Source organism: Streptomyces sp. NPDC085927 (assembly GCF_044540975.1).
Classification (GTDB): domain Bacteria; phylum Actinomycetota; class Actinomycetes; order Streptomycetales; family Streptomycetaceae; genus Streptomyces; species Streptomyces hirsutus.
On record NZ_JBITSN010000006.1, the window covers coordinates 122,238 to 234,389 of the forward strand.

The following is a 112,152-nucleotide window of genomic DNA, read 5'->3' on the forward strand; positions in this document are numbered from 1 at the left end:
CATCGACGACGAGGCCAACGAGGTGCCGAACGGCGGCGGGGGCTATCTGGTCCTCACCGAGCCGTGGCCGTCGATGCTGCGCACCATCTGGGGCGACGACCAGCGGTTCCTCGACACGTACTGGTCCCGCTTCGAGGGCAAGTACTTCGCCGGTGACGGCGCGAAGAAGGACAGCGACGGCGACATCTGGCTGCTCGGCCGGGTCGACGACGTGATGCTGGTCTCCGGGCACAACATCTCCACCACCGAGGTGGAGTCGGCGCTCGTCTCCCACCCGTCGGTCGCCGAGGCGGCCGTGGTCGGCGCGGCGGACGAGACGACCGGGCAGGCCATCGTCGCCTTCGTGATCCTGCGCGGTACGGCCGCGGAGACCGAGGAGCTGGTCGCCGAGCTGCGCAACCACGTGGGTTCCACGCTGGGCCCGATCGCCAAGCCCAAGCGGATCCTGCCGGTGAACGAGCTGCCGAAGACCCGTTCCGGCAAGATCATGCGCCGCCTGCTGCGGGACGTCGCGGAGAACCGTGAGCTGGGGGACGTCACGACGCTGACCGACGCCACCGTGATGAATCTGATCCAGGAGAAGCTTCCCCAGTCGTCCAGCGAGGACTGACCCGAAGCGAGGACCGACCCGAAGACCGACCACCCGGGGAGCGACCCGGGGGCCGGCCCGAAGGGGGTCCCTGGTTTCCCCCTCGGGTCCACCGGTCACGGGCCCGTCCGCGGGCCGCGGAGGCACCCGGCGTCGTACGCGCGCCGGGTGCCTCTGTGACGTCCGTCATCGAAAGCCTTTCGTGCGATGCCGGAGCACGTTGGTTACAGTGACCACGAAGGACGGCCACAGCAAACCGTCCCCCACAGTTGTCTCATGGAGCGCCGGGAAGTCTGGTCGGCACACGATTCGTGCTGCCCGACGACCAGAGGACCCCCGTGACCACCCCCCGCACCCCCGGCCCGCGCAAGGCCTTCGGCCGTCTCTCCCTGCCCGAGCGGACCTACGTCACGGATGCGCTGCGCACCGAGACCGTCGGCGGCATGCTGCTGCTCGTCGCCGCGATCACCGCGCTGATCTGGGCGAACGTACCCGCCCTGCACGACAGCTACGAGAGCGTCAGCGACTTCCACTTCGGGCCCGAGACGCTCGGCCTGAACCTGTCCGTCGCGCACTGGGCCGCCGACGGACTGCTCGCGGTCTTCTTCTTCGTCGCCGGTATCGAGCTCAAACGCGAACTCGTCGCCGGTGATCTGCGCGACCCCCGGGCCGCCGCGCTCCCTGTCGTCGCCGCCCTGTGCGGCATGGCCGTACCGGCCCTCGTCTACACGCTCACCAGCGGCATCGGTGGCGGTTCACTGGCCGGCTGGGCCGTGCCCACCGCCACCGACATCGCCTTCGCGCTCGCCGTGCTCGCCGTCATCGGCACCTCGCTGCCGAGCGCGCTGCGCGCCTTCCTGCTGACTCTCGCCGTCGTCGACGACCTCTTCGCGATCCTGATCATCGCGGTCTTCTTCACCGACGGCCTCGACTTCCTCGCGCTCGGCGGCGCCGTGGTGGGCCTGGCCGTTTTCTGGCTGCTGCTGCGCAAGGGCGTACGCGGCTGGTACGTGTACGTGCCGCTCGCCCTGGTCGTCTGGGGCCTGATGTACAACAGCGGGATCCACGCCACCATCGCCGGTGTCGCCATGGGCCTGATGCTGCGCTGCCACCGTCGCGAGGGGGAGGAGCAGTCCCCCGGCGAGCGCATCGAGCACCTCGTCCGGCCTTTCTCGTCGGGCCTCGCCGTACCGCTGTTCGCCCTGTTCAGCGCGGGTGTGGCGGTCTCCGGCGGCGCGCTCGCGGAGGTGTTCACCCAGCCCGAGACGCTCGGCGTGGTCCTCGGCCTGGTCGTCGGCAAGACGGTCGGTATCTTCGGCGGTACATGGCTGACCACACGCTTCACCAGGGCGTCGCTCAGCGACGACCTCGCCTGGGCGGACGTCCTGGCGGTGGCGGTGCTCGCCGGGATCGGGTTCACCGTCTCCCTGCTCATCGGCGAACTCGCCTTCGAGGGCGACGCGTCGACGGCGGACAGCGTCAAGGCGGCCGTACTGACCGGATCCCTGATCGCCACCGCCCTCGCGACCGTGCTGCTGAGGATCCGGAACGCCAAGTACCGCAAGCTGGCCGAGGAAGAGGACCGCGACGACGACCTCAGCGGCGTCCCGGACGTCTACGAGGAGGACGACCCGGCGTACCACCTGCGCATGGCGGAGATCCACGAGCGCAAGGCCGCCGAGCACCGGCAGCTCGCCCGGGAGAAGAGCGAGGGACGTCGCGGGCTTGCCTGAGTACCGGGCGGGGCAGGCGAGGACCACGGCGATCCGGCATGATCTGACGGAACGGTACAAAGGTCAGGACAGTCGGAGCCGGTCCGAGCCAGTCGGACGCACACAACCGGACACACGCGGCCGACGCAGGTGATGGGGCGGGCAGGGGCCGTCAGGCGGCAGACTGATCCTTACTCAGAGGTACGCAGAGGCACGCAGGACGAAAGCAGAAGAGGGAGACCGCGATGAGCGCACCCGACGGCAGCCCGGTCGGCGCCGAACGCAGCATCGGCCAGTTGTTCGCCTCGGCGACGGAGAACATGTCCGCGCTGGTGCACGACGAGATCGCCCTGGCGAAAGCACAGCTCAAGCGGGATGTGCAGCGAGGTGCGACGAGCGGCGGACTGTTCACCCTGGCCGGTCTCGTCCTGCTGTTCTCCCTGCCGATGCTGAGCTTCGCCCTGGCCTACGGCATCCACACCTGGAGCGACTGGAACCTGGCCCTCTGCTTCCTGCTGTCGTTCGCGGCGAACGTGCTGGTCGCGCTCGTCCTCGCCCTGATCGGGACGGTCTTCGCGAAGAAGGCCAAGAAGGGCCGCGGCCCGCAGAAGGTCGCCGCCTCGATGAAGGAGACGGCGGTCGTACTGCAGAAGGCCAAGCCGCACCCGCGTCCGGAACTCCCCAGGGACCAGATCCCCGAGGCGATCGAAGCTGTGGCACGCTCGTCCTCATGACGGACCCCGCCACTCCTTCGGCGCAACCACTCTCGGCCGTACGCCTCGACATCCCGGGCGGTGCCGAGGTGACCCACCGGGACGTCGCCGCCAACGGCGCACGGTTCCACATCGCCGAGCTCGGCGACGGGCCGCTGGTGCTGCTGCTGCACGGCTTCCCGCAGTTCTGGTGGACCTGGCGGCACCAGCTGACGGCGCTCGCCGACGCCGGGTTCCGCGCGGTCGCCATGGACCTGCGGGGCGTCGGCGGCAGCGACCGCACACCGCGCGGCTACGACCCGGCCAACCTCGCGCTGGACATCACCGGTGTGATCCGTTCCCTCGGCGAGCCGGACGCCGCGCTGGTCGGGCACGACCTGGGCGGATACCTGGCCTGGACGGCGGCGGCGATGCGCCCCAAGCTCGTACGACGGCTCGCGGTGTCGTCCATGCCGCATCCGCGGCGCTGGCGGGCGGCCATGATCGCCGACGTCAGGCAGTCGTCCGCCATGTCGCACATCTGGGGGTTCCAGCGGCCCTGGGTCCCGGAGCGGCAGCTCACCGCGGACGACGGGGCGCTGGTGGCCAAGCTGATCCAGGACTGGTCCGGGCCCCACCCGCCGGAGGAGAAGGCGCTGGAGAACTACCGGCGCGCGATGTGCATCCCGTCCACGGCGCACTGCTCGATCGAGCCGTACCGGTGGATGGTGCGGTCGCTGGCCCGGCCGGACGGCATCCAGTTCAACCGCCGGATGAAGCGGCCGGTGCGGGTTCCGACCCTGCATCTGCACGGCTCGCTCGACCCCGTGGCGGGCGTCCGCAGCGCCGCCGGGTCCGGGGAGTACGTCGAAGCGCCGTACCGCTGGCGGCTGTTCGACGGGCTGGGCCACTTCCCGCACGAGGAGGACCCGGCCGCTTTCTCCTCCGAGCTGATCAACTGGCTGAAGGACCCGGAACCCGACCGCTGACAGCCCACCGAGCGGCTTCCGCACCCCTTCCGCCCCCCTTCCGTGCCCCTTCCGTGCTCCTTCCGCTTCGCCTCCCGTACGCCTTCCGTACGCAGGACCGATCATCGGATCTGAACACCTGTCCTACGAACGGCCATTTGCCTGGCGCATAGGCCAATTGGCCCTGCGCGAGGCGGTTATCGACCATGGGTCGGGGGCAGTGGTCGGAGTATGGGCTGGACGCACGACTACAGTGACGCACGCCGCGACCGCCGCTCGGCGGCCGGTATGGGATCCCACCAGCAAGGCGGTGCACCGGAGATGGCAGGTACGGATCTCAGGGTCGGGATTCCGCATATCCTCCGCCGCCGGGCCCGCTGGGTCTCGGTGCGACTCCGCCACCATCACCCACGCGGCTGACGAGGGACGTACGCCCGGCCGTGCTCCCGGTGGGCCTCCTGGGCGTACACCCGTCCCCGCCCCGCTCCGTACCACTCCTCTCATACGCCCCTCCGGGCGACCCGGTCGCGGGCTCCGGCCATACGACCGGCCATACGGGTGCCCGTACGGCCGTAGCAGGCCTCGCGCCGCTCAGAGTGCGCAGCTGTCGCTGTCCACCTGCTGGGTCGCGGAGCGGCCCTTGACGATGTCCTCCTGGATCTCGTCCACGGTGAGGGCGTATCCCGTCTCGGCGTCGTCCAGGGACTTGGCGAACACCACGCCGTAGACCTGGCCGTCGGGGGTCAGCAGCGGGCCGCCGGAGTTGCCCTGCCGGACCGTCGCGTACAGGGAGTAGACGTCTCGGCGGACCGTGCCCCGGTGGTAGATGTCCGGGCCGTTGGCCGTGATGCGTCCGCGGACCCGTGCCGACCGGACGTCGTACGCGCCGTTCTCCGGGAAGCCGGCGACGATCGCGCCGTCGTCCCTGCCCGCGTCCTCGGTGGTGAACCGCAGCGCGGGCGCCTTCAGGTCCGGGACGTCGAGGACCGCGATGTCGCGCTTCCAGTCGTAGAGGACGACCGTCGCGTCGTACTTCCTGCCCTCGCCGCCTATCTGTACGGTCGGCTCGTCGACGCCGCCCACGACGTGCGCGTTGGTCATCACGCGGCGCTCGGAGAACACGAAGCCGGTGCCCTCGAGGACCTTGCCGCACTGCGGGGCGGTGCCCATGACCTTGACGATGGACCGCTGCGCGCGGCCGGCCACCGGGCTGCCGGCCAGAGCGGGATCGGGGGGCTGGACGTCGGTGATCGGCTCGTTCGCGAAGGGGCTGAAGACCTGGGGGAAACCGTTCTGCGCGAGGACGGAGGAGAAGTCGGCGAACCAGGTGTCCGCCTGGTCGGGCAGCGCCCGGGAGACTCCGGTCAGCACCTTGGACTGGCGGACCTCCTTGCCGAGCGTCGGCAGGGTCGTCCCCGCGAGGGCCGAGCCGATCAGCCAGGCGACCAGGAGCATCGCGACGACGTTGACCAGGGCACCACCGGTGGCGTCGAGCGCCCGGGCCGGGGACCAGGTGATGTAACGGCGCAGCTTGTTGCCGAGGTGGGTGGTCAGGGCCTGGCCGACGGAGGCGCAGACTATGACGACGACGACCGCGACGACGGCGGCGGCCGTGCCGACCTCCGCGTTGTCCGTCAGGACGTCCCAGATGACGGGGAGAAGGTAGACGGCGACGAGACCGCCGCCCAGGAACCCGATCACCGACAGAATGCCGACGACGAAGCCCTGGCGGTAGCCGACGACCGCGAACCACACGGCGGCGACCAGCAACAGGATGTCCAGCACGTTCACCGCTTTTTGCCTCGCCTCGTCATTCCGGTCGTTCTCACTCGGCCGGAGTCCGGAGGCATGCGGCACGAACCGCCGTCGTCACGAGCCCCCGTACCGCACGGCACCGCGCCCACCCTGTCATGACCGCCAGTCCAGCGGGACCTGCTTGTCCCGGTCCCAGGGGCGCTCCCACCCCGCGTAATGGAGCAGCCGGTCGATGACCCCGGCCGTGAAGCCCCACACCAGGGCCGATTCGACCAGGAATGCCGGGCCCCGGTGGCCGCTGGGGTGGGAGGTGGTCGTGCGGTTGTCCGGATCGGTGAGATCCGCCACGGGGACGGTGAAGACCCGGGCGGTCTCGTTCGGATCGACGGCGCCGACCGGGCTGGGGGTCCGCCACCAGCCCAGGACCGGCGTGACGACGAAGCCGCTGACGGGGATGTAGAGCTTCGGCAGGACGCCGAAGAGCTGGACTCCGTCGGGATCGAGCCCCGTCTCCTCCTCGGCCTCGCGCAGCGCGGCCGCCAGCGGCCCGTCGGCCAGCGGGTCGCCGTCCTCGGGGTCGAGGGTGCCGCCGGGGAAGGCCGGCTGTCCGGCGTGCGAGCGCAGCGCCGCCGACCGCTCCATGAGCAGCAGCTCCGGGCCGCGCTTCCCGTCGCCGAACAGGATGAGGACGGCGGCCTGGCGTCCCGCGCCGTCCGCCGGGGGGAGGAAGCGGCTCAGGTCGCCCGGTGCGATCGTCTGCGCGACCCGGACCACCGGGTCCAGCCAGGAGGGCAGGCCCTCCGTGCTGAGCCTCACCCGGCCGTCCCGGGGATCGGTCACCCGCGTCATCGCCACCCCTGTCGTCCTGGCACCCGCCGCTCCCATGCCCCGTCCAACGCCCGGTGGCGCCTAGATCGTTCCACCGGCGGCCGCCGTGTATGCCCTCGTGCATGCCGCTGCGCATGCTTCCGTGCATGCCCCCGTCATGCGGCGCCCAGCGGTGGGGCCGGCCGGCCGCCCGCGTCGAGGTAGGCCTGCGGAGGGTTCAGCCGCTGCCCCGGGTAGCCGCCCTTCTCGTACTTCAGCAGCTTCCGCGCCTTGTCCGGGTCGGTCTCGCCCTCGCCGTACGCCGGGCAGAGCGGGGCGATGGGGCAGGCGCCGCAGGCGGGCTTGCGGGCGTGGCAGATGCGGCGGCCGTGCCAGATCACATGGTGCGAGAGATCGGTCCACTCGTTCTTCGGGAAGAGCGCGCCGACGACCGCCTCGATCTTGTCGGGGTCGGTCTCCTCCGTCCACTTCCAACGGCGCACCAGACGCTGGAAGTGCGTGTCCACGGTGATGCCGGGGCGGCCGAAGGCATTGCCGAGCACGACGAAGGCCGTCTTGCGGCCCACACCGGGCAGCTTGACGAGATCCTCGAGACGGCCCGGCACCTCGCCGCCGAAATCCTCCGCCAGCATCTTCGAAAGGCCTATCACCGACTTGGTCTTGGCCCGGAAGAACCCGGTGGGGCGCAGGATCTCCTCCACCTCCTCCGGGTTGGCGGCGGCCAGGTCCTCGGGGGTGGGGTACTTGGCGAAGAGGGTGGGGGTCGTCTGGTTGACGCGCAGGTCGGTGGTCTGGGCCGACAGGACCGTGGCGACCACGAGTTGGAAGGGGTTCTCGAAGTCCAGCTCGGGGTGGGCGTACGGATACACCTCGGCGAGCTCCCGGTTGATGCGCCGGGCGCGGCGGACGAGGGCGATGCGCGACTCGGCCTCGGGCGGTTCGGCGGCGGCCACGGACTTCGCCCCGGCCGCACTGCGCGTCCTCGCACTCTCACTCGTGGTCGCACTCGCACTCGCACTCGCGGTCGTTTTCTTCTTCACCGGCGCCTTCTCTGTCGGTTTCTCCGTTTCCCTGCCGCCATCGGAGCCCTGTTCGCCCACGGCGGAATCCCGGTGCGCCGCCACCCGAACAGCCCCTGGGGCCTGCACTCTCACCGGCGTTTTGGCCACCCCGCCAGCCTACGACTCGGCACCGACATCCGTCCCGACCCCTGAAGACCGGCCCCCAATTGGACCCCTGCCGCTTACCCGGGCAGGCCCGTGCGGCATCCTTGTGACAGATCACACTGTTTGGACTGTCCGGCAAAATGGGCACCCCGGTCCCCTGGTACGTGGGGATCAGGATCCCCTGAGCAGGTCGACAAGGAGAGAACACGTGGACGACGTTCTGCGGCGGAACCCGCTCTTCGCGGCGCTCGATGACGAGCAGGCCGCGGAGCTTCGCGCCTCGCTGACCGAGGTGACCCTCGCACGGGGCGACTCCCTGTTCCACGAGGGCGACCCCGGAGACCGGCTCTACGTGGTCACCGAGGGCAAGGTCAAGCTCCACCGCACTTCCCCCGACGGCCGCGAGAACATGCTGGCCGTCGTCGGGCCCAGCGAGCTCATCGGCGAGCTGTCGCTCTTCGACCCGGGCCCGCGCACCGCGACCGCCACGGCGCTGACCGAGGTCAAGCTGCTCGCCCTCGGCCACGGCGACCTCCAGCCCTGGCTGAACGCCCGCCCCGAGGTGGCCACCGCGCTGCTGCGGGCCGTCGCGCGCCGGCTGCGCAAGACCAACGACGCCATGTCGGACCTGGTCTTCTCCGACGTTCCGGGCCGGGTCGCCCGTGCCCTGCTGGACCTCTCCCGCCGCTTCGGTGTGCAGTCCGAGGAGGGCATCCACGTCGTCCACGACCTCACGCAGGAGGAACTGGCCCAGTTGGTCGGCGCGTCCCGCGAAACGGTCAACAAGGCCCTGGCGGACTTCGCCCAGCGCGGCTGGCTCCGGCTGGAGGCCCGCGCGGTGATCCTCCTGGACGTGGAACGCCTCGCGAAGCGGTCCCGCTGACCTGACCCGGGCCCTCCCGCCCCTGCACCTGTCCCTGCCCCGCACCGTCCCTCAGCCGGACGTCCGGGGCAGGGCACCTGCTCATCGGCCCCGGGATTCCGCCGGACGGACGTGGAGCGGACTGCAGACCCCGGGGTCTCGGGGCTTCAGGGCCTTGACGCTTTGGGGTCTTGAGGCCTTGGAGCTTCGAGGCTTTGGGGCCCGCCCTAAATGAGCCCGTGCTCCCGCAGGTACTCCAGCTGCGCGCGGACCGACAGTTCCGCGGCCGGCCAGAGGGAGCGGTCCACATCGGCGTAGACCTGGGCGACGACGTCGGACGCGCTGTGGTGGCCGTTCTCGACGGCCGTCTCCACCTGGGCGAGGCGGTGCGCACGGTGGGCCAGGTAGTACTCGACGGCGCCCTGGGCGTCCTCCAGTACGGGGCCGTGGCCCGGCAGGACCGTGTGGACGCCGTCGTCGACCGTGAGCGAGCGCAGACGGCGCAGTGTGTCCAGATAGTCGCCGAGGCGGCCGTCGGGGTGGGCCACGACGGTCGTACCGCGTCCCAGGACCGTGTCGCCGGTGAGGACGGCCCCGTCGGCCGGCAGGTGGAAGGCCAGCGAGTCGGCGGTGTGGCCGGGGGCGGGGACGACCCGCAGTTCCAGGCCGTCCACGGTGATCACGTCCCCGCCGGCCAGTCCCTCGTCCCCCAGGCGCAGTTCCGGGTCCAGCGCCCGTACCTTCGTGCCGGTCAGCCCGGCGAAGCGGGCGGCGCCCTCGGAGTGGTCCGGGTGACCGTGCGTCAGCAGGGTGAGGGCGACGCGCTTGCCGGCCCGCTCGGCGGTGTCGACGACGTTGCGCAGATGCCCCTCGTCCAGCGGGCCCGGATCGATCACGACCGCACGCGCGGAGCCGGGTTCCGACAGGATCCAGGTGTTGGTGCCGTCCAGGGTCATCGCCGAGGCGTTCGGGGCCAGGACGTTGACCGCCCGCGCGGTGGCGGGTCCGGAGAGGACCCCTCCGCGCGGTTGGCCGGGAAGGGCTGCCGCGTCCGTCATGTCGTGGCTCCACCGCTCGGGAGGTGCAGGGTGAACTCGTCGTACCCCGGCCAGGACAGCACGATTCCGTCCTCGTCGAGTCGCGCGGTGGCCAGCACCGGCGCGAGGTCACGCGCGGGTGCCGCGTCGAGCGCCTGCGCCGCCGTCGTGTACGCCGTCAGCTGGCGCAGGGTCGCGATCGTCGGCGGCATCATCAGCAGCTCGCCCCGGTCGTACGCGGCGGCCGCCTCGTGCGGGGCGATCCACACCGTACGGTCGGCCTCCGTGGAGGCGTTCCGGGTGCGCTGCCCCTCGGGGAGGGCGGCGACGAAGAACCAGGTGTCATAGCGGCGGGACTCGAACTCCGGGGTGATCCACCGGGTCCACACACCGAGCAGGTCCGAGCGCAGGACCAGCCCCCGGCGGTCGAGGAACTCCGCGAAGGACATGTCCCGCGCGACGAGCGCCACGCGGTCCGCCTCCCAGTCCGGGCCCGTGGTGTCGCCGATCACGGAGTCGGGCGTCGGGCCCGCGAGCAGCACGCCGGCTTCCTCGTACGTCTCGCGCACGGCGGCGCAGACGATCGCCTGGGCCGCCCTTTCGTCGACGCCGAGTCTGTCCGCCCACCACGCGCGCGTGGGGCCCGCCCAGCGGACGTGCAGGTCGTCGTCGCGCGGGTCGACGCCACCGCCCGGGTAGGCGTACGCGCCCCCGGCGAAGGCCATGGAGGCGCGTCGGCGCAGCATGTGGACGGCATAGCCGTCACCGGTGTCCTTCAGGAGCATGACGGTGGCCGCGCGCTTCGGCGTGACCGGCACGAGGGTGCCGTCCGCGAGCGCACGGATGCGCTCCGGCCATTCCGGCGGACACCACTGCCCACCGGCCCGGCCACCCGTTCGGCCCTCGGCCTGACCACCCGTTCGGCCCCCGGCCCGCCCATCAGCCTGCGCATTCGCCATGGCCGGAGGCTATCCCGTGACGGGCTGATGTTCGAGTGGCCCACGGGGAGAGGGAATCGGGCCGCCCTCGTCCCCGTGGGCCGCCGGATCACCGGCCGTCCACAGCCGTCAGCCCGTCCCGGGCAAGGCCCGTCCCGGCCGGTCCGCTTCGGTCGGTCCTCCTCGGTCGGTCCTCCTGGGACGGTCCGCCCCGGTCAGTCCGCCTCGGTCAGTCCGCCTCGGTCAGTTCCACCTGGATCTCGATCTCCACCGGAGCGTCCAGCGGCAGTACCGCGACGCCCACCGCGCTGCGGGCGTGGACGCCCTTGTCGCCGAGGACGTCGACCAGCAGCTCGCTCGCGCCGTTGAGGACGCCCGGCTGGCCCGTGAAGTCCGCGGCCGAGGCCACGAACCCGGTGACCTTGACCACGCGCGCGACGCGGTCCAGGTCGCCGGCGACGGACTTCACGGCGGCGAGGGCGTTCAGCGCGCAGGTGCGCGCCAGCTCCTTGGCCTCCTCCGCCGTGACCTCGGCGCCGACCTTGCCGGTCAGCGCGAGCTGGCCGTCCACCATGGGGAGCTGGCCGGCGGTATAAACGTACCGCCCGGACAGCACGGCCGGGCGGTACGCGGCCAGCGGCGGAACGACCTCGGGCAGCCTCAGGCCGAGCTCGGCCAGCTTCGCCTCGACCGCACTCACGCCTGCTTCTCCCGCTTCAGGTAGGCGACCAGCTGCTCGGGGTTGTTCGGGCCGGGAACGACCTGCACGAGCTCCCAGCCGTCCTCGCCCCAGGTGTCCAGAATCTGCTTCGTGGCGTGGACCAGCAGCGGAACCGTGGAGTACTCCCATTTCGTCATGCCGCGACTCTAGCCGCTGGTTTCCGGGGAACTCTCCCCCGGAGCCGACGGGGCGCGCGGGGAGGAATTAGGCTCAAAGGCGTGAGCAGGCTTCAGGTCGTCAGTGGCAAGGGCGGAACCGGCAAGACCACGGTGGCCGCGGCCCTCGCGCTGGCTCTGGCCACGGAGGGGAAGCGGACGCTTCTCGTCGAGGTCGAGGGCCGCCAGGGCATCGCACAGGTCTTCGAGACGGAGGCGTTGCCGTACGAGGAACGGAAAATCGCGGTCGCTCCCGGGGGCGGGGAGGTGCACGCCCTCGCCATAGACGCCGAGCGTGCCCTTCTGGACTACCTCCAGATGTTCTACAAGCTGGGCAGTGCCGGGCGGGCCCTGAAGAAGCTCGGCGCGATCGACTTCGCGACCACCATCGCCCCCGGTGTGCGGGACGTCCTGCTGACCGGCAAGGCGTGCGAGGCGGTACGGCGCAAGGACAAGAGCGGGCGGTTCGTCTACGACTACGTCGTGATGGACGCCCCGCCGACCGGGCGCATCACCCGTTTCCTCAACGTCAACGACGAGGTCGCCGGACTCGCCAAGATCGGTCCGATACACAATCAGGCGCAGGCCGTGATGCGGGTGCTGAAATCACCGGAGACGGCGGTGCACCTGGTCACGCTGCTGGAGGAGATGCCGGTCCAGGAGACCGTGGACGGCATCGCCGAGCTGCGGGCGGCCCGGCTGCCGGTGGGGCGGATCATCGTGAACATGGTGCGCCCCGGGCTGCTGGACGCGACCGATCTGGAACTCGTGGGGACGGTCACGCGTTCCTCTGTCGCGCAGTCGTTGTCCTCCGCCGGTCTCGGCGGCGCGCGGCGCGGGGGGCACGCCGAGCGGCTGGTGGACCCCCTGCTCGAACAGGCGGAGGAGTACGCCGAGCGGTACGCGCTGGAGGCCGAGCAGCGTGCCGCGCTGTCCGAGGTGGACCTGCCCCGGCACGAGCTGCCGCTGCTCGCGGAGGGCATGGACCTGGCGGGCCTGTACGCGCTGGCCAAGGAACTCCGCGCCCAGGGCGTGTCATGACCGGCAAGAACCCTCCCGGCGGCGCCGCGCCGGCCACGGGCGTGCTCGATGCGGATGCCGTCACGGGCGTACTCGACCCGGGCGTCGTCGTAGGTGTACTCGCTCCGGGCCTCGTCGCGGGTGTGCTCGTCGTGCCGTCCGGTGCGCTCGTCGCGCCGTCCTCCGTCACGAGCCGGAAGCCGAACCGGGAAACCCGTCGAGAACCGAGTCGGAAGTATCGGAAGCAGGGGATGTCATGAGTCGTCGTCCGGAACCGGCGCACGCGCACGACCCGGCCCACTCGGGCGGCTCGGCCCACTCGGCCCGCCACCGCCTCTCCCCCGTCCCCATGCTCGACGTCGATCCGCTGATCGAGGACCGTGGCACCCGGATCGTGGTGTGCTGCGGTTCGGGCGGGGTCGGCAAGACGACCACCGCCGCGGCGCTGGGCCTGCGCGCGGCCGAACGGGGTCGCAAGGTGGTCGTTCTGACCATCGACCCGGCCCGCAGACTCGCCCAGTCCATGGGCATCGACTCGCTCGACAACATCCCCCGCCGGGTGAAGGGCATAGACGACTCCGCGGGCGGCGAACTGCACGCGATGATGCTCGACATGAAGCGCACCTTCGACGAGATCGTCGAGGCGCACGCGGATCCCGAGCGGGCCTCCGCGATTCTGGGCAACCCCTTCTACCAGTCGCTCTCGGCGGGCTTCGCGGGCACGCAGGAGTACATGGCGATGGAGAAGCTGGGGCAGCTGCGGGCCCGTGACGAGTGGGACCTCATCGTCGTCGACACCCCGCCGTCCCGGTCCGCGCTGGACTTCCTGGACGCGCCGAAGCGGCTCGGCTCCTTCCTCGACGGCAAGCTCATCCGCCTCCTGCTGGCCCCGGCGAAGGTCGGCGGCCGGGCGGGGATGAAATTCCTGAACGTCGGGATGTCCATGATGACCGGCGTTCTGGGGAAGGTGCTCGGGGGGCAACTGCTGAGCGACATGCAGACGTTCGTGGCGGCGATGGACTCCATGTTCGGCGGGTTCCGTACGCGCGCGGACGCCACCTTCAAGCTGCTCCAGGCGCCCGGGACCGCGTTCCTGGTGGTCGCGGCCCCGGAGCGGGACGCGCTGCGCGAGGCCGCGTACTTCGTGGAACGGCTGGCCGCCGAGAACATGCCGCTGGCCGGCCTGGTCCTCAACCGGGTCCACGGCAGTGGCGCCGACCGGTTGTCGGCCGAGCGGGCACTCGCCGCCGCGGAAAATCTTGAGGACTCCCGCATTGTGGATCAGGAGGACGGGAAAGCTGGACTTCGTAACTCCCCCGACACATACGAAAGTTCGGATGCCCCCGCTGCGGAGACTCCCGCTCCGGAAGCACCCGGGACACCGGCACAGGACGACGTCCCCGACGGAGGCTCCCCCGCCACCGTGGACGACACCGGCGCCGACGGGGCGGACGAGAGGGACGCGGAGCGGTCCGTGGACCAGCTCACCGCGGGCCTGTTGCGGCTGCACGCCGAGCGGATGCAGCTGCTCTCACGCGAGCAGCGCACGCGTGACCGCTTCACCGCGCTCCACCCCGAGGTGGCGGTGACGGAAGTGGCCGCGCTGCCCGGCGACGTGCACGACCTCACGGGACTGCGGGACATCGGCGACCGGCTCGCGGCCAACCGGCCGGAGCTGCCCGAGGCGAGCGCCTGACACGCGTCGGCACGCCCTGGCGTCAACACGCCCTGAGGCGCATCGACATACCCCCACGGACGCGCCCTGCCGCTCGGCCGAGCACCATCCGCCCCAAGGAACTGCCGGAAGGCTGAACGGAGTAGGGCCTGAAGCCCGTGCGGAGGCCCGCCCGGCCGCGGATGCCGGTGCAAGGCCCCGCCCGAAATTCCACCCACGCGGAGCGGAGCAAGGGCCGGGCAGAGCAATGACAGAGCGGGGGCCGAGCGGAGCAGCGGCGGAGCGGGGCCCGAGAACCCTCAGCCCACCGCCGCGAAGCTCGCGTACACCTCGTCGTCGAGGGGCATGACACCCGTTCCCCGCTCGTACTCCGTGCGCGCGGTCTCCAGCAGCCGGCGCCAGGACGTCACTGTGGGCCGCCGGCGCAGCAGTGCGCGGCGCTCACGTTCCGTCATGCCTCCCCACACGCCGAACTCGACGCGGTTGTCGAGCGCGTCGGCCAGGCACTCCGTGCGTACCGGGCACCCGGTGCACACCGCCTTGGCCCTGTTCTGCGCTGCTCCTTGAACGAACAGTTCATCCGGATCAGTAGTGCGGCAGGCAGCCTGCGCACTCCAGTCGGTAACCCAGCCCATACCGGCGCCGTCCTCTCCCGAATCGAGGCTCCCCCACGGCGGCAGCGGCATATTCACCGCCGCCAGTTGAGGACGTTACGGAAGGTGGGCACAGCGCAACACCCCCAGCGGGCCCAATCTTGATGGCCCGAACGGACTATGGGTAAGCGGCAGATCACCCGGGGGAGTGAGCTGGCGACATGCGCGGCAATCCCGACGTTTCGGGGCGTTTCACTTGCGCCACAACGGACACCATGTGACACGGAAGGTGGATCCGGACACGCATCCCCCACCCCCCGACGAAAAAAGTCGGAGAGATCCGGAACGATTCGGGGTCGCCCGACGTATTGATACGTGACCTCACTGCTGTGACAGTTGTGGGCAGCTTAGGCCAAGGCCTGTACGCGTGTCCGGCAAATGAGAACGTAGGCTGCTCCCATGCCAAAGAAGCGCTCGGGCGGCGGCCTGTCGGCAACGCAGCAGGCCGCGAAGTTCCTCGGTGTCAGTGTCCTGTCGGGGGCCGTGCTGGCCGGTATCGCGCTGCCCGCCGTGGGGGCGCTGGGCCTCGCCGCCAAGGGGTCGGTGGAGAGCTTCGACGAACTCCCCACCAACCTCAAGACACCCCCGCTGAGTCAGCGCACCACCATCCTCGACGCGGGGGGCGGCAAGATCGCCACCGTCTACTCGCGCGACCGCACGGTGGTCGACTTCAAGGACATCTCGCCGCACCTCCAGAAGGCGATCGTCGCGATCGAGGACTCGCGCTTCTACGAGCACGGCGCGGTCGACCTGAAGGGCGTACTGCGTGCGATGAACCGCAACGCGCAGAGCGGCGGTGTCTCCGAGGGTGCCTCCACCCTGACGCAGCAGTACGTGAAGAACGTCTTCGTGGAGGAGGCCGGCGACGACCCGACCAAGGTCGCGCAGGCCACCCAGCAGACGATCGGCCGCAAGATCCGCGAGCTGAAGTTCGCGATCCAGGTCGAGGAGGAGCTGGGCAAGAAGAAGATCCTCGAGAACTACCTGAACATCACGTACTTCGGCCAGCAGGCCTACGGCGTGGAGGCCGCCGCCCAGCGCTACTTCTCCAAGCCCGCCAAGGACCTGAACCTCCAGGAGTCCGCGCTCATCGCCGGCCTCGTCCAGTCGCCGAGCCGGTACGACCCGGTCAACGACGAGACGGAGGCCACCAAGCGGCGCAACATCGTCCTGGCGCGGATGGCCCAGGTCGGCGACATCTCCCAGGAGCAGGCCGCCGAGGCCTCGGACACACCGCTCGGGCTGAAGGTCAGCAAGCCGAAGAACGGCTGCATCACGGCGGTCGACGGCGCGGGCTTCTTCTGCGACTACGTGCGCCAGGTGTTCCTGAACGACCCGGCCTTCGGCAAGACCTCGGAGGAGCGGGCCAAGGTCTGGAACCGCGGCGGCCTGACGATCCGTACGACGCTCGACTCGCAGGCGCAGAAGGCCCTGCAGGAGTCGGTCAAGAACCACGTCAACAAGAGCGACGAGGTGGCCACCGCCGCCAGCGTCGTCCAGCCCGGCACCGGCAAGATCCTCGCCATGGGCCAGTCGCGTCCGTACGGTTTCGGCAAGAACGAGACGCAGATCAACCTCTCCGTGGACCAGGGCATGGGCGGCGGCGCCGGCTATCAGCCCGGTTCGACGTTCAAGCCGATCGTGGCCGCGGCCGCCCTCGAGGGCGGGATGCCGGCGACGAAGACGTACGCCTCGCCGTACCAGATGGACTACCCGGCTCCGGTCCAGGCCTGCGAGGGCAAGACGTGGAACGAGTCGGGCGTCCCGGTCGAGAACGAGAACGAGTCCGAGGTCGGCCCGTACGACATGAAGGAAGCGACCGCGAAGTCGGTCAACACCTACTACATCGAAATGATCAGCGAGATCGGCATCTGCCCGGTGACGGAGCTGGCGAAGAAGATGGGCGTCGAGCGGGCCGACGGCAACAAGATGCTGCAGGCGCCGTCGATCGCCCTCGGCACTCAGGAGATGTCCCCGCTGACCATGGCGAACGGCTACGCCGCGTTCGCCTCGCGCGGCATGTACTGCACGCCGGTCGCCATCGAGTCCATCAGCCAGCGCGTCGGCGAGAAGTCGAAGTCGCTTCCGGTCCCGAAGTCGACGTGCTCACGCGCGATGTCGGAGAAGACCGCCGACACCATAAACACCCTCCTGCGGGGCGTGGTCGAGGACGGTACGGGTACGGAGGCCGGTCTCGGCAGCCGCCCGAGCGCGGGCAAGACCGGTACGACGGACTTCCGTTACGCCGCCTGGTTCGTGGGCTACACGCCGAACCTGGCCGGTGCGGTGTGGGTCGGCGACCCCGAGCACAAGCGGCAGATGGTCGACATCTCGATCGGCGGGACCTGGCACTCGAAGGTGTTCGGTGGCCAGGTGCCCGGCCCGATCTGGCGCGACATGATGAGCGGCGCGCTGAACGGCAAGGACGCCCCCGAGTTCAACCTCGTCAACATCCCGGACCGCAAGAAGCCCGACGAGGACAAAGGCCGGGACCGCGGGGACGACGACCGTGACGACAACCGTGACAGCGGCCGCAACAACGACGCCGGCGGGTTCATCGGCGGCCTGGTCGGCGGCGGAAACGGCGGGACCGAGACCAACGGCGGCACCGGCACCAACGGCGGGGCCGAGCCCAACCCGACCATCTCCATCCCGGAAGGCTTCTTCCAGGGCCCGGGCAACGGGCCGGGCGGACGGCGCTGACAGCACACCGGCGGTACGCCGGCGGCATCGCGAAGGGCCCCTCTTTCCCGCACCGGGAGGGAGGGGCCCTTCGCTGTGTCGCCGGCTCGTCCGACGGGACGCTTCCGTCTACCGGACGCCCACCGGCTCAGCCGGCGAGGAGCCTCTTCACCGCGGCGGCCACCCGGCCGCCCTCGGCCTGCCCGGCCACCTTCGGGTTGACGATCTTCATGACCGCCCCCATGGCCCGCGGGCCCTCCGCGCCGGCCGCCTTCGCCTCCTCGACGGCCTGGGAGACGATCGCGTTCAGCTCGTCGTCGGACAGCTGCTGGGGCAGGTACCGCGCGAGCAGCTCGCCCTCCGCCTTCTCCCGCTCGGCCTGCTCGGGACGCCCGCCCTGCGCGAAGGCGTCCGCCGCCTCACGGCGCTTCTTCGCCTCACGGGTGATCACCTTGAGGACCTCGTCGTCGGAGAGTTCGCGCTTCTCCTTCCCCGCCACCTCCTCCTTGGTGATCGCGGTGAGCGTCAGCCGGAGCGTGGAGGAGCTGAGCTCGTCACGCTCTCTGATCGCAACGTTGAGGTCGTCATGCAGCTTCGACTTGAGCGTGGTCATGCCTCGATTGTCGCAGGAAGGGGAGGAAGGACGCCCGCGCATTTCCCCCCGGCCCCAAGGTCCGGCGTCCCGGGGCGCGTTCGGGCGGACGGGGACCGGCTCCGGCCGGCCGCCGGGAAGGTACCGCGGCCGTTCCCTCCCCCCGGATCTGACACGATGGACGTATGCGCGCGCGATACGGAATCCCCCTGGGAATCACGGCGGCCGGTGCCGCCGGACTGGTGTACGCGGCGGGCTTCGAGGCCCGCTCCTTCCGGCTGCGCCGGGTGACGATCCCCGTCCTGCCCGCCGGAATGCGCCCCCTGCGCGTCCTGCAGGTCTCCGACATCCACCTGGTGAGCGGCCAGCGCAAGAAGCAGCGTTGGCTGCGCTCGCTGGCGGGCCTGCGCCCGGACTTCGTGATCAACACGGGCGACAACCTGTCCGACCCGGAGGGCGTCCCGGAGGTGCTGGACGCGCTGGGCCCGCTGATGGAGTTCCCGGGCGCGTACGTCTTCGGCTCCAACGACTACTACGGCCCGAAGCTGCGCAACCCGGCCCGCTACCTGATCGAGAAGGCCCAGGGCCGGCACGGCCTGAACGGCAACGACCCGGCCGCCAACGTGATCCACAACCCGTGGGAGGACCTGCGGGACGGCTTCGACGGCGCCGGCTGGCGGAACCTGACGAACACCAGGGACACCCTGAAGATCGAGGGCGTCACGATCGAGCTGACCGGCCTGGACGACCCGCACATCAAACGGGACCGCTACGCGGAGGTGGCGGGCGGCCCGTCGGCCACGGCGGACTTCTCGATGGGCGTCGTCCACGCCCCCTACCTGCGCGCCCTGGACTCCTTCACCGCCGACGGCTACCCCCTGGTCCTGGCCGGCCACACCCACGGCGGCCAGCTCTGCATCCCCTTCTACGGCGCGCTGGTCACCAACTGCGACCTGGACACCGACCGGGTGAAGGGCCTGTCCACGCACACGTCCGAGGGCCACACGTCCTACCTCCACGTCTCCGCGGGCTGCGGCACCAACCGCTACACCCCCGTCCGCTTCGCCTGCCCGCCGGAGGCGACGCTGATGACGCTGGTGGGGCGGGAGTAGCCGGCCCGAGGAACCGGACGGGAGCTGGGGGCCGGGCAGGGGCTGACGTGGCCGAGCCGGCCCCCATGTCACTCGTCCGGCCCACCCGCATCGCCCCGACCTGGTCATCCACCCACTCTGGGGTCCATGACCACCCCGATACCCAGGGACATCCCCGACCTCCCCGTCATCCCCGGGAGACGGACGAACCTCATGCCCCCGTCCGCCCCCGCGGGAGCCGTGGTGCCGCTGGTGCGCCGGCCCCTGGTAGCCGCATACCGCCTGCTCGTGGCGCTGGCCGCGCTCGCGGCGGTGACCGTCGAGATCCTGCTCGGCAGCCCGGCACGCGTCCTGAGCCACTTCGCGATCCAGAGCACGCTCCTGCTGGCCGTGGTCATGCTCGCCTCGGCCGGCCGAGCCTGGGGCGCCCGCCGCCCTCCGCCGGACGCCCTGACCGGAGCGGCGCTGCTGTACGTGGTCGCGGCGGCCCTGCTCCACCACGTCCTCCTGGCGGACGCGACACCGGCGTACACGGTGACGGGGACCACGGAGCCGGCGGACCTGACCGGCCCGGCCGGCACGCTGGCCGCACTCGCACCCCACGCCCTGCACACGGTGCTCCCGATCGCGGCGGTGCTGGACCGGCTGCTCCTGTCCCCGCCGGCCCGCATGCGCCTCGCCCACGCCGCCGCATGGCTCCTGTACCCGACGGCCTACCTGGCCTTCACCCTGATCCACGGGCTGTTCCTCCCCGCCGGCCCGGCCCGCCACCTCTACCCCTTCCAGGACGCCGACCGGCACGGCCACCCGTACGTTCTGGGCGTCTCCCTCCTCCTGCTCCTCGTCCTGTACTGCCTGGCCGTCGCCCTCATCGTCGTGGACCGCACCCGCCCGGACCCCCTCCGCCTGGGCGCCAAAACCGGATTTCGTCTCCAGCCACCGGTGGGCTAAAGTAAACGACGTCGCCGCGAGAGCAGCGACGATCGGGGTGTGGCGCAGCTTGGTAGCGCGCTTCGTTCGGGACGAAGAGGTCGTGGGTTCAAATCCCGCCACCCCGACAGAGAAGTACCACTCAGGGGCCTGATCCGCATCGCGGGTCGGGCCCCTGAGTGGTACCGGGGGACGTTTGGGGAGCCGTTCGGGAGGCGACTTCACATCCCGGCACCCGAACGGCTCTCATCACTCCGCCGCAGCCGGTTCGGCGCCGCGGTCGACGGGGAGGACGCGGAAGGTCTCGGCCACCGTGGTGTTGGCGATCGTCACGACCGCCATGACGCCTGCCGCGACGGGGTGTCCCACTCCGTACAGAGCAGCGGCGCCACCGCCGAGCACCAGCGCCTTCACCACCAGGACGAGTGGAAGCCGCGGTCGCCACCGCGCCCGGGGTGCGGCGAACAGCGCCCAGACCACGGCGGCCGGCAGAGGTGTTCCCACGCCGAGCAAGGTTCGGGAGACACCCTCGGGACCCGTATGCAATCCCCACCAGCCCAGGCAGCCCAACGCGGCGAGCTCCAACAGAAACGCCAGGGCTTCATTCGCGGCGCACCAGGGCTGTGCATCAAGCCCCGCCACACCACCACCCCTCCCCGCCATCCGTCCCTCCCGCTGCTCCGGTGCGCTGGTGCACCCGGCATGACACCGCCCAGAGCGTAAGCGCTGCGTTCACGGAACTGCGGCCCGAGCCGGCTTCGGGCAGCGCTCACACCATCCGCCGGCCCCGCCGCCCAGGTGGGTGTGGAACAGGCCGATGCCAAGCACGATCTGGTGGTCGAAAAGGTTGCAGTCGGTGACTGAAGTGCTCCTTCCCGGCTCTGCGTGCCAGGACCGGGGGTCCCCAGCTCGACCAGCCCGACACGTACAGTGAACGGTCGTGTCACTGTGTGACCGTAGTGGATGGTGTGGTCGGGTGTGTGGCGCGTCGTCCCGGCACAGCTGCCCGGGCGGTCGCCCTGGTCCCGGTGAGGAGTACGGATGAGCCAGTGGGGTGTGGTGGTGGCCGGTGGCGTGGTCGTCGGCTACGGGGCGCTCTCGCGGCGGCTGTCGACGACGGTGCTGTCCGGGCCCCTGGTGTTCGTCGTGTGCGGGCTGGTGATCGGGCCTCTGGGCCTGGACCTGCTGAACGCGGACCGGGATCCGGAGGTCATCCGGACGCTGTTGGAGAGCGCGCTCGTCCTTGTGCTGTTCACGGACGCGGCGGCGATCAGGATCGGGGACCTGCGCAGGGAGGGGTTCCTGCCGTTGCGGCTGCTCGTGATCGGGCTGCCCCTCACGATGGCGCTGGGGTGGCTGGTGGCCTGGCCCCTCCTGCCCGGTCTGAGTGTGTGGGAGCTGGCGCTGGTCGGCGTCATCCTGGCTCCGACGGATGCCGCGCTCGGACAGCAGGCTTTCTCCAACAAGCGGGTCCCGGCGCTGGTCCGAGGCGGCCTGGGCGTCGAATCGGGCCTGAACGACGGTCTGGTGCTTCCGTTCTTCGTGCTGGCGCTGGCGGCGGCGGGTGAGGGGGAGGGGCAGCCGGGTGTCGTCGTGACGTTCCTGCGTGCGCTGCTGCTGAGCGGTGCGATCGGACTCGCCGCCGGTTGGGCCGGGGCGGGCGTGTTGCGTTGGTCGGTCGCCCGGGACTGGAGCACTCCTGCGTGGCGGCAGTTCCTGACGCTCGCCGTTCCCGTGATCACCTACGTACTGTGCGACGCGGCCGAAGGCAGCGGCTTCATCGGTGCCTGGGCTGCCGGTCTGGCCTTCGGAAGCCGGCTGCGTGGCGCCCCGTCAGGACGTGTCGCTCGCGCCGAAGACCCGGGTCCCACGCAGAGCGCGAAGTTCGGCGAGCGGCTCGGGCTCCTGCTCTCCTCGGTGAGCTTCCTGGTCTTCGGCGCGGTCATCCTGGGGCCGGTCCTTCAGCACCTGACGTGGCGGATGGTGGTCTACGCGCTGATCAGCCTGACCGTGGTCCGGATGCTGCCGGTCGCTCTGGCCATGGCCGGTACCGGTCTGCGGGCCGCGTCCGTCGCCTACATCGGGTGGTTCGGTCCGCGCGGGCTCGCCTCCCTGGTCTTCGGCCTGCTGGCCTTCGGGGAGCACCTGCCCGGGACGACGCTGCTGAACGGCGTCATCGCCGTGACCGTGGGTCTGAGCGTTCTCCTCCACGGCGCCACGGCCCCGTTTCTGGGAAACCGCTACGGCGACTGGTTCACCAGGACGCTCCGCACCGAACCGGGCCTGCGGGAGAACGCACTCGGCGCCGACAACGCCCCCGGTGTACGAGACCCCCACAGCCCTTGAGGAACACGGCGACGGCCGCGATGACCACGCCGGTGCACGCCACCACGCCACCACGCCGCCACGCCGCCACGCCACCGACTGCGGTGAGCACGGCATCGATCGTGACGAGCCGGGTGTCGATGTCGATCGGGTGCAGGGGCTGGTGATGGTCGCCGGAAGCGGCCGGCGTGAGAGCGGCGCAAGGCGTCTGGAGCGCACGCCGGGCATCCGTGCGGACGCCCGGCGTGAAGTCCCGGGCGTCCGCGTGAAGACCGGTCGTCGGGTCCTGAAGACCGGTCGTCGGGTCCTGAAGATCGGTACAACCTCATCCCGGTCTCGCATGTCGTGGTCATGAACGCTCTTCCGCGTCCTGATCCGATCAGAGGACCGAATGACCCCAGCCAGACGCACGACCTCCGCGGCCGCGACCGCGATCGTGCTCGTCACCGCGGGCGGCCTGCTCACCGCCGTCGCCACGCCCGCCTCCGCCGCGACCACCTGCACCTCGCCGGTCTACAAGCGGCAGTTCTTCGCGAACACCACCTTCTCCGGCAAGCCGAAGAAGACCGACTGCGACTCCAAGATCGACCAGAACTGGGGCACGGGAGCGCCGGCTTCCGGTCTGCCGTCGAACACATTCGGTGTCCGCTGGACGGTGACCCGCGACTTCGGCTCCGGCGGCCCCTTCTCCTTCCCGGTCGAAGCGCGTGACGGCATCCGCGTCTACCTCGACGGCGTCCGCAAGGTCGATCTGTGGAAGGACGTCTCGACGACGGTGAAGAAGACGGTCAACGTCACCATTCCGTCCGGCAAGCACACCCTGCGCATCGACTTCGTCAACTGGACCGGCGCCGCCAACGTCAAGTTCGGCTACGCGCCACGGACTTCGTCCACCGTCGACAAGGTCAAGCCGCGCACCCCGACGGGCACCGCCGTCACGTACGACACGGCGACCGGCAAGGCCAAGGTCACCTGGTCCAAGAACAAGGAGATGGACCTCGCCGACTACCGCGTCTACCGCCGCCTCAAGGGCGGCGCGTACCCCGCCAAGCCGCTGACGACCACGACCTCCACGTCGTACACCAACACCCCGCCCGCTGACGGCCAGACGTACTACTACGAGATCCGCGCGGTCGACAAGGCCGGCAACGAGTCCGCCGGGACCGCCGACCAGGCGGTCACCACTGTCGACCGCACCGCGCCGTCCGTGCCGGCCGGACTGAGCACCGTCTCCCAGCCGAAGGGGCTGCGGGTCGGGTGGAGCGCGGTCCAGGGAGCGGTGTCGTACCGGGTGTACCGGGCGGCCGGTGCGGACGGGGCCTACACCCGCGTGGGCGCTACCGAGCAGGTCTCGTACGTGGACGCCTCGGCCGCCGAGGACACCACCTACTACTACCGGGTGACCGCTCTGGACGCCGCGGGCAACGAGTCCGCGCGGTCCGTCGCCGTCAGCGGCAATCGCCGGGATCTCACCCCGCCGTCCGCCGTCACCGGGGTGGCCGTCACCCCGACCGAGTACGGCTTCGAGGTGCGCTGGGACGCCAACCCGACCGCCGACCTGGCGAGTTACGTGGTCCGACGGGGCGAGCTGCTGGGGGACGAGGAGGAGCAGCTGTGCTCCCTCTATCCGGGCTATTACGTATCGGCCGAGACCACCTCGTACGCGTACACCGTCCTCCCGGACGGCGAGGAGTCCTGCTTCATCGTCGACGCCGTGGACGACGCCGGGAACTCTTCCTTCCGGGTGACCGGCGAGGCCCAGATCGTGACCGCGACCGAGCTCGACATGACGCCGAGCGTGGCGACGCCGGAGGGTTCGCCGGTCCGGTTGACGGCGGCTTCCGGAGAGGCGGGCGTCGAGCTGTCCTGGTCTCCGGTGACCGACGCCACCGGCTACCAGGTCCACCGATGGAGCCCGCACGCCAAGGCGTACGAGAAGCTGGCGGCCACGACGGGGTCCTCCTACGAGGACACCGACGCCGTCAAGGGCACCACTCACTTCTACTGGGTGACCGCCCGGTACGCGGACGGCACCGAGTCCGCGCCCGCCGCCGACTGGGTGGTCCTGGCGCCCTGACCTCGTTCGGAACGAAGAGGTCGTGGGTTCACATCCCGCCGTCCTGATCGAGATACAAGGTGAGGCACCTCCTCAAAGGCACCTCCTCATATGAGGAGGTGCCTTTGAGGAGGTGCCTCACCTGTTTCGTCTGCGTGTCCCTCTGCGTGACTACCGGGTCCCGCATGTCTGTGGCCGCTGCGGATCGGCGCCGGGGCTCACGAGCCGGTGGACCGATCGTCCTGCCCGAGCACCATAATTTCCTGTTTCGACATTCTTCTATGTTGACGATCCTCGATCCAAGGCGCAGGCTTTGCATTGACAGGCATCAATGCAAGCAGATGGGAGTCGCGTCGTGTCCCGTGCCCAGCTCGCCCTGCGCGTCAGCGACCTCGAAGCGTCGATCACCTTCTACTCGAAGCTCTTCGGCGTCGAACCGGCCAAGCGGCGCGAGGGCTACGCCAACTTCGCCCTCACCGAACCCCCGCTCAAGCTCGTCCTGATCGAGGGCGAGCCCGGCGAGGAGACCCGCCTGGACCACCTCGGCGTCGAGGTCGGGTCCACCGACCAGGTCGACGCCGCCACCAACCGCCTCAAGGAGGCCGGCCTGGCCACCTTCGAGGAGAACGACACCTCCTGCTGCTACGCCCTCCAGGACAAGGTGTGGGTGCACGGCCCCGGCAAGGAGCCGTGGGAGGTGTACGTGGTCAAGGCCGACGCCGACACCCTCGGCAGGAGCGCCGACCCCACCACCGCCGGCGACGGCTGCTGCACCGGCCAGGACGCGGACGCGGCCCCGCCGCAGCGGGGTGCGGCTGCGGCTGACCAGCGGCTCCGTGAGGCGGTGGCGGTGGTTCATTCCAGTCCTCCTTGCCGACGCCGCGACCGACCACCCTGCGGCTCTCCCTGAAGTGCGGGTCGCCCGGGAGTCGTTCGGGAGCAGTGCGGGTCGGCCCCAGGGTGGTTTTCAGGAGCGACTGGTGAGTTTGCCCCCACGGCCACCTCCGCCCATACCGTCTTGCCGACGGGTCGGCGGGGCGTCGAGCCCCAGCGCAGGGAGAGGGCGTCCACCAGGAACAGTCCCCGGCCCGACTCGCCCTCCGGGCACGACGTGGGCGGGGCCGGGGGCAGCCGTTTCTCCGAGGCGGCGTCCGTGACCTCGATGCGCACCAGGTCCGCGGTCGCGTCGAGGGCGAGCCGGAGGCGGAAGTCGCGGCCGGGGGCCCGGCCGTGCCGTACGGCGTTCGCCGCGAGTTCGCCGACGACGAGGGCGACCGTACACGACGCGTCCGACTCCGGCGGGTGGCCCCACTCCTCCATGCGCCGGACGGCGAGGCGCCGGGCGAGTTGCGCACCTCGCGGCGAGGAGGCGAACTGTCCGGCCCAGGAGCGGGGTTCGTGTGCGGTGTCGTGGAGTGCGGCGGCGGTCGCGGTCCGGCGCGGCCGTTCTTCCGGGGTGGTCGTTCCTGTCAGCACGGCCTGTCCGTCCTTGTCCGTCCGAGCCGCGACATCTCGCGGCGTGCGCGATGTGTCACGTTCCGTGAACAAGAGTCGTCCGACCGCCCTACGCTCGAAAGGTGACACAGCATTACCTTTCAGGCGGTAAGGAACGGACGTGACGCTTTGGCCAACGGAATTGATCCGAGTACGTCGATGGCTGCGCTGTTCGGCGCGCGGGTGCGCCGGCTCCGTACGGCGGCCGGGCTGACCCAGGCCGAACTCGGCGCCAGGACACATGTGGTGAGCACGCGGATCACGCAGATCGAGCGGGCGTCCGGCGCGAAGCCGACGCTGGAGCTGGCGCGTGCGCTGGACGCGGTCCTCGGTGCGGACGACCTGCTCGTCGAGTTGTGGCCCTACGTGTACCGGGAGGCGTTTCCGGACTGGTCGCGGAAGTTCATGGAGTACTCGGGGCGAGCGAGGGCCATCAAGCAGTACGCGGCTCATGTGGTGCCGGGTCTGTTGCAGACGGAGGACTATGCGCGGGCGGTGCTGAGCGTCGGCCGGACGCTGGGCGGAGAAGAGCAGTTGGAGGAGCGGGTCACCCTTCGTATGGGACGACAGGAGCGCCTCGGTACGCCCTGCCGCCCTGAACTGTGGGTGGTCCTCGACGAGGCGGTGCTCCGGCGTCCCATCGGTGGCCATGCGGTGATGCGGGAGCAGTTGGAGCGGCTGCTCGAGACCTCGGCGGAACCTCACATCACCGTGCAGGTACTGCCGTTCGACCAGGGTGAGCACGACGTCATGGGCGGCTCGCTCACGGTGCTCACCCTGCCGGACGCCTCGGAGACCGCCTACACGGAGGGCGCGCACTACGGCCAACTCATCGAGGATCCGGGGGAGGTCAGGAGTTTCGCGCTGACCTACGATCGGCTGCGGGCGGCAGCTCTGCCCCCGCTCATGTCGCTCGACATGATCCGATCCGTGAGGGAGGACAACCACCGTGGAGCGAAGGTCCCATCCCGATCCGACCGGCGCCGCCTGGCGCAAGAGCAGCTACAGCAACCAGGAGGGCGGCGACTGCGTGGAGGTGGCCGACGGGTTCCGGGCCGTCGTGCCCGTCCGTGACAGCAAGGTGCCGCACGGTCCGGCGCTGTGCTTCGCAGCAGCCTCCTGGGCCGCGTTCATAGGCGAGTTGAAGGGTGACGGGCAGCACCGTCCCTGAGGCGGCCGGGCTCCGGCCGCAGTCCGTCCGCCGGGTCCGCCGGGTCCTTGTCCGCGAGGGTCCGGCGGGCCGCTGACCTCCTGAAAGAACCGGGGGAAAGAACTACCCACCCGCCCACCCTCCCCGCCGGGAAGCCCGGCGTCACCCGTGCGAGTGACCGGCTTGCGGGCGCGGGATACGGGCGGTTACGTTCACCGCAACAAGCTCGACAACCGCAAACAGATACGGCCCCCGGCCGGGACGGCAATCCCGAACGAGGGCCTGACCGATCAGGAAGCATCGACCTTCCCAATGGCTGATTCGCAGTCTAACGCGCGCCTGCGCGCCGACGCCGGAGCACCGACCTCCGGTGTGATCCACGTACGCACCCGGCTCACCGCCGACTTCACCGTGATCTCCAACGCCCTCGCCCAGCGGCGCGGCAGCGCGGTCACCGTCGGCGTGGCGGTCTACATCCTCTCCCTGCCCACCGGCTCCCCCGTGTCCATCTCGGCCCTGTGCGCACACTTCAGCGAGGGCGAGATCCTGATCTCCCGGGCCCTGCGGGAGCTGGAGGCCGCCGGTTACCTGGAACGCCGCCGTGAGCGCCTGCCCTCCGGGCAGATCCGCACCCGGACGTACTTCTACGACGTCCCCGGCGGCAGCCCGGAACCGGACCGACCCTCACGCTCCGACGACGGGCCACCGGAACCGCCGAAACCGCCCCGGCCACGGAAGTCGTCCACGACCGGGCCGGCCACGGCCTCTGACGTTCCGGTGCCCACCTGAGTTCCTCACGTGGCCGTACACGAGGGGGGACACATGGGGTTCATCAACAACGCCAAGACCAACGAGGCAACCAGAGCTAGCGACGTCGCGTGGAAGGCCCGGGGGCGGTGGGAGGCTTCCAGGGGGCAGCGTTGTCCGAGGTACGGCCAGCATTCGGCTGGGCCGGACCAGACGGCAGATACATGTTTGCATATTGAGCAACAGAGTTCCCGGCACCGTTGCTGGGGTTCTGTTCATTTGCAAGATTCTGCGTAAAAGAAGAACCCATTTCCACCAATTGGCCAATTCTTTTTTGCAGCTGGACGCGCTCGCCCACGCCGAAAGACAGAGCGGCTTGCGTTGCTGCGGACGGGTTCTGCGCGGCTTCCCGACTCCAGTAGTTAAATTCCGCCTGGGCGATCTGCCGGTGCGCCTGCTCAGCATACGGGCTGTTGAGGGGCGTCAGGTAGGCGTTGGTCAGTGATGGATCCTTGAAGACTGTATCGACTTCGCGTGCGCCATGCTCTCCTGCCCCATAGCGAATACCCTCGATGGCGGCTGCCACAGCATGGCCAACGGTGACGCCCGCCGTCCCGCCCCCCTGATTGAGCACCTGGTGGATGTGTCTCATGGATTCCTGACGCGGGTTTCCCGCCGGTGGTACTGGATCCGAATTCAAGCTTTGAATCTTCCTGAGCGTGTCCACTTTTTCCCCTTTTCCAACATTCGACCAGGTGTGCAAAGTACAACGCGGAGCAGGCCTACGGGGTTCAATGGAGTGCCGCCGGAGAAACAAGAGCGGTCATGAGCCGGAGAGAGCTGTCGGAACATCGGCGGGCAGCAGGTGATGCAGACCCTCCAGTTGCACTCGCTCTCCGACGCCCTGCGCGAAGGGCTCCGGCTGCTCTCCCGCGAAGCGACCGAGGTCGCCGCCTCTCAAGAGATCCGCGACTTCTACCGCAACGCCCAGGCTCCGACACCCGCGGGCGTCGTGCCCGCGACGGCGGACGAACTGGCCGCAGCGGACGAGACCGAGTGGTGAACACCGGCTCCGCCCTGCGGGGCGAAGTGTGGGGGTGCGCTCTCCCCGGCCCCATCGGCCCGCACCCCGTGGTCGTCCTCACGGTGAACCGGATCGCCGAACCGCTGTCGGCGCTGACCGTCGCCGTGATCACCGGAACACCCGGCCCCGCCTCCACCCACGTTCCGGTCGGCCCCGACTGCGGGGTGACCACGTACGCCGAGTCGTACGTGAACTGCACCGACCTGCACACCGTGGACAAGCCGAGGCTTCGGCGGCGTCTCGGCCTGGTGGCTCCGAGCGAGATGCGACGTGTGGAAGAACGCGTACGCGTGATCCTGGGGCTGGCGTAGCCCCCGCCCACCCCAAAAACCCGCCTCTGACGTACTCCTGCTCCCGGCGGCGAGCACTCAGTCCTCAGGCGGGGCGCTCGGCCATGACGACCAGACCCGGCCCGCTCTGCTCGTCCGCGGGGAGCCGGAGTTCGGCGACCGGGCGCAGGCCGGCCTGCTCGATCAGGTCCACGAGCTGCTCCGGCCGCCATTGGTGCGTCGTCCAGCGAACGGGCACACCTCCGTAGGCCTCGGTGCGCGCCACGTCCTCGTCGCCGACGTGTGTCGCGGTGATGAAGTGACCGCCCGGCTTCAGGGCACGCGCGAACAGGGCGAGAACCTGGGGTAGGACATCACGGGGGAGGTTGAACAGCGACCACCACCCGAGCACGCCGCCGAGGGACGCTTCGGCAAGGTCGAGGTCGGTGGCGGAGGAGACGTCGAAGCGGCATCCCGGATGAAGACGGCGCGCGTTCTCGATCATGCGGGGCGAGAGATCGACACCGGACACGTCGAGTCCGCGTTCGGCGAGGTAGGCGGTCACCGTTCCGGGCCCGCAGCCCACGTCGAGGACGGGCCCGAGCCCGCTCACCGTGTCGGCGAAGGCGTCGACCGAGGCCTTGAGCCACGGATGGCAACGGATGTCACCGAATCCCGTCGTCACCACCATGTGGACGTAGTTGTCGGCCACCCGGTCATAGGACTCACGGACCACGTCGAGATCGGCCGGGCGATCGATACGGTGTGCGCGCATCGGCTAACAGTAGTTCCACGGAGGTCTAGTTGGTGGGCTCGATCATTCAACTGCCACCAGCCCTCGGTGAAACGGGGATTGTTGTGATGGTGCGCGCTCCCAGGGCGTTCGGTGGAGAGGGCGGACCTGAAGGGGACGGCCGGCGACGCCTCATCGCAACAGGGCTCTGAGCGCGGACAGGTGGTCGGGGCGGAACGGGCGGGCATCATGTCGAGGTGGTTGCTCCCCACTCTCCACCGCTTGTCGTCGACGACCGCGGCAACGCCCTGGTCTCCTTCGTCCCGGGAACGGAAGGCAAGCCGCCCGGTGACGCACCCCTGCCCCTTGCGCTGGTGGCCCTGTGGCACGGCAACCGCGTCCTGATGGCCTTCAACCGGTTCCGGCAGGTCTGGGAACTGCCGGGCGGGCAGATCGACCCCGGCGAGACCCCGCGCCGGGCAGCCGCGCGCGAGTTGTCGGAGGAAACCGGTCACGTGCCCGACGGGCGGCTCCGCTTCGTCGGCTTCGCGCGCTTCACTCTGGCGCCTGATCAACGTGTCGAATACGGCGCCCTGTTCACCGGCCGGGCCGCCGCTGTCTCGCAGGTGCTTCACGTCAACGACGAGATCGCGGCCATCCGGTGGTGGGACCGTCGCGAACCCTTGCCGGGGCGGCTCCAGCCACTGGACGCCCACCTGGCAGAGCTCAGCCGCAACACGCCGACAGGCACCCGCCACGGCACAGCCGGAGGCTGAAGGACAAGCCGAGCAGGTGTGGTGAACCGAGGCCGCCGGGCATCGGACTCGGGCTCCGCCGGTGCCGGGCAGATCGCGTCCGGCCCCGCGACGAGAGCGCAGACGGGCCCCCGAATCGGAATGCAACGCTCCGCATAGTCTAAGTTAGGGTTGCCTAACCTAACCTTCGTTCGGAGATGGATCATGCCAGCTGCCTTCCCAGCCCCGCACACCCCCCGCCGCACCGTCCTGCGCGGCCTGGGTGTGGGAGCCGCCGCCCTGGCCGGGGCCGGCGCGCTCGGCGCCTGCTCCTCGCGCGAGGCCGTGGAGGGTGACGCCGCGGCCGCTTCCGGGGACGGGGACGGAGCCGGGGCCGGGGCCGGGTTCACCCTCACCGACCAGCGGGGCAAGAAGACCGCCTTCGACGGTCCGGTGCGGCGGATCGCCACCGCGATCATTCCGTCGCCCTCGATGATCGCCGCGGTGGACGGCTCCTACGACCGTCTGGTCGGCATCAACGAGTCCACCCTCCAGGCGAACAAGGAGGGCATCTTCGGCACGCTCTTCCCGACGTCGAGGAAGACCGCCACCATCGCCGGGTCCGACTTCGTGCCCAACGTGGAGACCATCGCCGGACTCAAGCCGGACGTGGTGATCCAGTGGGGCGACATGGGCGACGAGGTCATCGCCCCCCTGGAGAACGCCGGCTTCAAGGTCATCGGCCTGACCTACGGCACCCAGGAGATGATGGAGACCTGGATCAGGATCTTCGGCACCCTGCTGGGCAAGCAGGACCGCTCCACCGAGATCCTCGACTGGATGCACGACGAGGACGCCGCGGTCCGCGAGCTGGTCGCCCCGTACGCGAAGAAGAAGCAGAAGGTCCTCTACCTGCGCACCGCCTCCGACGGCTGGACCACCGCCACCGGATCCGACTACGTCACCCACTGGACCGGGATCGCCGGCGGCGTCAACGTCGCCCACGACGTCTCCGCCGACGCCCCGCAGGTCTCCGTCGAGCAGATCCTCGCCTGGGACCCCGAGGTGATCCTCCTCTCCGCCTTCGACGAGGCCGAACCCGCCGGTGTCTACGGCAACAAGAAGCTGGCCGACGTCCGTGCGGTCCGCGAGCGCCGCGTCTACAAGGTGCCGCTGGGCGGCTACCGCTGGGACCCGCCGTGCTGCGAGTCCCCGCTGATGTGGCGCTGGGCCGCCCAGGTCCTGCACCCGGAACTGGCCACCCGCAACGGCCTGCGCGCCCGCGTCAAGGACACCTTCGACCGTCTCTACGGCTACCGCATCTCCGCCGCCGAGACCGACGAGGTGCTGCGCACGAAGCTGAACACGAAGAGCGCGGGCTATGCCGGTTTCCGCGCCTGACGCCGTGGCGGCGGTCCGGGCCACCGGTGAGGGGAAAGCCGCCCGCCGGCCCCTCCCCCGGCTGCTCGTCCTCGCCCTCGCCACCCTCGTCGTCGCCCTCGCCGCCCTCGCGCTGGGCCGCTACGTCGTCCCGCCGAACGAGATGCTGCGGCTGCTGGCCGGACAGGTCCTCCCCGTCCAGCAGACCTGGACCCCCACGGAGGAGACCGTCGTCCTCGACGTCCGCCTCCCCCGCGTCCTGCTGTCCCTGCTGGTCGGTGGCGCGCTCGCCCTCGGTGGCGCCGCCCTGCAGGGCGTTTTCCGCAACCCGCTGGTCAGCCCCGACGTCATCGGGGTCGCCTCCGGCGCGTCGTTCGGAGGGGTGCTGGCCCTGCTCCTCGGGCTCGGCTCGTTCTTCGTGGTCGGCGGCGCCTTCGGCTTCGGTCTGCTCGCCCTGGCCATCGTGATGACGATCGGGCGGCTGGGCGGGGGCAACCCGATCCTGATGATCATCCTCGGCGGGACCGTCACCGGCGCCTTCTTCACCGCACTGGTCTCCTTCGGCAAGTACGTCGCCGACCCCGAGTCCGAACTGCCGTCGATCGTCTTCTGGCTGCTGGGCTCCCTGGCCACCGCCACCTACGCCAAGGTCGTCACCGCCGCCCTCCCCGTCCTGCTGGGCGCCGCCGTGGTGCTCGCCCTGCGCTGGCGGCTCAACGTGCTCTCCCTCGGGGACGACGACGCCGTCGCCCTCGGCGTCCCACCGCGTCTCACCCGCGGGCTGCCGCTCTGCGCCGTCGCCCTGATGACCGCGGGCGCGGTCGCGGTGGCCGGCCTGGTCGGCTGGGTCGGCCTGGTCGTCCCGCACCTGGCCCGCCTGTGGACCGGCAGCGACCACCGGGTGCAACTGCCCGCCGCGTTCCTCATCGGCGGCGCGTACCTCACCGTGATCGACACGCTGTCCCGCACCGTGACCGCCGCCGAGATGCCGCTCGGCATCCTCACCGCGGTCATCGGCGCGCCGTTCTTCGTCGTCCTGCTCGCCAAGTCCCGCAACCGGATGTGGTCCCCGTGATCCCCGTGATCTCCCCCGCCCCACCGACGAGCCCCGCCGTCGCCGGCCGGGGTCTCGGCCACCGCTACAGCAAGGACCGGTGGGTCTTCCGGGGCGTCGACGTCACCGCCCACGAGGGCCGCGTCCTCGCCGTCCTCGGCCCCAACGGACGCGGCAAGTCCACCCTGCTGCGCATCCTCGCCGGACTCACCGCCCCCGTCGAGGGCAGCGTCGAGACCACCTCGGCGGTCGCCTACGTGCCCCAGTCGCACAGTGCCGCGTTCGCCTACTCGGTCGCCGACATGGTGCTGATGGGCCGCTCCCGCCACCTCAAGGCGTACGCGACACCGGGCCGCCGTGACCGCGAACTGGCCGCCGAGGCCCTGGAACGCGTCGGCATCGCCCACATGACCGACCGCTCCTACGCCGAACTGTCCGGCGGCGAACAGCAGATGACGCTGATCGCCCGCGCGCTGGCCGCCCAGTGCCGGGTGATGGTGCTCGACGAGCCGGTCTCCGCACTCGACCTGCGCAACCAGGCCCGGGTACTGACCCTGCTCCAGGAACTCGCCGTCGGCGGACTGGGCATCGTCCTCACCACCCACCACCCCGACCACGCGCTGCACCTCGCCGACGACGCCGTCCTGGTCCTCGGCCCCGACGACGTCCGCACCGGGCCGGCCGCCCAGCTCCTCGACGCCGACGCACTGGGCGAGTTGTACGGCCTCCCGGTCGCCACGGCCGTCGTCGACGGGCCGCGCGGACCACGCGTCACGGTCGTCCCCGACCTCGGCCCCACCCGCGATTCCCTCACCTCTTCCCCCGAGGAGGCCGCCGCATGACCCCCGTCATGTACGTGACCATGGACCCGTCCCCCCGTCCGGGGACGCCCGCCACCCACCAGCCCTTCGACTCGGTCGACCTCTACGACCTGGACGAGGAACTCCTCGAGGCGGGCGAGGTCAAGGGCCTGATGTTCTCCCTCAACTGCGACCAGATCTTCCTGGAGCGCCGCTCGGCGCTGCTGGAGAAATTCGTCCGCTCCGGCGGCCGCGTCCTGGTCAACGGCCATGTGGTGCGCCCCTTCCTCCCGGGGCTCTCCCCCTGGCGGGCCATCGACCACCACGGGCCCGCCGACCTGCGCATCACCCCGGTCACCGGGCATCCGGTCTGGGAGGGCGTCGACTTCCACGAACTGCTCTACCGCACCGGTGTCCCCGGTACTCCCACCGGCGAGGAGCTCGCCCGGGTCGGCGTGGCCGGTTTCTACGGCCGCGGGTACCACTCCCGGGTCCCCGAGGGCGGCACCGTGATCAACGGCATCGGCCCGCACGCCCTCCCCATCGACATCGTCCACCCGCTCGGCGACGGTGCCGTGATGGCCCATGCCGGCAACGACCTGATGGGCTTCAGCGACCCCGACCGCACCACCCGGCACCTCGGTCCGCGGCTCCTCGCATGGCTGGAAGGCACCCTCTGATGACCCACCTCGGTTTCCTCCACGGCGGCTCGTTCTCCCAGCTCACCACACTCGCCGACCCCGCAGTCCGCCTCTGGCGCCCCCGCGAGATCTACCTTCCGGAGGCCGTCGAGGCCGACTTCGACGGCCTCGACACCCTGATCGTCTCCGACCGCCTCCACCCCGGCCTGCTCGCGAAGGCCGCCCCCGCGCTGCTGACGGTCGCCGAACACGGCGGCACAGTCGTCGTCCTCGGCGAGAACGACATCACCGGCTGGCTCCCCGGCCTGCGCGGCCTCCGGCCCGCCGAGACCGACTTCTGGTGGTGGCGCACCCCCGGCGGCGACAACGGCGTCCGCCGCGCAGCCGAGGACCATGCCGCCTGGCAGTTCCTCACCGAGCGCTCCGTCCGGTGGCACTACCACGGGCTGCTGGCTCCCCCGGCGGGTGCGACACCGCTCGTCCACACCGTCCTGGAGCGGGACGGCGACCCCGCCACCCAGCAGGTCCTCCTCTACGAGGACCGCGTCTCCACCCCGGGCCGCCTGATCGTCACCACGATGGACCCGGTCTACCACCACGGCTCACGCTTCATGCCCGGCGCGACACAACTGCTGTACGGACTCCTCCGGTGGACCGGCACGGACGTCCCTGCGACGGCGACGGCGACGGCGACGGTGTGACCGCCGAGACGCCGGCCCGGAGGCAGTCGCCGTACTGACCGCCCCCTGCGCCGGGTCGTCCTCCGCCCCGCCCGCCCCGCCGCGGATCAACGCGTCCGAGGAGAGGCCGTGACGATCCAGACGTGGCCGGGGACCTGAATGCCTGCCGGCCTGAGAGCCGTGCCGTCCGGCGCCCCGACCTGGCGGGCACGCGTGACGGCGGTCAGGCGGTCAGTGCATGCCGCGTTCTTCCAGGGCTGTTTTCAGGCTGCGCAGGGCGTAGTAGACGCGGGACTTCACCGTGCCCTGGGGGACGCCGAGGGCGGTGGCCGCCTGCTGGGTGGTGCGGTCGGCGAAGAAGGTGGCCTCCAGGACCTCGCGGTGTGCGGGCGTCAGGGCCTGGAGGGCGTCGTGCAGGACGATGGACGACAGCATGCGCTCGATGTCGTCGGCCTCGGCGCCCAGTTCGGTCAGCCAGGTCGCGCCGCCTATCTCCAGCGGGCGGGCCATCTTCGTGCGGTGTGCGTCGATCACGATGTTGCGGGCGACGCGGAACATCCAGGGGCGTACGGCCATTCCCTCGCCGTCCGCCAGGGTCTGCTTGTTCCAGCAGCGCAGCAGCGTCTCCTGGATGACGTCCTCCGTGCGGTGGGTGTCACCGTTCAGCATGCGCAGCACGTACGCGTAGAGGGCCGGGCCGTGGTCCAGGTAGAGGTCCCTCAGCGCCCGTTCCTCGGGCGACACCGCGCTTGCCGATCCGATCACCGTCACGTTCATGGTGTGCTCCTGCTCCTTGGGACGGCCGGCTCCCTGCCGTGGGGACGGAGAGGAGAGCCGGAACCTCCGGCGGAGTGGAGTGTTGTCAGGCGTGTTCGACGCTCGTTCGACGCTTCATTGACGTGGGATATACGCGTCGTACAACGGGGTCGTACGACGGGTTTGCACGACGGGTTTGCACGACGGGTTTGTACGGCGGCGTGCAACGGGCCGGTCAGACGTAGGCCGTCAGGTCCTCCAGCTGGATGCGGACCTGGTGGGCCAGGTGTTCGTCCGCCGGGGACAGGCGGCCGGCGCTGTGCAATCTGCCCCACATGTGCAGCAGTTCGTTGCCGTGGATCTCCGCTGCCCGGTCGTCGTCCAGCCGTTGCCACGCGGCTGCCGCCCTCGCCACCGCCGCCGGCGCCTGCGGGTCGCCGGCCCCGCACAGGATGCGGGCCACGGACAGGGCCAGCACCGTGGCCTCCCGGTGGTCCCCGCGCAGGTGCGCCAGGTACGCCTCCATCGCCCGCGCCTCCAGGGCGTCGGGGTGTTCGGCGCCCATCTCGGCGGTCATGGTCTCGCGCAGCGCGGTCGCGTCGTCCAGCGCCTCGTCCAGCCGGCCGACGGCCGCCAACGCGTTGATCCGGGTGATCCGTTCGATCAGCTCGGGCGACAGGTCCACGGCGGCCACGGGGGCGGACAGTTCCTCGGTGACGCCCCGCGTGGTCCTGCGTGTCGGCGCCGGGGGTGGGTCGGATGCCGGTGCCGGTTCCGGCTCGGGGGCCGGGTGCGGTTCCGCCTCCCGCCCCATGGCCGGCTCCTGGCCCGGTACGAGCTCCGGTTCGGGAGCCGTGGCCTGGGCCGGGATGCTGATCCGGACCGGCGAGTTCGCGGTGTCGCCGGCGGCGGTGGCCCGCGCGCGGGCGACGGCCGCGGCGATGGCGGACCCGGCCACGGGAGGCGGCACAGGCGCCGGGGCCTCGGAGACCTCCAGGTTTTCGGTGTCCTCGGGTGCCTCCGGGTCCGTCGGGCCTTCGGGAACCTCCGGTTCCTCCGGTACCAGAACCCGGCTCGATCCGTCCGGCGCGACCTCCAGGGTGAAGTGGGCGTCGCCCGGTCCGTCGGTCACGGTCGCCTGCACTGCGGTGCCGCACTGCTCCGCGTACCGCTGCAAATGGTCCAGTACGGCCTCGTGCACGGACTCGCCCGGTGCGGGGGCGACGGGCTCCTGGCCGATGCGGGCGAATCCGTCGTCGGAGATGTACACATCGAAGTGGGTCATGGCTGTCCTCCTCATGGGGCGGGAGTCCCCTCGTCGCCGGACTCGTCGGGGCTGGGAGTGACGCCCGGAGTGGCGCCGTCGGGCGGGGCGGCTATACCGGCGTACTTGGCGAACTGGGCGCGGATGGCGGCCACATAGCCGAGGGCGTCGTTCGACTGCGGGACGCCCCCCACCTCGATGACGGCGTCCATGCCGACCTTGTAGGCGGCCAGGGTGACGTCCAGAACGGTCCCTTCGACCGTCTTGGCGTCGATGGCACTCTTCGCCTGTTCGGCCAGGTCGCACATGTAGCGGCCCTGCGCCATGATCGAGTCGGCGGTGTCCGTGGCGTCGACCTCGTCGTTGTCGTCGTCGTCCTCGCCGTACTCCTCGAAGATCTCGGGCGGCAGCTGGGAGATGCCCTTCTCGCCGTTGGCGCCCTTCATCTCGGCGTTGAAACCGGAGGCGTTCTCCAGCTGCGACGCGATGACGATCGGGCCGATGTCCGAGCACAGCTCGCCGGCGTCCTTGATGCTGTCCACCAGGTCGTCCGGGACGGTGTTCTCGTCCAGCTCCTCCTTGCCGTCGCCGCCGAAGACGTTCTCGATCTCGTGGCCGATGGCCTCGTTGGCGGAGTCGCTGCCTCCGCCCCCGCCGAACAGCAGGATCAGGGCGATCAGCGGCGCCAGCAGCACGCCGAATCCGCCGAGGATGATGACGACGCACGCGCCGATCACCAGGATCGCCGGCGACATCAGACAGCCGCAGCCGACACCGGCCGCTGCCACGTTGCGGACGGTGTTCGATGCGTTGTCTTCCGAGTCTGCGCTCATCGGCGCGTGCCTTCTTCCCCTCACCTTGAACCGCTGTGCCCGTCGGCCCGTTGTGCTGTCCGGCGGGCTCGGTGGATGAAACGCAGCCCGGCACAAAGAAGTTCAAACCGGTGGAAACCAGATGAGTCAGAGCAGCACAGGCACAGGGCAAGAGGGGGGCAGGAAGCGCATGGGCGCTCCTTCGGCAACGCCGTCGGACCCGCAGGGCTGGGTACGGGGACCGAAACCCGCCCGCCGGCGACCCGGCGCGGACACGGCCGGCCCCGAGGGGCAGGGCGCCGCTACGTCCCCCGCGCAGCAATCCGCCGCGCCGCCGGCTCCGGCCGCGCAACCGGCGGCCACCCGGCCTGCCCCCGCGCAGGCACCGCCTGCCGCCGACCGCACGGCACCACGTCCCGCGACCGGTCACGCACCCGCCGCCCCAGCCACCGCCCAGCCGGTACGGCAGCAGCCCTCACCGGCGGCCCGCCCGCACCCGGCACCGCGCCCTGCCCCGCGGCCCGCGCAGCGGACCGAACCGGCGCCCGCGTCCCGGACCGCGCCTTTGGCCTCCCCCAGGACCCCGGGTCCGGTCAAGTCCCCGGGCCCGGCCGGGACTCCCGGTGCCCCGAAGTCCCGGCCGGGCCCGCCCAAGGCGCCCGGTTCCGCCGGGGCCGCATCCGTACGCCGGGCCGCCGCGGACCGGGCCGACACGGACCGGTCCGACACGAGCCGGTCCGCCGAAGCCGGCTGGGGCGAGCCCAAGCGGCGCAGGCCCCTGCGGGGCAAGTCCCCGGACGAGATCGGGTGGGTCAAGGCGCACGGCGGCGCCGGCGCGACCTCGCTGTGCGAGCTCCTCGGCGGCGTGGACGTGGGCGCCCGCTGGCCGGAGCCGGCGAAGGGCGAACCCCGCCGGATCGTGATCGTCGGCCGGACCAGCGCGCGGGGCATCAGAGCCGTCTCGCAGGCGCTGGGCGCACTGCACGAGGGCAAGGCCCCGCAGGGCCTCGACCTGGTGGCCGTGGTCCTCGTCGCCGACACCCCGAACCGGCTGCCGCTCAGCCTGCTGCGCCGCATCCGGGTCATCCGCTCCGTCGCCCACGTCCACCGGGTGCCGTGGATACCGGCCTGGCGCGTGGGCGGCCGACCGCGCTCGCTGCCCCGGAAGATCAACAAACTCGCCCAGTTGGTGGGCGCCGAAGTCCGCCACGAGGGAACCGCCTCATGAACCACCTGCTGTTCCACAGCCACCTCGCGGCCGACGACTTCGACCCGACCGCCGGCGGCGGCGCGATGACGATCCTCCGTCTCCTTGCCTGGTGCGCCTCGGCCGCCGGAGTCGCCGGTCTGATCATCGTCGGCATCCAGATGTCCATCCAGCTGCGCCGCGGCGATCCGGGCGAGGGCGGCGAGCACTTCCGCGGTGTCTTCTTCGTCGTCATCGCCTCTCTGCTCGCCACCTGCGCCGGTCCGCTCGTCGCGTTCCTCGGCGACCTGTCGCTCCAGTGACCGGGGGGTGGCACCACCACCCCCGGACCAGCACCACCTTTCCCACCGCTCATCACCTGCCCGCCCGCCACTGAGGCCGGGCACCGAATCTCCGGAGATCCCCATGTCCTCCTCACTCCTTCTCAAAGCATCGGTCTTCCTCGCCTCCGACGTGCCCGACCCCGGCCGGGAGGCCCCGGAGGAGCTGACGGAGAAGGTCAACACCGTGCTCGGCATAGCCGCCTGGGCCGGTACCGCCGCCGGTGTGGCCGGTGTGCTGGTCACCGGCGCGATGATGGCCATCTCCGTCAAGCGGGGCGAGAGCTCGGAGCACATGAGCCGTCTGGGCATGGTGCTCGGCGGCTGTGTCCTGGTGGCCACCGCGGGACCGCTGATCTCGTTCGTCTTCAACTGACCGGCGGTCGTCCGAGATGTTCACACGCAGGCAGCGGCAACCCGAGGAGTCCGGCCCGTACTGGCGTCAGCGCGGCTGGCAGATGTCGGCCGGGTTCCTCGCCGCCGCAGTGATACTGGGCGGGGTCGTCGCGCTGACTTCCGGTGGTGACGACCCCGCCCGCGCCACGGCAGGCCGCGGGCCGGTCGCCGAGCACGGCCGGCCCGGTGACTGCCGCACGGACGACAGCGCCGGTGACGCACGTCCGAAGTCCGCGCCCGAGGACATCACCTGGCGCAGGCTCGGCGCCGTGCGTGTGCCCGTCTCCCCGACGGCCGGACCGGTGCGCACCGAGGGCACGCCCTGGTGGTGTTTCGCCCGCACCGCCACCGGTGCCGTGATGGCCGCCCACGTCATCACCTCCCAGATGGGCATGTCCGACTGGGAGGCCGTGGCGGAACGGCAGGTGCTGCCGGGGAAGCCGCGCGAGATGTTCGTCTTCAAGCGCCGCACCATCGAGGGCGCACCGTCCGAGACCGCCGACCAGACGTCCGTCGCCTCCTACGTCGGCTTCTCGGTGAGCTCCTACTCGAAGAGCGCGGCAAGCGTGAACCTGCTCATGCGCGGCACGGACGGCTTCACCGGGGCCACCGTCAACCTGCGCTGGGACCGGGGGGACTGGAAGATCCTGCCCTTCAGCAACGGCCGCCTGTACTCCTCCGTGCGCACGGTGCAGAACACCAACGGTTACCTTCTGTGGGAGTCCTGACATGGCGTCGTGCAGCGATACAGGGGTTCCTGTCCTGGATGCCCTGGTGGGATTCTTCAAGTTCCTGGGCGATCCCATCGGCACCATCATGCAGGCGGTCGCGGACTTCGTCCTGGGCGCCGCGATCGAGGTGTACGCGTCGCTGGTCACCTCCATCCCGACCATGTCGTGGAGAGACGGCGGTCCAGCAGACAAGATCAACGCCATCTCACAGTGGGTCGTGGTCTATCTGGCGGTCGGCTCACTGCTCTTCGCCGCCGCCCGGATGGCGATCGAACGGCGTGGTGAGGCCGGCACGACCGCCCTCAAAGGCATCCTCCGGGTCATCCTCGTCGCGACAGCCGCCACCACCGTCCTGACCGCGGCGGCCGGAGTCTCGGACAGATACGCGCAACATCTGTTCGCTGCGGGGGCAGAGGAACACCTGAAGGGCATCGGCGAATGCACCGACGGGAGCACCCTCCAGGCCTTCCTGATGCTGATCCTCGCCTTCCTGCTGCTCATCGCCGGCATCATCCAGACGATCCTGCTCTACATCCGGCTCGGCGTCATGGTCCTGCTGCTGGGCACCCTCCCCATCGCCGCCGCCGCCTCCATGACGGACTGGGGCTCCGGCTGGTGGCGCAAGCACCTCGGCTGGCTGATCGCCTGGCTGTTGTACAAACCGGCCGCGGCCCTCGTGATGTACGCGGGCTCGGTGCTGATCACCTCGGACTCGGACGAGATCCACGAACGCATCGCGGGCATCGGCATCATGCTGCTCTCCGCGGTCTCGCTGCCCGCCCTGCTGCGGCTCGTCGTGCCCGCCACCGCCGCCCTCGGCGGAGCATCCGAGAGCAAGGCCATGTCGGCGGTGGGCGGCGGCCTGGCCACCGGTGCCCGCTCGATCGCGGGCGGCAGCGGCAGCAACGGACGGACCGGCCCGTCCGGTTCGTCCTCGTCCGCCGACGGCGGCGCCGCCGGCGCGTCCGGCAAGGGCGGTCCGAGCGGCTCCACGGGCGCGAAGGGCACGGGCGGCGGAGGTGCCGGCCAAAGCGGAGCCTCGGGTGCCGGTGGTGGTGCCGGTGCCGGTGCCGGTGCCGGTGCCGGTGCCGGTGGTGGCGGAGCGGCAGCCTCCGGTGCGGCGAGCAAGGCGGCCGCCGCGGCCGGGCCCGTCGGGGCGATCGCCGGCGCGGCGATCACCGTGGCCTCCGTCGTGGCCAGTACCGCCTCGGGCGCGGTGGACGACGCCGACGGCAGCCAGGGGCACAACCAATGACCGCCGGCCGGCGACGCCCGTACGTCCCCCCGTCGCCGGCCGTCCCCGGACGGCCGTCGGGCTCCCGATCCCCCGAGGGAGCCCGGCGGCCTCTTCCTCTTCCGCTTCCTCTTCCGCCGCCGTCCTCCGTCTCTCCCCGAAAGGAGTTCAGACCCTCATGAGCGCACAAGCCGCCTCCCACCCGACCTACGGGAACTGGCGCCGACCACGGCGACCGGGGCTCGGCCCCCTCGGGCTCGTCGGCACCTTCGGTGTCTTCGGCGGGCTCGTCATCACCCTCCTCGCCTCGCTGATCTCGCTGTACGCCGCGCTGGTCGTGCTCGTACCGGTCGTCGTGTTCCTGGTGCCGCTGGCCATCCGCACCCAGGACGGCCGCAACGTCTACCAGCTGATGACACTGCGGATCGGCTGGTGGCAGCGCAAGTCCAAGGGCGCGCACCTGTACGTCTCGGGGCCGCTGTCGCTCCGGCCGGGCGGCCGGTTCCGCCCGCCGGGCCTGTTGAACAAGGTCACCGCGACCGAGGGCCGCGACGCCTACGACCGGCCGTTCGGCGTGCTGCACCACCCGGCGCGCAACCTGTACACGATCGTCCTGGGCTGCGATCCCGACGGCGGTTCCCTCGTCGACCCGGACCAGGTCGACGTGTGGGTGGCGCTGTGGGGCGAGTGGCTGGCCCGGTTGTCCCACGAGCCCAGCCTGCGGGGCGCCTCCGTGATCGTGGAGACCGCCCCCGACCCGGGCACCCGGCTCGCCCACGAGGTGCTGCCCCGCATCCACGCCGACGCGCCGGAAGCCGCCCGCGCCGTGATGGAGGAGGTCGTCGAGCGCTACCCGACCGCCTCCTCCGAGATGCACACCTACATCACCCTGACCTACGGCGTCCCGCCCGGCCAGAAGCGCAAGAAGGAAGACGTCATCACCGACCTGGCCATCCGCGTCCCGGGCCTGCTCAGCGGGCTCGTCGCGGCCGGTGGCGGGGCCGCGTACCCGCTGTCGGCGGAGCGGATCGCCGAGGTGGTCCGGGTCGCCTACGACCCGGCCGTCGCCGCCGACGTCCTCGACGCCCGCGCCCAGCACGGTGGTACGGGCCTGGAGTGGGAGGACGCCGGCCCGGCCGCGACCGTCGAGACGGTGGGCAGCTACCAGCACGACTCGGGCGTGTCCCGCACCTGGCTGATGACGCTGGCCCCGCGCGGCACCGTCCGGTCCTCGGTGCTGCGCGGCATGCTGGAGGCGGCTCCCGGCACCCGCCGCAAGCGGGTGGCGCTGGTCTACCGGCCCATCGACCCGGCCACGTCGGCCCGCATCGTCGAGGCCGACCGGCGCAGCGCCCAGTTCATGGCCACGTCCGGCCGCGGCATGGTGCAGGCCCGCGCCGCCTCGGAGATGCGCGCGGCGGAACAGACCGCGGCCGAGGAGGCGTCGGGCGCCGGCCTCGTCGAGTTCTCGCTGATGCTGACCGTCACCGTCGACGACATGTCCGAACTGGCCGACGCGAACGTGTCGGTGCGCAACCTGACGGCGGCCTCCCGCGTGCTGATGCGGCCCGCGGACCGGATGCAGGCGGCCGCGTTCAGCTGCACCCTGCCCGCCGGGATCCTCCCCTGGGAGCAGACCCTCGTCCCGCACGAGATTCAGGAGGCGCTGTGAGCCGCCGGAGCGAGGAGCGCAAGGCAGAGCGCGCCGACCAGCTCGCCGAGGAGCGGGCCCGCGCCGCCCTGGCGGCCGGACAGGGCCCGTACGACCCGTCCTGGGCGGCGGGTCCGCTGCTCACGGAGCAGCGGACCGGCGGGGCGGGGTCAGGAAAATCCGGTGGGGCGGGGTCGCGGAAGCCGCCGCCCCGCCCTCGGCAGCCGTACATCCCGCCGCGCGGGTGGTACGGGGTCGGCGGCGGACGCGTCGGCTATCTCGACCCGCCCACCATGTGGCGGGCGACCACCGTGCAGGCCTGCGGCATGTGGCCGTTCGCCGCCGGTTCCGGTTCGCCGATGACCGGGGTGCCGCTGGGCCAGCACCTGTACACCGGTGCCACGGTCTGCGGCGACCCGCTGAACTGGTTCACCCGCGCCCGCTACATCTCCAACCCGTCGCTGTTCATGCTGGGCATGCCCGGTCTGGGCAAGTCGACCCTGATCAACCGGATGCTGATCGGGCTGTCCGCGACCGGTGTCGTCCCGCTGGTCCTCGGCGACCTCAAGCCGGACTACGCCGACACCGTGCGGGCGCTCGGCGGCCAGGTGATCTCCATCGGCCGCGGCCGGGGCGGCATCAACGTCCTCGACCCGGGCGCCATGGGCGCGGCGGCGAGCAGGATCGGCGGCGAGTCCGGCGAGGTGCTGAAGGCCGAGACGCACGGCCGGGTGCTGAACATGGTGGCCGCCCTGATCACCATCGTGCGCGGACGCCCGATGGACGACCACGAGCAGTCCGTGCTGTCGGCGGTACTGCACCACCTGCGCGAGCGCACTCCGGCCGGGCGGGCTCCGCTCCTGCCCGACCTGCTGCGGGTCCTCGTCGAGGGCCCCGACCGGGTGCGTGCCGTCACCCTCGACCGCGGCTCCGACACCCGCTACCGGGACGCCGTCGACCCGCTGCACCGTTCCCTGCTCGGCATCCTCGACGGCCCCCTCGGCGACACCTTCGCCTCCCCGACCTCCACCCGGATCGACCCGAACGCGCCCGCCGTGTGCATCGACATCTCCGGCATCGGCGAGGCCGACACCCAGCTGACCGCGGCGGCGATGCTCGCCGCCTGGTCCGACGGGCTCGGCACGGTGGCCGCCTCGCACGCCCTCGCGGACGCGGGACTGGCGCCCCGTCGCTGGTTCTTCACCATCCTCGACGAGCTGTGGCGTCCGCTGCGCGCCGCCTCCGGCATCGTCGACCGCATTGACGCGCTCACCCGCCTCAACCGGTCCCTCGGCCTCGGCGACGCCAAGATCACCCACACCCTGAAGGACGCCGAGGCCCTGGGCACCGACTCCGACCGGGCCAAGGCCCGCGGTTTCGTCGAGCGGGCCGGCATGGTGGTGTGCGCCGGGCTGCCGAAGACCGAGATGGAGGACCTGGGCAAGGTGGTGGGCCTGTCCCGGCGCGAGATCGACCTGGTCTCGTCGTGGTCGTCGCCGCCCGGCTGGGGCGTCTCCGGCGAGAACGAGGAGCCGCCCGGCCGTGGCCGCTTCCTCATCAAGGTCGGTGGCCGGCCCGGCATCCCCATCAAGGTCGCCATCACCGACGCGGAACGCCGCCTGCACAACACCAACACCCGCTGGACGCCGAACGAGGAGGTCGTCGAGCAGGCGGTGGCACAGGTCACCGAACAGGTCCGGCAGGCCGCCGAGATGGGCGCACTGCCGGTCCTCGGCGATGGACCGATGGACCCGTCGGGCCTCGGCGGGCCGGCCGGTCCCGGGAGGTGGACGCCATGAGCGGAGGCGGCCCCGGTGGCGGCGGCCACCAGGCGATGATGTCGTGGGCCATCGTGAGCATCGCCGGTTCGGCCCTGGCCCTGTTCACCTTCGTCTGGGCCGGCGGCACCCTCGGTGCCGGTGTCACCGGGCACGGCTGGGACGCCCCGCCGTTCGCCCTGTCCACGGTGGGTGAGCTGGTCTCCTCGGGGGCCGCGGGGCCATGGCCGGGCGCGCCGGCGGCCGCCGTGTACGGGGGAATGCTGGCGCTTCTCGTGCTGCTGCTGGTCCCCGTCGCGTTCGGGGTGCGGTATCTGCTGGGGCGGACCGGCCGCCAGAAGGGCCTGGCCGGGCGGCGCGAGATGGCCGCGATGTGCCCGAAGGGCATCGAGGCCCGCGCCCGCGAGCTGCGTCCCACGCTGAAGGGCCGCGACCGGGTGCACCCCGACGAGACCGGCAACCTCCTCGGCGACCTGATGCCCAACGGGCCGGAGCTGCGCAGCAGTTACGAGGACGTGGAACTGGACCTGATGGCACCCCGGGCCGGCAAGTCCACCGGGATCGCCGTGCCCCGCGTGCTGCGCGCCCAGGGCGCGGTGCTCCTCACGTCGAACAAGTCCGACGTGTACGCGGTGACCCGCGCCGAGCGCGAGAAGGCGGGCACGGTCTGGACGTTCGACCCGCAGGGCATCGCCCACACCCCGCGCGGCATGTGGTGGAACCTGCTCGGTGAGTGCCACACCATCGAGGGCGCCCGGCGGCTCGCGGGCCACTTCGTGGCGTCCGTCAACGACGACACCACGAAGAAGGACTTCTGGATCTCCGCCGCCCAGAACACCCTCACCGCCCTGTTCCTGGCCGCCGCCCGCGGCCGTGCCTCGGTGCAGGACCTGCTGGGCTGGCTCGCCGACCCCGCCGACCGCACCCCGATCGACCTGCTCCGCGACGCCGGACTCGTGGCGATGGCCGAGCAGTTGCAGGGCACCATCCGCGGCGCGGTGGAGACCCGGGACGGCATCTACGAGACGGCCCGGCAGACCGTCTCCTGCCTCCTCGACCCGGAGATCCTCGCCTGGGTGACACCCGACCCGCACATGCCGGAGTTCCGTCCGGACCAGCACGTGCTCGGCGCGGACACCCTGTACCTGCTGTCCAAGGACGGCGGCGGCTCCGCGGCGGGTGTCATCGCGGGGCTCGCCGACACGACGCTGCGGGCGGGCGTGGTGGCCGCCGAGCGGATGGGCGGCCGGCTCGACCCGCCGCTGACCGCGGTCCTCGACGAGGCGGCCAACGTGTGCCGCATCTCCGACCTGCCCGACCTGTACTCGCACTTCGGTTCCCGCGGCATCAACGTCGTGACGCTGCTCCAGAGTTACCGGCAGGGCGCGCGGGTGTGGGGTGAGATCGGGATGGACGCGCTGTGGAGCGCGGCCACCGTCAAACTCCTCGGCGCGGGCCTGGACGACGCGGACTTCGTGCAGAAGATCTCCACCCTGGTCGGCCAGCACGACGTGCGGACGCCGACCATCTCCCGCAGCAAGGAGGGCACGTCCCGTTCGTACTCCTACCGGCAGGAGTCCGTGCTGCCGCCCGACCGCATCCGCGCCCTGCCCAAGGGCACCGCGCTCCTGCTGGCCACGGGTGTCAAGCCGGCGCTGATCCGGCTGCGCCCCTGGTACAAGGAGCCGGGCGCGGGCGCCATCTCGGCGGCGGCGAAGGCGGAGGCGGCGGCGATCACGGAACGGGCCGCGGCTCGTTTTGTGGGCGGCGTGAGCTTCGACAAGCCGGCTCCGGCCGGCCGGGACGCCGCGCCGGCGTGATGCCGCGCGGCAGCCGCTCGGCCGGACCGCCGGGACCGCCGGGACCGCCGGGACCGCCGCCCGGAACGAACCGGGCCTGGGCACGATCCCGGCGAAGGCGCGGGAGGGGCCATCACGCAACGGACTTCGGCTCGTCCGCCGGATGGCTCACACTCCGACCAGCCGGCTCCGGCCGGCCGGGACGCCGTGCCAGCGTGATGGCGCGCAGCAGCCACTCGGCCGGCCCGTACCGCGTGCGCGCCGCCAGGCGGGCGCCCAGCGCGAGCTGGACGGCGTACAGGACGAGGCAGCCGAGCAGGACGGCGGCGCTGCCGACCCGGTCGTACAGGCCGAGTCCGTAGCCCGTGAAGACCCAGGCGAGGACCAGCGACTGGGTGAGGTAGTGGGTGAGCGCCATGCGCCCGGCGGCGGCCAGGAATCCGGCCGCCGCCGGGCGCATGACATCCAGCAGCAGGAGCAGCCCGCACGCGTACGCGGCGGCGAGGGCCGGCCCGGTCAGCACCGCCACCGCCTTCCCGACCATGAACCAGCGGTCGTCCAGCGGGCCGTCGGTGCAGCAGGCGGACAGCACCCCGCCGGCCAGACCGACCGGCAGCCACCGCACGACGACCCGCCGCAGCCAGGCCCGGTCCCGGCCGCGCCGCCGGGCCAGTGACGTCTTCGCGGCGGCCAGCCCCGCCAGGAACGCGGCCAGCTTGTTCGGGGCGTACAGCAGGGCCGTGGCGAACGCCGACGGCAGCTCCCGCAGGTGCTCGGCCAACACCTGCGCGGGACCGCCGCGATGGGCGGCGACGGCGTCGGCGGCCCGGGGGGCGTGCTCACCCACGGCGGCCGGGTCGGTGAGGGCGACGATCAGCAGTCCGTACCCGAGCAGCAGCACCCCGAGACCGGCGACCAGACCGGCCGCCAGGCGCAGAGCGGTCCGCGGGGCGAGCCCGCGCAGCCCGTACAGCACCAGCGCCAGCACCGCGTACGTGGTCAGGATGTCACCGGGGTACAGCAGCACCGCGTGGGCGATTCCGATGCCGAACAGGCCGAGGACACGCCGCAGATGCCGGGGGGCGAAGCCGGCGCCCGCGTGCCGGGCGGAACGCATCTGGAGGGCGAAGCCGTAGCCGAACAGGAACGAGAACAGCAGGTAGAACTTGGTGGCGACCAGGGCGGACACCAGCCAGGCCGCGATCCGGTCCGGGGCCGGCGCCCCGGGGCCGCCACCGGACACCGTGTCCGGGCCGGCCATCAGTTCCGCGTTGACCAGCAGGATGCCGAGGAGGGCGAAGCCGCGCAGGACGTCGAGTTCCCGGAGGCGCCGGCCGTCGCCGGCCGGGCGTCCGCCCGCGGTCACCGCGCCGCCACCACCCCGGTGCCGAACGCCAGCGTCGCGGTGAGGAACCAGCCGAACGACGGCGCCAGCAGGTGGCACATGTGCCACAGCCGGGCCACGGCGGGCCGCTCCCGCCGGTAGACCACCGGCACCTTCCCGCCGACCGGGGGCAGCCCGCACAGCGGCCCGTACCGGCCGGGGTCGAGGACGAGTTCACGGCCGAGGTGGTCGGAGAAGCGGACCAGGCCGCCGGGGCGCGGATCGGCCGCCGGGCGGTGGGTGACGACGCCCATGACGCGCAGTCCGCGCGCCCACAGACCCAGGGCGGCCAGGGCCGCCTTGAGCGCCGCCAGCAGGCAGCCGGCGCCGAGACCGAGACACAGCGCGAGCAGCAACAACTGACTGAACATACCGCTCCCAGGTCGGCCGACGCCCTCGGCAGCACAACGGGAGGCGCACCTCACCCGGTTCACCCGCCGCTTGAACCTCGGCACTTCGTCTCCCGTTGTGAGGATGCCCCGCCCCCGCATCCCCTGCGGGGCACACGAGAGGAGCCCGGCCCTGATGACCCGGACCCCGCGCGCACCCGGCAGGCGGACGGCCGCGGCCGTCGCCCTGGCCTGCGCCCTGACGGCGACGGTCCAGACGCCCGTACGGGCCGACCCCGAGCCCACCACCCTCACCGAGGTGAGGGACCGTATCGAGCGTCTCTACCACCACGCCGAGGCCGCCACGGACAAGTACAACGCCGCCGGCGAGAAGGCCGCTGCGAAGAAGAAACGTCTCCGCGGGCTGGACGCCCAGGTGACCGCCACCGAGACCCGGCTGACCCGCCTCACCTCGCTGGCCGGGGCGACGGCCCGCGCCCAGTACCGGGGCGGCGGACTGCCCGCCGAGGCACAGTTCGTCCTCACCGGCGACCCCGAACGCGCCCTGGACAACGCCTCCGTGGCCCGCCAGGCGCAGCAGGCGACGCAGCGTGTGCTGACGGCGCTGGCCGAGACCCGCGGAAAACTCGAGAAGCAGCGGGCTTCCGCCGAGGACGAGTTGCGGGAACTGCGGTCCGAACGGAAGAAGATGGCCGCCCACCGCAAGACCATCGAGAAGCGCATCGCCGCGGCCGAGGCCACGGAGGCGCGGCTGTCGGAGGAGCAGCGCCGCCGGCTGGCCGCGCTCGAGCGGGAGAAGGCCGCCGAGACGCACGCGAAGTGGGAGAAGACGGGCGTCCTCGACAAGGCCGACGGGGCCGACGGGGCCGGCACCGAGGAAAGCAGCGCCGGCCGCAAAGCCATTGCCTACGCCACCCGGCAGCTCGGCAAGCCCTACGTCTGGGGCGCCGAGGGCCCCGACACCTTCGACTGCTCCGGCCTCACCTCGCAGGCCTGGCTGGACGCGGGAGTGGTCATCCCGCGCACCTCGCAGGAACAGTGGCGCCTGCTCCACCGCGTCCCCGTCGAGGACATGCGCCCCGGCGACCTGATCATCTACAACTCCGACGCCACTCACGTCTCCCTCTACATCGGCGACGGCGAGATGATCCACGCCCCGCGCCCGGGGCGGTACGTGACGGTGGCACCGGCGGGGTCGATGCCCATCCTGGGGGTGGTGCGGCCGGGCGCCCGAACGTGAGGTGGGGCGGACCCTCATGCGGGTCCGCCCCACCTCCCGCCTCCGGTCCGGGCCGCTTGCGCTACCCCGGCGGCGGTTCCGCACCGCCGCCGGGCCGGACAGAAAGCTACCTAGTGGCCCCCACCTCCGCCTGCGCCCCTGCGGCGTCCTCCCTGCCCGTGCGACGACGACGAGCTGTGTGCCGGCGCGGGGGGCCGGCTGGGCGCCGAGTTGCCGCGCGACTGGGTCGGCTGCTGATACGGCTGCTGCTGCTGCTGCGCGAGGTACCCCGCGACATCCTGGTTGTACTGCGGCAGCGTCGGACCGTAGCCGCCACCCGTGGGCATCTGCTGTCCCCTGGACTGCTGGTACGGGTCGTGCATGGGCTGCGGAGACGCCACGGCCACCGCCGTTCCCACGGCCTGGGCCGCGGCACCGAAGCCCTGGATGCCCGGGTGGTTCATGCCGGCTCCGGCACCGTAGACGGCCCCTCCCGCAGTCGCGACAGCGGATCCCGCGAACCTGGCGAGGGAGGGGGCGGGCTGGGGCCTCGTGGGGTCGGCCCTGACGCTGTAGGCGTAGTAGGCCTGCCGGCCGGCCTCGGCCGCGTTGGCGGCCGCGGTCGCGCCGACCGCGCCGCCGTAGCCCTGCACGGCGGCGGTGGGGTCGGACGAGTACTGCGCCGCGAGCATGGCGGCCGACTGCCCCGCCAGCGGAGCCGCCGCCAGGGCGGCGTTGGAAGCGCGCGTCCAGCCGCTGTCGCCGGTCGGGGCGGCAGCGGGCGGCTGAGAATACTGCGAGTACTGCGACTGCGAGTACTGCGACTGGGACTGCCACGAACTGCTCGACGTGGAGGGCGGGTAGGGCCCGGAGCCGTCGCTCTCCGGGCTGCTGCTGCTCTGACGCTCCCGCTCGGCGGAACTGCTGCTCTGGTGGGTCCTGCCGCTCCTGCCGCTCCGGCGGCTCCCGCTGCTCTGTGCCGTATAGAAGCTGTCGTCCGAGTTGTTTCCTGACATGTGGCACTTCCTCTTCGTTCACGGATCGGGCCGTGGGAACACGACACCGTCGAACACGACTCTGTCGCGGAGTCATCAGCACAACGGCACCGGAGCGGCAAGGGTTCAGAGACCCCGGCCGCTGTCCCCTGAAGGCGGTGAACCCCGGGCACCGTCCGTGCGTTGTGGTGCCGGACACGACGAGGCCCGATCTCCACCCGAGGGAACATCCATGCGCAACCCCGTGCCAGCCACCTTCACACCCGCCGGAGAACGGGGGGAGCGGTCATGAGGAACGACACCGCTCCTGCCGCGCAGGAGGAGCAGAGGGGCGGTAACGAGGCCGGGGCGCCTCAGGAGCCGCCCGCCACACCCGGACCGCCGCCTTCCGCGCCCCTGTTCATCCTCTACTTCGAGGGCCCCGAGTACGTTCAGGCACTGCGGCAGCTGACCCTGTGGGCGCACCATGTGCTGCTGCCGGTCTACGGCCGGGAGGTCACCTCCTCCGCTCCCTGGTGCTCCCGCTGGTGGGAGCACCCGGAGGCGGTGGCCCAGCTCCATGGTCTGTGGCTCGCCTGGATGGACCTGACAGGTCCGGGATCCGGCCTGAGCGGGCCCGCCAACTGGCATCGCGACTACCTGCTGCCGGTGATGGCCTCCCTCCGGGACCCCTCGGGCCCCTTCGCCGGCTGCAAGCCCGGTATGCACCGTCCGAAGGAGAAGCCCACCGTCGAATCCCTGGACCCCTTCGGGCCCCCTCCTCCTCCGCCTCCGCCCGCGTCGGCCTGACGGAGTCGCGTCGCGTGCCGCCGCAGCAGGCGGCACGCGCCGAAAGGCCGTGCTGAACCACGCGGCCTCACGGTCGCGTGGTGACTGCCGTGCGCCGTACGCGGCCGGTCGGCGGGGCCGGACCCGGCACCGTTACAGGCTCCGTGCGGAGCAACCATCTCCCGGAAGGAAGGGTGACATGGCAGGCTCGGACTACTCGGACGACAGCACCGGTTCCCACGCCAGTTCCTACTCGTCCGTCACGATCAGCGACGACGGAAGGCGGGCGCAGGCCCAGGTCTCCCGTGCGTCGGTTCCCGACGACGCGCCCCCGCTGCTCAACGATGCCGGAACCGGCGTGTACGACCAGAACGCCCGGCAGTTCTACACGGTCACCCCGGACAACGAGCGGGGCAGTCAGGTCGCGCGGTGGAGCAGAAACACGGCGCAGTGGGTCTCGGAGCACCAGTCCCGCATCGTGAAGGCCCTGATCGACATCTCTCCGACCCTCATCCAGGGTGCCTCGTCCTTCGTGCCCGGCCGGGCCGGCACGATCCTGAAGGGCATCGGCATCGCCGCCCAGGGCGCGGTGGCCGGCCGGGGGCTCGTCGGCCAGTACCAGCAGCACCGCTCGGGCGGTCACGTCGACCCGGTCCAGGTCGGCGCGAGCCTCACCCGGCTGACGTCCACGGTGCTGAACACGTACTCGGCCGTGGGCGACAAGGACTCCGCTGTGACCAGGATGGTCGGTGGCGCGGGCTCCTGGGTGGCCGGCGCCGCGACGGCGGCCGACGCCGTGCACCACGCCCACACTGACCCGGGGCGAGTGGCGGACGACCCCGGCTACGAGATGTACGGGATGCACCGCAACCCGACGCTCGGGAACCAACCGGGCCAGTACCCGCCCGGATTCGACCCCGCCCCGGCGCCCCCGTCCTCCACGTCGTCCCTGCCGATGCCGGCCAACAACGCTCCGGCCGGGAACTTCAACCTGCCCATCAGCTCCACGGGGACCGACAGGACAACGGTGGAGGGGCGCGTGTCCAGGAAGGCCCAGGGCAAGAAGTCCGCCGGCCGGAGCCGCTAGGCCTGTCGTACGGCGGCCGCGTCCTTGGCAGAGGCGCGGACGCCGTACCGTGCCCCACCGTGACGTCCCGCTTGTTGAACCGTTGCCCCCGGCCCGCCCGTTGTCGCTTCCGTCAGCACCTCCGACCTGAAAGAGAGGCACCGTGGCGGATGACAACGCGGCCTCCCCGGGCCGGAACCGGTTGACCAAGGAGCGTCCCGAAGTCGGACTGGCGCGCGACCTGATCAAGACCGAGTACCGCCTGCGGGACGAGCGTCGCGACAACGGGCGGGGTCCGGCCGACACGGCGGGCCTCTGGAACCGTCTGGCGTCGGAGCTGCGCCGGCTCATGGACCGTCTGACGGGCCGGTCGCGGTCGGCGGCGACCCCGGCCGGCGGGGACCACGCGTCCGTCGGCGGACGGGAGGCCGACCGGTCCGAGCCGTGGCCGCCCGTCCCGGCACAGAGGCCGGCGGAGAGATCGTCCGAGACGTCCTCGGCGCAGTCGGCGCAGTCGGCGCAGTCGGCGCAGTCGGCGCAGTCGGACATGGCGCGCCTCGGGGAGAGGATCGGCAGGCTGTCGACGCTCCAGCACGAGGCCTTCGAGGACGCGGTTCTCCACCTGGTCAGGACCGACGAAAAGTGGAAGAAGGCGTTCGAGCAGTCCCCCGAGAGCATGCCGACCGTCGCGCGGTACGCCGCCAACGCGTACATGCGGGAGTCGCTGCGGGAGACGTCCCGGGCAGTGGACTCGCCCCAACAGGAACGGGCTTCGGTACAGGACACCGGACTGCGGACCGCGCCGGCCACGACCACGAACGCCTACACCGACAGCAGTACACAGACAGATACGAACGCGAGCACGAACACGGCTGTCTCCTCCCTCACCGCCGCCGAGGCCATGGAGGCCGCCCGGGACCGGATCATGGCCGCCGACGCACAGCAGTTCGCGGCGCTGCGCGAGCGCTGGGAGCGTCCGGCTTCGCGGGAGCGGCCGGACACCGCACCGGCCGTGACACAGGCCGCGGGGCAGGACCGGAGCAGCTTCGAGGTGCCCCGTCGGAACGAGACGACCGACGGCCAGGCCTTCCGGGCGGCCGAGCGGGCGCAATGGGAGCGCCTCGGCATCTCCCCCACCGCCATCCCGGCCCCCACCGACGCCCCCGACAACCAGGCCCTCCAGGCCCTCCAGGCAGCCCAGCAGACGCAATGGCAACGCCTCGGCACCAGCCCCACCGCCGCCCCCAGTGCCCAGGACGCCTTCGACGGCCAGGCCTTCCGCACCGCCGAGCAGACCCGACGAGAACAGCTCGACAACAGCCCCACCCTCGCCCCGCGCCCCGCCGACGCCTTCGACGGACAGGCCTTTCTCGCGGCCGAGCGGGCTGCTCAGCAGACCGGACGGGCCGCCCACGCCGACGGTCCGGTGGACAGCGCCCCTACGAGCGCGCCCCCGAGCCCTGAGCTTCCCAGCCCCCTGCTTCCGAGTCCCCTGCTGGCGAGTCCCGTGTCGCTCCCGGCACCGTCCGCGTCCCTGCCGTCCCTGCTCAGCGGCGACGGGCACGCGGTCCTGCGCAGCTCGCTCGACTCGCTCGCCCCCCTCCGCTTCCCCACGGCCCCGGGTGGCACCGACTCGCCGACGAGGTCCCACAGCCCGGCGCCCGCCAGGGCCCACACCATCCCCACCCGCACGAACTCCCAGCCGAAAGGACGGACATGACGTACGTCGCCCCACCCGGAGGCGTGATCCATGCGTAGACCCTTCATCCGTAGGCCCGTCATGCGCAGACGCACCTCGTTCCTGCTGGCGCTGCTCCTGGTCGCCGTCGGGGTCACCGGCACCGCCCTGCTGATCCAGAACCAGCGCTCGGACGACGTGAGCATCGCGGGGGCCCCGGCCGCCAACGCCGCCACCGGTGAGCACACCGTCACCTTCAAGAACACGACGGGCCAGCGGATCTGGATCGGCAGCACGGTCAACGCCGACGGGTCGGCCGAGCTCACCGGGCTGCCGACGCTGGACCCGGGCCAGTCGGCCACCATCACGATCCCCGAGAACTCCGGCGCCGGTCACTGGCGCGGCAAGTTCTTCGCCCGTGAGGGCTGCACCGGTGAGGAGGGCAGTACGTTCCACTGCGTCGTCGGCGACTGCGGACCGTACGCCGACCGGTGCTCGACCGGTGAACAGCCCACCGGACTGGCCGAGTTCAACTTCGATCCGAAGGACAGCCTGGCGCCCTGGTACAACGTCAGCTATGTCAACGCCGTCGCGTCGCCGATCACCATCACGCCGGACGGCGTGACACCGCCCGAGTCGGGCGAGTGCACGTCGGCGGGGTGTGTCGAGGACCTGCTCGCCGCCTGCCCCGCCGACAACCTTGTCAAGGACGAGGCCACCGGCCGGCCGCTGGTGTGCGTCAACCCGAACCGGGACGCGAAGACGCCCTACAGCGACGCGCTGGCCAAGAAGTGCCCGACCGCGTACAGCTGGTCCAAGCACGACGCCGAGCAGGGCAATCAGGTCGTCTACCAATGCCGGCAGTGCACCGGTATGACGGTCGCCTTCCACGGCAGCGGCGGCGGCACCCCGGCCGACACCGACGCCTCGCCCCCGCCCGGCCCCGCGGTCATCGAGCAGCCCGGCGGGGGCGGCGGCACCCCGGCCGCCTCCCGCAAGGGCATCAGCCTGAACCCCGTCGCGGGCGCCTCCGAGGCGCTGGCCGACTCCGGTTCGTCCTGGTACTACAACTGGGCCTCCTCCACCAACGGCGTCACCAGGCCGGAGGGCGTCGAGTACGTCCCGATGATCTGGGGCCCCGACTCGATCACCGACACCCAACTGGGCCAGGCCGCCAAGGAAGGAAAGGCGCTGCTCGGCTTCAACGAGCCGGACCATCCGGGCCAGGCCACCATGTCGCCCGAACAGGCGCTGGACCTGTGGCCCCGGCTGGAGTCCACCGGCCTGCGCCTGGGCGCGCCCGCGGTCGCCTCCGGCGGCGACCTCGAGGGCGGCTGGCTGGACCGGTTCATGAAGGGGGCCGAACAGCGCGGTCTGCGCGTCGACTTCATCCCCCTGCACTGGTACGGCGCCGACTTCGGCCCCGACGCCGTCAACCAGCTGCGCGGCTATCTCCAGGCCGTGCACGACCGCTACGGCAAACCGGTCTGGCTCACGGAGTACGCCCTGATCGACTTCTCCCAGAGCACTCCGCGTTACCCCAGCGAGCAGGAGCAGACCGCCTTCGTCCGGTCCTCGACCGAGATGCTGAACGGCCTGGACTTCCTGGAGCGTTACGCGTGGTTCGTGCTGTCCACCGAGACCCACCGGACGGGTCTCTACGACGGGGCGGTCGCCAACGCGAGCGGGCGCATCTACCGCGAGGTGCGCTGAGGCACTGAGGCACCCGTCGCAAGCCCATGGACGGTTCAACTCCGAAAACAACATCGGAGTTGAACCGTCCATGTCTCTTTCCCGTTGTGCGGGTGCACCCCGGCGACTGCGTGGCGGGGGCTCACGATCGAAGGAGATCCATGTCAGGCGGTCCGTTTCGGCGCAGCCCTTCGGGTACGGGCGTCGGCCGGGCCGTCCTGCAGGCGGGCGAGCCGCGCGCGGACCTTCTCCGCGTCCGGATGGCCCAGTTCCATGAAGATCTCCACGGCTTGGCGCCAGCTCGTCCGGGCGGTCTCCGGCTCCTCGGCGTCGAGATGGGCCTCACCGAGGTTGCCCAGCGTGTGGCCCTCGCCCCACCGGTTGCCGATGTCCCGGTGCGTCGCGAGCGCCAGATGGTAGTACTCGACGGCCTCGTCGTAGTGGCCGAGCCGATGGTGGACCGTGCCGAGGATGTCGAAGGCCACGCCCTCGACCCAGCGGTTGCCGCCGGCGCGCAGGACGACCAGTGCCTGTTCGAGGCAGTCGAGGGCGTCGGCGTACCTGCCGAGCCGCTGATAGGCATCGCCCAGATTGCACAGGGCGATGCCCTCCCCCCACACGCTGCCCACGGCACGGTCGAGGGCCAGCGCCCTGCGGCTGTATTCGACGGCCTTGGCGAGCCGGCCGGCCTGCAGGTAGGAGTCGCCCAGGTTGCCTATCACCACCGACCTGCCCTCCCTGTCCCCGAGTTCCCGGAACAGGTCCAGCGCCAGGTGCAGGCACTCGATGGCCTCGTCGAGGCGGCCGGAGTGGCGCAGCGCGGCGGCCATGTCGGCGAGGCCCTGGGCCTCGCCCTCCCGGTCGCCGGCGTCGCGGGCGGCGGCCAGGCCGGTACGCGCGGTGCCGAGCCAGTCCTGGATATGGCTGCGGAGGTAGAAGAACCCCCACAGGACGGCGGTCAGCCGCCATGCGGTGCCCGGCTGTCCGGACGCGGCTGCCTGGTGCACCGCGGCGACCAGGTGGGGCCGTTCGGTCTCACACCAGGCCAGCGCCTGTTCGTGCGTCGCGAACTCGAGCGGCCGGCACCCCTCGGGCAACGGTTCCAGAGCGATGCGGCGGCGGTTCGGGGTGATGTGCGGGTAGGCCGCGTCGGCGGTGTACAGGTACCAGGCCAGCAGCCGCTCGACGGCCAGGTCCCGCTCCTCGGGTGTCTCCTCGGCGCGGACCCGTTCGGCGGCGTACACGCGCAACAGGTCGTGCAGGGTGTAGCGGCCGGGGAAGTGTTCGGTGAGCAGGTGGGCACGGGTCAACTCGGCGAGGAGGCCGCGGGCCTCACGCGGCGGGAGCCCGGCGAGACCGGCCGCGGCGGGCGCGGAGATGTCCGGTCCGAAGTGCAGACCCAGCAGCCGGAACAGGCGTGCCGCCGGGGCGGGCAGCGCCTTGTACGACCAGGAGAACACGGCCCGTACGTCGGTGCTGATGCCGTCACCGCCGGCGAAGGCGTCCAGACTGCCGTGGCTGTCGCTCACCTCGTCGGCGATGGCGCCGAGCGGGAAGGCGGGGTGGGCACGGGCGTGGGCGGCGACGATGGCGAGCGCCAGCGGCAGCCGGCCGCACCGCGCGATGATCTCGTCGGCCGCTTCCGGTTCCGCGGCCAGCCGGTCGGTGCCGAGGCGCCGGGCCAGCAGGTCGTGCGCCTCGGCCGACGTCAGCTGGTCCAGCGTCAGGGGGTGCGCCCCTTCGCCGGCGACCAGGCCGGTGAGCCGATTGCGGCTGGTGACGATGACCAGGCAGCCCGGGGAGCCGGGCAGCAGTGGGCGGACCTGCTCGGTGTCGCGGGCGTTGTCGAGCAGGATCAGCACCCTGCGCTGCGCGAGCATGCTGCGGTACAGAGCTACTTGCGCGTCGAGACCGGCGGGGATCCGCATCGGGGGGACGCCGAGCGCGTCGAGGAAGATACGTATGGCCTCGTCCGGCGTCACCGCCGAGCCGGTCGGGTCGAAACCGCGCAGGTTGATGTAGAGCTGGCCGCCGGGGAAGCGGTCGGCGATCCGATGGGCCCAGTGCACGGCCAGGGTGGACTTGCCGATGCCGCCCATGCCGCCGATCGCGCTGATCACGACGGTCGTCGGGGGTCCGCCGTCCTCAGGCAACAGAGCATTGGTCCGGTCGAGTTCGGCGTGCCGGCCAGCGAAGGTCGGAAGATCGGGGGGCAGTTGCGCGGGGCGGGTGACTCCGGGCGGGGGGTCGTTCGGGTCGGAACGGTCGAAACGGTCGGTGTGGCCGGACCCGTCCGTCTGCCGGTCGGCCGGGCCGTCCGACTCCGGCTCGTCCGTCGCCCTGCCACCGTCCACCGTCCCGTCCACCGGGACGGCATCGGACGACTCGGACACCACGGACGGCTCGGCCTGTCCGGACGGCCGGACCTGCCTGTGCGGAGCCGGTGCCGGGGCGGGAGTCGTACCCGGGACCGGGTCGGGCATCAGGGCCGGGTCGGCCGCCAGAATGCGGTCGTGCAGATCCTGGAGCGAGGCGCCGGGCTCAATGCCCAGCTCCGTCACCAGGACATTCCGTGCCCCGCGGTAAGCGGCCAGTGCCTCGGCCTGCCGCCCGGACCGGTACAGCGCCAGCATGAGCAGCCGGCACAGTTGCTCCCGCAGCGGGTGTCTGCCGGAGAGCGTGATCAGCGGGCCGATCACCTCGTGGTGACGTCCGAGCTCGATGTCGAGGTCCAGCCGCGTCTCCACCACGGTCAGCCACTCCTCGCCCAACCAGGAGCGCGCCGACTCGGCCAGCGGGCCGTTGAGTCCGGCCAGCACGTCTCCCTGCCATCCGTCGAGCGCGGCGTGCAGCAGTTCCGCGGCGCCGGACAGGTCTCCGGCGGCACGCAGCTTCTTCGCCCGGGCGACCCGCTGCTGGAACACGACCAGGTCCAGGGCGTCGTCCGGAACCCGGAGCACGTATCCGTCCCCGACGGAGACGACCGTCCGGGGCGGCCCTGCCGAATTCCGGTCGGGCTCCAGGACCTTGCGCAGGCGCGACACATAAGTCCGCAGCACGGACACGGCGGCTGCGGGCGGCTCCGCGCCCCAGACGGCGTCGATGAGTCCACCGAGCGGTACCGGGTGTCCGTGGCGTAACAACAGGGCCGCCAGCACGACTCTCTGCTGCGGCGAGCCGAGGTCCAGTTCCTGTTCGCCGCGCCATGCCCGGACCGGCCCCAGCACAGCGAAACGAACAGAATTCTCGTAGACGTTCACCCTCGGACTCTAGTAAGTCAAGACTCCGTCGCCGGCCACTTTGACGGAATACGTCATTCCGTCCCGTGTCGTCGCCGGTTTCGCTGTTATCCCGCTTGTCACCGGGGAGTTGAACCATTTCCCCCCGGCATCCGTTGCGGTACGCGGGCCATGCCGATACGGACCCGGCCACGCCATGCGGCCGGGAACGTCAGAGAGGAACGCTTATGAGCCGTGACGCAGCGGACGAGCCGGTCGACGGAGGGGAACACGCCGAGTCCGGGAGCGCGCCCGAGTCGTCCCCGCACTTCACGGTGGTCATCTCCGGTGACGGCTCCGCCGCCATCGACGGTGAACCCGTGCCGGTGGCGGAGGGGGAGGCGGTCGACGCCGCGATCCTCGACACCCTGCACGGACACGCACGCGACCGGGGCACGACCGTCACGGCGGCGATCTCCGATCCCGCCGCGGGGTACGTGGCGTTCGTCGAGGTCTCCCCGGACGGTTCGAGCTCGCTGCTGGAACAGCAGGAGCCGGAGGCACCGGCACCAGTACCAGCACCGGCACCGGCACCGGCACCGTCCCTCGTGAAGGGGGACGCCCTCGACGATGCCGCCGACGACGAGCCCGCCGGTGGCACCGGTCCCGCGGTCGCTCCGGGCACCGATGCCGACGGGGACGCCTACGACGCCTTCGACGCCTTCGACGACTTCGACGAGGCGGCGTACGCGCTTCCCGAACCCGAGGGGCCGCCGCCCCCGCCTCCGTCCGGTGAGCCGGGAGCAGGGCCGGGACCGGAGTCCGGGACCGGGCCGGGTTCGGGTATCGGCATGGGTATGGGCATGGGCATGGGTATGGGTATGGGCATGGGTATGGGTATGGGACTGGGCCGGGGTTCGGGCTCCGGGCCGGAAGCCCGGCCGGAGCCGCCCGCCCGCCCCGTACCGCCGCCGAAGCCCGCCCGCAGGACCGCCTCCCGGCAGTCGGACGACGAGTTCGAGGGCCCCGGGCTGCTCAGCAGGCCCCTGGTCGTCGGGCCGGTGGCACTCGGTGTGGCCGCGCTGGTCGTCGTACCGCTGGTGATCCTGGGCAGCGGCGGATCGGACGGCGGCGGGAACCAGGAACAGGCCGCCGCCCGTGCGAGCAGTTCGCCTTCGGCCGAGGCGTCGCCGGCCCTCAAGACGCCCCCGCGGCCGATCCCGTCCCCGTCCGTTTCGACGTCCGCCTCGCCGTCGGCCAAGTCGAAGGACAAAGACAAGGACGACAAGGACAAGGGCAAGGACAAGCCGAAGCCGAAGCCGAAGCCGACGGACACCCCGGGGGCGAAGAGCGGTGGGGGCGTCACCGTCACCGTGACCGCGACGCCTCCGAAGGACACCACCACCGTCACGGCGAAGCCCCCGCAGGACACCGCCGCCAGTGCCGTGAAGCGGCTCGCCAGGAACGACCCGTCCGGACGGCACATCTGCTACCGCGCGTACGTCGCCGAGCAGGGCTGGCAGAAGCCGGTGTGCGACGGCACGATGGCCGGTACGGCGGGCCAGAACCGGCCGATCAAGGCCCTGAACATCGCGGTGCACGGCGTCGACGGGTCGGCCGCCAACGCGTTCCGTCGCTCGTCGAAGCCGGTCGACGGCCGGGGTGAGTGGGAGCCGAGCTGGACGGCCATCACCGGCGACGGCAAGAACTTCTACATCGGCAGCGCGAAGCGGAACGCCCCGAACATGCTGGGCTTCGCCATCAACGTCGGCAGCGGCGAGGTCTGCCACACCGTCCGCCTCCGCCAGCACGACTGGGCTCAGCGGACGTGCAGCAAGCCCCGCCCCGACTACACCTTCGGCGGCACCCTCAACAACGACGTCTGGCTGGAAGCCGTGAAGTTCACGGTGTGAACCGCACGGCTGCGGCAGCCTCCGCCGACGGTGCCGCGGCCGGGCGGACCTTCCCCGGAGTACGGCGGTCTTCGGGCTGCCACCTCGCCGGTCGCCCACTGATCACTCGTCGATCGCCCACCGACGGTTTACGGCCAGTACTTTCGTAGTAGTGGCAGTGGTAGCGGCAGTGGACGGTCGGGCGAGGGCCCGGGACAGGAGCGACAGCATGATCATTTTCGGCACCAAGGGGTACCTCTACCAGCTCGCGATCCTCACATTGGTGTGCTCCCAGTGCGGGAATCCCTCCGCGCACACACTCAGGAAGCGGGTCACGAAGTTCACGCTGTTCTTCGTGCCGCTGTTCCCGGTCTCGACGAAGTACGCGACGCAGTGCACCTTCTGCGGCGCCGAGGCGAAGGTGACCGCGGAGCAGGCCGAGCAGTTGCAGGCGCAGGCCTCGGGCGGTCCCGGTGGCGGTCAGGCGTACGGGCAGTCGCCCCAGCAGCACCAGCAGCCGTACCAGCAGTAATGCCGCAAGCCGCGGGCCCTCGGACGTCAGAAGTACGGGCCCGCGAGGACGGCCCACGCGGCGGCCACGGCGACGGGGACCAGGGCCAGGATCCAGCGGGGCTGGTGGCGGGGCGGGCGGGTGAACGCGAAGGCCAGGGCCGCCGCGCCCAGGGCGAGCGCCGCGTAGCCGGCGTACCAGCCGCGTTCGACGGCGCCCCACGCCCACAGGCTGATGCCGGTGCCCTCCAGCTCCTCCTCGAGCGCGCTGCCCGTGTACGGGTCGCCCACCCGGCCGCCACGGACGCCACCTGACAGGTCACCAGGGCCGCGAGGACGAGGAGGACGGGCGTGGGGAATCGTTCCTCCACCGTGTGCCGTACGCGCCACAGCAGATAGAGGACCACCCCCGTGACCGCCGGGGCGACCGACACCCCGTACGCCGCCGTGTAGAGCTTCGTGTACGCCCCGTCCCCCTCCGCTGCCGAGGGCGCGCCCGAGGCCGCCGCCGCTCCCAGCACCTCGGCACGGTCGAGGAGGCTCCAGATCTCCGGGATCGCCACGTACCGCGCCAGTACCCACAGGAGCACCAGCGCGCCGACGGCCGGCCACTTCGCCCTGGTGCGGAAGCGGCCCGCGTCGAGGACCCGGTCGGGCACGGTCATGGCCGGATGATAGCCACAGCGGCCGCACGGGCCCTCCGGGCAACCCGTCTATGCTCCACGCGGTTGTTCCCTCTGCACGGATGCGCGCAGGTGTACGCGGCAGATGTACGCAGCAGATGTACGCAGCAGATGTACGCAAGTGACAGGTAAGGAGCGGATGCCTCGATGGTGTTCAAGCGGCTGCTCGGTTCGCCGGGTGTGGGCGGGCCCTCGGTCGACACGGTTCTGGAGCCGGGGCCCGTCCGGCCCGGCGGGACGCTCGCCGGGCAGGTGCGGCTCGTGGGCGGCGACACCGCGTTCGACGTCGAGCAGGTGGCCCTTGAACTCGTGGCCCGGGTGCGGGACGAGGAGGGCGGGAGGGGGGCCGCCGTGTCGTTCGAGCGCTTTGCCATCGGCGGGGGGTTCCGCCTGGACGAGGGTGAGGCGCGCACCGTGCCGTTCGGGGTGACCCTGCCGTGGGAGACACCCGTCACCGAGCTGGACGGCCGGGACCTGGACGTCCGCCTCGGCGTGCGGACCGAGCTGGCGGTCGCCGGGGCGCAGGACCCGGAGGCCGACGACGACCCCGACCCCGATCCCGGCCTCGATCCGCTCGGTGTCGGCCCGCTGCCCGCCCAGGAGGCGATCCTCGGGGCGTTCCGGGAGCTCGGGTACGGGTTCCGGTCCGCCGGTCTCGAGCACGGCCGCATCGGCGGCACCGGGCAGCGGCTGCCCTTCCACCAGGAGATAGGGCTCACCCCCGCGCCCCCGTACGCGGACCGGGTGGAGGAGATCGAGCTGACCTTCCTGACCCACCCGGGCGGCATCGACGTCGTCCTGGAGGCCGACAAGCGGGGCGGCGGGAACGCGGGCGGCGACGACACCGGGCACGACGCGCTCAGCCGGTTCACCGTGGGTCACGACGACGCCCGCGACTGGGCCACCGAGGTCGACGGCTGGGTGCGCGAGCTGGTCGAGCACCGGGAGGCGTACGGCAGCGACAGTGCGTACGGGCACGGCGGACCGCACTCCTCCGGGCCGGGCATCGGCTGAGGGTCCGGCTCCCGCCACCGCCTCGCGGCGGTGTCACGCCAGCGGTGTCACCCCAGCGGCGTCATCACAGCGGCGTCATCACAGCGGTGTCGCCGTCCACAGGATCCAGAACAGGGTGACCGCCGCGTTGGCGGACGACATCGCCGACGCGGCCGTACCGGCGGCCGCTCCCCAGGCCGCCAGACCCGCCGAGGTGAACACCTCCGGCCAGGGCCCGGTCGCCGGAGCCGGGGCGAGCAGCGCCGCCACCCGGCGGGGGATCGGTCCCGGCGCCGCGAACGCGGGCAGGGGCGGGCCGCCGGCCCGGGAGGCGAGGGCCGCCTTGCCGATGGCGGTGGCGACGGTACGGCGGTCGCCGACCGTACGCGCCGCCTCCTCGTCCGCCCAGCGTTCCGCCGCGTACGACACCGCCGTGTGCAGGGGGCGCAGGAACGGGTTGGCGTGCGCGGCCAGCCGTACGGCCAGCAGGAACCGGTGATGGCGCGCGGTGAGGTGGGCGCGCTCGTGGGCGAACAGCGCGCGGCGTTCGGCGGGGGCGAGGTGGTCCAGGAGCGCGGTGGTGACCACGACGCGGTCGCGGCGCGGTCCGGTGCCCGGAAGGGCGTACGCGTACGGCGTGCCGTCGGGCAGGACCGCCACCTCCGTGTCCGGCAGGCCGTCCAGGGCACGGTGGGCGCGGCGGCGGGTACGGACGTGCCGCCACAGGGTCCGGGCGCAGGCCAGCAGCACCGCGCACAGCGCCGGGATGGCGGCCTTCCCCACGACCTCGTCGTACGGGACCGCCTCCCGCACCTCCGGGTCCGACCAGCCGTCGGGCAGCGGGTTGCCGGGCAGGGTGGCGGTGCCGACCACCATCACCAGGCCCAGGCACACCGTGCTGCACACCGCCATCACCGCCGCCACCCAGGTCAGCATCCGTGTCGCGGTCCGCGGGTGGAGATGCTGGGCGGCGAGCCGGGCGATCGGCCACGCCGTCAACGGCAGGACGAGCGGCAGGAAGACGAACACCCCCATGAGGCTTCAGTCTTCCCCGTCGCTCCGGGGCTGACTCAGCAGTTCCCGCAGCAGCCGTTCGTCGTCCGGGCCGAGACCGGTGACGAAGCTGGCCAGGACCGCCTCCCGGTCGCTCTCGGCATCCAGCACCCTGCGCATCCGGTGGGCGGCGAGACCGGCGTGGTCGGAGGCGGGGGTCCAGGCGAAGGAACGGCCCGCGCGTTCACGGGTGACCGCGCCCTTCGCGAGCAGCCTGGTGAGGATCGTGATGACCGTCGTGTAGGCGAGGTCCTCGCCCAGGCGCTCCTGCACCCAGCCCGCCGTCGCCGGGCCGTCCGCCTCCCGCAGCGCCGACAGCACCAGCGACTCCAACTCGCCCTGCCCCCGCCGCCGGTGATGCCGGCTGTGCTCGACCACGGCCTGTCTCCCTTCCGTCGCCCTCCCGTTCCCGGGCGGTCATCGTATAGACGAGCGGACACCGTCAAATTCTCTACATTGCTGTAGATTCTACGGGCGGCATCCGGCAACGGCTCACGAGAAGGACGGACGGACCCCCAATGTTCGGACTGAGCGAACTCGCGATCATCCTCATCGTCCTCATAGCCGTGCTCGCGGCGAAGAAGCTGCCCGAGCTCGCCCGCTCGGCCGGAAAGTCCGCCCGCATCCTCAAGGCCGAGGCCCGCGCGGCGAAGGCGGAGGCGCAGGAGGACGAGCGGCGGGCCCAGTCCCACCAGCCGCACCAGCCGCAGGGGGAGCAGGGGGAGCAGCCGGACGCCCCTCGTGTCATCCAGGGCGAGACCGTCATCAAGGGTGAGACCGTCGCCCGGGACGCCGCCGCCGACGGCAGCCGCACGCAGCAGCAGCGATAGCGCGCCCGTTCAGCCGTTCCAGACCTCGTCGTACGGGTCGTTCGGGGTGGGGACCGGCTTCGCCGACGTGACCTCGAAGTAGGGGACGGGGCCGTCGTTGACCGGGTCCTTCGTCCGGCGCGGGCTGTAGGTGCCGGTGACCTCCAGCCAGGCGTCCGGCTGCAGCACCGGGGGGACCTCACCGGTCAGGGCGATCTTGACCGGCAGGCCGTCCGCGGCACAGCAGTTGAGGGAGATGCGGACCAGGTAGGGAACGCCGGACGGGTCCAGGGCGACGAAGCCGGTGATCTCGATGGGCCGGTCGCGGAGGTCGCGGCCGTCGTCGTAGACCGCGCGGGCCGCGTACTCCCCCACTCCGAGGCGGAGCGTTCCCCCGGCGGGAAGTTCCGGGAAGCCGAGCGGCTTCTGCAGGGCCGTACCCGTGTGGGTGGCGCTGTACGAGCCGAGGGCCGGCGGCGCCACCAGGATCAGGGCGAGGACGGGAAGGGCGAGGAGCCAGGAGACACGGGGCTCGTGGTGCCCCCGGTCGTGGTCGTGCCCGCCACCGTCACCGTCTCCGCTCTCGCCACCGTCACCGTCTCCGCCCTCGCCACCGTCGCCGCTCCCGTCGCGGTCACGCTTTCCGGACGCTTCGCGCCACTCGTACCAGACCGTCGCCAACGCCGTCACGACGAGTACGGCTCCGCACAGCAGGAGCAGCGGGCGCAGGCCGGCCTTGACGTAGCGCAGATGGAGGTCGGTCAGCCCGGCGTGCAGCACGGTCGCGCCCAGGAGGAACAGCAGGGCCGCCTGCGCCTGCCGGTTCAGGTTCAGGTTCGGGTTTCGACGCGACCGGTTCACAGCAGCACCGCTCCTGTCAGCACCGAGACCGCCACCGCCAGGACGAGGGTCGCCGGGGCGAAGCGCAGGGCGAACCCGCGGCCGAACGTGCCCACCTGCATGGCGAAGAGCTTGAGGTCGATCATGGGCCCCACGACGAGGAAGGTGAGCCGGGCCGTCAGCGAGAACTGGGTCAGGGACGCGGCGACGAACGCGTCCGCCTCCGAACAGATCGACAGGAGAACGGCCAGCGCGGCCAGCACCAGGACCGACAGCACGGGGTGATCGGCCGCCCGTTGCAGCCAGTGGGCCGGGACGACCGCCTTCAGCGTCGCCGCGGCCATCGCGCCGACCACCAGGAAACCGCCGGCGTGCATCACGTCGTGCCGGACCGACCCCCAGAACGCCGCGCCCCGGCTCTGCCCCTCGTAGGACGAACGGGACGGCGGGCGCAGCCAGTCCGCGCGGCCGTGGCGCTGCCACAGCCAGCCCATCAGGCAGGCCACCAGCAGGCTCGCTACGAACCGGGCGAGGACCATCAGGGGATCGTTCGGGAAGGCGACCGCCGTCGCCGTCAGCACGATCGGGTTGATCGCGGGGGCGGACAGCAGGAACGCCAGGGCCGCCGCCGGGGCCACTCCCCTGCGCACCAGCGCCCCCGCCACCGGGACGGACGCGCACTCGCAGCCGGGGAGCACCGCGCCCGCCGCGCCCGCGACCGGGACCGCCAGGGACGGACGCTTCGGCAGGGCGCGGACGAAGAAGGACGGCGGGACGAACACCGCGATCGCCGCGGACAGCAGGACGCCGAGCACCAGGAAGGGCAGCGCCTGGATCATCACCGCCACGAACACCGTCGTCCAGCTCTGCATCACCGGGGCGCCCAGGGCGCGGCGGATCGGGTCCTGGAACATCACGGCGGAGAGCAGGAACAGGACGAGGAGAAGAGGGGGGCTGAGCTGCCGGGACTCCTCGGCCGTCCCGCCGCCGCCGTCGCCGGGCCCCGTGTCACCGTCGGCCCCCCTGCGGGGCTCCGGCTTGGTCATGGCCACGGGCCGGGCACCTCCAAAAGCGCGCGGGAGCGGGGACGTCAGCGGGGCGGGGCGCGCGTCGCCCCTCCCGTTCCCGTGGATACGGAGCGGGGGACGGGCGCGTTCAGCCCCGTCGGGCACCGTTCGGCACCGGTCTCCGCGTACTCCTGGAACCGCCTGTGTGTATACGGCAGTCTTTCCTCTCGTGGTGAGCCTTCCGAATCAGACCCTGCCGGGCGTTCCCCCCGCGCACATGGTGGTGTGCGGTGACGACGGACTCGCGCACCGCCTCGCCGCCGAACTCCGGGGCGTGTACGGCGAACAGGTCACACTCGTCGTCCCGCCCTCCGGGCTCCGGGTGCGGGAGCCGGTGGTGGGGCGGGCCCGTGCCGCGTCGGCCGCGCTGCTCGACCGGTTCGTGAACGCCACCGTCAACCGCGGGGGCATCCAAGGCGGTTCGGACGACACGTCCGACGAACGGCTGGTGGAGGCCGCCGAACCCACCGACGCCGTACTCGTCGAAGTGGGCGTGGCGCGGGCCGCCGCCCTGGCCCTGGTGTACGACGACGACGAGACCAACATCCGTGCCGCCCTCAACGCCCGCCGGATCAACCCCAGGATCCGTCTCGTCCTGCGCCTCTACAACCGGCGCCTGGGCCGGCACATCGAGGAACTGCTCGATCAGGCGGCCGAGTTGTCCGGCGGTGACACGCAGGGACGGGGGCACCCCCGGGTCGACACCTCCACCACCGTGCTGTCCGACGCCGACACGGCCGCCCCCGCCCTGGTCGCCACCGCGCTCGTCGGTACCAGCAAGATCGTCGACACCGACGGGCTGATGCTGCGCGCGGTGGAACGGCAGCCCCCGCGTCCCGGCGAGGTCGCCGATCCCGGGCTGTGCACGCTGGCGTTGCTGTCCGCGACGAGCAACGACCCGGCCGGCTCGGACGGTTCGGAGGACAGCGGCGACCAGGGGCCGCAGATGCTGCCCGACGCGGCGGCCGTCGCGGCGGCGACCGGGCGCGGCACGATGGTGCTGGAACAGGTGTCGTACTCCGGGACGCCGCTGCCCGCCGTCAGGGCCCAGGTGCCGCCGTTCGCCTCGTTGTTCTCACAGCGGCTGCGGTGGTCGCTGGCAGGCCTCGCGGCGGCGGTGGTGGCGCTGGCGGTCGTCCTGGCCCTGGCCACGGACGACCATCCGCTGCACGCCACCTACGTCACCCTGCTCGACCTCTTCGCGATCAACGAGCCCGCGCACAACATGTCCATGGGCCGGCAGATCCTGCAACTGCTGTCCGGGCTGGTCGGGTTGCTGCTGCTGCCGGTGATGCTGGCGGCGGTCCTCGAGGCGCTGGGCACCTTCCGCACCGTGTCGGCGCTGCGGAAGCCGCCGCGCGGGCTGAGCCGGCATGTGGTGCTGCTCGGGCTCGGCAAGATCGGTACGCGGGTGCTGACCCGGCTGCGCGAACTGCACATCCCCGTGGTGTGCGTCGAGGCCGACCCGGAGGCGCGGGGCATGGCCACGGCACGGCGGCTGGGCGTACCGGTGGTGCTCGGGGACGTCACGCAGGAGGGCGTGCTGGAGGCCGCGAAGATCCACCGGGCCGACGCGCTGCTCGCGCTCACCAGCGTCGACACCACCAACCTGGAGGCCGTGCTGTACGGGCGGGCCCTGCGCGCCGACCTGCGGGTCGTCCTGCGGCTGTACGACGACGAGTTCGCGACGGCCGTGTACCGCACCCTGCGGGCCGCGCACCCCGACGCGGTGACCCGCAGCCGCAGCGTCTCCCACCTGGCCGCGCCCGCCTTCGCCGGGGCGATGATGGGCCGGCAGATCCTGGGGGCCATCCCGGTCGAGCGGCGGGTGCTGCTGTTCGCGGCGCTGACCGTGGGCGGGCATCCGCAGCTGGAGGGGAAGACGGTCGGCGAGGCGTTCCGGGCCGGGGCGTGGCGGGTGCTGGCCCTGGACACGGCGGCGACCAGGGCGGCGGCTCCGGGCGCGTCCGGGAACGGCATCCGGCACGGCTTCGGGAACGCCGCCGGCACCGGGGCCGGCGGCGGGACCGGCGGCGCCACGGCAGCCGGTGAGCCGCCGGGGCCGTCCGGGCCGTCCGGGCTGGTCTGGGACCTGCCCGACACGTACGTCCTGCGGAACGAGGACCGGGTGGTGCTGGGCGCCACCCGGCGGGGACTGGCGGAACTGCTCGGGCGCAGGGGAAGGGGACAGCCGGGGAGGTGACCGGCCGGTGCTCCCCGGGCCGCAGCCCGGAAAGCCCCCGCGTCGCATTCCCTCAGCCCTGCTCCCCCGCCTCCGTCTCCGTCTCCGTCTCCGTCTCCGTCTCCGCCTTCGTTCCCGTCCCCGCCTTCGCCTTCGTCCCCAAGTGCCGTTCTGCGAAGTCCAGTTCCAGGCGGACCTGCTTGATCCGCTCGTCGACCACCAGGGAGCCGTGCCCCGCGTCGTAGCGGTAGACCTCGTGGGGGGCCTCGCGGGACTGGAGGCGGTGGACGTAGTTCTCGATCTGCCGGATCGGGCAGCGGGGGTCGTTCACCCCGGCCGAGATGTAGACGGGCGCCTTCACCCGGTCGACGTAGGTGATCGGGGAGGACGCCTCGAACCGCTCGGGCACCTCCTCGGGCGTGCCGCCGAGCAGCGTGCGGTCCATCGCCTTCAGCGCTTCCATCTCGTCGTGGTACGCCGTGACGTAGTCGGCGACCGGGACCACCGCGATGCCCAGCGTCCACGCGTCGGGCTGGACGCCCAGGCCGAGCAGGGTGAGGTAGCCGCCCCAGGAGCCGCCGGTGAGGATCAGGCGGTCGGGGTCCGCGAGGCCCGAGTCGATCGCCCACGCGCGGACCGCGGCGATGTCCTCCAGCTCGATCAGCCCGACCCGGTGCTTCAGCGCGTCGGTCCAGGCGCGGCCGTAGCCCGTGGAGCCCCGGTAGTTGACGCGGACCACCGCGTACCCGTGGTCGACCCAGGCGGCCGGGCCGGCGGCGAAGGAGTCGCTGTCGTGCCAGGTGGGGCCGCCGTGGATGTCGAAGACGGTGGGCAGCGGACCGGTCGCGCCCTCGGGCTTCTGGACCAGGGCGTGGATACGGCCGCCGGGGCCCTCCACCCAGACGTCCTCCACCGGCACCGAACCGGGCGAGCGCATCCCCGGCGGGTCCAGGACGACCTCGCCGGTCGTGGAGCGGACCGTCGACGGCTGGGCCGACGACGACCACAGGTACTCCACGCTGCCGTCCGGGCGGGCCGTCGCGCCCGAGACGGTGCCGGGCGGGGTGTCGATCTCCACCAGCTCCGGGCCCGCCAGGTCGTAGCGGAACAGCTCGCTGCGGGCCTCGAAGCTGTGCGCGATGAGCAGGCCCGTGCCGTCCGGGAACCACTCGGCGCTCACGTCGCCCGGCAGCTCCAGGGAGAGGTCCGTCTCCTCGCCCGTCGCCACGTCCCACACCATGGGCTCCCAGCGGCCGCGCCGCTGATGACCGATGAGCAGACGCGTGTCACCGTCGACGGGGGCGAAGCCCAGCACCTCCAGGCCCAGCTCCTCGGTGCCGCCCTTGGTGTCGTCCAGCTCGGCGACGGTGACGCCGTCGGGGCGCAGCACGCGCAGCGCGGAGTGCATCGCGTCGCCGTGCTCGGTGTGTTCGAGGGCGATCAGCGAACCGTCGTGCGAGAGATCCCCGACGCCCGCCGACTCACGGTGCCGGTAGATCTCCACCGGCGCCACCGGTTCCTCGGCCGCCTCGGCCCCTTCGGCTCGTGAGACGGTCCGCACCAGGTGGATCGTCGTACCGTCCTCGTCCGTGGAGCGGCCCACGACGGCCGTCCTCCCGTCCCGGCCGAGGGCGAGACCGGCCGGGTACGAGGCGTCCAGCCCCGGAGCGGCGAGCTCGTCGGGGCCGCCCGCGAACGGCTGGCGGCGCCAGACGCCGAACTCGTCGCCGTCCTTGTCGTCGAACCACCAGATCCATTCGCCGTCCGGCGAGAGCACGCCGTCCGTGGTGCCGTTGGGCCGGTCCGTCACCTGGCGCTGCTCACCGGTCGACCGGTCCCAGGCATACAGCTCGTACGTCCCCGTCGCGTTCGACACGAACAGGGAACGGTCGGGGGCGTCCTCCGCCCAGTCGGGCAGGGACACCCGAGGCGCCCGGAAACGCTTCTCCCAGTCGGGCATCTGTTCGCCCTGATGTACTCGCTCGGTCCGGTCGGTCCGCCCCGCCGGTGCGCCGGACCCGTTGCTCTCAGTCATGGATCCATATTGCCCGTCCCGGCAGGTGTCGCGCCGCCGAGACCCCCAGCCTGTGGACAACCGGGGCCCCAGCCTGTGGACAACCGGGCTCCTCGGCCCGTGGACCGCCGGCGGGATCACAGGCCTCCAGGGCGGCCCCGCAGACAGGTTCCCGGGCGCGGCCCCGTACGGTGGGGGTGTGTACCGGTTTCTGCTGACGCCCCGATGGTGGGGGATCAACGTCTTCGTGCTGCTCGCCATCCCCTTCTGCATCTTCATGGGTTCATGGCAGCTGGGCCGCTTCGAGGACCGCGTCGAGAACCACCGCGGCGCCGAGGACGACGTCGCCTCCAGCCGGCAGGAGGAAGCCCGGCCGCTGGACACGCTGCTGCCGGTGACCAAGGAGACCTCCGGCCGGCAGGCCACCGTGAGCGGCCGCTACGAGGAACAGCTCCTCGTGCCCCGCCGCGATCTCGAGGGCGAACCCGGCCACTACGTCCTGACGCTGCTGCACACCGACACCGGCAAGGTGCTGCCCGTCGTACGGGGCTGGCTGCCCGGCGACCCGAAGCCGGCCGGCACGCCCGCGCCGCCGGACGGCGAGGTCACTGTCACCGGGGCGCTCCAGGCGTCCGAGACGCCCGGCAGCAACGGCGTCACCGCGCTCAGCGGCCTGCCCGAGGGACAGACCGGCGCGATCAGCTCGGCGTCTCTGGTGAACCTGGTGCCCCACGACGTGTACGACGCGTGGATCACCCTCAACCAGGGCGACTCGGGGATGCGGGCGGTGCCCGCGGTCGCGCCCAACGGTACCGGGCTGGACCTCAAGGCCTTCCAGAACCTCGGCTACACCGCCGAGTGGTTCGCCTTCGTGGGCTTCGTGATCTTCATGTGGTTCCGGCTGGTGCGCCGCGAGGCGGAACTCATCCGGGACACGGAACTGGGCCTGGTCCCGGACGAGGAAGCGAAGCCCGAGCCGGGCCGGCAGCAGGACCAGCAGGACCAGCAGGACCAGCCGAGCCCGTCAGGAGTGTGACGGGCAGGCCCGGTCAGCTCGCCGTGGTCGGCAGCAGCCCCGTCCAGTAGACGGTCCCCGCACAGGCGTTGGACACCGTGGCGGTCGCCGTACCCGCTCCCGACGCCGGGGTGTACGTCAGCGTCACGCCGCCGTCGACGGTGCCGTCCGCCGTGAGGAGCTGGGTCAGGGTACCCGTGTCGCCGCCCGTGGACGTGCCGTCGTCGACCGTTGGTTCCTCGGAGGGGCTGGGACCGGGCGAGGGGTCGCCGGTACCGCCGTTGTCGCTGCCCCCGCCGTTGACGGGGCAGGGCTCGGAGGGCACCCAGGCGAACTTCACGTCGTACGACTCACCCGGCTCGAGCACCAGCTGTCCGGCCTCCAGCGACGGGTCCGGCAGACCCGCCGCCGCGTCCCCGGCCATGTGCCGGGCCGCGCCCACCTTGGTGGCGTCGGCCGCGCCCAGCGGCGTCACGCCCAGGCTTCCCGGGCCGCCGACCGTGCAGCCGGCGGTGGACGCGTTGGCGACCCGGAAGGAGCCGTAGACCGCGCCGGTGGAGTCGGGGGCACCACTGCTCGCGACGGCCGGACCGAGCTGGGCGGCCGTGCAGGCGGGTGACCCCGAGGCGGCGCTCGCCGACGGGTCCGCCCCCTCCGTCACGCCGGTGCTCGTCCCGGTCTTGGCGCCCTTCTCCTTGTCCTTCCCGCCGTCCTTCCGGTCCTTCTCGACCTGGTCCGAGGTGCCGCCCGCGGTGGTCTCGCCACCGCCGGGGCCCTTGCCCTCGCCGGTGCCGCCCTGTGCCTGCGAGGCATGGCCCACGGTGGACGGGTCCGCGTCGGGGCCGGTGGCCTTGGTCACGTGGACGAGAGCCGGTACGGCCGTTCCGACGAAGAGGAAGGCGGCTGCGGCGCCGACGAGGATCTGCCGCTTGCGTGCCCGGCGGGCCGGCACGGCGCGCCGCAGGTACTCCAGCGAGCCCTCGCTCGGCTCCACCACGCGCACCGAGCTGTGCAGCAGGCTGCGCAGCTCCAGCTCGTCCGGTTCGAGCAGGCCGGCTCCCTGCCCGGCTTTCTGCCCGGGTTCTTGAGCGTCCGGGCCGGCGTTGCGGTCGCTGCCGTCGTTCACAGTTCCGTTCCCAGCGTGCGATTGCTTCGTCTGCTGCCCGAGCGACGACGCCGGCCCCCGCAGCAGGCGCGGGCCGCCCCCGCCGGGGGAAGCCGGGCCGTCGGCTCCGGTCACGTCCGCGGCGTCGGACTCGGACGCGTCCCCGGACGCATGCGCCCCGGCCGTCCGCTCCTCAGCCGTCCGCTTCTCAACCGTCCGCTTCTCAACCGTCCGCTCCTCGGGCGCGCCCTCTTCGGGTTCGCGCTCCCCGGCCGCACGCACTTCGGGCTCCCGTTCCTCTGGTTCGCTTTCCTCTGGTTCCCGCTCGTCGCCCTCGGGCTCGCTCTGTTCGCTCCCGGGGGTGCGCACGGGCGTGCCTTCTTCCGCTCCGCGCCCCTCCTGCTCGCGCTCCTCGCCGCGCACGTCCTCGCCGCGGGCGTCCTTCCCGGCGCTCATACCGGCGCCTCCATGGCCACCCGCAGCGCCGCTATCCCGCGCGAGCCGTACGCCTTCACCGAGCCCAGCGAGATGCCGAGCGTCGACGCCACCTGCGCCTCGGTCATGTCGGCGAAGTAGCGCAGCACCAGCACCTCGCGCTGACGGCGCTGGAGCCCTTTCATCGCCTTGATGAGGGAGTCGCGTTCCAGCAGGTCGTACGCGCCTTCCTCCGCGCTCGCCATGTCGGGCATGGGCTTGGAGAGCAGCTTGAGGCCGAGGATGCGGCGGCGCAGCGCGGAACGGGAGAGGTTGACGACCGTCTGGCGCAGATACGCCAGGGTCTTCTCCGGGTCCCGGACGCGTTTGCGGGCGGAATGGACGCGGATGAACGCCTCCTGGACGACGTCCTCGCAGGAGGCGGTGTCGTCGAGGAGGAGCGCGGCGAGGCCCAGCAGCGAGCGGTAGTGCGCGCGGTAGGTCTCGGTGAGGTGGTCGACGGTCGTGCCGGCCGCCACTACGTCGTCGGCACCGCCGTCACGCTGACTGGGTATGCGGGCAGGCCGCGCTGCGGGCATCGGCGCGATCACCGGCATGCCACCGGACGCACCGGCCTTGCGGGGTCGGAGAGCCTGGCGGGGCGGGCGTAGAGCCGGGCCGCGCGGCGTTGCGAAGTCGAGTACCTCAGCCACGCCAGTTGGACACGCTTCCCCCCACGAGGGTTGTACGTGCCGGACGTCATGTTTACGACGTCCGCCGCGGACCGCTCCGCACCGTCCGGGCCCTGCCGATCACCGCCCCGTGCCGGTCGTACGCCGTACCGCGCCGACTGCGCCTCGTTCACGCCGGGCAGCACCACCGACAGCACACCGAATGCCCTCATGCGTCCCGCTCTTCCCCTATGCCTCATATGAACGGACGTCCCCACGTCCGGCTCCGGACGTCCCCACGTCCGGAAAAGACCGCCTCGCCCCCGAGTGCGCCCCCAAGGGGATGCCCGCAGAGACGCTTTCCGCCCGGCACGCGGTTGCGTGGGGCGAAAGGTAAATCCTCGACCGCAGGCCGGTCAGGATCAAGAGATCCGAGACACATGACCCGTTCACATCACTTGAACGGATCCTACAAAGCAAATGCTGTGACCAAGCATTATTTACGGTGCGGAAGATCAGGGCCGGCCCGGCACCGCCACCAGCTCGGCGATCTGCGCGGTGTTGAGGGCGGCGCCCTTGCGGAGGTTGTCACCGCAGACGAAGAGTTCGAGCGCCGTCGGGTCGTCCAGGGCACGGCGTACCCGGCCCACCCAGGTCGGGTCGGTGCCGACGACATCGGCGGGCGTGGGGAACTCACCCGCGGCGGGATTGTCGTACAGCACGACACCGGGTGCGGTGGCGAGGATCTCGCGGGCCCCGTCGACGGTGACCTCGTGCTCGAAGCGGGCGTGCACGGTGAGCGAGTGCACGGTGATCACCGGCACCCGTACGCAGGTCACGGCGACCGGGAGGCGGGGCAGGCCGAGGATCTTGCGGGACTCGTCGCGGACCTTCATCTCCTCCGAGGACCAGCCGTCCTCGCGCAGCGACCCGGCCCACGGCACGACGTTCAGCGCGACCGGCTCCGCGAACGGCCCGGTGTTGTCCCCCACGGCCCGGCGTACGTCACCGGGTCCGGTCCCCAGATCCGTGCCCGCGACCAGGGAAAGCTGCTCCCGCAGGGTCCGCACGCCCGCGTGCCCGGCGCCGCTGACCGCCTGGTAGGAGGAGACGACCAGCTCGCGCAGCCCGAACTCGGCGTGCAGCGCACCCACGGCGACGATCATCGACAGGGTGGTGCAGTTCGGGTTGGCGAGGATCCCGCGCGGGCGGATCCGCGCGGTGTGCGGGTTGACCTCGGGGACGACGAGGGGCACCTCCGGGTCCATGCGGAAGGCACCGGAGTTGTCGATCACCACCGCGCCCCGCGCGACGGCGACGGGCGCCCACCGGGCGGCGACCTCGTCGGGGACGTCGAACAGCGCGATGTCGATCCCGTCGAAGGCCTCCTCGGTGAGCGCCACGACCTCGGTCTCCTCGCCGCGCACGGTCAGCTTGCGGCCGGCCGAGCGCGGGGAGGCGATCAGTCTGATCTCGCCCCAGATGTCCGCCCGCTGGGACAGGATCTGGAGCAGGACCGTGCCGACTGCTCCGGTCGCGCCCACGACCGCGAGCGCCGGTCGCCCGGACCGCTTCATCAGCGGCCGGTACCCCCGTAGACGACGGCCTCGTCGCTGTCGGAGTCCAGCCCGAAGGCGGTGTGCACGGCGCGGACGGCACCGTCCACGTCGTCCTTGCGGGTGACGACCGAGATGCGGATCTCGGAGGTCGAGATCAGCTCGATGTTCACGCCCGCGTCGGACAGCGCGGTGAAGAAGTCGGCCGTGACGCCGGGGTTGGTCTTCATACCGGCGCCGACCAGGGAGATCTTGCCGATCTGGTCGTCGTAGCGCAGGGATTCGAAGCCGATGGCGCCCTTGTTCTTCTCCAGGGCGTCGATGGCCTTGCGGCCCTCGGCCTTCGGCAGCGTGAACGAGATGTCCGTGAGGCCGGTGGAGGCCGCGGACACGTTCTGCACGACCATGTCGATGTTGATCTCGGCGTCGGCGATCGTACGGAAGATCGAGGCTGCCTCGCCCGGCTTGTCCGGCACACCGACGACCGTGACCTTGGCCTCGGAGGTGTCGTGCGCGACACCGGAGATGAGCGCCTGCTCCACCTTCTTGCCCCCTCGCTGAATCGGCTCACTGCTGACCCACGTGCCCGGCAGTCCGCTGAAGGACGAGCGGACGTGGATCGGGATGTTGTACCGGCGGGCGTACTCCACGCAGCGGTGGAGCAGCACCTTGGACCCGGAGGCCGCCAGTTCGAGCATGTCCCCGGTCGAGATCCAGTCGATCTTCCGGGCCTTCTTCACCACGCGCGGGTCGGCGGTGAACACGCCGTCGACGTCGGTGTAGATCTCGCACACCTCGGCGTCGAGGGCGGCTGCCAGGGCCACCGCGGTGGTGTCGGAGCCGCCGCGGCCGAGCGTGGTGATGTTCTTGCCCTGCTGACTGACGCCCTGGAAACCGGCGACGATGGCGATGTTGCCGTCGTCCACCGAGGCCTGGATCCGGCCGGGCGTGACGTCGATGATGCGGGCTTTGTTGTGGACCGAGTCGGTGATGACACCCGCCTGGCTGCCGGTGAAGCTCTGGGCGTTGTGGCCCAGGTTTTTGATCGCCATGGCCAGCAGGGCCATGGAAATGCGCTCTCCCGCGGTCAGCAGCATGTCGAGCTCGCGCCCGGCAGGCATCGGGGATACCTGCTCGGCGAGATCGATCAGCTCGTCCGTCGTGTCGCCCATCGCGGAAACCACGACGACCACCTGGTGGCCGTTCTGCTTGGCTTCCACGACCCTCTTGGCGACGCGCTTGATGCCTTCGGCATCGGCTACGGAGGAGCCTCCGTACTTCTGCACGACAAGGCCCACGTGCGCTCCTCGCTCATTCCGTCGTTGTCCCGCACTGTGTGCACAGGTGTGCTCAGCCCGGTCGGCTCATTCTATCGAGCACCCGGAAAACGCCTCCTCGATATCGCATCGTGAGACTTCCGGGCACCCGCGCAGGAGGGCTCATGCCCAGCCCGACGCCGACCACTCGGAAAAGCGACCTGCGTCACACGTTCACGGCTCACGGCCGGAGGTGCTGTGGTCACGGGTTCCAGCGCCTGGACGGGAGGCCGTTCGCGATGCGGTCGCGGTTGTCCCGGTAGTGGTAGAAGACGCGATCCTCGAGGGGCACCGGGCGGAAGGTGTCGGGCACGGGCCCGCCCGTGCGCCGCTCCAGCTTCTTCCGGAGGAAGAACGCGGACGTGGTGCCCAGGTGGGCGATCTCCTCGATCTCCTTGACCATGTCCTCGTCGTTCACCGGATCGTCCGGGAACTCCTGACGGCAGTTCTCGCAGACGCCCCGGTCGATCTTCACCGTGCGTTCATCCTGGTCACAGGTGGCGCAGGCCATGATCACGCGGGTCACGCGGGCACGCGGTTCGCTCTGCTGCGGAGGCATCTTCGTCTCCAGTCGTCGGCGGGCGAATCCGCCCGGGTTGCTGACAGTGGGCGGGAGCCCGTCGGTGAGGGCTCGGGTGATGTCGTGCGGCGTCGCGCCGCGGGCCAGCCACTCCTCGGCAAGAGGTTCGAGGGAGCGGCAGTCGCCTTCGGTGAGCTGCAGACGGGCGTCGGCGGCACGCAGTCCGGCGAGGACGCGGTACGCGGCGCTGTCCGGCTGGGCCTCCGGCTCGGCCTCGGGCTCGATGCCGCTCTCGGGTTCGGGCTCGATGCCGGGCTCGCAGGCAGCCGGTACGTCGATGGTCACCACGTCCTCGACACGAGCCAGGCCGGGCTGGTGGTCCCGGGTCACGTCCTTGCCGTGGCGCTCTCGCGCGAACTGCGCCCACCACTCCGGTGACCTGCGGGTACGCGACCAGTAGGTACGCGTGACCCACCGCATGGTGTGGTCGTCGAGGGTGATGTGTTCCTTGATCCAGCGCAGGTGGCCGGCCTCGGTGATGCGGGTCAGTGAGGTGCGCATCGCCTGCTGGCCGTAGCGCGGGTGCTCCGCCGCGAGGACCTTGTGGGCCATCGAGTGGCCGGTGTCGAGGTGGTCGATGAAGACGGCGACCTCGGCCTCGCGGGGGAGCAGATGTGCGAAGTCGGCGTCCGCGTGCGGGTCTTCGTCACCTGCAAGGCGTTTCCCGTACCCCGTTTTGGCCATGGGATGGGACGGGGACGGCAGGGCGGCACTAGGGTGGGCGTAAGCCACGGTCGAACTCTCGATTCGTTCCGTAGGTCAGGCCCCGGAGCCGGTGTTGGCGCACCGACCGGGGCCGATCTGTTTGCTCGTTCGCCGCGAACCTAGAGCCGCTTCACGCTCCGGCGCAAGCCGATCACGAAACGTCACCCATTCGAGGTGTGCCTCCTCAATTCACCTTCAGACTTGGTTGGTTGGGTATTTCAACCAAACCAGAAAACCCGGAAAGCCCATGGGAAGAGCTCGAATCCCGGGGCTCGAGCTCCGGGCTGAACTGCGGCGATGAACGCCGACCAGGCGGGGGCGGAGACGCGGAGCTCGGGACCCGTCGGGGCCGCCTTGGAGTCGCGGATGTGGAGGGTCGGGGTGAGGGCGACTTCGACGCAGTCGCCGCCCTCGTCGTCGCTGTAGCCCGACTTGAACCAGTTCAGCTGGTCACTCATTGCCGATCCACCATTCCCTCGATGAAGCGGGCCGACTCAGCGGGACTGAGATCCTGCGTGCGGATCATGCCAATCCGCTCGGTCACGCGGTTGACAACCCCAGGATCGGCCGACAATTCACTCGCGAACGGCCCCTCCGTAAAGGCGAATCGCTCATGATCCCGAGTCTCCAGCAACACCATCGGCCCATGAGTGCCGCCGAAACGGCCCGCTCGAAGGGGAGCACCTGCAACGCGACGTTCCGCAGACGCGACACCTCCAGCAGACGGTGCAACTGTTCGGTGTCCACCTGGGGGTTGCGCAGGACTGCCTCGTATAGGACCAGAGGCTGATCGCCTCCCTCTCCTGCTCCATGAAGTCCTGCGCCCGCGCCGGGAACCTCTCGCGCTGCAAGCAGTCCTTCGCCGCGCTCAACATCCCCTCCGCGCGGAACAGTTCGTCGGCGACGTCGAGCACGCGCGGGGTCGGCATCCGGGCCCCCTGTTCCATCGACTTGATGGTGTCCGGCGAGTGGTTGGCGGCCTCGGCGAGCCGCTCCCGGCTGACGTTCGCCCCGGTGCGCCGGCGCTTCAGCCGGTTGCCGCTGTACCGCCGGGCAACAGGCGGCTGGGAGTCGTACTGGCCCGACACGGCACCCGCCTCCGATCGGTACACCCCCGCGGGTAGCCCCACGGTCGCTACCGGGCGTAGAGCGGTCCGCATCACCCTGTGAGCATGACGAGTGCGATTCACCGCCCCGAACGGGTTCCCCTCCTCGGCCACCGACTCCATGTCACCGGCGTCCGCTTCGGCGCCGTACGCGTCGAGGGCCTGCAGGGGGAGCTGGTCGCCGACCATCTGATCGAGGTGACCGACGAGGATGCCGGGCCGATCGTGGCCGAGGCGGCACGGGGACGGTGGGTGTACTTCCTGCTTCCGCCGAGAGCCGCGCATCTGTACGACTGGCCGCCCGGGGTGCAGCGGCTCGGCGGCCGGGGCGACCGAGCGGTCACCTACGTCGGCATCCCCGCGCTGGACGGCACCACCTGGCCGCTCCGCTGGTACAGCGCGCCGACGGCGACCGCACCCCACGTCGAGCCCGAGGCGCTGCTCCCGCTGCTCCGGGTCCCGGTCGGACCGCACCTGCCGTTCGGTCGCGGTACTCGAGCGTCGTCGTGATCCTCGCCCCGAGCGCTTCCGCGTACCGGCTCGTCAGATCCCCCCGTCCTCAGCCACCGCGCAGCCGGGCACCGACGGCCACCGGACGGTCAGCACCACCGATTCCTCCTCCGCGAGCCACGAATGGTCGACCCCCGCCCCCACACGACGTCATCGCCCTGCTTCTCCGGAAGAACGCCGCGGCCGGAAGGTTCGACCCGGAAACGACCGCTGACGAGGACCAGGAGAGCCGTGCGTTCCTCGCCCTCCACCCCCACCGCGACCGCTCGTCGCCACGGGGGTGGACGCCCCACTCGACCTCCACCGCCCCGCTGTGGCGCGGATCGCCGGCGTCCTTGAAGTGCCCGAGGATCCAGCCCCGGTCCCACCAGGCGTCCTTGCCCGCGTTGCCCACGTACACACGGTCGTCCATGCGGCACATCCACCCAAAAACGTGAGCACTTCGGCCACCACTGTCCGCATAGCGCTCTTTTGAGCACCTACGTGCCACTTGCCCGCTAAGTGCTCACGAAGTGCTCACGCTTTTCGGCAAGCCATACACTCTCGGCCCGCCCGCCCGCAGTAGCAGCACCGGGGGCATGTGTTTACGTGACCGTGCGCATGCCCAGGGGGGCGCCGATCTCCTCCACCATGACCCTGCCCGCCTCGATCTCCAGGGTGTCGTCGCCCATGCCCTGGTCGGTGTCGAGGCCGTCCAGGGCGGCGAGGGGCTGGTTGAGGCGGACGTGGGCCACGACGGACTGCAGGGCGCGCAGGGCTGCGGAGGCGGTGGAGCCCCAGTTGGAGAAGTAGGAGAACTGCCACCACCACAGGGCTTCCGTCGTGCGGCCGGCCCGGTAGTGGACCATGCCGTGGCGGAGGTCGGTGATGACGTCGGTGAGGTCGTCGGAGATCCGGGCCGGGACGGGCGCCGTACGGGGCTCGTACGGGTCGAAGACCTCGGAGTAGACGTCGACCGGCTCCAGGAGGCGGGCGAGGTTCTCGCGGAGTTCGTCCACGTCGGCCTCGGGGCCCGGGTCGGGTTCGTAGCGCTCGTCGGGGACGATGTCCTCGTGCGCGCCCAGCCGGCCGCCGGCCAGCAGGAGCTGGGAGACCTCGAGCAGGAGGAAGGGAACCGCCGAGTCCGGCTCGTCGCCCTTGGCGACCTCCGTGACGGCGACCAGGAAGCTTTCGACCTGATCCGCGATCTGGACCGAGAAGTCGTCCGGGTCCCGGTCGATCGCGTGCAGCGTGGCGTCAGACATCTAGGAGTCGTCTCCCCTCGAAGGCGCGGCCGAGGGTGACCTCGTCCGCGTATTCCAGGTCTCCGCCCACCGGAAGGCCACTGGCCAGGCGGGTGACCTTGAGGCCCATGGGCTTGATCATGCGGGCGAGGTACGTGGCCGTGGCCTCGCCCTCCAGATTCGGGTCCGTGGCCAGGATCAGCTCGGTGACCGTGCCGTCCGCCAGCCGGGCCAGCAGTTCCCGGATGCGCAGGTCGTCGGGGCCCACCCCGTCGATCGGGCTGATCGCGCCGCCCAGGACGTGGTAGCGGCCCCGGAACTCGCGCGTGCGCTCGATGGCCACGACGTCCTTGGGCTCCTCCACGACACAGATGACGGCGATGTCGCGGCGGGTGTCACGGCAGATGTTGCACAGTTCCTCCTGCGCGATATTGCCGCAGGTGGCGCAGAAGCGGACCTTCGCCTTCACTTCCATGAGGGCGTGGGCGAGACGCCGTACGTCCGTCGGCTCCGCCTGGAGGATGTGGAAGGCGATCCGCTGGGCGCTCTTGGGACCGACGCCGGGCAGCCGCCCGAGTTCGTCGATGAGGTCCTGTACCACGCCTTCGTACAACGGGCTGCCGTCCTTCCTGGGGTTCCTTCAGTACGTACCGTAGAGGCCCGCGGCCCGTCTTAGAAAGGCAGACCGGGGATGCCGCCGCCGCCCAGACCCTGGGCCAGCGGGCCGAGCTTCTGCTGCTGGAGGTTCTGCGCGTTCTGGTTGGCCGCCTGGACGGCCGCGACGACGAGGTCCGCGAGGGTCTCGGTGTCCTCCGGGTCCACCGCCTTCGGGTCGATCTTCAGGGCGCGGAGCTCACCGGCACCGGTGACAGTGGCCGTCACCAGACCGCCGCCCGCCCGGCCCTCGACCTCCATGTGCGCGAGTTCCTCCTGCGCCTGGGCCAGGTCCTGCTGCATCTTCTGGGCCTGCTGGAGCAGCTGCTGCATGTTGGGCTGGCCACCACCGGGGATCACGATTCAGCTCCTTGGTCGGTCCGCTCGTACGGGACTTTCCCGTTCGGCACGAGCCTACGTGGTCCGGGCGGCCGTCGCCCCAGCACTCTTTCGAGTGAGTCGCCCTCGCGCCCTATACCTGATCACAGCCCCCATCCGGGTGGAAGCGGAGCTCGAACCCCCGACGCGGCCACCCTTTGGGCGGTAGGAAGGGGCCCGGCACGTCCGCGTCCGGCGCCCGAGCAGGGGCCGCGCAGGCGCCGGGCAGGGGCTCACAGGGGCCCAGTGAGGGCCGGGCCAGGGTCGGGATCGGGTCGGGTCGGGTTCCGAGGTCAGTAGGGAGCAGCGGGTGGTTCAGCCGGAGATGCAGCCCGAGGGCCGTCCGCAGGACGGGTACGGCGAGGGGGCGGCCGGGCTGCGGCCGGGCGATCTGACCGGGCGGGTGTTCCCGCTCGGGGACTGGGGCGAACCCGCGCCCCGGCTGGACGAGCTGTACCGGTGGGCGGAGCGGGGGGCGCTGGACACCGCCGCCTGGTATCTCGCGGACCGGTCCTGGAAGCGGCGGTGCGCGCGGGCGCTGCGTGCGGGGGCCGTGGCGGGGGTGGCCGCCGGGGCGGCGCTGCCGCTGCTGGATCTGACCGGAGCGACCGACGGCGCCGCCCCGTGGGGGTACATGGCGCTGCTGCTCGCGGTCGTCTGTGGGGCCGCGGACCGGTTCTTCGGGGTGACGTCCGGCTGGATGCGGGACGTGGCGACCGCGCAGGCCGTGCAGCGGCGGCTCCAGGCGTTCCAGTTCGACTGGGCGTCGGAGTGCATCCGCGAGGTGCTGGGACCGGCCGAGGGCACCGCGAGCGAGGCGACCGAGCGGTGCCTGTCGGTGCTGCGGCGGTTCTCGGAGGACGTGAGCGAGCTGGTGCGGGTCGAGACCGCGGACTGGATGATGGACTTCCGTACGGGCGCGAGCGTGCCGCCGGGCCTCCAGGGGGCACCGGCGGGCACGGGCCGCCCCGAGTCCGCCGGGCAGCCCCACGGCCGCTTCCCGTCCGCGCCCGGGGCCGCCCGCCCGAACATGCCCCGGCAGCGGCCGCCGGAACCGAGGTGAGCCGGCCCGGAGCGGAAAGGGCCGGCGAGTCCCGTGGAGCGGAGTTCAGCGGGCGGGCGACAGAGCGGGGCGGGCCGCGGTTGAGCAGGTGTGTCAGTCCCGCGTGTAGGTGAGCTGCTCGCCGCTGCCGGTGTTCACGCGCTTCAGGGAGCCGTCGGGCAGGAGGGTGATGGCGCTGGCGGCTCCCGGCGTGCAGGCGCTGCGCGGCTGACCGACCGTCACGGTGGTCGGGCCGATCTCCAGCCGGCCGCCGGAACCCGCGCTGGTGAGGTTGCCCTCGAACACGCAGTGGTAGGTGCCGTTGCCGGTGGGGCCGTCGGCGACGAGGGACATGACCGTGTCACCGGCCTCGCCCTGCTGGATGGTCAGCCTGCGGCTGTGCAGCCCGCTCTCGTTGTCGATGGTCGTCGACCAACTGCCGAGATACCCGGCCGGGACCGCCCCGTCGGCGGACGGCTGATCCGTCCCGGCGACGCCGCCCGTTCCGTCCGTCCCGGTCGAGGACTTTCCGTCGGGCGAGGAGCCGGTGACCTGGGACGTGCCGTCGGTCGGTGTGCCCGAGGAGTTGCCGCCGGCGGTGTCGCCGGCACTGCCGTTCATCAGCGCGTACACCGTGCCGCCCGCGGCGAGCGCGACGACCAGCGCGATCACGACGAGCAGCGCGGTGGAACGGTTGTCGCGCGGGGACTGCGCCGGGCCGTACGGCGGCGGGTGCGTACCGAAGGGCGGCGGGCCGTAGGGAGGGGTGGCGCCGGCGGCCCCGTAGCCGTTGTAGGGGTAGCCGTAGCCGGGGGACCGGGGGTGCGGCTGGGCCTGCTGCTGAGGGTACGGCTGGGGGTGCTGCTGGGGATGGCCGTACGCGGCGGGGCTCTGCCCGGCCGCCGGGGTGCCCGGGGCCGGGCCCGGGGGCGCGGTGGGACCGTTCGGGCCGGCGACCAGGGTGGGCAGGTGGTTCACCGGCGCCCCGCCACCGGGCGCGCCCGGCGCGGGCGGGGCGGAGCCGTCGGCGGCGGGGGCGTGTTCGGGGGTGGCGGCGGGAGCAGGGCCCTCCGGCGCGGGCGGCGGCGCCTGCGGGTCCTCCGCGTCCAGGAGCCGTACGGCGTGCCGGCCGAGCTGGGCGACCAGGGCGCCCGGCAGCCAGGGCTCGCGGGAGCGGCCGTCGGCGACGGTCTCCTCGGCGCCGGTGCGCAGCAGGATCTGGTCGAGGGTGGGCCGCTGGGCGGGGTCCTTCTCGAGGCAGTCCTTCACGAGGTCGGCGAGGCCCTCGGGGACCCGGCCGAGGTCGGGTTCCTCCTCGGCGATGCGGAACATCAGGGCGTGCACCCCGCTGTCGGCGGTGCCGAAGGGAAGCTCGCCGGTGGCGGCGTAGGCGAGCACGGAGCCGAGGCAGAAGACGTCGCAGGCGGGAGTGATGCGATCGCCGCGCACCTGCTCCGGTGCCATGAAGCCGGGCGAGCCGACCAGCGCCCCGGTGCGGGTGAGGCCGCCGTCGGTCACGGTCTCCAGGGCCCGCGCGATCCCGAAGTCGATGACGCGCGGCCCGTCGATGGTGACGAGCACGTTGGACGGCTTGAGGTCGCGGTGCACGATGCCGGCGGCGTGGATGTCCTTCAGCGCGTGGGCGAGACCGACGGCGAGAATGCGCACCGACCGCTCGGGCAGGGCGCCGTGGTCGTGCCCGACGACCTGCTGGAGGCTGGGCCCGGCGACGTATCCGGTGGCGACCCAGGGCACCGGGGCCTCGGTGTCCGCGTCCAGTACCGGCGCGGTCCAGTCGCCGCCGACCTGCCGGGCGGACTGCACCTCCTGACGGAAGCGGGCCCGGAACTCCTCCTGCTGGGCCAGTTCCTCGCGCACCAGCTTGACGGCGACGGTGCGCCCCCGGTCGGAACGGGCGAGGTAGACCTCCCCCATGCCGCCGGCCCCGAGCCGCGCGAGCAGCCGGTACGCGCCGATTCTGCCGGGGTGCCGGGCTCCCTGGTCCCCCGCCGCGTCCCCCGGCCCGTGCTTCTCCATCGTTGCGCCGCCTTCCCCCGCCGTGAGCAACAGCCTGAGGATAAACCGGACAAGGTCCGGGGTGAGCCGGGTGTCGTCTACGGTTCCGTAACAGGCGGACCGAGGTCGTCGAGCACCGCGCACAGGCGTTCCAATGTCTGGACCGCCTGTGCGAGTTCGGTCTCGCCGAACGCCTCCGCGAGCCGTTTCGCGAAGGCCGCGTGGCCGGGGCCGATCCCGCCGACGGCGGCGCGGCCCCGCTCGGTGGCGGCGAGGAGCTTGGCGCGGCGGTGCGCCGGATTGGGCCGGTACTCGGCGAGACCTCGCTCGACCAGCAGGTCGGCGATGCGCTGCACGCTCTGCCGGGTGATGCCCATGACGCGGGCGATGCCGGAGACCGGCAGGGGTTCCCGGAGGACCGCGCCGAGCACCTGCCACCGGGCGGCGGTGAGTCCGGCGGGCCGGGCGAGTTCCTCGGCGACCGCGAGGAACTCGCCGTTCAGCCGGAAGGCGCCGAGCGCGCCGCGGCTGAGCAGGTCCTGCTGTTCCCGGCTCACCGGCCCAGGGCCTCCTCGAGTTCGGCGTACGCCTGGGGGTCGGAGTCGTGGAAGAGCCGGTACCAGGCGTCGATCGCCGGTTCGTCGTAGGCGCCGAGCAGCCGGAAGATCTCGCGGGCGAAGGCGACGGGTTCGGTGGGTCCGGCGGTGACGAGTCCGCCGTCGGTGACGGCGTCGGCCTCGACGTACCGCGCGCCGCCGGCGTAACCGGTCGCGGCCAGGTGGAAGGAGGCGGCGCCGGTGTGCGCCCGCGCGTCGAGCAGGCCCTCGCGGGCGAGTCCGGCGGTGGCGCCGCAGATGGCGGCGACGGGCACACCGGCGTCGAGGAAGGCGCGGGCGGTGCGGGCGAAGGGGGCGAGGTCGTCGCCCTCGTCCCAGAGGCGGGCGCCGGCGAGGATCAGCAGCGCACTGTCCTCGGGCCGCAGAGCGTCGAGTGCGAGGTCGGGCAGCACCCGCAGCCCGCCGGCGCTGGTGACGGACGCCCCGGTGGGCGCGACGGTACGGACCTCGTACCCGGCGAGGGCGAGGTGCGCGGTGGCGTGACCGGTCTCCCAGTCGGCGTAGGTGTCGTAGACGGCGAGATGGACGGGCCTGCGGGTCATGACCGCTCCCTGGTGCGCCGGTGAAGGAGGTTGTCGTGGTGATGGCCGGCCGGACCGGCCTTCATGACAGCATGCTGACGGATATGCAGCGTGCTGTCAAAGAGGGAGGGTCACGTCTTACGCTCGCCCGTATGACTGCACAGCCGAACCCCGAGGCCGGGGCCTCCGTGAAGGCCGCCGACCGTGCCCACGTCTTCCACTCCTGGTCCGCGCAGGAGCTGATCGACCCGCTGGCCGTCGCCGGGGCCCAGGGGTCGTACTTCTGGGACTACGAAGGCCGGCGCTACCTCGACTTCACCAGTGGGCTCGTCTTCACCAACGTCGGCTACCAGCACCCCAAGGTCGTCGCCGCGATCCAGGAGCAGGCCGGCCGGATGACGACGTTCGCGCCGGCGTTCGCCGTCGAGGCGCGGTCGGAGGCGGCGCGGCTGATCGCCGAGCGGACTCCGGGCGACCTGGACAAGGTCTTCTTCACCAACGGGGGCGCGGACGCCGTCGAGCACGCCGTCCGGATGGCGCGGCTGCACACCGGGCGGCCCAAGGTGCTCTCCGCGTACCGCTCGTACCACGGCGGCACCCAGCAGGCCGTGAACCTCACCGGCGACCCGCGCCGCTGGGCCTCCGACAGCGGCACGGCCGGGGTGGTGCACTTCTGGGCGCCCTTCCTGTACCGCTCCCGCTTCTACGCGCAGACGGAGGAAGAGGAGTGCGCGCGGGCGCTGGAGCACCTGGAGACGACGATCACCTTCGAGGGGCCGTCGACGATCGCGGCGGTCGTCCTGGAGACCATCCCGGGGACGGCGGGCATCATGCCGCCGCCGCCCGGTTATCTCGCCGGGGTGCGGGAGCTGTGCGACCAGCACGGGATCGTCTTCGTCCTGGACGAGGTGATGGCGGGGTTCGGCCGGACCGGCACCTGGTTCGCGGCGGACCTGTACGACGTCGTGCCGGACCTGATGACCTTCGCGAAGGGCGTCAACTCCGGTTACGTACCGCTCGGCGGCGTCGCGATCTCCGGCGCGATCGCCGAGACGTTCGCGAAGCGGCCGTACCCGGGCGGGCTCACCTACTCCGGGCATCCGCTGGCCTGTGCCGCGGCCGTCGCGACGATCAACGCCATGGCCGAGGAGGGCATCGTCGAGAACGCGGCACGGCTGGGAGCGTCCGTCGTCGGGCCGGCGCTGCACGAGCTGGCGGAGCGGCACCCCAGCGTGGGCGAGGTCCGCGGGGCCGGCATGTTCTGGGCACTGGAACTGGTGCGGAACCGGGAGACCCGGGAGCCGCTGATCCCCTACAACGCGACCGGTGAGGCGGGCGCCCCCATGGCCGCCTTCGCCGCCGCCGCGAAGGCGGAGGGACTGTGGCCCTTCGTGAACATGAACCGCACCCACGTCGTCCCGCCGTGCAACGTGAGCGAGGCCGAGCTGAAGGAGGGCCTGGCCGCGCTGGACTCGGCACTGTCGGCGGCGGACGAGTTCACGGACCGACCGTGAGGAGATGACCCGGCCGTTCGAACAGGCATGGGTCACTCGAACACGTAAAGTGGCGTGACCGTGGACGGACGCGTGCGCCGGATCACGCGGCGGCCGCGTGGGCCGGATGCACGCGGCCGGCGCGTGGGACCCGCGCACCGCCCCCGCGCGTGGCACGGTCACGCCACTCGAACACGACCAGGGAGACGCCCGACCATGCCCGGCATCAGCGGCAACGGCGCGGTGACGCGCAGCACGCTGCGGCAGCAGATCGCCGACGCGCTCCGTGACGAGGTGCTGGCCGGGCGGATGGAGCCGGGGCAGGAGTTCACCGTCAAGGAGATCGCCGACCAGTACGGAGTCTCCGCGACCCCCGTACGGGAGGCGCTGGTCGACCTGGCGGCGCAGGAGCTGCTCGACGCCGACCAGCACCGGGGATTCCGGGTGCACGAGTACTCCGTCGACGACTTCCGCGGCATGATCGAGGCCCGCACGCTGGTGATCGACGGGATGTTCCGCGCCCTGACCGACGCCCACGGCCGCCTGGCGGGCCTCCGGCCCGAGGAACCGCGGGTCGCCGCCGCGCTCGCCGGAGTCCGGCGACGCGGGGAGGAGGCCCAGCGTTCGGCCCTCGCCGGCGAACTCACCGTACTGATCGGCTACGACCTGCGCTTCTGGCGCGAACTCATCACCCTGTTCGGCAACCCCCACCTCACCGCCTTCCTGCACCGGATCCGCGTCCAGACCTGGGTCTGCGTGGTCCAGCACCTGCGGCGCCTGCCCGATCTGCGGGGGCAGCTGTGGTCCGAGCACACCGATCTGGTCGACGCGCTGGTGCGCCGTGACACCGATTCCGCCCGCGCGGTCGTCGCGTCGTACAACGCCCACTCCCTGGCCCTCGTCGAACGGCTCCCCGCGGGCTGAACCGCCCGGAGTGAACACGAGGGGGAGCCCGGGGGCCGGACCCCGCGTCGTCTGTGTTCGTATGGGTAGAGGATCTGCACGGGGGGAGCCACCCTCGTGCCCCGCCGGTACCCTTCCCTGACCGCCGTACTGGACGTACCGGACGTACCGGATGTGGTGGACGCGCTATGCGAGGAGCCCTCTTTGGCCTGTGACCTGTGGCTGGTACCGCTCGTCGACGTGTTGTGCCACACCCCCGACAATCCGTTCGCCGAGGAACTCGCGCAGTACAACAAGGTGCTGGCCGAGGCCGGGCTGCCGCCGGTGCCGGTGTACCAGTACATGCCGGGACTGTCCGGCGAGGTCGCCCCGGTCGCGGGCTTCGACTACGACGCGCTGCACTTCCTGCGGCGCACGTATCTGCTCCAGGTGTGCGGGCTGCCGGTCACCCCGGTGGGCGAGCTGGGCGGCGACTACGAGCAGTTGCTGGAGATGTTCGAGTCGACGGCCCAGCAGTCGCACCTGGTCTGGCACTACGACCACGCCGGGGCCTACGTGCCCGTGGACTTCCCGCACCCGCTCTCCAGCGACGAACTCCTCGCGGGCGGCGGCCCGCTCGGCTCCTCCCACGCCCTGCTGCGGGAACTGGAGGTCGTCGCCCCCGCCCTCGGCATCGACCCCGCGAACCCGCCGGCCGCGCCGGAGCCCCCGCAGGGACCGACCGAGCTGGAGGAGCCCGCCGTCGCGGCGCCGTACGACCCCAGCCCTTTCGCCCGAGAGCGCCACGTCTGGCTCGGCCTGCACGCGGCGGCCACCCGCAGCCTGGCCCAGGGCTCGATGATCGTCTTCAGCTGAACCCCGGGCGCGGGCCGGCTCGCCCCGGACGCCCCGGACATCCCGGGCTGCCTTGGCTCCCCTGGCTCCCCGGACACGAAAACGTCCCGGTGACCCTGGGCGGGCCACCGGGACGTCACGGTGCGGCGGGGTCCGGCGGGGCCGGACTACAGGAACGAGTTGATCTGGATCGTCTCGTCGCGGCCCGGTCCCACGCCGATCGCGGAGATCGGGGCGCCGGACATCTCCTCCAGCGCCTTGACGTACGCCTGGGCGTTCTTCGGCAGGTCGGAGAAGGACTTCGCGCCGGTGATGTCCTCGGACCAGCCGGGGAGCATCTCGTAGACGGGCTTCGCGTGGTGGAAGTCCGTCTGGGAGTACGGGAGCTCCTCGACGCGCTTGCCGTCGATCTCGTAGGCCACGCAGACCGGGATCTGCTCCCAGCCGGTGAGGACGTCGAGCTTGGTGAGGAAGAAGTCGGTCAGGCCGTTCACGCGGGTCGCGTAGCGGGCGATGACCGCGTCGAACCAGCCGCAGCGGCGGTCCCGGCCGGTGGTGACACCGCGCTCGCCGCCGATGCGGCGCAGGGCCTCGCCGTCCTCGTCGAAGAGCTCCGTCGGGAACGGGCCGGCGCCGACGCGGGTCGTGTACGCCTTCAGGATGCCGATGACCCGGCTGATCTTCGTCGGGCCCACGCCCGCGCCCGTGCAGGCACCGCCCGCGGTCGGGTTCGACGAGGTGACGAAGGGGTACGTGCCGTGGTCGATGTCGAGCAGGGTGCCCTGGCCGCCCTCGAAGAGGACCACCTTGTCCTGCTCCAGCGCCTGGTTGAGGACCAGCACGGTGTCGGTGACGTACGGCGCCAGCTTGTCCGCGTAGCCCAGCAGCTCCTCGACCACCTGCTCGACGGCGATCGCGCGCCGGTTGTAGAGCTTGGTGAGCATCTGGTTCTTGGCGTCGAGGGCCGCTTCGACCTTCTGGGTGAGGATCGACTCGTCGTACAGGTCCTGGACCCGGATGCCGACGCGGTTGATCTTGTCGGCGTAGGTCGGGCCGATGCCGCGGCCCGTGGTGCCGATCTTGCGCTTGCCGAGGAAGCGCTCCGTCACCTTGTCCACCGTCACGTTGTACGGCGTGATGATGTGTGCGTTGCCGCTGATCAGGAGCTTGGACGTGTCGACGCCGCGCTCGTTCAGCCCGCTCAGCTCGGAGAACAGGACAGAGGGGTCGACGACGACACCGTTGCCGATGACGGGAGTGCAACCGGGAGACAGGATTCCGGAAGGGAGCAGGTGGAGGGCGTACTTCTGGTCGCCCACGACCACCGTGTGGCCGGCGTTGTTGCCGCCTTGGTAACGCACCACGTAGTCGACGGATCCGCCGAGCAGGTCCGTCGCCTTTCCCTTGCCTTCGTCACCCCACTGAGCACCGAGCAGCACAAGTGCGGGCACGCGCGTACACCCCTTCCGGGCGGGGCATGTCCAGGGTCAGAGGCGTACGCGGAGGATCTCCACCGCGCACACACCGCGACCACCGTGGGCCGCCAACCGTCGGACCGGATGCCCCGGAATAGACGAAGCCCCTGCGCAACAGCGCAAGGGGCTCTTGCACAAAGATGCTACCCGAGGAAGCGAGGCATGGCCGAGGTGGCGACTTCCCCGACGTCCGATCAGCTCCTGGTGGTCATCGATCCGGTCGCCCGCCGCAGCGACGGCGAGTCCGTGCGTATCGCGAAAGACGTGCTCAGCGCGGGTGCGACGACGAAGGTGTGCCTACCGGACGGCCCGGAGGAATTCGCCCGCGCGCTCGCCCGGCGGGGCTCCCGGCGCCCGGTACTGGTCGGCGACGACCGGGCCCTGATGCGGGCGGTGGGGCTGCTGCACCGGCAGCGGGAGCTGACCGGCTGCGCGCTGTCCCTGGTGCCGGTCGGGGGCGCGCTGTCGCTCGCCCGGTCGCTGGGGGTGCCCACGGGGGCGGTGGCCGCGGCGCGCGCCGTGCTGGACGGCGCCGAGCGACGGATGAACCTGCTGGTGGACGACAGCGACGGCGTGGTGCTCGGCGCGGTACGGATTCCGCCGACCGGTGCCGCTCGGGTGCGGGAGGAGGACGCCGAAGAGGCCGAGGACGCCGACGTGGACCCCGGGGCGGGGCAGCATCCGTGGCTGCGGACCTGCCAGTCCCTGGTACGGACCCTGGTGCCGGCCAGGCCGCCCCGGGTCGCCCCCGCCCCCGAGGGCGGGCCGGCCCGGCTGCGGGTGGAGGTCGACGGGCGGACGCTCGTCGACCTGCACCAGCCGGTGGAGTCCGTCTCCGTCGTCCCCGGCCCCGGCGGGATCGCCCGGGTCGAGGTGCGGCCGGTCTCCGTCGGCGCGGAGGCGGCGCCGCTGCTGGCCGAGGGGCGCACGGTGACGGTGTCGGGAGCGCACTTCCGCTACCGCGCGGACGCCCTGGTGTCGGGACCGGTGGGCACCCGGACGTGGGTGGCCCGGGAGGACGCCTGGGGGCTGACGCTGCCGGTGTGAGCCGCGGTGCCGCGCGACGGGCCGGTGCGCCGTCGGCGGGCCGGTGTCACGCGACCGGCCGGTGCGCCGCCGACGGGCCGGCGTCACCCGACAGCCGATGCCGCACGACAACCGGTGCCGCACGACAGCCGGTTCGCCGACGGGCCCCGGGTCAGTCGCGGCCGAAGGTCTCGTCCCGGTGGGCGCGCCACCGGTCCATGATCGTCTCGATCTCCTTCTCGACGAACTCGAAGAAGGCCAGCGTCTCCCCCAGCCGGCGGCCCGCCGGGGTGCCGGGGCCCAAGCTGGCGACCCCCTCACGCAGCGCGTCCTGCCAGCGCCGGATGACGGCCTCGCGATTGGTGAGGGCCTCGTACCACTGGTCGCCGTGCACGCGGTAGCGCTCGCGGCGTGAGCCGGGTTCCCGCTCGCGGGAGACGAGGTGCTGCTGGTCCAGGTAGCGCACGGCTCCGGACACCGCGGCGGGCGAGATCCGCAGTGTCTCCCCCAGTTCGGCGGAGGTACTGGCCCCGGTGTCCGAGACCAGCAGGGCCGCGAAGACCCTGGCCGGCATGCGCGGCAGTCCGGCCGCCACCAGCTGCGCGGCGAAGTGCTCGACGAACCGGGAGACCGCCTCGGGGTCCCGCTCCGGCCGCCCGGCCCCTTCCTCCGTCATGATCCACCCATCTCCGCCCTCGGCCCCCGCGCATTCCGTCCGTCCGCCGCGCCCCGTATCCGCAGCTCAGCGACATCGGTCAGTCTAGTCCGACGTTTATACGCTTCTTTAACTTCACAAATTTGTGAAATCAGCGTACGTTCCGAAGCATGACGAAGGCCATCACCGTGTCCGGACTCCACAAGTCGTTCGGTCGCACGCACGCACTCGCCGGTCTCGACCTGGAGGCCGAGACCGGCGAGGTCCACGGTTTCCTGGGCCCGAACGGCGCCGGGAAGTCCACCTCCCTCCGCGTCATGCTCGGTCTGCTGCGTGCCGACTCGGGCGCCGTCCGGGTACTCGGCCGCGACCCGTGGGCGGACGCCGTGGAGCTCCACCGCCGCCTCGCCTACGTCCCCGGCGACGTCGAACTGTGGCCGAACCTCACCGGCGGCGAGGCCATCGACCTGCTGGCGCGGCTGCGCGGCGGCCTGGACCGGAAGCGGCGCGCCGAGCTCGTCGAGCGCTTCGACCTGGACCCGACCAAGAAGGGCCGCGCCTACTCCAAGGGCAACCGGCAGAAGGTCGCCATCGTCGCCGCGCTCGCCTCCGACGCCGAACTGCTGCTGCTCGACGAGCCGACCGCTGGACTGGACCCGCTCATGGAGGTCGTCTTCCAGGACGTCATCGGCGAGGCCAAGGCGGCCGGCAGGACCGTCCTGCTCTCCAGCCACATCCTGGCCCAGGTGGAGAAGCTCGCCGACCGCGTGAGCATCATCCGGCTGGGACGCACCGTCCAGTCCGGCACCCTCGACGAGCTGCGCCACCTGACCCGCACCACCATCGAGGCGGAGACCGAGCGGCCCGTCACCGGCCTCGGCGAACTGCCCGGCGTCCACGACCTGCGGATCCTCGACGATGCCACCGGCCGGGTCCATTTCGCCGTCGACGGCGGCCGGGTCGACGCGGCGGTCCGCAAACTCACCGAGTTCGGCATCCGCAGTCTCGTCAGCCACCCGCCGACCCTGGAGGAGCTGATGCTCCGCCACTACGGCAGCGAACTCGCCGCCAACGGGCACAGCTCGCAGGGGCACGGCACGGACGGGCACGCCTCGGACCGGCACGCCTCGGACCGGCACGGCACGGACGGGGACCTGCGATGACCACCGCGACGGCCACCGCCAAGGCGCCGGCACCGGCCGGACCGGTCGCCGGCGGCAACGCGCTGGCCGGGACCCGGACGCTGATCCGCTTCGCCCTGCGCCGGGACCGGATCCGGCTCTCGGTGTGGGTCCTGGCCCTGTTCCTCGGCACGCTCATGACGGCGAACAGCTTCACGACGCTGTACAGCGATCCACAGGACCGGGCGAACGCCGTCAGGAGCATGGACAGCCCGGCCGGCCTCGCCATGTCCGGTCCCCGCCACTACCTCGACGACTACACCTTCGGTTCCATGCTGAGCCACCAGATGCTCGGCTTCATGGCCGTCCTCGTCGGCCTCATGAGCGTGCTGATCGTCACCCGGCACACCCGTGGCGAGGAGGAGACCGGCCGCGCCGAGCTGGTGCGCTCGACCGTCGTGGGCCGCCACGCCCACCTCGCCGCCGCCCTGTCCGTCGCCGTCCTGGCCAACCTCGCCCTGGCCCTGCTGCTGGCCTTCGGCCTGGCCGGCCTGGGAGCGGAGGGCATCGACACGGCGGGCTCGCTGCTCTACGGCTTCGACCACGCCGCCGTCGGCCTCGTCTTCGCCGCCGTCGCCGCGGTCACCGTCCAGTTCACCGCGCACACCCGCGGCGCGTCCGGTACGGCGCTCGCGGTCGTCGGCGTCGCCTACGTGCTGCGTGCCGCCGGCGACAGCGGCGGGAACGGCGCCCTGTCCTGGCTGTCCCCGATCGGCTGGGTGCAGCGCAGCTATCCGTACGTCGACGACCGCTGGTGGCCGCTGCTGCTCTGCCTGGTGTTCGCGGTGGCGTGCGCGGCGGCGGGGTTCGTGCTCTCCACCCGGCGGGACGTGGGCGCGGGACTGCGTCCGGAGAAGCTGGGCAGCCCCACGGCCTCCAGCGCCCTCACCACACCGGTCGGCTTCGCCCTGCGACTGCACCGCGGCACGCTGACCGGCTTCGGCGCCGGCCTGTTCCTGATGGGGGCGATGTACGGATCGATCCTCGGGGACGCCGAGGACATGCTGAAGGGCATCGACGAGATCCAGGAGGCCCTGGACCGCATCGGCGGTGCCGGCGTCGCCGAGTCCTTCGCCTCCATGGTCATGGTCGTCCTCACCGTCGTGGCGGCGGTGTACGTCGTCATGGCGGCCCTGCGGCCCCGCTCCGAGGAGACGGCCGGCCGCGCCGAACCCCTCCTCGCCACCGGTCTCTCGCGCACCCGCTGGGTCGGCGGCCACCTGGCCGTGGCCATGGGCGGCGGTACGGTCGTACTACTGCTGGCCGGGCTCGGCTTCGGCATCGCGGGCGCGGCCTCGACCGGTGACGCCGGGCTGCTGCCGGACCTGGTGGGTGCGGCCCTCGCCCACGCGCCCGCCCTGTGGGTCACGGTCGGCGTGGCCGTGGTGCTCTTCGGCTGGTTCCCGCGGGCGAGCCGGGCGGCCTGGGTCGTGCCGGTGTACGCCTTCGTGGTCGGCTACCTCGGCCAGATCCTCCGGTTCCCGGGCTGGATGAACAACCTCTCCCCGTTCGGCCACGTCCCCCGGCTCCCCGCCGACGACATGGACTGGGCCCCGCTGCTCCTGCTGTCCCTCGTCGCCGCCGGCCTGGTGTGGCTGGGCCTGGCGGGCTTCCGCCGGCGGGACCTGGAGACGAAGTAGCGGCAGCCGTGCTCCCGGTCGGGTCCGGCTGCCTGACGGGGCGGGGTGTGCGGGGGACTCAGACGTGCGGGGTGGGCCGGTAGACGAGCTCCTGGATGTGGCCGTCGAGCGTCCGGTGCTCGATCAGCTCGAGGTCGAAGTCGGCCGCACCCCGGAAGATCGGGTCCAAGCCGGTCCGACCGGTGATCACAGGGAAGAGCGTCACCTGAACGCGGTCGACCAGACCGGCGGCCATCAGCGCCCGGTTCATCGACAGGCTGCCGTGCGAGCGCAACGGCACCCCGGACTCCTTCTTGAGCCGGGCGACGGCGTCGACGGCGTCGCCGCTCACGATGTTCGCATCCGGCCAGTCGAGGGGTCCTTCCAACGTGGTCGACACCACCGTTGCCGGCAGGCTCCTCATCCGTGTGACCCACGGGTCGCGCACCTCGGACTCCTCGGTGCTCGATGCCAGCATCCGCGCGAACACCCGATACGTGTTGGCGCCGAAGACCATCCGCTGCTCCTCGCCGTACAGGGCGAGGCGGTGGTCGAGGAGTTCGGGGCCTTGCTTGCCCCAGTAGCCGGTCCAGTCGCCACCGGCGGTGCCGAAGCCGTCGAGGCTGGAAAAGACGTCGAACGTGTAAACAGCGGTCATGGGGCTCTCCTCGAGTGCGGTCGATCGCCTGCTGGAGATAGAGACCGTCGACCACGGCAGGACTCATCGCCCTCGGACCCGATTCGGGCTCAGACCTCGACCACAAGCCCCTCCAGCCCCCGGATCACGAAGTTCGGCTTGCGCTTCGGTTCCTCCGCCAGGCGCAGCGTCGGAGCCTGCTCCAGCAACGCCCTCATGGACGCCGCGAGTTCGATGCGGGCCAGGGGTGCCCCGATGCAGTAGTGGATGCCGGCGCTGAAGGAGATGTGCGGGTTGTCCGCGCGGGTGAGGTCCAGGCGGGCGGGGTCGGTGAAGACGGCCGGGTCGTGGTTGGCGGAGCCGAAGAGCATGGCGATCTCCGCGCCCCGGGGGATCACCGTGCCGTCGATCTCGATGTCGTCCAGGACCCAGCGCTCGAAGAGCTGGAGCGGGGTGTCGTAGCGCATCAGCTCCTCCACGGCGGTGGGGACCAGGGAGTGGTCCGCGCGGAGGGCGGCCAGTTGGCCGGGGTTCTGGAACAGTGCCGCCCAGCCGTTGACCGTGGAGTTCACCGTCGCCTCGTGGCCCGCGTTCAGCAGGAGCACACAGGTGGAGATCATCTCCTGCTCGGTGAGACGGTCGTCGTCCTCGTCGTGGGCCGCGATCAGGCCCGAGACCAGGTCGTCGCCGGGGTGGGCGCGCCGGTGCGCGATCAGCTCGCGCAGGTACTCGGTGAACTCGACCGAGGCCCGGACCGCCCGCTCGGCCGTCTCCCGCGACGGGTTCAGCTCGTACATCCCGCAGATGTCCGCCGACCAGGGGCGCAACGGGGCCCGGTCGGACTCCGGGATGCCCAGCATCTCGGCGATCACCGCGACCGGGAGCGGTTCGGCGACGTCCCGCAGCAGGTCGCCGCCGCCCGCGTCGACCAGCGCGGACACCAGGTCCGCCGCGAGCCCCTCGACGTACGGTTTCAGGCGTTCCACCGTGCGCGGGGTGAACGCCTTCGACACCAGGCGCCGGATGCGGGTGTGGTCCGGCGGCTCGAGGTCGAGCATGCCGTGGTCGTTGAGGGTGTGGAACGGCTCCTGCTCGGGCGGCGGAGCGGTCCGGCCGAACTCCTCGTGGGTGAAGCGGTGCTGGTACGTCCGCCCCAGGCGCCTCTCGCGCAGCAGCGCGGAGACGTCCGTGTGGTGCGGGACCAGCCACTGGTTCGTCGGCTCGAACCAGTGCACCCGGCCCCGTTCCCGCAGTTCGGCGTAGGCGGGATACGGGTCGGCGAGGAACGCCGGGTCCCACGGGTCGAACGCGAGGTCGAGAGGAGGTGCCATGGACGGACGGTAGCCGCCCGCGCCCGCTCTGACCAGAGACGCCCGTCACCCCTCGTCCAAGGGGCAACGGGCCTGGTCACCCAGGGGTCACCAGGCGGGCCTCGTAGGCGAAGACCGCGGCCTGGGTGCGGTCGCGGAGGCCCAGTTTCACCAGGATGCGGCTCACATGCGTCTTGATCGTCGACTCGGCGACCACCAGGCGGCCGGCGATCTCCGCGTTCGACAGGCCCTGCGCGATGAGCACCAGGACCTCCGTCTCGCGTTCGGTCAGGTCGCCGTAGGCCGCCTGGGCGGACGGCATCAGGCGCGGGGTCTCGGCCAGCTTGGAGAACTCGGTGATCAGCCGCCGGGTCACCGAGGGGGCGAGCAGCGCGTCACCGGCCGCGACCACCCGTACCCCGTCGGCGAGGCGGCGGGCCGAGGCGTCCTTGAGGAGGAAGCCGGAGGCGCCCGCGCGCAGCGCCTGGTAGACGTACTCGTCGAGGTCGAAGGTGGTCAGCACCAGCACCTTCGCGGCGCCGTCGGCGGCGATGATCTCGCGGGTCGCCTCTATGCCGTTCAGTTCGGGCATGCGGATGTCCATCAGCACGACGTCGGGGGCGAGTTCACGGACCCGCTCCACCGCCTGCCGGCCGTTGACGGCCTCGCCGACGACCTCGATGCCCGGCATCGCGTTCAGCAGGACCGAGAAGCCCTCACGCACCATCATCTGATCGTCCGCGACGAGGACGCGGATGGTGTCCCCGTCGCCCGTCCCGGCCCCGGCCCCGATCCCGGTTCGGCCCGCCCCGCTCACGCCGCCCGCGTCGCTCACGCCGCCCGCGCCGCTCATACCGCCCACCCCGTTCATGCCTCGTCCCCGTCCGCCGAGCCGACCGGCAGGAACACCGCGATCTCGTAACCCCCGTCGTCGGCCGGGCCCGCCGTCATCTCGCCGTTCAGCATGGTGACCCGCTCGCGCATGCCGGTGATGCCGTGGCCGGCTCCGGGCGAGGGTTTGACCAGGTGGGGCTGGGGCGCCGGGCCGTTGACGACGCGCAGGCCGAGCCCGCCGAGGACGTACCCGATCTCGACGCGGGCACTGGCGCCGGGCGCGTGGCGCAGGCTGTTGCTGAGCGCCTCCTGCACGATGCGGTACGCCGACAGTTCCACGCCCTGCGGCAGCTCGCGCACCGCCCCGGTCACCACCTTCTCCACGTCCAGACCGGCGTCCCGCACGTTGGCGAGCAGGGAGTCGAGGTCGGCGAGGGTGGGCTGGGGGGCGTCGGGGGCCTCGTAGTCCTCGGCGCGGACCACGCCGAGGACGCGGCGCAGCTCGGTGAGGGCGGCCACCGCGTTCTCGCGGATGGTGGCGAAGGCGCGCTCCAGCTCGGGCGGCGGGTTCTCCACCCGGTAGGGCGCGGCCTCGGCCTGGATGGCGACGACCGACATGTGGTGGGCGACCACGTCGTGCAGCTCGCGGGCGATGGTGGTGCGCTCCTCGAGGAGTGTGCGCCGGGAGCGTTCGTGCGCGGTGACCGTCTGCTGGGCGGTCACCTCCTGCTGGGCGGTGTGACGGACGTGCCGGAAGGAGACCACGAGCAGGGCGAAGGCGGACGTCACCATCATGGGCCCGCTGTTCGTGTAGTAGTACGACCCGCCGAAAACGATGTCCGAGAGGAGGGCGTACGCGGCGGTCAGGACCCACATCCAGGCGGCGGTGCGGGGCCGGGTGCGCAGCGCCACGACGATCAGCACCGCCAGGTGGCAGACGAACGCGCCGGGCATCCACGGCCATTCGGCTCCGCTGCCGTTGAGGACCGCGACCACCGGGGTCACCGCCAGCGACAGCCAGAACGCGCCGACCGGCCGGACCAGCGTGGCGAGCACCGGGAGCGCGCACAGCAGGCCGGCCAGCAGAGCCAGTACGTTCCCGCCGGGCAGGCCGCCCCCCAACGCGCCGGCGCACAGGGTGAGCAGCGCGATCGCCCCCACCAGCGCGTGCGGGAGGTGTTCCGCGGAGGACCTCAGCCGGCCGGGCAGCCGGCGGACGAACGGGCCGTCCGTGCGCCGGCGCGGCAGCGGCCGGTAGGCGAAGGCGTCCTCGAACAGGTCGTGGCGCAGCCCGCGCAGGGCGTTCTGGGCCAGCCGGTACTCCGGGCTGCGGGTCTTGGCCCCGTCCCCGGGCGGCGGGGCCGCGGAGTGGGTGTGGGTCGTCTCGGTCACGGTCACACGTTAGGCCGACCGGGGGTCCGGGGGCGTCCCCGTTGAGAGGGGTTCCCGGGCCTCCGTCTCAAGTACTACAAGGGGTCGAGGAGGTCGTACGGGGAAGGCGGCCTGCGGTCCCTGACGCCCCGGTCCACGTGACACCCGGGCGGGCCGTCCCTCGCGTCAGTACCCCGACGGCCGGACCAGCCCCGACTCGTACGCGAAGACCGCCGCCTGGGTGCGGTCCCGCAGGCCCAGCTTCACCAGGATGCGGCCCACATGGGTCTTCACGGTCTGTTCGGCGACCACCAGCCGCGCTGCGATCTCCGCGTTGGACAGGCCCTGCGCGATCAGTCCGAGCACCTCCGTCTCCCGCTCGGTGAGAGCGCCGACGCGCTGTCTGAGCGGGGGGCGGGGCCTGTCCTCCAGGCGGCCGAACTCGGCGATCAGCCGCCGGGTGATGCCGGGCGCGAGCAGCGCGTCGCCGGCCGCCACCACCCGTACGGCCTCGGCGAGCTGGTCGCTGGAGGCGTCCTTCAGCAGGAAGCCGGAGGCGCCGGCCCGCAGCGCCTCGTACACGTACTCGTCGAGGTCGAAGGTGGTCAGCACCAGCACCCGGATGTGCGGGGTGGCGGCGGTGATGCGGCGGGTGGCCTCGATGCCGCCGAGTCCGGGCATGCGGATGTCCATCAGCACGACGTCCGGGGCGAGGTCGGCGACCTGCGCGACCGCGTCCAGCCCGTCGACCGCCTGGCCGATCACCTCGATGTCGGGGTGGGTGTTCAGCAGCACGGTGAAACCCTGCCGGACCATCTGCTGGTCGTCGGCGACGAGTACGCGGATCATGTGGTGTCGTCCTTGCGCTGAGGAGCCGGGGCGGCTGTCCCGGTACGGGGGTCGGCGGTCCCTGCCCGGGAGTCTGCGGGAAGGCGGGCGGCGACCCGGTAGCCGCCGTCGGACCGGGGGCGGGCGGTGAGGCTGCCGCCGAGCATCGCGGCCCTCTCCCGCATGCCGAGCAGCCCGTGCCCGGCGCCGGCGGACGGGGGCGCCTCGCCCGTGGGCCGGGTGTTGGTCACCTCCACCCCCAGCCCGTGCGGATCGTAGGCGAGGACGACCCGGGCGGTGGCGCCGGGGGCGTGGCGCAGCACGTTGCTCAGCGCCTCCTGCACGATCCGGTACGCGGACAGCTCGACGCCGGGCGGCAACGGCCGTCGCTCACCGGTGACTTCGGTGGTCACGGCCAGCCCGGCGGCCCGGGTGTTCTCCACCAGTGCCCCGAGCCGGTCCAGGGTGGGCTGCGGGGCGTGCGGGGCGGTGCCGGAACCGTCCTCGTGCACGGGGGAGGCGGGGTGCTCGGAGCGCAACACGCCCAGGACACGGCGCAGTTCGGTGAGCGCGTCGAGGGCGTTCTGCCGGATGCCGGCCAGGTTCTCCCTGAGTTCGTCGGACGGGTTCTCGACGAGGTGCGGGGCGACCTGGGCCTGGATAGAGATGACCGACATGTGGTGGGCCACCACGTCGTGCAACTCGCGGGCGATGCGGCTGCGTTCCTCCAGCAGGGTGCGCCGGGCCCGCTCCTCGGCGGTGAGCGTGGTCTGCTGCCGCAGTTCCGCGCGGGCCTCACGGCGGCCGCGCAGCGCCATGGCGAACATGACGACGACCGTGAACAGGATGACGGCGAGCTGGCCGGTCGGCTGGTAGTGCGGTGCGCCGACCAGCCCTTGGACGACGTACGTGGCGAGCGCGGTCAGGCCCAGCACCTCTAGGGACACCCGGGGGCGCAGGCGCAGGGCGAGCAGCAGCAGCACGACCGCGTGGGCGGTGATCCCGGCCGCCGTCCAGGGCCAGGGAAATCTGTACCCGCCGGGGATCATCAGGTCCGGAACCGGGTACGGCCCCTCGATCACCGCGCCGGGCCCCTCCCGTGCGGGAAGCATCCGGGCCCGTACCGCGTACTGTCCTACCGTCATGGCCGCCATTGACAGCCACCACGCCGGGACCGGCCGCCACAGCGCGAGCACCATCGCGCAGGCCTCGGCAAGGGCGATCAGGAAGGCGACTTGGCCGTCGAGCCGACCGTGGTCGCCGAGCTGGTTCGCGTCGCCGAGCAGGACCCCGATCGCGGCCAGGAAGACGATCCCGTGCGGCAGCCAGCGCAGCCACACCGACGGGGGCAGCGGGTCCGCCCGCACAGTCCACAGGTCGTCGCGCAGTACGCGCAGCCAGCGCACCACCCGGCCCACCACCGCCTGTTCGAACACCCGCGTCACGCCCCCCGGCTCCGTCGTCCGCGTCAGCCTAGACATGCCGTGCTCCTTCGGTCGCGCCCCGGTCCTGCGCCGTCCGCCGGTGGGCACGCGTCCTCCGGGCACGCCCGCGCCGCTCACCGCCCTGCTCCCAGGACCGGAAGGCCGCCCGGCAGACCGTGAGGGCCAGGACGAACACCGGCAGCCAGGCGATCCGGGCGGCGACCCAGCCGAGGCCGTCGGGGGCGGTGTGCAGTCCGGGGAGGCGGCCCAGGAGGAGTGCGGTGGCGGTGGTCGCCATGAGGGCCGTCTGGTGCCAGAGGAAGATCGTCATCGCGGAGAGGTTGACCAGCGCCGCCGCCGCCCACGCGACCGGCCGGCGCATCGCGCTCCGCAGCCGCTCCCGCAGCAGCAGCGCCAGTCCGCACTGGGCCAGGCCGAAGGTGACGGCGGCCAGCGTCGGCGGGTTGAGGTTGGAGACGACGGCTCCCGGGACGCCGACCATGGAGGCCGGGTAGCCGGCCCAGGCGACGAGCGCGGCCGTGGCCGCCGTGCCGGAGACGAGGAGGAACCGGCCCGCACGGCGGTGCTCCAGCTCGCCCCGGGTCCAGGCCGCGCCCAGGGTGTAGGGGACCAGCCAGCCGGCCGCGAGGTTGATCCAGCCGAGCCGGTCGGGGCCGCCGAGGCCGAAGCGCAGCACGTCCACGTGCAGGACGACGGCGAGCGGCCACAGCGGGTGGAGCCGGGTCAGCAGCGGGGTCGCGGCGGTGAGGGCGGCGAAGACCAGCAGGAACCAGAGCGGGGACAGGGCGAGTTTCACCAGCGTGCGGGTGGTCGCGAGGTCCGTCCCGGAGAGCAGCAGCGCGACCGTGACGACGGTCCACAGGCCGAGGACGGCGGCGACCGGCCCGAACAGCCGGGTGAGACGGCCGCGCAGCCAGTGGTGGTACGGGATGCCGCGGGCGCGGGCCGAGGCATACCCGCGGGTCGCCACATGGCCGCCGACCAGGAAGAACACGGCGAGGGTCTGGAACGGCCAGGAGACGGGGGCCAGCCAGGGCATGTCCTGCAGCGGACTGGCCGTGCGCAGGGTGCGGCCGTCCGCGACCAGCGCGGTGACCAGCCAGTGGCCGAGGACGACCCCGAGGACGGCGACGGCGCGCAGGGCGTCCACGGCGCGGTCGCGGTGGGGCGGGGTGGCCGCGTCGATGCGCTCGGCACCGTGCCGTACGCCGCCGCGCCGTACGCCGTGCCATACGCGGCCGTGCCGGAGGCTCTGGAGGGCCGGGTCAGTCATGGGTCACCGCCTCGGTCTCGCCCAGGACGATCCGGGTCAGGTTGGTCAGGGAGGTGGAGCCGGGTGCGAAGTAGTCGCTGTGGCCGCCGTCGCCGGCCGTGAAGACCCGGGCGCCGAACGCCGGGGAGACGGGGTCGGTGCCGAAGCCGACGCGGGTGCCGAACAGGTCGACGGTGAGGTGCGGAACGTTCTCCACCCAGTCGCCGGCGCCCCGGGCCGCCCAGATCCGGGCACGGGTGCGCAGGGCGGCGGCGGTGTCGGCGCCGGTGCCCGGGCTGCCGACGACGGCGATGTCGTCGACGTCCAGACCGGGGGCGGCACGGACACAGACGACCGAGCCGTAGGAGTGGCAGAGCAGGGAGATGCGCGGGCGCGGACCGATGATCACCCGTAAGTCCGCTACCAGGGAGCGCAGTTCGGGTGCGGCCCGGTCCGCGCGGTCGGTGGTGGCGACGGCGAGGCCGATCGTCGCGGGCGTCTCGTAGCCGAGCCAGGCGACGACCGCCGTGCGGGTGCCCGCCGGGGCCTCACGGGTGAGCCGGGCGTGCAGGGCCCGGGCGGCGGCGCGGAACCTTCCGTAGGTGTCGATACCGGTGTCGGAGCCGGGTACCAGGACGGCGACCCGGTCGGCGTGCGCGAGGTCGCCCAGGACCTCGGTCACCAGCCCGGCGCCGCGGCCGTCGAAGGAGAGCAACTGCCGGGCGGGGTCGGCCAGGGCGCGGTCGGCCGCCGCGCGCCGCCGGTCGCCGTGGTCCGCGGCCATCCGGGCGGCCTTCCCGGCATTGGCCCGGTGGGCGGCGTAGGTGGCGTCGAGGGTGGCCGCGGTCGGCGGGGCGAGCGCGACCGGCGGCGGGGCGGGAACCCGGGGCCGGGCCGCCCCCACCACGGGCAGCGTCACCGCCGATGCGACCAGCACGGCGAGTACGGCACGGCGCCACCGGTACCCCATGGTCGGTCCCCCCTGTCCGTCCGCCCGCTCATCGGGCCGTTCAGGGAAGGAAGTTACGGATCGGCGCAGGTAGTCCGCGTCCCGCCGGAGAGCTCACCTCCGGGGTGGCTCTCAGGTATGACGGGTATGACCGGCGGCACTCGGGAGAGGGTCCCGCCGGGTACACGAGGATCCCGCCGGGTACACCCCGACGGGCAGGGTTCACCAGGCGAGTTGGGCGATCTCCTCCGCCACCACCGCGCAGGCGTCCGCCGCCGGGTCGATCAGCGGGAAGTGGCCGACGTCCTCCAGCAGCGTCAGCCCCACCACCTCACCGGCCTTGGCCGCCGCGTCCGCGTACGACTCGGCGACCGCCTGCGGGACCTCGGCGTCGGTACGGCCCTGGACGACGGCGGTGGCGATGCCGGTGGGCAGCAGCAGCGCGGGGTCGGCGTACGGCTGTCGCTCGGCGAACCCCTCGTCGCCGCCGAGGAGTTGGCGTACCGCACCGCCGCAGACGTCCAGCTTGTCGGCGACCGCGAGGTCGGCGATCGGGGCGAGGGCGACCACGCCCCGCAGGGGCACGGGACGGTCGGTGCGCCAGGGGGCGCCGGCGGGGAGGAGGTGGCGGGCGGCGGCCCACAGCGCCAGCTGGCCGCCGGCGGAGTGGCCGGTGACCACCGTGCGGCGCGGGTCGGCGCCGGGCAGGTGCCGGCGGGCCAGCTCGGGCAGCGCGTCGAGTGCGGCGGCGACGTCGTCGAAGGTGCAGGGCCAGCGCCCCGCGACCGGGTCCCCGCCGCCCGCCTCACCGGCCCCGCGCCGGTATTCGACACTGGCCACGGCGAAGCCCCGGTGGGCCAGGAAGCCGGCGAACGGGCTGATGTGCCGCCGGTCGTAGGGCGCCCGCCAGGCACCGCCGTGCAGGACGACGACCACGGGCGCGGGGCCGCCGGGGCCGCCCGTGGCACGCGGGACGTAGAAGTCGATCAGCTGGTCCGGGTCGTCGCCGTAGGCCGCTGTGGCGTCGGGCTCGACCGGCGGACGGGAGAAGAGCGACTTCTCCTCGGCGGCGGCCCGGGCGGCTGCGACGTCGTCCGTCATGCTCCAACCTCTCAGCGATGAAACGTATGTGGCGGACCAGAGAAGTATTCGGCCGTTGGCCGGGACGGTATCAGGACGATCATGTGCGCGGACATGGGGATATCACACTCGGTGAACCTCCTGGGAGGCGGCCGGCGGATCCCGCCCCTTTCACGGGCCCGCCGACCACCGCCGTGGCGCCCTACGCCCCGGTCTCCGCCAGCACCTCCGCCAGCACCCGTGCCGCACGCTCCGTATCCGCGAAGCCGACGTACAGCGGGGTGAAGCCGAAGCGGAGCACGTCCGGGTGACGGAAGTCCCCGACCACCCCGCGTTCGATCAGCCGCTTCATGACGTCGCCCGCGCCCGGACAGCGCAGGGCGATCTGGCTGCCCCGCTCCCCGTGCGGCCCCGGGGTCAGGCACTCGACCCGGCCTTCGGGGACGTACGCCGCGACGCACTCCAGGAAGAAGTCCGTCAGGGCGAGGGACTTGGCCCGTACCGCCTCGATCGTGACGCCGCCGTCCCAGACGTCCAGTGCCGCCTCCAGGGCGAGCATGGACAGGATGTCCGGGGTGCCGACCCGCCCGCGCAGCGCACCCGGCGCCGGTGCGTACTCCGGGCTCATCCCGAAGGGCTCCGCATGGGAGTTCCAGCCGGGCAGCGGGGAGTCGAAGCGGTCCTGCAGCTCCGCGCGCACATAGAGGTACGCCGGTGAACCGGGTCCGCCGTTCAGGTACTTGTAGGTGCAGCCGACCGCCAGGTCCACGCCGTGCTCGTCCAGCCCGACCGGCAGCGCGCCCGCGCTGTGGCACAGGTCCCAGACGACGTACGCCCCCGCCGCGTGCACGGCGGCCGTGAGCGCGGGCAGGTCGTGCAGCCGGCCGGTGCGGTAGTCGACGTGGTTGAGCAGCACGGCGGCCGTACGGTCGCCGAGCGCGTCCGGGATGTCGGACGGCGGCACCGGGCGCAGGGTGCAGCCGGTCATCCGGGCCGCCGACTCGGCGATGTAGCCGTCCGTGGGGAACGTGGTCGCGTCGACCACGATCTCGTCGCGGGCGGGTCCGGCGGCACCGTCCGCCGACCGGGCCAGGCGCACCGCGCCCACCACCGCCTTGAAGACGTTGACACTGGTGGAGTCGCCGACGACGATCTGCCCGGCCGCCGCGCCCACCAGCGGGGCGATCCGGTCGCCGATCCGCTCGGGCGCCGTCCACCAGCCGCTCTCCGTCCAGGACCGGATGCGCAGCTCGCCCCACTGCCTGCGGACGACGTCCTCGACCCGGCCGGGGACGGCGGCGGGCAGCGCGCCCAGCGAGTTGCCGTCGAGGTAGACCGCGTCACCGTCCTCCTCCAGCACGAACTCGGCGCGCTGGGCGGCCAGCTCGTCGGCCGCGTCCAGTTCCTTCGCCCTGAGCCTCGGTTCAGACATAGGACCGCGCCGTCCACAGCTCGGGGAACACGTTGTTCCGCGCCCGCTTCTCCAGCCAGGCCACCCCGGCGGAACCGCCCGTACCGGTCTTGGCGCCCATCGCGCGGCGGGTGGCGACCAGGTGGTCGTTGCGCCAGCGCCACACCAGCTCGGCGACATCGGTGAGCGCCTCGCCCAGCCGGGCGACGTCGTCGCGCTCGTCACCCGAGTAGACGGCCGTCCAGACCTCCTCCACCCGCGGCGACGGCTCGTACCGCCGGGACACGTCGCGGCTCAGCACCTCGTCGGGGACCGGGTGCCCGCGGCGTGCGAGGAGGCGCAGCACCTCGTCGTACAGGCTCGGCTCGTGCAGCGCCTTCTCCAGCTCGGCGTGCACCCGCGGCGCGCCCCGGTGCGGGACGAGCATGGACGCGGACTTGTCGCCCAGCAGGAACTCCATGCGCCGGTACATCGCCGACTGGAAGCCGGAGCCCTCGCCGAGCGCGCCGCGGTAGGCGTTGAACTGCGCCGGAGTGAGCTGTCCGAGCGGCTTCCAGGAGGCGTTCAGCGCCTCCAGTTCCCGTACGGACCGCTTCAGCGCGTCGATCGCGGTGGGGATGTCGTCGCCCCGCAGCGCGTTCGCCGCCGTCTCCCACTCGTGCACGATCACGGTGAACCACAGCTCCATCACCTGGGTGGTGACCAGGAAGACCATCTCTCCGGGGTCGTCGGAGAGGGTGTGCTGGAGGTGGGTGAGGACGTCGGCCTTGACGTAGTCCTCGTAGGGGGTCGTGCCCTCGAAGTCGAGATGCGGGGTCTCCGGCTCAAAAGCCTCGTGGGACATCGCTGTCTCCTGAATTGTGCTCCGGGTAGCGGTCCGCCCCTGCCGTTACCGACACGGGGGCCCCGGTCCCCGCACTGCATCCTCCGCAATGATCCCCCGGCCTCGCAAGCTCCGCCCGATCACGGACGGGCCACGGGGGCGAGTCGTGGGGATGCGCAAGGGAACGCGCTCCGGGAAGACCCCGGCCGCCGGGCCCGGTCCGCGCTCGCGGAGATCTTCGGGTCGCCGTCGCCGGGAGCATGCCAGAGACTGGGGCACAGCCGGACCGGCACCGACGAAACGACCACCTCAGGAACGCGGAAGCGCATGCGAAACGGGCGCAGAGAAGCGGGGGAGCCCGAGCAACGGCTCCGATGGCTGCCCGCCGCACTGCTCGCGATCGCCTTCGTCCTCGACCTGGTCTTCTTGAACAACGTCAGCACGTTCCCCCTGCTCGCGGCTGCCCCCGTCCTGGCCGCGCCGATCCTCTCCCTGCGCGGGACGATCGCCACCGGCGTGGCGGCGAACGCCGTCGGGCTCGCCCTGGTGGACCTGGAGAGAGAGCCGACCCGCACCGACATCACCGCGTTCACCAGCCTGGTCGTGCTCACCGTCATCGCGGCGGGCCTCAATGTGCTGCTGGCACGCGACCGGCAGCAGCTGAGGACGAGCCGCGAGGTGGCGGCGGCGGTGCAGCGCGCGGTGCTGCCGGACCCGCCGCACCGGGTGGGACGGCTGACCGTGGCCTCCCGGTACGAGGTCGCCCACAAGGAGGCAGCCATTGGCGGTGACCTCTTCGCGATCCACGGGACACCGCACGGCATCCGCATGCTCATCGCCGATGTGCGCGGCAAGGGACTGGAGGCGGTCCGTACGGTCAACGCCCTGCTGGGATCGTTCCGTGAGGCCTGCCTCCACCAGCCGGATCTGCCGGGTGTCGTCCGGCAACTGGAGGACCGGATGCGGGCCGGCATCGAGGAGGCGAGCGGTGCGGAGACCGAGTCGTTCGCCACGGCCGTCATCGCGGAAATCCCCTCCGACTACTCCGTGCTCCGCATCGCCAACCGGGGCCACGAGGCGCCCCTGCTGGTCCACGACGGCAAGGCGAGCCCGCTGGAACCGGCCACGCCGTCCCTGCCCCTGGGCCTGGGCGCCCTCGGCGGCGACGAGGTCCCGGTCGACCGGTTCGACCTGCCCGTCGGCGCCACCTTGGTGCTCTTCACCGACGGCATCGACGAAGCCCGCGACACGGACGGTGTCTTCTTCGACCCCGTTCCGGTGCTGTCCCGGCACTTCCCACCCGATCCCGAGGTGGTCCTCGACACCGTGCTCTCCGCCGTCTCCCGGCACACCGGGGGCGCGCTGCAGGACGACGCCGCGCTCTTCGCCGTCACCCTGGGCCCGGACACCGCCGCCCCGGACACGAGCACCGGTACCGGCACCGCTACGGAGCCCGGCCGGCGGCACAGCGCGTGACCCGCGGCGCGCCACCACGGTCGCGGCCCCGCACCCGACCGCGGCCCCGCGCCACCACGGCTCGTTTCACGCCGCCGGTGCGTTCCACCGGCGGCGCAGGTCCTCGCCCACCTCGTCGGCGTGCCGGCCGCGCGTCTCGGGGACCCACTTGGCGACGAACGCCGTCCCTGCGGCACAGACCACGGCGAAGATCCAGAAGGTCGGCCCGTGCCCGATGACCGAGATGAGGGGAAGGAACACCAGGCTCACCACGAAGTTCGAGAGCCAGTTCACGGTGGACCCCGCGCTGGATCCCTCGGCCCGCTGGGCAGGGGGGAAGAGTTCACCGAGCATGACCCAGAAGACCGGGCCCATGCCGACCCCGAACGCCACGATGTACAGCATCATGAACACGAGCATCAGCACCGGGGCCAGATCCGCGGAGAACGCCACCCCGAGCAGCGCGATGGAGATCCCCATCCCCACGAGGGAGAAGAGCAGCAGGGGACGACGGCCGATCCGGTCGACGAGGTAGACGGAGACCACGGTGACGATCACGTTCACGACGCCGATGAAGACCGAGTAGTAGATGGACCGCGCCGCGGACAGGCCGGCCTCGCCCATGATCGTCGGCGCGTAGTAGAGGATCGTGTTGATCCCGCAGAACTGCTGGAGCGCGGCCAGGATCACGCCGACCAGCAGCGCGGGGCGCACCGCCGGAGCCCAGAGCGCCCGCACGCCTCCCGGCCCGCTTCTGGACGGGCCCCCGTCCTGCTCGCCGGCGCGGCCGGTGTCGTCGAAGCGTGAGACGACGAGGTCCGCGCCACCCGGTTCGGTGACCTTGTCGAGCGTCCTGCGGGCCCGGTCCGTCCTGCCGTGGTTGATCTGCCACACCGGGGATTCGGGCAGCCACAGACACACCAGGACGAGGAGCGCGGACGGAATGCCTCCGACCCAGAACATCCCGCGCCACTGCCCGGACCCGGCGAAGGCCCAGTTCACCAGGTAGGAGGCGAGCAGGCCGATGGTGACCAGCAGCTGGTTGAGGCCGAGGACGCGGCCCCGGATCTGGGCCGGGGCCATCTCCCCCAGATAGGTCGGCACCGTGGCCGACACCCCGCCGACGGCCAGGCCCAGGATGACGCGGCCGAGCAGCAGCATCCAGTAGCCGCCCGCGAGGGCGGCGGTGACGATCCCGAGGAAGAACAGCACACCGAGGCCGGCGAGGAGGGGCCGCCGTCCGTAGCGGTCCGCGATCCTTCCGCTGACCAGCGCGCCGACGACCGCGCCGAGCAGCAGGACGCTGACCACGGAGCTCTGCTGGAAGGAGTTGAGGCCGAAGTCCTCGCGGATGAACAGCAGGGCGCCGGAGATGATCCCGGTGTCGAAGCCGAAGAGGAAGCTGCCGATGGTGATGGACATCGCCCATCTGCGGACGGTGCGCTCTCCCTGCGGAGTGAGGTCGACGAAGTTGCTCTCCGCGGTGGGGCGCGTGTTCAACGGTTCACTCATGTCACCCGGTCCTCCCAGGTGGTGGGGCCGGCGCTCCCTGCCGGGTAGTCGTCGAGGGGCACCCGGCCCTCGCGCCACGCGTCCAGCACCGGCTCGACGATGCGCCAGGACTCGACCGACATGTCGTCGCGCACCGACAGCGGCTTCTCGTCCTCGAGGACGCCCCGGAGCACCTCGCCGTACTCGAACAGCTCGCCGGGGCCGAAGCGCGTCTCGAGCGTCACCGGGGTCAGGGTCGACGGATCGCCCGGCCCGTTGATGTTGATGTCCAGCTGGAGGCGGCCGGCGCCGAGGCCGATCCGCAGCCGGTTGCGCAGGACGTCGCCGGCGAGCCCGGCGGGGACCCGCTGGGCGTCCTTGAACCAGAACGTGACCTCCTGCCGGGGCGAGCCGATGGCCTTGCCCGACCGGACGCGGAACGGCACCCCGGCCCACCGCCAGGTGTCGACCGCGAACACGACCTCCGCCAGGGTCTCCGTGCCGAGGGCGGGGTCGACGCCCGGCTCGTCGACGTACGACGGGAAGGAACGGCCGTCGACCGAGCCGGCGGTGTAGCGGGCGCGACGGCTGAACCCCTCGGGGTCGTCGTCCCAGACCCGGGTCGCGCGCAGCACCTGCGCCTTCGCGTCCCGCACGTCGAGCTGTTCCAGCGTGCTCGGCGGGGACATCGCCACCAGCGCCAGCACCTGGAGCAGATGGCTCTGGAGCATGTCGCGCAGGGCGCCCGTGCCGTCGTAGAAACCGGCCCGGCCCTCGAGGCCGAGCGTCTCGTCGAAGACGATGTCGATCTTCTCGACGTGTTCCGAGGTCAGCAGCGGCTCGATCACCCGGTTGGCGAACCGGACGCCGAGGATGTTCAGCACGGTCGACATGCCGAGGAAGTGGTCGACGCGGTGGACGTGGCTCTCCGGCACGAACCCGTGCAGCAGATCGTTCAGCGCGGCCGCACTGGCCGCGTCCGTGCCGAAGGGCTTCTCGAGCACCAGACGCGTACCGTCCGGCACGCCGATCCGGGACAGCGCACGGCAGGCCTCGACGGTGACCGCGGGCGGCAGC

At 71.9% G+C, this 112,152-nt stretch carries 105 protein-coding genes, 1 tRNA gene and 6 pseudogenes (2 of these 112 running past the window's edge); 56 read left to right on the forward strand and 56 right to left on the reverse strand.

The annotated features are described in order from the left end of the window. The 5 genes from acs to ACIF80_RS17795 all read left to right on the forward strand — a co-directional run. A protein-coding gene (gene acs, locus ACIF80_RS17775; protein ID WP_399805512.1) for an acetate--CoA ligase crosses the window boundary here: on the forward strand, positions 1 to 610 show its end. Its footprint begins 1,388 nt before the window's first position; 610 of the gene's 1,998 nt are visible here — the last part of the coding sequence; the start codon falls outside the window, past its left edge; the stop codon is at positions 608 to 610. Positions 611 to 927: 317 nt separating this feature from the next. After that, positions 928 to 2,322 (forward strand): Na+/H+ antiporter NhaA, encoded by a 1,395-nt coding sequence (gene nhaA / locus ACIF80_RS17780; RefSeq protein ID WP_399805514.1) that lies wholly within the window; start codon positions 928 to 930, stop codon positions 2,320 to 2,322. A gap of 224 nt (positions 2,323 to 2,546) precedes the next feature. Beyond that, a complete protein-coding gene (locus ACIF80_RS17785) occupies positions 2,547 to 3,035 on the forward strand; it encodes a phage holin family protein (protein WP_399805516.1) in 489 nt (162 codons plus the stop codon). Then, complete coding sequence (locus tag ACIF80_RS17790; RefSeq protein WP_399805518.1) at positions 3,032 to 3,982, forward strand: alpha/beta fold hydrolase; 951 nt, start codon at positions 3,032 to 3,034, stop codon at positions 3,980 to 3,982. Before ACIF80_RS17785 ends, ACIF80_RS17790 begins: the two co-directional genes overlap by 4 nt. 210 nt (positions 3,983 to 4,192) lie before the next feature. Then, positions 4,193 to 4,381, forward strand: coding sequence for a hypothetical protein (locus ACIF80_RS17795; protein ID WP_399805520.1), 189 nt, complete (start codon positions 4,193 to 4,195; stop codon positions 4,379 to 4,381). Between the two features lie 171 nt (positions 4,382 to 4,552). Here ACIF80_RS17795 and ACIF80_RS17800 read toward each other — a convergent pair whose 3' ends face one another. From ACIF80_RS17800 to nth, 3 genes are all read right to left on the reverse strand, one after another. Continuing rightward, a complete protein-coding gene (locus tag ACIF80_RS17800) occupies positions 4,553 to 5,752 on the reverse strand; it encodes a MarP family serine protease (protein ID WP_399805522.1) in 1,200 nt (399 codons plus the stop codon). 117 nt (positions 5,753 to 5,869) lie between these two features. Then, positions 5,870 to 6,565: an NUDIX hydrolase gene (locus ACIF80_RS17805; protein WP_399805524.1), complete on the reverse strand. Its 696-nt coding sequence runs from the start codon at positions 6,563 to 6,565 to the stop codon at positions 5,870 to 5,872. A 134-nt stretch (positions 6,566 to 6,699) separates the two neighbouring features. Further along, positions 6,700 to 7,584, reverse strand: coding sequence for an endonuclease III (gene nth / locus ACIF80_RS17810; protein ID WP_399805526.1), 885 nt, complete (start codon positions 7,582 to 7,584; stop codon positions 6,700 to 6,702). 334 nt (positions 7,585 to 7,918) lie between these two features. Here nth and ACIF80_RS17815 point away from each other — a divergent pair, with 334 nt between their 5' ends. Next, positions 7,919 to 8,593, forward strand: a complete 675-nt coding sequence (locus ACIF80_RS17815; protein WP_055572875.1) for a Crp/Fnr family transcriptional regulator — start codon at positions 7,919 to 7,921, stop codon at positions 8,591 to 8,593. Positions 8,594 to 8,799: 206 nt separating this feature from the next. Here ACIF80_RS17815 and ACIF80_RS17820 read toward each other — a convergent pair whose 3' ends face one another. From ACIF80_RS17820 to ACIF80_RS17835, 4 genes are all read right to left on the reverse strand, one after another. Then, a complete protein-coding gene (locus ACIF80_RS17820; protein ID WP_399805528.1) occupies positions 8,800 to 9,630 on the reverse strand; it encodes an MBL fold metallo-hydrolase in 831 nt (276 codons plus the stop codon). Beyond that, entirely contained in the window at positions 9,627 to 10,568 is a 942-nt protein-coding gene (locus tag ACIF80_RS17825; RefSeq protein ID WP_399805530.1) for an NUDIX hydrolase, read from the reverse strand. The genes ACIF80_RS17820 and ACIF80_RS17825 overlap by 4 nt, the downstream gene beginning before the upstream one ends. Positions 10,569 to 10,776: 208 nt before the next feature. Beyond that, positions 10,777 to 11,247, reverse strand: a complete 471-nt coding sequence (locus ACIF80_RS17830; protein ID WP_399805532.1) for a RidA family protein — start codon at positions 11,245 to 11,247, stop codon at positions 10,777 to 10,779. Then, positions 11,244 to 11,405: a DUF4177 domain-containing protein gene (locus ACIF80_RS17835; protein WP_019355547.1), complete on the reverse strand. Its 162-nt coding sequence runs from the start codon at positions 11,403 to 11,405 to the stop codon at positions 11,244 to 11,246. The genes ACIF80_RS17830 and ACIF80_RS17835 overlap by 4 nt, the downstream gene beginning before the upstream one ends. Before the next feature lie 81 nt (positions 11,406 to 11,486). On the opposite strand from ACIF80_RS17835, the gene ACIF80_RS17840 reads away from it, so the two are divergent. The 3 genes from ACIF80_RS17840 to ACIF80_RS17850 are packed head-to-tail and all read left to right on the forward strand — an operon-like array spanning position 11,487 to position 14,139. Beyond that, a complete protein-coding gene (locus ACIF80_RS17840) occupies positions 11,487 to 12,464 on the forward strand; it encodes an ArsA family ATPase (RefSeq protein WP_399805534.1) in 978 nt (325 codons plus the stop codon). After that, positions 12,461 to 12,703, forward strand: a complete 243-nt coding sequence (locus ACIF80_RS17845; protein WP_399805536.1) for a hypothetical protein — start codon at positions 12,461 to 12,463, stop codon at positions 12,701 to 12,703. Before ACIF80_RS17840 ends, ACIF80_RS17845 begins: the two co-directional genes overlap by 4 nt. Continuing rightward, positions 12,700 to 14,139, forward strand: a complete 1,440-nt coding sequence (locus tag ACIF80_RS17850; RefSeq protein ID WP_399805538.1) for an ArsA family ATPase — start codon at positions 12,700 to 12,702, stop codon at positions 14,137 to 14,139. Before ACIF80_RS17845 ends, ACIF80_RS17850 begins: the two co-directional genes overlap by 4 nt. A 278-nt stretch (positions 14,140 to 14,417) precedes the next feature. Here ACIF80_RS17850 and ACIF80_RS17855 read toward each other — a convergent pair whose 3' ends face one another. Then, positions 14,418 to 14,753, reverse strand: coding sequence for a WhiB family transcriptional regulator (locus ACIF80_RS17855; RefSeq protein ID WP_399805540.1), 336 nt, complete (start codon positions 14,751 to 14,753; stop codon positions 14,418 to 14,420). Positions 14,754 to 15,170: 417 nt separating this feature from the next. On the opposite strand from ACIF80_RS17855, the gene ACIF80_RS17860 reads away from it, so the two are divergent. Next, complete coding sequence (locus tag ACIF80_RS17860; protein WP_399805542.1) at positions 15,171 to 17,474, forward strand: transglycosylase domain-containing protein; 2,304 nt, start codon at positions 15,171 to 15,173, stop codon at positions 17,472 to 17,474. Between the two features lie 127 nt (positions 17,475 to 17,601). Here ACIF80_RS17860 and ACIF80_RS17865 read toward each other — a convergent pair whose 3' ends face one another. After that, positions 17,602 to 18,066, reverse strand: coding sequence for a GatB/YqeY domain-containing protein (locus ACIF80_RS17865; RefSeq protein ID WP_399805544.1), 465 nt, complete (start codon positions 18,064 to 18,066; stop codon positions 17,602 to 17,604). Positions 18,067 to 18,230: 164 nt separating this feature from the next. Here ACIF80_RS17865 and ACIF80_RS17870 point away from each other — a divergent pair, with 164 nt between their 5' ends. The 3 genes from ACIF80_RS17870 (at position 18,231) to ACIF80_RS17880 (ending at position 20,194) form a co-directional block, all read left to right on the forward strand. Then, the gene (locus tag ACIF80_RS17870; protein WP_399805545.1) at positions 18,231 to 19,157 is read left to right on the forward strand and encodes a metallophosphoesterase; all 927 of its coding nucleotides are present in this window, start codon (positions 18,231 to 18,233) and stop codon (positions 19,155 to 19,157) included. 126 nt (positions 19,158 to 19,283) lie between these two features. Next, positions 19,284 to 20,087 (forward strand): Pr6Pr family membrane protein, encoded by an 804-nt coding sequence (locus ACIF80_RS17875; RefSeq protein ID WP_399805547.1) that lies wholly within the window; start codon positions 19,284 to 19,286, stop codon positions 20,085 to 20,087. 33 nt (positions 20,088 to 20,120) lie between these two features. Next, positions 20,121 to 20,194: transfer RNA gene (locus ACIF80_RS17880), tRNA-Pro, on the forward strand. Between the two features lie 121 nt (positions 20,195 to 20,315). On the opposite strand, the gene ACIF80_RS17885 is transcribed toward ACIF80_RS17880, so the two are convergent. Then, the gene (locus ACIF80_RS17885; protein WP_399805549.1) at positions 20,316 to 20,729 is read right to left on the reverse strand and encodes a YrdB family protein; all 414 of its coding nucleotides are present in this window, start codon (positions 20,727 to 20,729) and stop codon (positions 20,316 to 20,318) included. Between the two features lie 378 nt (positions 20,730 to 21,107). Here ACIF80_RS17885 and ACIF80_RS17890 point away from each other — a divergent pair, with 378 nt between their 5' ends. The 4 genes and pseudogenes from ACIF80_RS17890 (at position 21,108) to ACIF80_RS17905 (ending at position 25,272) form a co-directional block, all read left to right on the forward strand. Further along, positions 21,108 to 22,412: a cation:proton antiporter gene (locus ACIF80_RS17890; RefSeq protein WP_399805551.1), complete on the forward strand. Its 1,305-nt coding sequence runs from the start codon at positions 21,108 to 21,110 to the stop codon at positions 22,410 to 22,412. Next, positions 22,387 to 22,746, forward strand: a complete 360-nt coding sequence (locus ACIF80_RS17895) for a hypothetical protein (RefSeq protein ID WP_399805553.1) — start codon at positions 22,387 to 22,389, stop codon at positions 22,744 to 22,746. Before ACIF80_RS17890 ends, ACIF80_RS17895 begins: the two co-directional genes overlap by 26 nt. A gap of 36 nt (positions 22,747 to 22,782) precedes the next feature. Beyond that, positions 22,783 to 24,468, forward strand: coding sequence for a PA14 domain-containing protein (locus tag ACIF80_RS17900; protein WP_399805554.1), 1,686 nt, complete (start codon positions 22,783 to 22,785; stop codon positions 24,466 to 24,468). Positions 24,469 to 24,802: 334 nt separating this feature from the next. Further along, positions 24,803 to 25,272: pseudogene (locus tag ACIF80_RS17905) on the forward strand (ArsI/CadI family heavy metal resistance metalloenzyme). 162 nt (positions 25,273 to 25,434) lie between these two features. On the opposite strand, the pseudogene ACIF80_RS17910 reads toward ACIF80_RS17905, so the two are convergent. Further along, positions 25,435 to 25,923 (reverse strand): annotated as a pseudogene (locus ACIF80_RS17910) (ATP-binding protein); the annotation flags it as partial. A 177-nt stretch (positions 25,924 to 26,100) separates the two neighbouring features. Between ACIF80_RS17910 and ACIF80_RS17915 the strand changes: the two are divergent. From ACIF80_RS17915 to ACIF80_RS17925, 3 genes and pseudogenes are all read left to right on the forward strand, one after another. Next, the gene (locus ACIF80_RS17915; protein ID WP_399805556.1) at positions 26,101 to 27,015 is read left to right on the forward strand and encodes a Scr1 family TA system antitoxin-like transcriptional regulator; all 915 of its coding nucleotides are present in this window, start codon (positions 26,101 to 26,103) and stop codon (positions 27,013 to 27,015) included. Next, the gene (locus ACIF80_RS17920) at positions 26,978 to 27,112 is read left to right on the forward strand and encodes a DUF397 domain-containing protein (protein WP_388188265.1); all 135 of its coding nucleotides are present in this window, start codon (positions 26,978 to 26,980) and stop codon (positions 27,110 to 27,112) included. Before ACIF80_RS17915 ends, ACIF80_RS17920 begins: the two co-directional genes overlap by 38 nt. 291 nt (positions 27,113 to 27,403) lie before the next feature. Next, positions 27,404 to 27,868: pseudogene (locus tag ACIF80_RS17925) on the forward strand (hypothetical protein); the annotation flags it as partial. Between the two features lie 88 nt (positions 27,869 to 27,956). On the opposite strand, the gene ACIF80_RS17930 reads toward ACIF80_RS17925, so the two are convergent. Then, entirely contained in the window at positions 27,957 to 28,565 is a 609-nt protein-coding gene (locus tag ACIF80_RS17930; RefSeq protein WP_399805558.1) for a hypothetical protein, read from the reverse strand. Between the two features lie 138 nt (positions 28,566 to 28,703). On the opposite strand from ACIF80_RS17930, the gene ACIF80_RS17935 reads away from it, so the two are divergent. Both ACIF80_RS17935 and ACIF80_RS17940 read left to right on the forward strand, forming a co-directional pair. Further along, complete coding sequence (locus ACIF80_RS17935) at positions 28,704 to 28,901, forward strand: hypothetical protein (RefSeq protein ID WP_399805560.1); 198 nt, start codon at positions 28,704 to 28,706, stop codon at positions 28,899 to 28,901. Further along, positions 28,898 to 29,233 (forward strand): type II toxin-antitoxin system PemK/MazF family toxin, encoded by a 336-nt coding sequence (locus ACIF80_RS17940; protein ID WP_399805562.1) that lies wholly within the window; start codon positions 28,898 to 28,900, stop codon positions 29,231 to 29,233. The genes ACIF80_RS17935 and ACIF80_RS17940 overlap by 4 nt, the downstream gene beginning before the upstream one ends. A 64-nt stretch (positions 29,234 to 29,297) precedes the next feature. On the opposite strand, the gene ACIF80_RS17945 is transcribed toward ACIF80_RS17940, so the two are convergent. Beyond that, complete coding sequence (locus ACIF80_RS17945) at positions 29,298 to 29,966, reverse strand: methyltransferase domain-containing protein (RefSeq protein ID WP_399805564.1); 669 nt, start codon at positions 29,964 to 29,966, stop codon at positions 29,298 to 29,300. A gap of 215 nt (positions 29,967 to 30,181) precedes the next feature. Here ACIF80_RS17945 and ACIF80_RS17950 point away from each other — a divergent pair, with 215 nt between their 5' ends. From ACIF80_RS17950 to ACIF80_RS17975, 6 genes are all read left to right on the forward strand, one after another. Then, on the forward strand, positions 30,182 to 30,700 hold the full coding sequence (locus tag ACIF80_RS17950) for an NUDIX hydrolase (protein ID WP_399805566.1): 519 nt from the start codon (positions 30,182 to 30,184) through the stop codon (positions 30,698 to 30,700). 183 nt (positions 30,701 to 30,883) lie between these two features. After that, positions 30,884 to 32,059, forward strand: coding sequence for an ABC transporter substrate-binding protein (locus ACIF80_RS17955; protein WP_399805568.1), 1,176 nt, complete (start codon positions 30,884 to 30,886; stop codon positions 32,057 to 32,059). Beyond that, entirely contained in the window at positions 32,040 to 33,113 is a 1,074-nt protein-coding gene (locus ACIF80_RS17960; RefSeq protein WP_399805570.1) for a FecCD family ABC transporter permease, read from the forward strand. The genes ACIF80_RS17955 and ACIF80_RS17960 overlap by 20 nt, the downstream gene beginning before the upstream one ends. After that, positions 33,110 to 33,934 (forward strand): ABC transporter ATP-binding protein, encoded by an 825-nt coding sequence (locus tag ACIF80_RS17965; RefSeq protein WP_399805572.1) that lies wholly within the window; start codon positions 33,110 to 33,112, stop codon positions 33,932 to 33,934. Before ACIF80_RS17960 ends, ACIF80_RS17965 begins: the two co-directional genes overlap by 4 nt. Next, the gene (locus ACIF80_RS17970; RefSeq protein WP_399805574.1) at positions 33,931 to 34,572 is read left to right on the forward strand and encodes a hypothetical protein; all 642 of its coding nucleotides are present in this window, start codon (positions 33,931 to 33,933) and stop codon (positions 34,570 to 34,572) included. The genes ACIF80_RS17965 and ACIF80_RS17970 overlap by 4 nt, the downstream gene beginning before the upstream one ends. Continuing rightward, on the forward strand, positions 34,572 to 35,234 hold the full coding sequence (locus ACIF80_RS17975; RefSeq protein ID WP_399805576.1) for a hypothetical protein: 663 nt from the start codon (positions 34,572 to 34,574) through the stop codon (positions 35,232 to 35,234). The genes ACIF80_RS17970 and ACIF80_RS17975 overlap by 1 nt, the downstream gene beginning before the upstream one ends. A 210-nt stretch (positions 35,235 to 35,444) precedes the next feature. Here the strand turns inward: ACIF80_RS17975 and ACIF80_RS17980 are convergent, their stop codons facing one another. The 3 genes from ACIF80_RS17980 to ACIF80_RS17990 form a co-directional block, all read right to left on the reverse strand. Further along, positions 35,445 to 35,990: a sigma-70 family RNA polymerase sigma factor gene (locus ACIF80_RS17980; protein WP_399805578.1), complete on the reverse strand. Its 546-nt coding sequence runs from the start codon at positions 35,988 to 35,990 to the stop codon at positions 35,445 to 35,447. A gap of 214 nt (positions 35,991 to 36,204) precedes the next feature. Further along, positions 36,205 to 37,254 (reverse strand): tetratricopeptide repeat protein, encoded by a 1,050-nt coding sequence (locus ACIF80_RS17985; RefSeq protein ID WP_399805580.1) that lies wholly within the window; start codon positions 37,252 to 37,254, stop codon positions 36,205 to 36,207. Positions 37,255 to 37,265: 11 nt separating this feature from the next. Then, positions 37,266 to 38,066: a lytic transglycosylase domain-containing protein gene (locus tag ACIF80_RS17990; protein WP_399805582.1), complete on the reverse strand. Its 801-nt coding sequence runs from the start codon at positions 38,064 to 38,066 to the stop codon at positions 37,266 to 37,268. 544 nt (positions 38,067 to 38,610) lie between these two features. On the opposite strand from ACIF80_RS17990, the gene ACIF80_RS17995 reads away from it, so the two are divergent. The 8 genes from ACIF80_RS17995 (at position 38,611) to ACIF80_RS18030 (ending at position 47,182) form a co-directional block, all read left to right on the forward strand. Then, positions 38,611 to 39,273 (forward strand): DUF6668 family protein, encoded by a 663-nt coding sequence (locus ACIF80_RS17995; RefSeq protein WP_399805584.1) that lies wholly within the window; start codon positions 38,611 to 38,613, stop codon positions 39,271 to 39,273. After that, positions 39,270 to 39,554 carry a hypothetical protein gene (locus ACIF80_RS18000; RefSeq protein ID WP_055596326.1) on the forward strand — a complete coding sequence of 95 codons (285 nt, stop codon included), beginning with the start codon at positions 39,270 to 39,272 and terminating at the stop codon, positions 39,552 to 39,554. Before ACIF80_RS17995 ends, ACIF80_RS18000 begins: the two co-directional genes overlap by 4 nt. A 103-nt stretch (positions 39,555 to 39,657) precedes the next feature. Next, positions 39,658 to 39,948, forward strand: coding sequence for a hypothetical protein (locus ACIF80_RS18005; RefSeq protein WP_399805586.1), 291 nt, complete (start codon positions 39,658 to 39,660; stop codon positions 39,946 to 39,948). A 16-nt stretch (positions 39,949 to 39,964) separates the two neighbouring features. Further along, on the forward strand, positions 39,965 to 40,696 hold the full coding sequence (locus tag ACIF80_RS18010; protein ID WP_399805588.1) for a hypothetical protein: 732 nt from the start codon (positions 39,965 to 39,967) through the stop codon (positions 40,694 to 40,696). A 46-nt stretch (positions 40,697 to 40,742) separates the two neighbouring features. Next, positions 40,743 to 41,954, forward strand: a complete 1,212-nt coding sequence (locus ACIF80_RS18015; RefSeq protein ID WP_399805590.1) for a hypothetical protein — start codon at positions 40,743 to 40,745, stop codon at positions 41,952 to 41,954. Positions 41,955 to 42,111: 157 nt separating this feature from the next. After that, a complete protein-coding gene (locus ACIF80_RS18020) occupies positions 42,112 to 43,605 on the forward strand; it encodes an SCO6880 family protein (protein ID WP_399805592.1) in 1,494 nt (497 codons plus the stop codon). A 209-nt stretch (positions 43,606 to 43,814) separates the two neighbouring features. Next, a complete protein-coding gene (locus ACIF80_RS18025) occupies positions 43,815 to 45,383 on the forward strand; it encodes an ATP/GTP-binding protein (RefSeq protein ID WP_399806117.1) in 1,569 nt (522 codons plus the stop codon). Continuing rightward, on the forward strand, positions 45,380 to 47,182 hold the full coding sequence (locus ACIF80_RS18030) for a type IV secretory system conjugative DNA transfer family protein (RefSeq protein WP_399805594.1): 1,803 nt from the start codon (positions 45,380 to 45,382) through the stop codon (positions 47,180 to 47,182). Before ACIF80_RS18025 ends, ACIF80_RS18030 begins: the two co-directional genes overlap by 4 nt. Before the next feature lie 112 nt (positions 47,183 to 47,294). Here the strand turns inward: ACIF80_RS18030 and ACIF80_RS18035 are convergent, their stop codons facing one another. Both ACIF80_RS18035 and ACIF80_RS18040 read right to left on the reverse strand, forming a co-directional pair. Further along, positions 47,295 to 48,527 carry a DUF418 domain-containing protein gene (locus ACIF80_RS18035; RefSeq protein WP_399805596.1) on the reverse strand — a complete coding sequence of 411 codons (1,233 nt, stop codon included), beginning with the start codon at positions 48,525 to 48,527 and terminating at the stop codon, positions 47,295 to 47,297. Beyond that, positions 48,524 to 48,916, reverse strand: coding sequence for a hypothetical protein (locus ACIF80_RS18040; protein WP_399805598.1), 393 nt, complete (start codon positions 48,914 to 48,916; stop codon positions 48,524 to 48,526). Before ACIF80_RS18040 ends, ACIF80_RS18035 begins: the two co-directional genes overlap by 4 nt. Positions 48,917 to 49,070: 154 nt before the next feature. Between ACIF80_RS18040 and ACIF80_RS18045 the strand changes: the two genes are divergently transcribed. Further along, the gene (locus tag ACIF80_RS18045; RefSeq protein ID WP_399805599.1) at positions 49,071 to 50,135 is read left to right on the forward strand and encodes an NlpC/P60 family protein; all 1,065 of its coding nucleotides are present in this window, start codon (positions 49,071 to 49,073) and stop codon (positions 50,133 to 50,135) included. A gap of 110 nt (positions 50,136 to 50,245) precedes the next feature. Here ACIF80_RS18045 and ACIF80_RS18050 read toward each other — a convergent pair whose 3' ends face one another. Further along, entirely contained in the window at positions 50,246 to 51,130 is an 885-nt protein-coding gene (locus ACIF80_RS18050; RefSeq protein WP_399805601.1) for a hypothetical protein, read from the reverse strand. Between the two features lie 267 nt (positions 51,131 to 51,397). Here ACIF80_RS18050 and ACIF80_RS18055 point away from each other — a divergent pair, with 267 nt between their 5' ends. The 4 genes from ACIF80_RS18055 (at position 51,398) to ACIF80_RS18070 (ending at position 56,334) form a co-directional block, all read left to right on the forward strand. Then, a complete protein-coding gene (locus ACIF80_RS18055) occupies positions 51,398 to 51,898 on the forward strand; it encodes a DUF4913 domain-containing protein (RefSeq protein WP_399805603.1) in 501 nt (166 codons plus the stop codon). 178 nt (positions 51,899 to 52,076) lie between these two features. Continuing rightward, entirely contained in the window at positions 52,077 to 52,964 is an 888-nt protein-coding gene (locus ACIF80_RS18060) for a hypothetical protein (protein ID WP_399805605.1), read from the forward strand. Positions 52,965 to 53,106: 142 nt separating this feature from the next. Continuing rightward, complete coding sequence (locus ACIF80_RS18065) at positions 53,107 to 54,663, forward strand: hypothetical protein (RefSeq protein WP_399805607.1); 1,557 nt, start codon at positions 53,107 to 53,109, stop codon at positions 54,661 to 54,663. 30 nt (positions 54,664 to 54,693) lie between these two features. Then, positions 54,694 to 56,334 (forward strand): glycosyl hydrolase, encoded by a 1,641-nt coding sequence (locus tag ACIF80_RS18070; RefSeq protein ID WP_399805609.1) that lies wholly within the window; start codon positions 54,694 to 54,696, stop codon positions 56,332 to 56,334. A gap of 143 nt (positions 56,335 to 56,477) precedes the next feature. Here the strand turns inward: ACIF80_RS18070 and ACIF80_RS18075 are convergent, their stop codons facing one another. After that, positions 56,478 to 59,573, reverse strand: coding sequence for an AfsR/SARP family transcriptional regulator (locus ACIF80_RS18075; RefSeq protein ID WP_399805611.1), 3,096 nt, complete (start codon positions 59,571 to 59,573; stop codon positions 56,478 to 56,480). 206 nt (positions 59,574 to 59,779) lie between these two features. Between ACIF80_RS18075 and ACIF80_RS18080 the strand changes: the two genes are divergently transcribed. Beyond that, positions 59,780 to 61,444 carry a hypothetical protein gene (locus tag ACIF80_RS18080; protein ID WP_399805613.1) on the forward strand — a complete coding sequence of 555 codons (1,665 nt, stop codon included), beginning with the start codon at positions 59,780 to 59,782 and terminating at the stop codon, positions 61,442 to 61,444. A 208-nt stretch (positions 61,445 to 61,652) separates the two neighbouring features. Further along, positions 61,653 to 61,955, forward strand: coding sequence for a zinc-ribbon domain-containing protein (locus ACIF80_RS18085; protein WP_399805615.1), 303 nt, complete (start codon positions 61,653 to 61,655; stop codon positions 61,953 to 61,955). Between the two features lie 26 nt (positions 61,956 to 61,981). Here ACIF80_RS18085 and ACIF80_RS18090 read toward each other — a convergent pair whose 3' ends face one another. Further along, positions 61,982 to 62,224 (reverse strand): hypothetical protein, encoded by a 243-nt coding sequence (locus tag ACIF80_RS18090; protein WP_399805617.1) that lies wholly within the window; start codon positions 62,222 to 62,224, stop codon positions 61,982 to 61,984. A 539-nt stretch (positions 62,225 to 62,763) separates the two neighbouring features. Between ACIF80_RS18090 and ACIF80_RS18095 the strand changes: the two genes are divergently transcribed. Then, complete coding sequence (locus ACIF80_RS18095) at positions 62,764 to 63,630, forward strand: sporulation protein (protein ID WP_399805619.1); 867 nt, start codon at positions 62,764 to 62,766, stop codon at positions 63,628 to 63,630. Positions 63,631 to 63,708: 78 nt separating this feature from the next. Here the strand turns inward: ACIF80_RS18095 and ACIF80_RS18100 are convergent, their stop codons facing one another. Both ACIF80_RS18100 and ACIF80_RS18105 read right to left on the reverse strand, forming a co-directional pair. Beyond that, the gene (locus ACIF80_RS18100) at positions 63,709 to 64,644 is read right to left on the reverse strand and encodes a M56 family metallopeptidase (RefSeq protein ID WP_399805621.1); all 936 of its coding nucleotides are present in this window, start codon (positions 64,642 to 64,644) and stop codon (positions 63,709 to 63,711) included. A 6-nt stretch (positions 64,645 to 64,650) separates the two neighbouring features. Continuing rightward, on the reverse strand, positions 64,651 to 65,040 hold the full coding sequence (locus ACIF80_RS18105) for a BlaI/MecI/CopY family transcriptional regulator (RefSeq protein ID WP_399805623.1): 390 nt from the start codon (positions 65,038 to 65,040) through the stop codon (positions 64,651 to 64,653). Between the two features lie 140 nt (positions 65,041 to 65,180). Between ACIF80_RS18105 and ACIF80_RS18110 the strand changes: the two genes are divergently transcribed. Beyond that, positions 65,181 to 65,492, forward strand: coding sequence for a twin-arginine translocase TatA/TatE family subunit (locus ACIF80_RS18110; protein WP_399805624.1), 312 nt, complete (start codon positions 65,181 to 65,183; stop codon positions 65,490 to 65,492). 9 nt (positions 65,493 to 65,501) lie between these two features. Here ACIF80_RS18110 and ACIF80_RS18115 read toward each other — a convergent pair whose 3' ends face one another. Both ACIF80_RS18115 and ACIF80_RS18120 read right to left on the reverse strand, forming a co-directional pair. Further along, complete coding sequence (locus ACIF80_RS18115) at positions 65,502 to 66,299, reverse strand: TIGR03943 family putative permease subunit (protein ID WP_399806119.1); 798 nt, start codon at positions 66,297 to 66,299, stop codon at positions 65,502 to 65,504. Between the two features lie 29 nt (positions 66,300 to 66,328). Next, positions 66,329 to 67,363 (reverse strand): permease, encoded by a 1,035-nt coding sequence (locus ACIF80_RS18120; protein ID WP_399805626.1) that lies wholly within the window; start codon positions 67,361 to 67,363, stop codon positions 66,329 to 66,331. Positions 67,364 to 67,595: 232 nt separating this feature from the next. On the opposite strand from ACIF80_RS18120, the gene ACIF80_RS18125 reads away from it, so the two are divergent. Continuing rightward, complete coding sequence (locus ACIF80_RS18125; RefSeq protein WP_399806120.1) at positions 67,596 to 69,581, forward strand: potassium channel family protein; 1,986 nt, start codon at positions 67,596 to 67,598, stop codon at positions 69,579 to 69,581. Positions 69,582 to 69,633: 52 nt separating this feature from the next. Here ACIF80_RS18125 and ACIF80_RS18130 read toward each other — a convergent pair whose 3' ends face one another. Then, positions 69,634 to 71,595, reverse strand: a complete 1,962-nt coding sequence (locus tag ACIF80_RS18130) for a prolyl oligopeptidase family serine peptidase (RefSeq protein WP_399805628.1) — start codon at positions 71,593 to 71,595, stop codon at positions 69,634 to 69,636. Positions 71,596 to 71,773: 178 nt separating this feature from the next. Here ACIF80_RS18130 and ACIF80_RS18135 point away from each other — a divergent pair, with 178 nt between their 5' ends. Then, complete coding sequence (locus tag ACIF80_RS18135) at positions 71,774 to 72,610, forward strand: SURF1 family protein (protein WP_399805630.1); 837 nt, start codon at positions 71,774 to 71,776, stop codon at positions 72,608 to 72,610. Between the two features lie 13 nt (positions 72,611 to 72,623). On the opposite strand, the gene ACIF80_RS18140 is transcribed toward ACIF80_RS18135, so the two are convergent. From ACIF80_RS18140 to ACIF80_RS18175, 8 genes and pseudogenes are all read right to left on the reverse strand, one after another. Next, positions 72,624 to 74,150: a hypothetical protein gene (locus ACIF80_RS18140; RefSeq protein ID WP_399805632.1), complete on the reverse strand. Its 1,527-nt coding sequence runs from the start codon at positions 74,148 to 74,150 to the stop codon at positions 72,624 to 72,626. Continuing rightward, on the reverse strand, positions 74,147 to 74,821 hold the full coding sequence (locus ACIF80_RS18145) for a SigE family RNA polymerase sigma factor (protein WP_350847147.1): 675 nt from the start codon (positions 74,819 to 74,821) through the stop codon (positions 74,147 to 74,149). Before ACIF80_RS18145 ends, ACIF80_RS18140 begins: the two co-directional genes overlap by 4 nt. Before the next feature lie 473 nt (positions 74,822 to 75,294). Continuing rightward, entirely contained in the window at positions 75,295 to 76,356 is a 1,062-nt protein-coding gene (locus ACIF80_RS18150) for an aspartate-semialdehyde dehydrogenase (protein ID WP_399805635.1), read from the reverse strand. Next, positions 76,356 to 77,633, reverse strand: coding sequence for an aspartate kinase (locus ACIF80_RS18155; RefSeq protein WP_399805637.1), 1,278 nt, complete (start codon positions 77,631 to 77,633; stop codon positions 76,356 to 76,358). Before ACIF80_RS18155 ends, ACIF80_RS18150 begins: the two co-directional genes overlap by 1 nt. 220 nt (positions 77,634 to 77,853) lie before the next feature. After that, a complete protein-coding gene (locus ACIF80_RS18160; protein ID WP_399805639.1) occupies positions 77,854 to 78,915 on the reverse strand; it encodes a hypothetical protein in 1,062 nt (353 codons plus the stop codon). 239 nt (positions 78,916 to 79,154) lie between these two features. Further along, a complete protein-coding gene (locus ACIF80_RS18165) occupies positions 79,155 to 79,394 on the reverse strand; it encodes a DUF397 domain-containing protein (protein WP_399805640.1) in 240 nt (79 codons plus the stop codon). Then, a pseudogene (locus ACIF80_RS18170) lies at positions 79,391 to 79,683 on the reverse strand (Scr1 family TA system antitoxin-like transcriptional regulator). Before ACIF80_RS18170 ends, ACIF80_RS18165 begins: the two are co-directional and overlap by 4 nt. Positions 79,684 to 79,871: 188 nt before the next feature. After that, positions 79,872 to 80,165, reverse strand: a pseudogene (locus ACIF80_RS18175) (hypothetical protein); the annotation flags it as partial. Here ACIF80_RS18175 and ACIF80_RS18180 point away from each other — a divergent pair. Then, positions 80,109 to 80,552, forward strand: a complete 444-nt coding sequence (locus tag ACIF80_RS18180) for a hypothetical protein (protein WP_399805642.1) — start codon at positions 80,109 to 80,111, stop codon at positions 80,550 to 80,552. The pseudogene ACIF80_RS18175 and the gene ACIF80_RS18180 overlap by 57 nt on opposite strands. A 33-nt stretch (positions 80,553 to 80,585) precedes the next feature. Here ACIF80_RS18180 and ACIF80_RS18185 read toward each other — a convergent pair. The 4 genes and pseudogenes from ACIF80_RS18185 to ACIF80_RS18200 form a co-directional block, all read right to left on the reverse strand. Then, a pseudogene (locus ACIF80_RS18185) lies at positions 80,586 to 80,964 on the reverse strand (signal peptidase I). 172 nt (positions 80,965 to 81,136) lie between these two features. Next, a complete protein-coding gene (locus ACIF80_RS18190; protein ID WP_399805644.1) occupies positions 81,137 to 81,796 on the reverse strand; it encodes a DUF5063 domain-containing protein in 660 nt (219 codons plus the stop codon). Next, positions 81,789 to 82,388, reverse strand: a complete 600-nt coding sequence (gene recR / locus ACIF80_RS18195) for a recombination mediator RecR (protein ID WP_399805646.1) — start codon at positions 82,386 to 82,388, stop codon at positions 81,789 to 81,791. The genes ACIF80_RS18190 and recR overlap by 8 nt, the downstream gene beginning before the upstream one ends. Positions 82,389 to 82,447: 59 nt before the next feature. After that, positions 82,448 to 82,789 carry a YbaB/EbfC family nucleoid-associated protein gene (locus tag ACIF80_RS18200; protein WP_399805648.1) on the reverse strand — a complete coding sequence of 114 codons (342 nt, stop codon included), beginning with the start codon at positions 82,787 to 82,789 and terminating at the stop codon, positions 82,448 to 82,450. Between the two features lie 328 nt (positions 82,790 to 83,117). Here ACIF80_RS18200 and ACIF80_RS18205 point away from each other — a divergent pair, with 328 nt between their 5' ends. Next, positions 83,118 to 83,870 (forward strand): SLATT domain-containing protein, encoded by a 753-nt coding sequence (locus ACIF80_RS18205; RefSeq protein ID WP_399805650.1) that lies wholly within the window; start codon positions 83,118 to 83,120, stop codon positions 83,868 to 83,870. A gap of 93 nt (positions 83,871 to 83,963) precedes the next feature. Here ACIF80_RS18205 and ACIF80_RS18210 read toward each other — a convergent pair whose 3' ends face one another. From ACIF80_RS18210 to ACIF80_RS18220, 3 genes are all read right to left on the reverse strand, one after another. Next, positions 83,964 to 85,886: a serine/threonine-protein kinase gene (locus tag ACIF80_RS18210; protein WP_399805652.1), complete on the reverse strand. Its 1,923-nt coding sequence runs from the start codon at positions 85,884 to 85,886 to the stop codon at positions 83,964 to 83,966. 77 nt (positions 85,887 to 85,963) lie between these two features. Then, positions 85,964 to 86,422 (reverse strand): MarR family winged helix-turn-helix transcriptional regulator, encoded by a 459-nt coding sequence (locus ACIF80_RS18215; protein ID WP_399805654.1) that lies wholly within the window; start codon positions 86,420 to 86,422, stop codon positions 85,964 to 85,966. Next, positions 86,419 to 87,024 (reverse strand): DJ-1/PfpI family protein, encoded by a 606-nt coding sequence (locus tag ACIF80_RS18220; RefSeq protein WP_399805656.1) that lies wholly within the window; start codon positions 87,022 to 87,024, stop codon positions 86,419 to 86,421. The genes ACIF80_RS18215 and ACIF80_RS18220 overlap by 4 nt, the downstream gene beginning before the upstream one ends. A gap of 131 nt (positions 87,025 to 87,155) precedes the next feature. Between ACIF80_RS18220 and ACIF80_RS18225 the strand changes: the two genes are divergently transcribed. From ACIF80_RS18225 to ACIF80_RS18235, 3 genes are all read left to right on the forward strand, one after another. Continuing rightward, the gene (locus ACIF80_RS18225; RefSeq protein ID WP_399805658.1) at positions 87,156 to 88,517 is read left to right on the forward strand and encodes an aspartate aminotransferase family protein; all 1,362 of its coding nucleotides are present in this window, start codon (positions 87,156 to 87,158) and stop codon (positions 88,515 to 88,517) included. Between the two features lie 195 nt (positions 88,518 to 88,712). After that, positions 88,713 to 89,420 carry a GntR family transcriptional regulator gene (locus ACIF80_RS18230; RefSeq protein ID WP_399805660.1) on the forward strand — a complete coding sequence of 236 codons (708 nt, stop codon included), beginning with the start codon at positions 88,713 to 88,715 and terminating at the stop codon, positions 89,418 to 89,420. 183 nt (positions 89,421 to 89,603) lie between these two features. After that, positions 89,604 to 90,254 carry a hypothetical protein gene (locus ACIF80_RS18235; protein WP_399806122.1) on the forward strand — a complete coding sequence of 217 codons (651 nt, stop codon included), beginning with the start codon at positions 89,604 to 89,606 and terminating at the stop codon, positions 90,252 to 90,254. Between the two features lie 146 nt (positions 90,255 to 90,400). Here the strand turns inward: ACIF80_RS18235 and ACIF80_RS18240 are convergent, their stop codons facing one another. Continuing rightward, a complete protein-coding gene (locus ACIF80_RS18240) occupies positions 90,401 to 91,684 on the reverse strand; it encodes an adenylosuccinate synthase (RefSeq protein ID WP_388435629.1) in 1,284 nt (427 codons plus the stop codon). Between the two features lie 186 nt (positions 91,685 to 91,870). Here ACIF80_RS18240 and ACIF80_RS18245 point away from each other — a divergent pair, with 186 nt between their 5' ends. Further along, complete coding sequence (locus ACIF80_RS18245) at positions 91,871 to 92,755, forward strand: diacylglycerol kinase (protein WP_399805662.1); 885 nt, start codon at positions 91,871 to 91,873, stop codon at positions 92,753 to 92,755. Positions 92,756 to 92,906: 151 nt separating this feature from the next. Here ACIF80_RS18245 and ACIF80_RS18250 read toward each other — a convergent pair whose 3' ends face one another. Further along, positions 92,907 to 93,410 carry a GbsR/MarR family transcriptional regulator gene (locus ACIF80_RS18250; RefSeq protein WP_399805664.1) on the reverse strand — a complete coding sequence of 168 codons (504 nt, stop codon included), beginning with the start codon at positions 93,408 to 93,410 and terminating at the stop codon, positions 92,907 to 92,909. Positions 93,411 to 93,559: 149 nt separating this feature from the next. Between ACIF80_RS18250 and ACIF80_RS18255 the strand changes: the two genes are divergently transcribed. After that, positions 93,560 to 94,552 (forward strand): ATP-binding cassette domain-containing protein, encoded by a 993-nt coding sequence (locus ACIF80_RS18255; protein WP_399805666.1) that lies wholly within the window; start codon positions 93,560 to 93,562, stop codon positions 94,550 to 94,552. Further along, positions 94,549 to 96,210 carry an ABC transporter permease gene (locus ACIF80_RS18260; protein WP_399805668.1) on the forward strand — a complete coding sequence of 554 codons (1,662 nt, stop codon included), beginning with the start codon at positions 94,549 to 94,551 and terminating at the stop codon, positions 96,208 to 96,210. Before ACIF80_RS18255 ends, ACIF80_RS18260 begins: the two co-directional genes overlap by 4 nt. A 58-nt stretch (positions 96,211 to 96,268) precedes the next feature. On the opposite strand, the gene ACIF80_RS18265 is transcribed toward ACIF80_RS18260, so the two are convergent. The 11 genes from ACIF80_RS18265 to ACIF80_RS18315 form a co-directional block, all read right to left on the reverse strand. Beyond that, positions 96,269 to 96,847 carry a dihydrofolate reductase family protein gene (locus ACIF80_RS18265; RefSeq protein WP_399805670.1) on the reverse strand — a complete coding sequence of 193 codons (579 nt, stop codon included), beginning with the start codon at positions 96,845 to 96,847 and terminating at the stop codon, positions 96,269 to 96,271. Between the two features lie 89 nt (positions 96,848 to 96,936). Continuing rightward, positions 96,937 to 98,157 carry a cytochrome P450 gene (locus ACIF80_RS18270; protein WP_399805672.1) on the reverse strand — a complete coding sequence of 407 codons (1,221 nt, stop codon included), beginning with the start codon at positions 98,155 to 98,157 and terminating at the stop codon, positions 96,937 to 96,939. A 76-nt stretch (positions 98,158 to 98,233) separates the two neighbouring features. Continuing rightward, positions 98,234 to 99,007 (reverse strand): response regulator, encoded by a 774-nt coding sequence (locus ACIF80_RS18275; protein ID WP_399805674.1) that lies wholly within the window; start codon positions 99,005 to 99,007, stop codon positions 98,234 to 98,236. Beyond that, the gene (locus tag ACIF80_RS18280) at positions 99,004 to 100,362 is read right to left on the reverse strand and encodes a sensor histidine kinase (RefSeq protein WP_399805676.1); all 1,359 of its coding nucleotides are present in this window, start codon (positions 100,360 to 100,362) and stop codon (positions 99,004 to 99,006) included. The genes ACIF80_RS18275 and ACIF80_RS18280 overlap by 4 nt, the downstream gene beginning before the upstream one ends. A gap of 165 nt (positions 100,363 to 100,527) precedes the next feature. After that, positions 100,528 to 101,190, reverse strand: coding sequence for a response regulator (locus tag ACIF80_RS18285; RefSeq protein ID WP_399805678.1), 663 nt, complete (start codon positions 101,188 to 101,190; stop codon positions 100,528 to 100,530). Continuing rightward, on the reverse strand, positions 101,187 to 102,650 hold the full coding sequence (locus tag ACIF80_RS18290) for a sensor histidine kinase (RefSeq protein WP_399805680.1): 1,464 nt from the start codon (positions 102,648 to 102,650) through the stop codon (positions 101,187 to 101,189). The genes ACIF80_RS18285 and ACIF80_RS18290 overlap by 4 nt, the downstream gene beginning before the upstream one ends. After that, positions 102,643 to 103,887: an acyltransferase gene (locus tag ACIF80_RS18295; RefSeq protein ID WP_399805682.1), complete on the reverse strand. Its 1,245-nt coding sequence runs from the start codon at positions 103,885 to 103,887 to the stop codon at positions 102,643 to 102,645. Before ACIF80_RS18295 ends, ACIF80_RS18290 begins: the two co-directional genes overlap by 8 nt. Then, positions 103,880 to 104,836 (reverse strand): alpha/beta hydrolase, encoded by a 957-nt coding sequence (locus ACIF80_RS18300; protein WP_399805684.1) that lies wholly within the window; start codon positions 104,834 to 104,836, stop codon positions 103,880 to 103,882. Before ACIF80_RS18300 ends, ACIF80_RS18295 begins: the two co-directional genes overlap by 8 nt. A 201-nt stretch (positions 104,837 to 105,037) precedes the next feature. Then, a complete protein-coding gene (locus tag ACIF80_RS18305) occupies positions 105,038 to 105,916 on the reverse strand; it encodes an alpha/beta hydrolase (RefSeq protein ID WP_399805686.1) in 879 nt (292 codons plus the stop codon). Between the two features lie 181 nt (positions 105,917 to 106,097). Then, entirely contained in the window at positions 106,098 to 107,327 is a 1,230-nt protein-coding gene (kynU, locus tag ACIF80_RS18310; RefSeq protein ID WP_399805687.1) for a kynureninase, read from the reverse strand. Further along, complete coding sequence (locus tag ACIF80_RS18315) at positions 107,320 to 108,150, reverse strand: tryptophan 2,3-dioxygenase family protein (protein WP_399805689.1); 831 nt, start codon at positions 108,148 to 108,150, stop codon at positions 107,320 to 107,322. Before ACIF80_RS18315 ends, kynU begins: the two co-directional genes overlap by 8 nt. Positions 108,151 to 108,456: 306 nt before the next feature. On the opposite strand from ACIF80_RS18315, the gene ACIF80_RS18320 reads away from it, so the two are divergent. Further along, positions 108,457 to 109,605: a PP2C family protein-serine/threonine phosphatase gene (locus ACIF80_RS18320; protein ID WP_399805691.1), complete on the forward strand. Its 1,149-nt coding sequence runs from the start codon at positions 108,457 to 108,459 to the stop codon at positions 109,603 to 109,605. Positions 109,606 to 109,671: 66 nt separating this feature from the next. Here the strand turns inward: ACIF80_RS18320 and ACIF80_RS18325 are convergent, their stop codons facing one another. Next, positions 109,672 to 111,096 (reverse strand): sugar porter family MFS transporter, encoded by a 1,425-nt coding sequence (locus tag ACIF80_RS18325; RefSeq protein ID WP_399805693.1) that lies wholly within the window; start codon positions 111,094 to 111,096, stop codon positions 109,672 to 109,674. Beyond that, positions 111,093 to 112,152 carry the 3' portion of a glucose-6-phosphate dehydrogenase gene (locus tag ACIF80_RS18330; protein WP_399805695.1) on the reverse strand. 374 nt of this gene lie beyond the right edge of the window, so only the last 1,060 of its 1,434 coding nucleotides appear in the window; the start codon falls outside the window, past its right edge; it ends in the stop codon at positions 111,093 to 111,095. Before ACIF80_RS18330 ends, ACIF80_RS18325 begins: the two co-directional genes overlap by 4 nt.

Coding starts and splice junctions, on each gene's coding strand:
- ACIF80_RS17785 (WP_399805516.1), top strand. CDS start 2,547: ATGAGCGCACCCGACGGCAGCCCGGTCGGCGCCGAACGCAGCATCGGC.
- ACIF80_RS17790 (WP_399805518.1), top strand. CDS start 3,032: ATGACGGACCCCGCCACTCCTTCGGCGCAACCACTCTCGGCCGTACGC.
- ACIF80_RS17795 (WP_399805520.1), top strand. CDS start 4,193: ATGGGCTGGACGCACGACTACAGTGACGCACGCCGCGACCGCCGCTCG.
- ACIF80_RS17805 (WP_399805524.1), bottom strand. CDS start 6,565: ATGACGCGGGTGACCGATCCCCGGGACGGCCGGGTGAGGCTCAGCACG.
- ACIF80_RS17820 (WP_399805528.1), bottom strand. CDS start 9,630: ATGACGGACGCGGCAGCCCTTCCCGGCCAACCGCGCGGAGGGGTCCTC.
- ACIF80_RS17825 (WP_399805530.1), bottom strand. CDS start 10,568: ATGGCGAATGCGCAGGCTGATGGGCGGGCCGGGGGCCGAACGGGTGGT.
- ACIF80_RS17835 (WP_019355547.1), bottom strand. CDS start 11,405: ATGACGAAATGGGAGTACTCCACGGTTCCGCTGCTGGTCCACGCCACG.
- ACIF80_RS17845 (WP_399805536.1), top strand. CDS start 12,461: ATGACCGGCAAGAACCCTCCCGGCGGCGCCGCGCCGGCCACGGGCGTG.
- ACIF80_RS17850 (WP_399805538.1), top strand. CDS start 12,700: ATGAGTCGTCGTCCGGAACCGGCGCACGCGCACGACCCGGCCCACTCG.
- ACIF80_RS17855 (WP_399805540.1), bottom strand. CDS start 14,753: ATGGGCTGGGTTACCGACTGGAGTGCGCAGGCTGCCTGCCGCACTACT.
- ACIF80_RS17860 (WP_399805542.1), top strand. CDS start 15,171: ATGCCAAAGAAGCGCTCGGGCGGCGGCCTGTCGGCAACGCAGCAGGCC.
- ACIF80_RS17865 (WP_399805544.1), bottom strand. CDS start 18,066: ATGACCACGCTCAAGTCGAAGCTGCATGACGACCTCAACGTTGCGATC.
- ACIF80_RS17870 (WP_399805545.1), top strand. CDS start 18,231: ATGCGCGCGCGATACGGAATCCCCCTGGGAATCACGGCGGCCGGTGCC.
- ACIF80_RS17875 (WP_399805547.1), top strand. CDS start 19,284: ATGACCACCCCGATACCCAGGGACATCCCCGACCTCCCCGTCATCCCC.
- ACIF80_RS17885 (WP_399805549.1), bottom strand. CDS start 20,729: ATGGCGGGGAGGGGTGGTGGTGTGGCGGGGCTTGATGCACAGCCCTGG.
- ACIF80_RS17890 (WP_399805551.1), top strand. CDS start 21,108: ATGAGCCAGTGGGGTGTGGTGGTGGCCGGTGGCGTGGTCGTCGGCTAC.
- ACIF80_RS17900 (WP_399805554.1), top strand. CDS start 22,783: ATGACCCCAGCCAGACGCACGACCTCCGCGGCCGCGACCGCGATCGTG.
- ACIF80_RS17915 (WP_399805556.1), top strand. CDS start 26,101: ATGGCTGCGCTGTTCGGCGCGCGGGTGCGCCGGCTCCGTACGGCGGCC.
- ACIF80_RS17945 (WP_399805564.1), bottom strand. CDS start 29,966: ATGCGCGCACACCGTATCGATCGCCCGGCCGATCTCGACGTGGTCCGT.
- ACIF80_RS17955 (WP_399805568.1), top strand. CDS start 30,884: ATGCCAGCTGCCTTCCCAGCCCCGCACACCCCCCGCCGCACCGTCCTG.
- ACIF80_RS17960 (WP_399805570.1), top strand. CDS start 32,040: ATGCCGGTTTCCGCGCCTGACGCCGTGGCGGCGGTCCGGGCCACCGGT.
- ACIF80_RS17970 (WP_399805574.1), top strand. CDS start 33,931: ATGACCCCCGTCATGTACGTGACCATGGACCCGTCCCCCCGTCCGGGG.
- ACIF80_RS17975 (WP_399805576.1), top strand. CDS start 34,572: ATGACCCACCTCGGTTTCCTCCACGGCGGCTCGTTCTCCCAGCTCACC.
- ACIF80_RS17980 (WP_399805578.1), bottom strand. CDS start 35,990: ATGAACGTGACGGTGATCGGATCGGCAAGCGCGGTGTCGCCCGAGGAA.
- ACIF80_RS17985 (WP_399805580.1), bottom strand. CDS start 37,254: ATGACCCACTTCGATGTGTACATCTCCGACGACGGATTCGCCCGCATC.
- ACIF80_RS17990 (WP_399805582.1), bottom strand. CDS start 38,066: ATGAGCGCAGACTCGGAAGACAACGCATCGAACACCGTCCGCAACGTG.
- ACIF80_RS18000 (WP_055596326.1), top strand. CDS start 39,270: ATGAACCACCTGCTGTTCCACAGCCACCTCGCGGCCGACGACTTCGAC.
- ACIF80_RS18005 (WP_399805586.1), top strand. CDS start 39,658: ATGTCCTCCTCACTCCTTCTCAAAGCATCGGTCTTCCTCGCCTCCGAC.
- ACIF80_RS18010 (WP_399805588.1), top strand. CDS start 39,965: ATGTTCACACGCAGGCAGCGGCAACCCGAGGAGTCCGGCCCGTACTGG.
- ACIF80_RS18020 (WP_399805592.1), top strand. CDS start 42,112: ATGAGCGCACAAGCCGCCTCCCACCCGACCTACGGGAACTGGCGCCGA.
- ACIF80_RS18030 (WP_399805594.1), top strand. CDS start 45,380: ATGAGCGGAGGCGGCCCCGGTGGCGGCGGCCACCAGGCGATGATGTCG.
- ACIF80_RS18040 (WP_399805598.1), bottom strand. CDS start 48,916: ATGTTCAGTCAGTTGTTGCTGCTCGCGCTGTGTCTCGGTCTCGGCGCC.
- ACIF80_RS18045 (WP_399805599.1), top strand. CDS start 49,071: ATGACCCGGACCCCGCGCGCACCCGGCAGGCGGACGGCCGCGGCCGTC.
- ACIF80_RS18050 (WP_399805601.1), bottom strand. CDS start 51,130: ATGTCAGGAAACAACTCGGACGACAGCTTCTATACGGCACAGAGCAGC.
- ACIF80_RS18055 (WP_399805603.1), top strand. CDS start 51,398: ATGAGGAACGACACCGCTCCTGCCGCGCAGGAGGAGCAGAGGGGCGGT.
- ACIF80_RS18060 (WP_399805605.1), top strand. CDS start 52,077: ATGGCAGGCTCGGACTACTCGGACGACAGCACCGGTTCCCACGCCAGT.
- ACIF80_RS18070 (WP_399805609.1), top strand. CDS start 54,694: ATGCGTAGACCCTTCATCCGTAGGCCCGTCATGCGCAGACGCACCTCG.
- ACIF80_RS18080 (WP_399805613.1), top strand. CDS start 59,780: ATGAGCCGTGACGCAGCGGACGAGCCGGTCGACGGAGGGGAACACGCC.
- ACIF80_RS18085 (WP_399805615.1), top strand. CDS start 61,653: ATGATCATTTTCGGCACCAAGGGGTACCTCTACCAGCTCGCGATCCTC.
- ACIF80_RS18095 (WP_399805619.1), top strand. CDS start 62,764: ATGGTGTTCAAGCGGCTGCTCGGTTCGCCGGGTGTGGGCGGGCCCTCG.
- ACIF80_RS18100 (WP_399805621.1), bottom strand. CDS start 64,644: ATGGGGGTGTTCGTCTTCCTGCCGCTCGTCCTGCCGTTGACGGCGTGG.
- ACIF80_RS18110 (WP_399805624.1), top strand. CDS start 65,181: ATGTTCGGACTGAGCGAACTCGCGATCATCCTCATCGTCCTCATAGCC.
- ACIF80_RS18125 (WP_399806120.1), top strand. CDS start 67,596: ATGGTGGTGTGCGGTGACGACGGACTCGCGCACCGCCTCGCCGCCGAA.
- ACIF80_RS18130 (WP_399805628.1), bottom strand. CDS start 71,595: ATGACTGAGAGCAACGGGTCCGGCGCACCGGCGGGGCGGACCGACCGG.
- ACIF80_RS18140 (WP_399805632.1), bottom strand. CDS start 74,150: ATGAGCGCCGGGAAGGACGCCCGCGGCGAGGACGTGCGCGGCGAGGAG.
- ACIF80_RS18150 (WP_399805635.1), bottom strand. CDS start 76,356: ATGAAGCGGTCCGGGCGACCGGCGCTCGCGGTCGTGGGCGCGACCGGA.
- ACIF80_RS18160 (WP_399805639.1), bottom strand. CDS start 78,915: ATGGCCAAAACGGGGTACGGGAAACGCCTTGCAGGTGACGAAGACCCG.
- ACIF80_RS18165 (WP_399805640.1), bottom strand. CDS start 79,394: ATGAGTGACCAGCTGAACTGGTTCAAGTCGGGCTACAGCGACGACGAG.
- ACIF80_RS18180 (WP_399805642.1), top strand. CDS start 80,109: ATGACGAGTGCGATTCACCGCCCCGAACGGGTTCCCCTCCTCGGCCAC.
- ACIF80_RS18190 (WP_399805644.1), bottom strand. CDS start 81,796: ATGTCTGACGCCACGCTGCACGCGATCGACCGGGACCCGGACGACTTC.
- ACIF80_RS18210 (WP_399805652.1), bottom strand. CDS start 85,886: ATGGAGAAGCACGGGCCGGGGGACGCGGCGGGGGACCAGGGAGCCCGG.
- ACIF80_RS18220 (WP_399805656.1), bottom strand. CDS start 87,024: ATGACCCGCAGGCCCGTCCATCTCGCCGTCTACGACACCTACGCCGAC.
- ACIF80_RS18225 (WP_399805658.1), top strand. CDS start 87,156: ATGACTGCACAGCCGAACCCCGAGGCCGGGGCCTCCGTGAAGGCCGCC.
- ACIF80_RS18230 (WP_399805660.1), top strand. CDS start 88,713: ATGCCCGGCATCAGCGGCAACGGCGCGGTGACGCGCAGCACGCTGCGG.
- ACIF80_RS18245 (WP_399805662.1), top strand. CDS start 91,871: ATGGCCGAGGTGGCGACTTCCCCGACGTCCGATCAGCTCCTGGTGGTC.
- ACIF80_RS18250 (WP_399805664.1), bottom strand. CDS start 93,410: ATGACGGAGGAAGGGGCCGGGCGGCCGGAGCGGGACCCCGAGGCGGTC.
- ACIF80_RS18255 (WP_399805666.1), top strand. CDS start 93,560: ATGACGAAGGCCATCACCGTGTCCGGACTCCACAAGTCGTTCGGTCGC.
- ACIF80_RS18260 (WP_399805668.1), top strand. CDS start 94,549: ATGACCACCGCGACGGCCACCGCCAAGGCGCCGGCACCGGCCGGACCG.
- ACIF80_RS18265 (WP_399805670.1), bottom strand. CDS start 96,847: ATGACCGCTGTTTACACGTTCGACGTCTTTTCCAGCCTCGACGGCTTC.
- ACIF80_RS18270 (WP_399805672.1), bottom strand. CDS start 98,157: ATGGCACCTCCTCTCGACCTCGCGTTCGACCCGTGGGACCCGGCGTTC.
- ACIF80_RS18275 (WP_399805674.1), bottom strand. CDS start 99,007: ATGAACGGGGTGGGCGGTATGAGCGGCGCGGGCGGCGTGAGCGACGCG.
- ACIF80_RS18285 (WP_399805678.1), bottom strand. CDS start 101,190: ATGATCCGCGTACTCGTCGCCGACGACCAGCAGATGGTCCGGCAGGGT.
- ACIF80_RS18290 (WP_399805680.1), bottom strand. CDS start 102,650: ATGTCTAGGCTGACGCGGACGACGGAGCCGGGGGGCGTGACGCGGGTG.
- ACIF80_RS18295 (WP_399805682.1), bottom strand. CDS start 103,887: ATGACTGACCCGGCCCTCCAGAGCCTCCGGCACGGCCGCGTATGGCAC.
- ACIF80_RS18300 (WP_399805684.1), bottom strand. CDS start 104,836: ATGGGGTACCGGTGGCGCCGTGCCGTACTCGCCGTGCTGGTCGCATCG.
- ACIF80_RS18305 (WP_399805686.1), bottom strand. CDS start 105,916: ATGACGGACGACGTCGCAGCCGCCCGGGCCGCCGCCGAGGAGAAGTCG.
- kynU (WP_399805687.1), bottom strand. CDS start 107,327: ATGTCTGAACCGAGGCTCAGGGCGAAGGAACTGGACGCGGCCGACGAG.
- ACIF80_RS18315 (WP_399805689.1), bottom strand. CDS start 108,150: ATGTCCCACGAGGCTTTTGAGCCGGAGACCCCGCATCTCGACTTCGAG.
- ACIF80_RS18320 (WP_399805691.1), top strand. CDS start 108,457: ATGCGAAACGGGCGCAGAGAAGCGGGGGAGCCCGAGCAACGGCTCCGA.
- ACIF80_RS18325 (WP_399805693.1), bottom strand. CDS start 111,096: ATGAGTGAACCGTTGAACACGCGCCCCACCGCGGAGAGCAACTTCGTC.